Here is a 108,672-nt window from a genome sequence, read left to right on the forward strand (position 1 = left end):
ATCGCCGGGTTTCGGGTCTAATCCAACATACTCAGTCGCCCTATTCAGACTCGCTTTCGCTTCGCCTACACCTAACGGCTTAAGCTCGCATGCTAGATTAAGTCACTGACCCATTATGCAAGAGGTACGCTGTCACCCCCTATGGGGCTCCAACTGCTTGTAAGCATTCGGTTTCAGGTACTGTTTCACTCCCCTAATCGGGGTGCTTTTCACCTTTCCCTCACGGTACTGTGTTCGCTATCGGTCATGTACGAGTATTTAGGCTTGGAGGGTGGTCCCCCCATGTTCAGACAGGATTTCACGTGTCCCGCCCTACTCTAGTCCTTCATCATCACTTTCGCATACGGGGCTGTCACCCGCTACGGCCACACTTTCCAGAGTGTTCTGCTAGTTGAAATGAAGGCACTGGCCTGGTCCCGGTTCGCTCGCCACTACTACGGGAATCTCTGTTGATGTCTTTTCCTCCGGGTACTGAGATGTTTCAGTTCCCCGGGTTCGCTTCACCAAGCCTATTTTATTCAGCTCGGTGATACCTTATCCACCTCGCCCGGCTGGCCCGAAAGCCAACTGGAAGAAATGGTGAAGGTGGGTTTCCCCATTCGGAAATCGCCGGATCAAAGTTTGCTCACAACTCCCCGACGCTTATCGCAGCGTGCCACGTCCTTCTTCGCCTGTACATGCCAAGGCATCCACCAAATGCTCTTACCTCACGCTTGAGAATCCACACTATCAACGACAGGCCTGCATAGAGCCTAGCGTCTTGCGATAGTGAGGAGAATTATCTCAGCCAGATAATCAATTTGATTAATGTGATGATATTCGCCGCCCAGCCACAAACCCAAAGGTCTGCACCAGTACGACGATACCGCCACGGCATCGATTTAAAAACCCATTCACAATGTCAAAGAACGGCAATCCCATGCAAAACATGGCGATTACCTAACCCGCCGAAGCGGGATCAGTTTTCGTTTCATCTATCGGATATATTTAGCGCGCTGGCATAAAGCCGCGCTGCATCATGTGTACCTGGTGGAGCCTATCGGGATCGAACCGATGACCCCCTGCTTGCAAAGCAGGTGCTCTCCCAGCTGAGCTAAGGCCCCTTACAGGTAATGGTGGGCCTGAGTGGATTCGAACCACTGACCTCACCCTTATCAGGGGTGCGCTCTAACCAACTGAGCTACAGGCCCACACCACCGCATCCGGCCGCCATTCCCGAAGGAACAGGCTGCCGCGTGGGCGTGAGCCGGCTCAGGCACACAGCTTACAGGCACAGTAGCGCTGCAAGCTGTATCCGATTGATGAAAGGACATGAGGACGACGGCAATGTTCTTTGGAAGCCACGAAGCTCTTCCGGAGGCTAGCCCCGGCGCTTTCGTGAATATCCTTAGAAAGGAGGTGATCCAGCCGCAGGTTCCCCTACGGCTACCTTGTTACGACTTCACCCCAGTCGCTGAACCCACCGTGGTCAGCTGCCTCCTTACGGTTAGCGCACTGCCTTCGGGTGAATCCAACTCCCATGGTGTGACGGGCGGTGTGTACAAGGCCTGGGAACGTATTCACCGCGGCATGCTGATCCGCGATTACTAGCGATTCCGCCTTCATGCCCTCGAGTTGCAGAGGACAATCCGAACTGAGACATCTTTTGGAGATTAGCGCATCCTTGCGGAATAGCTGCCCACTGTAGATGCCATTGTAGCACGTGTGTAGCCCAGCCTGTAAGGGCCATGAGGACTTGACGTCATCCCCACCTTCCTCCGGCTTATCACCGGCAGTTTCCTTAAAGTGCCCAACTGAATGATGGCAACTAAGGACGAGGGTTGCGCTCGTTGCGGGACTTAACCCAACATCTCACGACACGAGCTGACGACAGCCATGCAGCACCTGTCACTAGGTCCCCGAAGGGAAGAAATCTGTCTCCAGAAGTCGTCCTAGGATGTCAAAGGCTGGTAAGGTTCTGCGCGTTGCTTCGAATTAAACCACATGCTCCACCGCTTGTGCAGGCCCCCGTCAATTCCTTTGAGTTTTAATCTTGCGACCGTACTCCCCAGGCGGATAACTTAATGCGTTAGCTGCGCCACCCAAGCTCTATGAGCCCGGACAGCTAGTTATCATCGTTTACGGCGTGGACTACCAGGGTATCTAATCCTGTTTGCTCCCCACGCTTTCGCACCTCAGCGTCAATACTTGTCCAGCGAGTCGCCTTCGCCACTGGTGTTCTTCCGAATATCTACGAATTTCACCTCTACACTCGGAATTCCACTCGCCTCTCCAAGATTCTAGCTTTCCAGTTTCAAGGGCAGTTCCGGGGTTGAGCCCCGGGATTTCACCCCTGACTTAAAAAGCCGCCTACGTGCGCTTTACGCCCAGTAATTCCGAACAACGCTAGCTCCCTCCGTATTACCGCGGCTGCTGGCACGGAGTTAGCCGGAGCTTATTCTCCCGATACTGTCATTATCATCTCGGGTAAAAGAGCTTTACAACCCTAAGGCCTTCATCACTCACGCGGCATTGCTGGATCAGGCTTTCGCCCATTGTCCAATATTCCCCACTGCTGCCTCCCGTAGGAGTCTGGGCCGTGTCTCAGTCCCAGTGTGGCTGATCATCCTCTCAGACCAGCTAAAGATCGTCGCCTTGGTAGGCCTTTACCCCACCAACTAGCTAATCTTACGCGGGCCCATCTAATGGCGATAAATCTTTGGTCCGAAGACATTATCCGGTATTAGCAGTAATTTCTCACTGTTATTCCGAACCAAAAGGCAGGTTCCCACGCGTTACGCACCCGTGCGCCACTAACCCCGAAGGGTTCGTTCGACTTGCATGTGTTAGGCATGCCGCCAGCGTTCGTTCTGAGCCAGGATCAAACTCTCAAGTTGTGTCACACACTAAACTAGCATGGGGAAAACCCCACCCTCCAGTCTAGCATGAGCTGCAAGGAGCCAATACCTGCACTGTCAAACGTAATGGATACGAATGAACATGCTTACCATCCGCGCAGACGTGGTGTCTGCGACGAATGTGGCATCGGCTTAAATTAACCGGTTACCGGAGCCTTGAGGTCCCCGGACCGAGCGCCGTCGCCCACATGTCCCTTCATCAAAAACCAACAATGTCAAAGAGCCACCAGACAGTAATAGCGGACAGCGATTGGTTCCCCGATTTACACCGGGGGACCGGCTATCCGTTTATGTTGGCGACCGGTCGTTGCGGTGGCGGTGGAAGCCGTCAGCGCCGCGTCGGTGGAGCCCATCTATGAGGGGTTCGTGATTCGGTCAACGGCTTTTTGCAATTTTATTTCACTGGCACGCAAGAACCGCAGAATTCTGCCATTTTTTCCCTTCATTCACCCCCCGATCAGGCCTTCGTGCCGGGGTGAATCGCCGGTTTGAGGGCCCGAATTCGGGTGAATCGGGGGTCTGAATCGCCTTTTCAGCCTCATTCTGGAGGGCAAAGCCTCTGTCTCCCCCCCGGTCTCCCCCGAGATAACTGTCCAACGGACCCGATTCACCATTTGACCGTGATTCGTCCCCCCGTTTGGCACCTGTTGGGATGTCTACGCAGCGGTGTTAGAATGCCCGTTGTCGGACAGGGCCGTCAGCATCCTGCCGCATTGGGGAGATACCTTATATGTCCGCGCGCACCCTTATGGCAGCAGCCGTTCTCGCCATCAGCGCCCCCACAATGGCTGAGACCCCGGCTGTCGGCCCTTCGATCCCCACGCCAGTCAGCGCGGCGATCGATCCTGCCGCGGAAGTCCTTACTCTTGAGACGGAGCGCCACAGCCGCCTGACGCTTCCCGTATTAGTCGAAGGCACCGGGCCGTTCGCCTTCATGATCGACACCGGCAGTCAGGCGACCGCCGTCACCCACGAGATTCGCACCACCGCCAATCTCGCGCCAGCGGGCAAAGCGGTGCTGGTCGGGATGGCGAGCCGCCGCGAGGTGGAGCTTGCCAGTGTCAGGCGTATCGAGTTCGGGACCAACAGCTATACCAACTTCTCTGCCCCCGTGCTCTCTCGTGAGAATGTCGGCGCGGACGGGATCATCGGGCTCGACGCCCTTCAGGACTTCCGCGTCCTCATCGATTTCCGAAAGCAGACCATCGCGGTCGAAGATGCCAGCGTGAAGGAGAAGCGCGGCGGGTTCGAAATCGTGGTGCGAGCGCGTAGCCGCCTCGGTCAGCTGCTGATCACCGACGCAACGGTCGAAGGCGTCAAGGTGACGGTCATCATTGATACCGGCGCGCAGGCTAGCCTTGGCAATATGGCCCTGCGCGACAAGATCCGGGCCAAGCGCGCGCAGGATGTCATCACCACCGACGTCAACGGCGTCGATATCGTGGGTGAGATGGCGATCGTCCGCTCGCTCAGCATCGAAGGCCTGGCGCTGACCGATGTACCGCTGACCTTCGCCGATACCCCGGCCTTTGATGCACTGGGGCTGCGCGATCAGCCGGTGCTTTCAATCGGGATGCAGCATCTGGCGCTGTTCGACCGGGTCGCGATCGACTTTGGCCGCCAGCGCATTCTGTTCGATGTCCCCGCCGATGTTGCCCGGGCGATGCGGCAGGCCAAGCAATCGGCGAACTATCGCCCGCGCTTCTAGAGTCAGGCTCGCCTTGCGGTAAGCCACCGGCGCGCCCACATCAGGGGCCATGCCGCCCGAAACCCCCGCTCCCGCCGATCCTGCCGACGCCAGTAAAAAGGTTCGCGCGCGCGATGTGGAAAGCTGGGCAACGCTCAAGCGCTTCCTGCCCTACCTGTGGCCCAAGGATAATCCCGGCCTCAGGATACGGATCGCGGTTTCGATGGTGCTAGTGCTGGCGGCCAAGGGCGTCACACTTGCCCTGCCCTTTGCCTATAAGGGCGCAGTCGATGCCATGTCAGCCGCCGGGGCGGGCGCAGCGAGTGACGGTGCGACCGTCGCCCTCGCGCTGGTTGCCGCCTACGCGCTGGGGCGCTTCACCTCGGTCGCCTTCGACAATCTTCGCAACATCGCCTTCGAGCGAGTCGGCCAAATCGCGACGCTGCATCTGGCCGAGGACGTGTTCCACCGCCTTCACCGCCTGTCCCTGCGCTTCCACTTGGCGCGGCGCACCGGCGAGGTCACCAAGATCATCGAGCGCGGGACCAAGAGCATCGACCAGATGCTCTATTTCCTGCTGTTCAACATCGCCCCCACCATCGTCGAGCTGATCGCGGTCGGGATCATCTTCTATATCAATTTCGGCATCGAGCTGGTCTTGGCCACGGCCGTCACCGTGGTCGCCTATGTCTGGGTCACGCGCGCGATCACGGAATGGCGCACCAAGCTGCGGCGCGAGATGAACGAGCTCGACGGCAAGGCGCTGTATCGCGCAGTCGATTCGCTGCTGAACTATGAGACGGTGAAATATTTCGGCGCCGAAAAGCGCGAGGAAGCGCGCTACAGTCAGGCAGCGCGCGCCTATGCCGAGGCGGCGGTGAAATCCGAAAACTCGGTCGGCCTGCTCAACATGGCGCAATCGGTCATCACCAATGCGCTGGTCGGCGCGGCGATGGCCTATACGGTTTGGGGCTGGAGCACCGGGGCCATGACCGTGGGCGATCTGGTGCTGGTCAATTCGCTGCTGATCCAGCTGTTCCGTCCATTGGATGTGCTGGGCTGGGTGTACCGCACCATCCGGCAGGGATTGATCGATATGGGCGAGATGTTCCGTCTGATCGACACCGATATTGAGGTAAAGGACACACCCGGCGCGCCCGCGCTGATCATCCGCACGCCCACTGTCGCCTTCGACAATGTCACCTTCGGCTATGATCCGGGGCGCACGATCCTGAACGGTCTTTCATTCGAAGTGCCAGCTGGCAGCACCACCGCAATTGTCGGGCCTTCAGGCGCGGGCAAGAGCACGATCGGGCGTCTGCTGTTCCGCTTCTATGACCCGCTGTCAGGCCGGATCATGGTGGGGGGCGAGGATATCGCCAGCGTCACGCAGGAAAGCGTGCGCGCGGCCATCGGGATAGTCCCGCAGGATTCGGTCCTGTTCAACGAGAACCTCTCCTATAACATTGCCTATGGCGCGGAAGGCGCGGATCAGGCGATGGTCGAACAGGCCGCCCGTGACGCGGCGCTGTCCCCGCTGATCGAACGCTTGCCCGACCGGTTCGAGACGATGGTGGGCGAACGCGGCTTGAAGCTATCGGGCGGAGAAAAGCAGCGCGTCGCCATCGCTCGCACGCTGGTGAAGAACCCGCCGATCCTGTTGCTCGACGAAGCGACAAGCGCGCTCGACACCCGGACCGAGCAGGAAATCCTCGGCACTCTGCGGAGGATTGCGCAGGGCCGCACCACGATCGCGATTGCCCACCGGCTGTCGACCATCGCGGACGCTGACAACATCCTGGTGCTCGACCACGGACGGCTGGTGGAGAGCGGCGATCATGTCGGTCTGCTCAAGCGCGGCGGGCTTTATGCGGAGATGTGGTCGCGTCAGGCGGCGGAGCGGCGCGACGAAGATGTCACCGTTGATGCCGAGGCAGCCGAATAGCGGGGCAGGATTGCTAGCACGCTAGGGCGGCGTTACCTGTGCTCCACTGCCCTCGCCCAGTGCGGGGTGCCCATGGAGAGAGACCTACGAACATGCGTCACGCTCGTCTGATTGCCCTGCTACTCGGCAGCGCCGCCCTCACCCCCGCCGCCGCGCAGGATACCGCTGCACCGCCCGCCGAGGTGCCGACCGTGCCGGTGCCCGCTGCGCTCACCGCCGAGGAGATGCCGCAAATCCCGCTCGAACTGGCCGCCCGTGTCCGCCCCTATCTCGAATCGCGTGGTGCCGGCTTTGCCGGGTGGGACCCGAACACCCGCGCGGTGCTGATCAGCACGCGCTTCGCCAATGTCAGCCAGCTTCACCGGATCGCGATGCCGATGGGCGCACGCACGCAGATCAGCTTCGAAGCCGAGCCGGTCTCGGGCTCTTATGCCCCGACCAAGGGTGATGTCATCCTCGTCACCAAGGATCGCGGCGGGGATGAGTATTACCAGCTCCACACCCTCAAGGATGGCCGCCTCACGCTGCTGACCGACGGCAAGAGCCGTAACCAGCCCAACGCCTGGAGCAAGGATGGCGAACTCATCGGTTTCAGCTCGACCCGGCGCAATGGGGTGGATTCCGACCTTTATGTCATGAACCCGCGCGATCCCGCCTCGGCCCGGCTGGTGCATGAAAGCAAGGGCGGCGGCTGGGCGATCATCGCCTTTTCGCCCGACAAGACCTTCGCCTATGTCGCTGATTACAACTCGGTGCAGGATGTCGATATCTACCGGCTCGATCTCGCCAGCGGCGCGATGAGACCGATTGGCAACCCGAAAGCGGAGATTGCCTTCAGCGGCATGGAGATCGCGCCCGACGGCACCTTGTGGGCGACCAGCGATGCCGGCTCCGATTTCCAGCGGCTCGGCCGCCTCGATCCCGCTTCGGGCAAGTTCACGCCGGTCTCCAAGGAGCAATGGGACGTCGACAGCTTCGATGTCTCCGATGACGGCAAGACCATCGTCTATGAAGTCAACGAAGCCGGATCGGACCGGATGCGCATCCTTGATGTGGCGAGCGGCAAGGTGACCAAGGTCGATGTCCTGCCCGCCGGCCAGATTGGCGGCTTGGAGATCGCGCCGTGGGGCGAGATCGGCTTTTCCTTCTCCAGCGCCAAGAGCGCGTCGGATGTGTGGTCGCTCGATCCCAAAACGATGCAGCTGACCCGCTGGACCACCAGCGAGACGGGCGGGCTCGACCCTTCCGTCAATGTCGAACCGCGCATCGTGACGACCAAGAGCTTTGACGGGCTTGAGGTCTCCGGCCTGCTCTATCTCCCCGATCCGGCCAAGTTCCCGGGCAAGCGCCCGTTGATCGTCGATGTCCATGGCGGCCCGGAAGGGCAGAGCACGACGGGCTTTGCCGGGGCCGGCAACTACATCCTCAACGAGCTCGGCATCGGGGTGTTCTTGCCCAACGTGCGCGGCTCGACCGGGTTCGGGAAGACGTTCGTCAGCCTCGACAATGGCCCGTTCAAGCGCGAGGATTCGGTCAAGGACATGGCCGCGCTGATTGACGCCGTCCGCGTCGATCCCGCAGTCGATCCGGCCAAGGTCGGCGTCAGCGGCGGGTCTTACGGCGGTTACATGTGCTATGCCGCAGCGGTGCAGCTGAAGGACAAGCTCGCTGCGACCCAGTGCACTGTGGCGATCAGCAACTTCGTCAGCTTCCTTGAGAACACCAACCCGTACCGGCAGGACCTGCGCCGGGTGGAGTACGGTGATGAGCGCGATCCGGTGCAACGCGCCAAGCTCACCGAAATCAGCCCGCTGACCCGCGTGAACGAGATCACCAAGCCGATGTTCGTCATCACCGGCGCCAATGACCCGCGCGTGCCCAAGTCCGAGGCCGATCAGATGGTCGCCGCGATCCGCGCCAATGGCGGGGAGGTGTGGCATCTGGTGGCGGCTGACGAAGGCCATGGCTTCCGCAAGAAGGCCAATTCGGACTACGCCTTCCTCGCTGAACTGGTGTTCTGGAAGAGGCACCTGCTGGGCGAGTGACCGCTCGCGTCTCCGCCTGTTGGAGACACATGAGACACTGTCCAGAAACGAAAATCCCGCCCCCCTCACCCCTGCGCAAAACGGCCGAAGCGAGGGGGCGGGCGACGGGAGGGAGTGGATCATGGCAGCGATCCTGCCAGCGCCCCGGCCGGTAGGAAAGCGCCCGGATCAGCCGGCGGCGCGGGCGGAGATATCCGACAGGATGGCAAGTGCCTCCCCGCGCCGCTCCCACGGCACGAACAGGTGATCGTGGTGGAAGCCTGCGACGACATTGCAGGCGATCCCGGCTGCGGCCAGCGCGGTAGCGACCGCCGCGGTCAGCCCCACGCCGTCGAGCGCGGAATGCACCATCAGGGCGATGCGCGCGAACGCACCGTCTGCATCAGCGACAATCGCCGTCAGTCCCTCGTCCTCACGGATCAGGGCAAAGGCGTCTGCCGGCGGATCGCCCGTGATCAAAGCGAATTCCCACCGCCGCGCATCCAGCACCGGGGCCATGCCCGCCAGCATCCCCGCAAGGTCGCTGACCGGCCCTGCGCTCATCAGAGGATATACTTGCTGAGGTCGGTATTGCCCGCCAGCCCTTCGAGCCGCGCCTTCACATAGGCCGCGTCGATCGTGATTGTCTGGCCGGTAAGGTCCTCCGCCTCGAAGCTGATTTCCTCAAGCAGCCGTTCCATCACCGTCTGCAACCGCCGCGCGCCGATATTCTCGACCGTGGAGTTCACCTGCGCTGCGATGCGGGCAATCTCGCCAATCGCATCGTCGGCAAATTCGAGCGTTACCTGCTCGGTGCCCAGCAGCGCCTTGTATTGCGCGACCAGATTGGCGCGGGTTTCGCTGAGGATGCGGACGAAATCGGCCTCGGTCAGCGCGCGCAATTCGACGCGGATCGGCAGACGGCCCTGCAATTCGGGCAGCATATCGCTGGGTTTTGCCACGTGAAACGCGCCGCTCGCGATGAACAGCACATGGTCGGTCTTCATCGGGCCATACTTGGTCGCAACCGTGGTGCCTTCGATCAAGGGCAGCAAATCGCGCTGCACGCCCTCACGCGACACCGATCCGCCGCGCACATCGCTGACCGCGATCTTGTCGATCTCGTCGAGAAAGACGATCCCATTGGTCTCGGCATTCAGCAGCGCCGCGCGGGCGACATCGTCCTGATCAAGCCGCTTGTCCGCCTCTTCGTCCACCAGCCGGTCCCACGCTTCGGGCACGCGCAGCTTCTGGCGGCGGGTGGGTTTGCGGCCCAGCGCCTTGCCCATCATGTCGCTGAGGTCGATCATCCCCATCTGACCGCCCATGTTGCCCATGTCGAACGGGGCGGCAGGGGCATCGCGCACCTCGATCTCGACTTCGACATCGTTCATCGCGTTCTGGGTGATGCGCTGGCGGAAACTGGCGCGGGTCGCTTCGGAGGCATTGTCGCCGACCAGCGCGTTCAAGAGCCGGTCCATCGCGGCTTCCGACGCGGCTTCGCGCACCTTCTCGCGGCGGCGTTCCTTTTCGAGCCGGATCGCTTCTTCGACGAGGTCGCGGGCGATCTGTTCGACATCGCGGCCGACATAGCCGACTTCGGTGAACTTGGTCGCCTCGACCTTGATGAACGGCGCTTCGGCGAGCTTGGCCAGTCGGCGGCTGATCTCGGTCTTGCCGCAGCCCGTCGGCCCGATCATCAGGATGTTCTTCGGCGTCACCTCATCGCGCAGATCCGCGCCGAGCCGCTGGCGCCGCCAGCGATTGCGCAGCGCAACGGCGACCGCGCGCTTGGCTTCGGACTGGCCGATGATGTGTTCGTCGAGCGCGGCGACGATGGCTTTGGGGGTGAGGTTTTCGGTCATAATCCTGTTCGTCATTCCGGCGAAGGCCGGAACCCAGATTCCGGCGTTGCGATGCTGGGCCCCGGCCTGCGCCGGGGTGACGGATGTAGGTTAAACGGTCTCGACCGTCAGGTTGCCATTGGTAAAGACGCAGATGTCAGCAGCAACGGCCATCGCCTTGCGCGCGATGGTTTCGGCATCGGCCTCGTAATCGGCAATCGCCCGTGCGGCGGCGAGCGCGAAATTGCCGCCCGATCCGATCGCGGCAATATCGCCTACCGGCTCCAGCACATCGCCGTTGCCGGTTAGCACCAGCAGCGTGTCATGGTCGGCCACGATCATCAGTGCCTCAAGGTTGCGCAGGTATTTGTCCGTGCGCCAATCCTTGGCGAGCTCCACACTCGCGCGCATCAGCTGGCCGGAATATTGCTCGAGCTTCTTTTCCAGCCGTTCAAACAAGGTGAAGGCATCCGCCGTCGCTCCGGCGAAGCCCGCGATCACGGAGCCGTCACCGATCCTGCGGACCTTGCGGGCATTGGGCTTCATCACGGTGTTGCCCATCGACACCTGGCCGTCTCCGGCGATGACGGTCTTGCCGTCACGCCGCACGCCGATGATGGTGGTTCCGTGCCATTGGACGAGGCCATGGCTGGCATTATCGCTTGTCATGTCGGAGAATATGGCGCGCCTTCCCGCAGGATCAAGCGCGCAAGTGCCAACCGATTACTGGCCGCCTGGCCCGCCGCCACCCGGCAGACCGCCGCCGCCGACCTGACCGATATTGCCGAACAGGTCTTCAAGGAAGCCACGCTCGCGCCCGAGGGTGGGAGTCTTGTTACCGTTGGGATCGAGGAACACGACCTGATCCACACCGCTGCGCTTGACGCCTGTCACCTTGCCCGCAGAGTCGAACGTGACCGCCAGGACCGAATGGGTCTGGATGCGCGGACGGTTGAACGGGCGCTGGCCGGTGATGCTGGAAACGTAATACCAGGTCGGTGTGCCGTACTGGCTGGTGAAGGTTGGCCGCCCGAGCGTGCCTTCGACCGATTGCTGGTTGTCGATCTGCGGCTGGATCGCGGCCGTCAGAACCGGATCGACGATGTAGCCGCGCGATTCCTGGATCGCGGTGCACGCGGGCAGCGTCGCCGCCACGCCCGCCAGCAGCAACAGGCTACGCAGCCTGCGCCAGCTCAAATCCATTGCGCTCGCCATTTTCATCTGCGCCAAACCGTCTCAATCCCGTCCTGCACTCACGCACAATCGCGCACTTGTCCCTTGGGCGACGTGCTTTAAGGGGCTAGGCGCAAGCTTGCAACGCACCATATGGCAAAGCGGTGGCGTGCTGGCGTTGAACGGCAGTTGAACGCATCCGCGCTTCGTGCGTTGCCGTAAGGAACGAAGGGGCCGCGCGGCCCCACGCCTGCATTGGAACACCCGCGCGAAAGGCCAAGCATCCCATGTCTTTCCTCTCCCGCCTGCTCGGCACCGCTCCCGACCCGCGCGAAAACGTGCGGCCGCTGTGGCATCGCGTGATCGAGCTGGCGCGCGATTCCGCATATTATGCCGAGTGCGGCGTGGCAGATTCGATCGCGGGTCGCTTCGACATGATCACCGCTGTGCTGAGCGCCGTGATGGTGCGGGTCGAAGCGTCTGATCTCAGGGCCGAAAGCGCGCTGCTGGCCGAGTTGTTCGTGGAAGACATGGACGGGCAATTGCGCGAATTCGGCGTGAATGACGTTGTCGTGGGCAAGCGCATCGGCAAGCTGATGAGCGTGCTGGGCGGCAGGCTCGGGGCCTATCGCAGCGCCTTGAACGCAGGCGATCTGGACAAGCTGACCGCTGCGATCCAGCGCAATGTGACCTTTATCGAAGGCGCCGACGAAGCAGCCAGCGCCCGCGCCGTGGCCGAGCGGGTGATGAAGCTGTTCGAGCGGCTCGGGCGCTTCTCCGATGCCGAAATGCTGAAAGCGAGCGCGATCTGGTGAGTGCGCCGCTTCCTCCGTCGGAACTCACCCGCATGATCAAGGCCCGCCCTTTGCCGGGTGGGGCAGTGGTGGTTGAGGCTACTCCCGAAGAACGCGCTGCGCTGGCGGTACGCTTCGGGCTGGGCGCGGTGGAAAGCCTGCGGGCTGAGATGCGGCTGGAGCAGAAGCCACGGGCGATTAGGGTGACCGGGCGTTTGAAGGCAGCGATCATGCAGCCCTGCGCGATTTCGACCGAGCCTTTCCCTGTCGCGATTGATGAGCCGGTCGACCTCAGATTTGTCGAGGACAATGCTCGCCCCGCGGCTGAGGGGGACGAAATCGAGCTTGAAGCGGATGATTGCGACGAGATCGAATACTCAGGCGACATGTTCGATCTGGGCGAAGCGGTCGCGCAGACGCTGGGCCTCGCCATCGATCCTTACGCCGAAGGGCCGAACGCCGAAGCGGTGCGGGCTGCGGCGGGGATTGTGAAAGAAGGCGAACAGGACGGGCCGCTGGCGGCGATGCTGGCGGGGTTGAAGCGGGATTGATCGCCACAGTTTCGCGGACAACACGCTGTCCAGAATGCGCCTTCGGGGGGCTGGAGGGGTCAAACCCCAGTGCCGGTAGCCTTCCACGGGTTCAGGAACAGCGTTTCCACCGGCACATCGAAAAAGGCCGCCATGCGATAGGCCATCGGCAGCGATGGGTCATATTTATCGGCCTCGATGGCGATGATCGTCTGGCGCGAGATCTCTAGTCGATCTGCCAGTTCCGCCTGATTGAGGCCTTGCGCCTTACGCAGCTCGCGCAGGCAGTTTTTCACTCCGATTGCCCCCGGCCGCGCAGACGCCAGACCAGCCAGACGATGAAGAACCCGCCGACCTGGGCGAAAAACAGGTAGGTTGCCCCAAGGCTGAGGTCGCTGTGGCGACCGAAGAACACAGCAAGATAGACCAGCATCGCGAGTGCGCCGAAGGTGCCGCCCCAGTACCAGCTGATAAGCTGGCCCTGCTGTTGCAGATCGTCGGTATTGCGCCACCACAGCCAGCCTGCGGCCATTACCAACCCGCAGACCCCGAGCAGCAGCGGGAACAGCAGAGCAGCATTCCCGCTCGCCCCGCCCGCGGGAACGGTCTTGCCGATGATGACCCCCGCGAGTGCCGACGCGCCGAACGCCAAAGCGCACAGCATCCAGTATTTCGTCCGGTGCGACATGACCTCTTCTCCTTTGACCACACTTAATGTCGAGATGTTTTTACATTTGGCGTAAAAATGTCAAAAGGTTTTTACGTAGAGCTTACAGAAAAGGCCCCGCAATCGCTTGCGGGGCCTTTTCGGGTGTGTTGGTGCCGCAGGGCTCAGAACGGAATGTCGTCGTCCAGATCGTCGTAGCCGCCACCGCTGCCGCCCGAAGGGCCGCCGCCGAAGCCGCCACCCGATCCGCCGCTGCTGCCGCCGCCCTGATCCCAGCCGCCACCGCCGCCAGCACTGCCGCCGCCATAGCTTCCGCCGCCCGACCGGCCACCGCCGCCGCTGCCGCCACCCATGCCGCCGCCAGCGCCGCCCTGCGGGCCATCAAGCATGGTCAGTGTGCCGCCGAGGCCCTGGATCACGATTTCGGTGCTGTAGCGGTCCTGACCGTTCTGGTCCTGCCACTTGCGGGTCTGGAGCTTGCCTTCGACGAAGACCTTGCTGCCCTTCTTGAGGTAGCGCTCCACCACGCTGACGAGGCCTTCGGAAAAGATCGCGACCGTGTGCCACTCGGTCTTTTCCTTGCGCTCACCCGTGGCCTTGTCTTTCCACTGTTCCGACGTCGCAATCCGCAGGTTGGCGACCTTGCCGCCATTCTGGAAGCTGCGGATCTCCGGGTCCGCGCCCAGATTGCCGATCAGCATGACCTTGTTGAGCGAACCCGCCATCGAAATACCCTTCCCATCAATGTCTTGATCCTGCGGGCGCAAGATGCGCCGCGAATCCGAGTCAGGCAATAGGCAAGGTTTGCCCCCAGCGCGAGGCGGGGTCTCGGTGTAATCCACCAGTTCGGACGCGTTACTGTCCGCCTACCGCTTCCGCTGCTTGAGGCGGGTTACCGCGCCGGGTACCTCAGCCGCCCGAGGAACCGCGTCAGGCTCGGCAGTTCGCGGTCTTTGCCGAGGAACTGCGCCTTGACCTTTTCGAACTTCATCACGCCGTCGATCCGCCGTTCGAGGAAGGCGTGGGTATCGGCCTTGCCGTCGCTGTCATCGTTCACGAACACGGCGAGCGTCGCCGAGTAGATCCCCGCAAGGATCGCGCGCTTGGTGTAATGGTTGTAATCGGTCGCGGTATCACCCGCGAGCCGCCACATGATGTCGGCCGAGCGCCAGCCCAGCCGCAGCGAGCGGCGCGCGTTCTGCGGCTGCGCCATCACGGCGAGTGCGCGGCGCACGGCTTCATCAATATGCGCGACCGCCTCCAGCCGGAAAGCGACCAGCGAGCGAATACGTTCGCGGATCTTGAGCGTGGCGAGGCGTTCCTGCGGCCATTCGGCCTCCATCGCCTGATCGACGCTCGTGATCCACGCTTCGACCATGTCCATCGGCTTGCTGCCCGGGAAGGCCAACTTCGCCACATCGACATCGCACCCGGCCATCTCGGCCGCGGCGACCAACGCGGTTTCGTTCCACCCGTCAAAGATCGCGGACGCCGCAATGTCGGGCGCCAGCGCCACGCGCAGCTCGTCGAGCGTAAGGTCGGCAAAATCAACTGTCTGGGTCATGTCAGAAGGAAGGCCCGTAATTCTTTTTGGTTCCCGATTCGGCGCGCTTCGCATCGGCATTGGCGAATTCCTGCTTGAGCAGCGAGTTGCTGCTCATCAGCTCCATATAGTCCCGCGCCGAACGGCCCGAATTGTCGTTGTGATCCGGGTCCGCGCCCTTTTCCAGCAACAGCCGCACCATCGCGACATTGCGCGCATGGACCGCCGAGATCAGCGGCGTCTCACCCGTCTGGTCGGAGACATTGACGCTCGCCCCGCCCTTGATCAGCGCCTCGACCCCGTCGGTAAAGCTGAGCGAAGTTGCCAGCTGGAGCGGGGTGATGCCCTTCTTGTTGCGGATGTTCGGATCAGCGCCGCGTTGCAGCAGGAACCGGACCCACAAGACGTCGCTGCGGGCCACCACGATATGCAGCCCGGTATCGCCGCTGGTGATATCGCGGGTGTTGACGATCTGGGTGCCCGGCTTGCTGAGCATGTCGGTCGCCTCGTCACCCTTGCGATCCTTGACCGCTTCGAGAAACTTGTACCCTTCCGACTGGAACTGCGCCGCGGCCGGCACCGTCACAGCGGCGGCAAGCAACAGCAGGATAGCACTGGCAATCCCCCGGCGAGGCCCTAATTTGCGCAAAACATCGAAGGCCACGGTTTGATCCTTTCGCATTACCTGTCACACATCTTGTGTGTGCCCGGGCGCGGGGCAGACCCGTTGGCCTGTCAACGGCGCCCTTCGCAAGCGACCAGTTAGCAGAGCATGAACCAGATCAACAAGCCTTCCCCCATCCTTGCCCTGCTGATTGCAGGCGCGCTGTCGCTTGCCGGGTGCGGCGCCGCCGGGCCAGTCGAGGAACCGCCGCTGGCCGGCGCTGCGATCGGCGGCGATTTCGCGCTCTCCAACAGTGCGGGCCAGACCGTGCGCTGGGGCGATTTTGCGGGCAAATATCGCATCGTCTATTTCGGCTATGCCTTCTGCCCCGATGTCTGCCCCACCGATATGCAGCGCGTCGCCCAAGGGCTGAAGGTGCTGAAGGGACAGGATCCGGCCAAGGCGGCGATGATCACTCCGCTTTTCATCACCATCGATCCCGAACGTGACACGCAAAAGGTGGTCGGCGAATTTGCCGCCGCCTTCTCTCCCGACATCATCGGCCTGACCGGCACGCCCGAACAGATCGCCGCCGCTGCCAAGGCGTTCAAGGTTTACTATGCCAAAGGCGAGCCGGTCGAAGGCGGCGGCTATCTCGTCGATCACACCAACATCACCTACCTGTTCGGCCCCGATGGCGAGCCACTGGCCACTCTGCCGACCGACAAGGGCGCCGATGCCATTGCGGCGGAACTGGACCGATGGGTGAAGTGAGAGACCGCTTCTGGGAGCTGCCGCTGGGCGAGCTGACCCGGCCCGAATGGGAAGCGCTGTGCGATGGCTGTGGGCGCTGCTGCCTGCACAAGATCGAGGACGAGGATACGGGCGAAATCCTCGACACCAACATCGCTTGCCGGTTGCTGGACACCCAGACCGCGCAATGCAGCGACTATCGCAACCGCAAGGCCTTCGTCCCTGACTGCCTGCGGCTGACTTTGCGGATCGTGGAGCAGGTAAGCTGGCTGCCTTCGACCTGCGCCTACCGCCTGCGCGCCGATGATCGGCCGCTGCCGGGCTGGCACTATCTCCTTTCAGGGGACCGTGATGCAGTGCGCCGCGCCGGGGTTTCGGTGGTCGGCCGGGTGGTGAGCGAGGTGGACGCAGGGCCGCTCGAACATCACATCACCGAGTGGCCCGCCCCGCGCCATTGGCCTGCCCGCGACGAGGACGCGGGCCTATGATCGACTGGTTGCGCGGCGCCTCGACCCAACGGACGCTTGATCCCGCGATCGACCTTGGCGGCCAGCGCCTGCCGATCGTCTTGAAGCGGCTGCACAATGCGCGGCGGCTGACCTTGCGGCTGGCGCCCGATGGCAGCGAGGTGCGCATCAGCCTGCCCGCCTGGGCGCAGGCGCGCGAGGCGATTGCCTTTGCCCATTCGCGCAAGGGCTGGCTGGCTGACCAGCTCGCCAAGCTGCCCGCCCGCACCGCGCCGGAACCCGGGGGCGAGGTGCGCTATCGCGGGGCTTCGCTCAAGGTGGCGTGGGACGCCCGCGCGCCGCGTCGTCCGGCGGTCGAGGAAGACGCGCTGCGGATCGGCGGGCCCGAAACCGGGCTGGAACTGCGCATCCGCCGCTGGCTGGAGGCTGAAGCCCTGCGCCTCGCCGAAGCGGATATGCACGATTACTGCGCCGCCGCCGGACTTGATCCGGTGCCGATGGGCCTCACCCGCGCTCAGCGTCGCTGGGGCTCATGCTCGGACAAGAGTCGCATCCGGATCAATTGGCGGCTGGTGCAGGCTCCCGATTTCGTCCGCCGCTCGGTGGTCGCGCACGAGGTCGCGCATCTGGTCCACTTCGACCACAGCCCGGCCTTTCACGCGCTGCTGGCCCGCATCTTCGAAGGCGAGATCGCCAGCGCCGACCGCTGGCTGAAGGAACACGGGCGCGGGCTTTATGCCAGCTTCGGCTGACGCGAAGCATTTGGCGTTCGCGCCCGCTGCCCCTATATTGCGCGCCATGTTCTCCAAGTCCTTCTCCAAGTCGCGCTTCAATCCCGCATCCGGCTTTGCGGATTTCTGGAACGAGATCCGGCGCCCGCAGCCCTATCGTCTGCCGATTCTGGCGCTATCGATCCTGCCGGTCGCCGGGATGTTCTATTGGGGCATGAACAGCACGGTCTATGGCGAGCCGGAGCGGCCCAAGGTGACCTACATCACCACGCTCGACCCGGCCCGCACCGATGCGGAGATCGCAGCCGAGAACCTCGCCAATCAGGAAGTGAGAGACCTGCGCGCCGCTGAGGAAGCGCGGATCGCCGAGGCGAAGCGCAACATGTACAAGGCGCTCGGCGCTGCCGCAGGCATGGATGTCGAGGAAATCGAGCGCAAGGCTGAGGCCGAACGGGCAGCCGAAGCTGCCGCCGCCGCGTCCCCGACGCCTGCACCCAGCCCTGCCAGCGAAAGCGCCGCACAATAGCTGCGAGCCTGATCCCGAGCGATCACGACTGGATGGCCGCCACCGCGCGGCTGGCTGCTCGCGCGCGCCCGCTCGCTCGTCCCAATCCTGGTGTGGCCGCTTTGGTGGTGCAACACGGCCGCGTCATCGCGCGAGGCTGGACGCAGGCGGGCGGACGCCCTCATGCCGAGGCGATGGGATTGGCGGGCCTCGCCCCCGCTGCGCTGGCCGAAGCGACGCTCTACGTCACGCTTGAGCCTTGCGCGCATGAATCGGCGCGCGGCCCGTCCTGTGCCGACCTGATCCTTGCCGCGCGGCCTGCGCGCGTGGTGATCGGTCAGCTCGACCCCGACCCGCGCACCTCTGGCGCGGGAATTGCGCGGTTGCAGACGGCGGGGATCGAAACGCGGCTGCTGGACGACCCGGCCTCCGCCGCCAGCCTTGTCGGGTTCCTCACCCGCCAGCGCGCAGGCCGCCCGTGGGTGACGCTGAAGCTGGCGATATCGCTCGATGGCTGCATCGCGCTCGCCGACGGGACGAGCCAGTGGATCACCGGTGAGACCGCTCGCGCCCACGTCCACGCCCAGCGCGCGCGGCATGATGCGATTCTGGTCGGCGGCGGGACATGGCGCGCCGACGCGCCGCGCCTCGATGTGCGCCTGCCGGGCCTCGAAACACGCTCGCCTCAACGGGTGGTGCTGACCCGCGGAGCCGCACCTGACGGCGTAACAGCGATCTCTTCGCCCGAAGCCATCGCTGGCCTTGATAGCGTGCTCCACCTCTATGTCGAAGGCGGGGCCGAGACGGCAGCGGCCTTCCTCGCTGCCGATCTGGTCGACGAATTGCACCTCTACACCGCACCGATCCTGATCGGCGATGGCCGCCGCAGCCTTGGCGCCCTGGGGCTAGCGAGCCTCGCCGACGCGCATGGCCGCTGGCACCTGCATGAGCGCCGCCAGCTTGGCAGCGACCAATTCACCGCCTATCTGCGGTCACGAAACTCATAAGGACACCAGCATGTTCACCGGCATCGTCACCGCCATCGGCACCATCGCCGCCGCCGAGCTGCGCGGCGATCTGCGGCTCAAGATCACCGCCCCGCTCGATCCTGCTCGGATCGACATCGGCGCGTCGATCGCCTGTTCGGGCGTGTGCCTGACTGTGGTGGAACGCGGCGGCACGGCGGGCGATGCGTGGTTCGATGTCGATCTGTCGGGCGAGACCGTCAGCCGCACGGTGCCCGGCATGTGGAACGCCGGTGCGCTCCTCAACCTCGAACCCTCGCTCCGGCTCGGGGACGAGCTCGGCGGCCATATCGTCACCGGCCATGTCGATTCGGTTGGCGAGGTGGTGAAGGTCTCGCAAGACGGCGGCAGTTGGCGGATCGCGATCCGCGCGCGGGCCGATATGTCGCCCTTCATTGCGGAAAAGGGCTCGATCACGGTCAATGGCGTGTCGCTGACCGTCAACGACGTGCGCGACCGGCCTGATGGCGCATGCGATTTCCTGCTCAACATCATCCCTCACACCGCCGCAGTCACGACGCTTGGCACGCTGGCCGAGGGCGACCGGGTCAATCTCGAGATCGATGTGCTGGCACGCTACCTCAAGCGGATGCAGAGCCTCGCCGCAGCGCGGTAAGCGGCGGGCGGGAATCAGCCTGGATTGGCAGCGGCAAGCCGGACAAACGGCGCGCGCAGTTCTTCGGGGCTGGCTGTCTCAAGCGCGCCCTTGGCCACATCCTGCGCCGACCAGAACTGCGATGGCGCAGTATCGTCGAGCATCGCCCAGTTGGGAAACAACCGTTCGCCCATCGCTTCGGACAGCAGCAACCGCACATCGAAATGGCGATCATCCGCCTCAATCTGCGCATAGAGCGCGTCGATCGCCTCGCCCGGCCCCTCGATCAGCTGGAGATAGAGATCATGCCGGCAGACCAGCGCCCCAGTGATACCGAGGCGCGGATTGTTGCGCCGCGCGGCTGACAGAATACCCGCCAGCATGGCAGTATCGAAGCCGAATGGCTGCGAGCGATAAATCAGGCGCTTTTCGATAAGGGGCTCCCACGGCCAGTGTTGGCGGGGAGACTACGCCAAAGCGGGTTCGGGCGATAGCGGGGTGTTTGCCCGTTCGCCGCAATCCCAGACCACCGCTACGCCTTGCGTGCCAGCGGCCCCTGCGCGAACCGCTCGCGCGTGATGATATAGGTCAGATGCGGGATGACCTTGCCGCCTGCCATAATCCGCTCCTCGCGGCGGTTTGTCAGTTTAGCGCCGATCTTTTCCAGCGCGCGGCGCGAGCGGGTGTTGCTCTCGCCCACGAGGAAGCGCACCTCCGCCACGCTCCCCAGCGCATGAGCCAGCATCAGCCGCTTCATTTCGTGGTTGTGCACCCCGCCCCAGACCGCGCGCGCCAGAAACGTCCAGCCGATCTCGACCGAACCGCCGCCTGCTTCCTCAAGGCCCTGATAGCGCGAGGAACCGATCACCGCGCCGCTCGCCGCATCAATCGCTATCAGCGCGCCCTTGTTGGCCAGCGCGTCATCGAAGAACGCCCGGAACACCGGTTCCTGCCAACGATCATGCGCCGGGTGCTGCTCCCAGATCAGCGGGTCGGACGCGACCGCGAACAGCGCGTCCCAGTCATGGCTGCGCAAGGGCCGCAGCCGGACATGCTCGCCTTCGAGCACCGGCTGACGGTCAAGCACGCCGGCGCCCTCAGGCCGCCACCGCCGCGAGGGCAGCGATGAACTTGGGCAGGTTGCCCGGCGTCAGCCCGGCAATGTTGATCCGGCCCGATGCGGCCATGTAGGTGCCGTGCTCCTCACGCAAGGTGGCGACTTCATCCTTGGTGACGGGGAGCATCGAGAACAGGCCGTTCTGGTGCGCCAGCGGCGTCAGGTCGATCCGGCCCGCCGTGCCCGCCTGGGCGAGCGCATCGCGCACGCCGCGCATCCGGGCGCGCATATCGTCAAGCTCGGCCAGCCATTGTGCGGTCATGTCGGGATCGCGCAGGATGATCCGTACCGCCGCGCCGCCGTGGTCAGGCGGCATCGACCAGCCGGCACGGGCCAGCGCATTGGCGTTGGAGAAGGCGGTGTCGAGCGCGCCCTGCTCCTTCGCCAGCACGTAGAACGCGCCGACGCGGTCACGGTACTGGCCGAAGTTCTTGTCACAGCTGTAGGCGATGAAGGCTTCCGGCACGGCAGCGAGCACGGCGCGCATCCCGGCGGCGTCTTCCTCCATCCCATGACCGAGGCCCTGATAGGCGGAATCGATGATCGGGAAGGTGCCGCTGGCCGCAAAGGCTGTGGCGATCGCGGCCCATTGCTCAGCGGTGTAATCGATCCCGGTCGGGTTGTGGCAGCAGGCGTGCAGCAGCACCGCTTCGTCCGCGCTCGCCCCGTTGATCGCGGCGAGCACCGCATCGAGGTTTGCCGTGCCATCGGGGTTGGCGTGATCGAAGGGCGCCAGCTCCATGCCAAGATCAGCGAGGATCTGCGCGTGGTTGGGCCAGCTCGGCACGCCCATGTGGACGCGCTTCACGCCGGCCTTCAACGCCAGAGCGAGGGCAAGGCGCACCGCGCCGGTGCCGCCCGGGGTCTGCATCCCGCTGATGCGCCCGCCCATCGTCGGGTCAGCGCCGAAGATATAGGGCATCAGCGCATTGACGAAGCCCATGTCGCCTTCGGGGCCGAGGTAGGACTTGCTGTCCTGCGTATCGACCAGCACCTGTTCTGCCGTCTTGATCGCGGCAAACACCGGGGTCGCGCCAGTTTCAGTGCGGTACACACCAACGCCAAGGTCGATCTTGTCCTCACGCGGATCGGCAGCGTGGAGGCGGATCAGGGCGAGAAGGGCGTCGGGCGCCTGCGGGCTGAGTCGGTCAAGCATCATGCTGCGCGCAATGGCGCGCAACACGCATCATCGCAATCAGAAAGGCGACCACTTCTGTTCCTTGGAGAACTTCATATAGCCCGCATTGACCCCAAGCCGCAGCCCCGCACCAACGCGAATGGGGATCAGCACGACATCGCCGCGCCGCAGATAGCTGGCATTGAGGCCGCCGACGAAATAGGCCTGCCCCTCACCTGCCGGGAAGCGCTTGTAGAGGTCTTCGGTGTCGTACAGATTGTAGACCAGCACGAAGGTATTGGCGGCATTGGCACCGACATCAAAGCCAATCGAAGGCCCGGTCCAATAGACCTGCTGCGTGCCTTCGATCTTGTGGTGCAACGTGCCCGAGCCATAGCGCGCGCCGACGATGAACGCCCCGCCCGCTTCACGCCCGACGATGTAGCCATTGGGCTCGCCTTGCTTCTTGAGCAAATCCTCGATCAGCTTGGCGAGGCCTTCCGCGCCCTTGCCGAACACGCCTTCCGCAGCGCCGATCAGGTCATCTTCGCCGTAGGTCTCGCCAGTGGCCTGCGCAGCGGTGGTGACAGGGGCCACGCTCTGATCAGGCAAAGGAGCCGTCGCATCGGCGGGCGCAGCGGCATAGGTGCCGAACTCGTTGTCGAACGCCGGATCGGCCGGAGCCGAGTCAACCGGCGCGGACTGTGCTTCCGGCGCGGCCAGATCGCCATCAATCCCGCCCGCACTCGCGCCATTCTGCGCGCTGTAGGCGGCATCCGGATCAAAGGTCTCAAGATCCTGCGCGGCTGCCGGTCCCGTCAATGTCAGCGCGGCCAAGGCGCCGAGCGCCAACCCCGCAATCCGGCGACCAAAGTCTGGGAAACGGGCGGTCATCATCCTCATCATGCAGCCTTTCGCAGCGACGTGTCAGCCCCGGATTATTGCGCAGTTAGCAGAATCGCTTCCCGCACATGACGCAACCGCTCGTCGCCGGAGCGAATCGGATTTGCGACGAGCCGTTAACCACTGCGCGGCAAAGGCTGAACGCCCGCCGAACCAGCCCTTCACCCCCGGCTCCAGCAGTCCGCGCAAGGCGGCAGGGGGCTTTTTTGTCCAAGCCACCTTGCCGCTGCCCGTCAGGCTGACTATAGGCCCGCCTTCACAGCCTTGCTGCTGTCCGGAGACGTGGGTGAGTGGCTGAAACCAGTTCCCTGCTAAGGAACCGTACTCTATCCGGGTACCGAGGGTTCGAATCCCTCCGTCTCCGCCAACAGCCCCTTTCTGGCTGTTTCGCCCCGCTTCAAAATGAACCAAAAACAACGCCTTAGGGCGTCCCCTGTGTTTCGGGCTATTGCATTCCGATGCGATTCGTTGCAATCTCGTGTGGGTAAGGATGTGGGGAAGGAAAAATGGGCAATCTCACCGCTAACATGCTCCGGGGATCGCTTAAGCCCGGACGTCATCACGACGGCGATGGGCTGTTCCTGAACGTCACCCCGACCGGTGCCCGTTCATGGATCTGCCGAGTCCAAAAAAGTGGCCGCCGCAGGGATATCGGACTCGGCAGCGCGAAGAAAGTGAGTCTCGCCCAGGCCCGGCAACGGGCAGCCGAAGTCCGCTCGCAGGTAGAGGCAGGGATCGACCCCGTGCTTCAGCGGAAGAAGGCCGAAGGCATCCCGACCTTCCGGGAGGCTGCCGCCGCCGTCTATGCCGAGAACAAAAAGACCTGGAAGAACAAGAAGCACCGGGGTCAGTGGCTGACATCGCTTCAGACCTACGCTTTTCCGAAGATTGGCGACGTCGCTGTCAGCGACATCGAGAGTTCGCACGTCCGCGATGTGCTGATCGCAATATGGCTCGAAAAGAATGAGACCGCGCGTCGGGTGCGTCAGCGGATAGGGATGGTGATCGATTGGGCTATCGCGAAGAACTATCGCGCGCACCCGTTGCCGATGAATGCGATCAATAAGTCGCTTCCAAAAGTGCGCAATCGCCAGAATCACCTCGCGGCCTTGCACTATTCCAAGGTCGCAGCTTTCGTAGGAAAGCTCCGCGAACGTGAGAGCATCGGGCGCCTCGCTTTCGAGTTCCTGATCCTCACAGCGGCCCGCTCCGGCGAAGTGCGCGGAGCGCTCTGGTCGGAGATCGATCTCACGGAGCGCACGTGGACGATCCCCGCCGAGCGCATGAAAGCCGACGTGGAGCACGTCGTTCCCTTGTCCGACGCCGCGCTGGGCGTGTTGAGGCGGGCGCGCGTTCACAAGGAAGATGACAACGACCTCGTGTTTCCGGGCACACGCCACGGCAAGCCAATGTCGGATATGACCCTGACGAAGATCTGCCGCGACGCGGAGATCGATGCTGTCCCGCACGGTTTCCGCAGCAGCTTTCGTGACTGGGTATCGGAAGAGACCGATTTTGACCGCGATGTTGCCGAGATGGCTCTGGCGCACACAATAGCGAACCCAGTTGAAGCGGCTTATCGGCGCGGAAAACTCTTGCAAAAGCGGCGCAAGCTGATGGATCTTTGGGCTGAATATTGTGCTGTAACGAGGACCTGAAGCAGGAGGGGCCCGTGGACCAATCATCGATGGCCACGTTCGATTTGAGAACAGGCGAGGAGCGCTTCCCCACACTGTGGTCCGCCCTGCTTCAAGAGCACGGTGAAGATCCCCAAAAGACCCCCGAAGCGGTCCTTGGCATCGCATTTCTTGAGCGGCTCGATCCTGAGCAAGGCGAGTGGACGTGGCTCTATGTGGGCAAATGGGCCAGTGCTGGTCTGTCGGTGTTCGCCGCCGCCCTCTCGGTTCTAGCAATGGTCGGAGACGGCAATCCCGTCCTGTGGCTGTATCTGGCGGCCCTGACTGGCGCGGCCGCGTGGGAATGTGACAGGCGGCTGCGCAAACCGAGCCACCGAGAGCTTCAGGCACGCTTACGGACATCTGAGCAGCATAAGTGGTTCGTTCGCCTCGAAACCTGCCGCACAAAGTTCGAAGCGGGCAAAGGCAGCGCCATGCGCCAACGTGGTGACGGCGCGTCCGTCATCGCGAAGGAAAAATTTGCAGGACTCAACGGCCTGCGATTGATCGTCCGCAGCGGCGCGATTGACGCCCGTGCGAAGGCGCAGGAATTGTTCGTCGAGGTGCCCAGGGTGGTCTTGAACGAGCGGGTGGGAAAGCGCGACACCATTGCCTCGCCGATGCCACAGGCTCACGGTGACGAGCATGATTTGGGCCTCAGCATTGTCCCTGTTGCACCGATCCGCGAAACCGACCACCCCTTTACCGGCATCGCGGAAGTCGCATTCACCCGAGCTCTGAATACGTACCTCGAGGCCGCGCCGAAATCGGTGAGCGAAAAGGACCAGTTCCGCTATGTAAACCTGGAAACGTGGAAAATCGTTCAGGGGGATCCTTGCCTCCAGACCGGTCAGATCGCCGCCAGGGTCAGGGAAGGCGCCGAGAAGCGCGGTCGTCACATAGACTACACCGACGACGTGCTCGGGAAAATCGTCGGCAGGTCAGCCAGTGGCACCTATGGGGCCTTTAAAGCCTTCCTGATCAAGCAAGGTCTGGTCCGGTAAGTCACATGCTCCGCACGATCCTCGGATCATAAATCCACCTGCGAACCTTGCGGGCTTTGATCGCCACGATGTCGGGATGCCGCGGGTTGATCAGCACATTGCTTTCCTCCGGCACGATCACCGAGGGGACGCGCAGCAGCAGACTGGTCGCAGCTCTGGCCCAGCGGGTGCCATAGTCCGATGATGTGCGGCTCGCCGGTTTGGCGTCCCATCCGACCGGCGCGGTCGTGTGATCGATCCCTTCGTCCGCGTTCCAGATAGTATCCGGAATGACGATCTCGACGAGGTAGCGGTTGAGCGGCAGGCCGCCCGAGTTGAGGTGCACGATGGTCTCAAGCGCGGCGAGCGCACGGTTCGTCGATGTGTAGACCAGCGGCGTGCCCTTGTCGTTCCAGCGCCCACCGGTGATCTCGGCCCCCTTGCCGCTGAGATCGTCCGCTTCGTAGTCCTTCGTGTCAGTCGCAATCCGCCAGACCGATACACTCACGCATAGGCTCCGCTTTGGATGCGGGCGAGCGCCTCGGCGACCATGGCCTGACCCTCCATCGTATCAAGCAGAGCCATCGGCGGGGTGCCGCCAAGCGCAGGCAGCGGCTCACGCAGCCAGCGTGACAGCCATTCGGGTGCATCGAAGCCCTTGGGATCGCCAGACTCGGCGACGATCGCCTCGACCTGCCCGATCAACCGCGCAACGCCAAGCAGGCGCTCGCTTTCATCACTGGCGAGCTGCTCGCTCTGGGTGATCTTGCGATTGACCGTAGCTGTCTTCAGCCCGAGCGCCTGATAAAACACCTTCTGCTCGACCCCGAGCGCCTGCACCAGCCGCTTGGCCTCTATAGCGGGCACGCCTTGCCGAATCATCGCAATCCGCGCCTGAGGTGAGGCGGCGAAGAGCTCGCGATAGCCGCCGCCTGGCTTGGGCGTTGCAAGCTTGCTGCCGCGCGCTGTTCTGACGTTGTCGCTATAGGTCGCAGAGGTGGACATGATTGCTCCTTTGAGCATTCACATAGCGCATTTGAGCACAACACTCAATGTACCCTTCGGCCGTCGGTCCAGAAATCATATCGCAAATGGCGTTTGCCGCTCACTCTTGACGATACAATGCAAATGCATTACTAGGCTGTCGGAACACCGACTAGCGTCTAGAGGAATTCAATATGCCGGCGCTCGCGCAGGATGTCTCGAAGCTCACTGATCGCTTTCAGACGACGGTGCCCAGCTCTGTGCGCAAACGGCTCAAGCTCAACAAGGGTGACCAGATCCGTTACAGCATCGACGCCGACGGCCGGGTCTATATCGAACCCGTTCGCAGCGAAGGTGGCGACCCCGCTATGGCCGCCTTCCTCGACTTCGTAGAGGCCGACATCAAGGCGCACCCCGAACGTATTCGCGCCTTCAGCGGCGCGATGCATGATCGGCTCAAGGCGCTTGTGGGTGACATCGATGTCGATCTGGATCAGCCCCTCTCCCCCGACGACGAATGACCGGGGACGATAAGGCGAAGGCGCCGCTCGTCGTAAACGGGTGGTCCATCTATGCGCACCCCGTTTTTCTGGACCAACTCGAAGAGCTGATCAGCCAGGCCGAGGAGCGCAAAGCCCGCGAACCAAAGGCTTGGCGCAAGAAAAACTGCACAAAGCGTCTCGCCGCCATCTTTAAGCTGATCACCGAGAACATCCCCACCGATCCAGCCGCGCCCGGGTTTCGGCAGGGCGATACGCTGGGTGAGAGGCGCAAGCACTGGTTTCGCGCGAAGTTTTTCCAGCAGTATCGGCTTTTTTTCAGGTTCGACAGCAGTGCCAAGGTCATCATCCTCGCCTGGGTGAACGATGAGGATACCTTGCGAGCCTATGGTAGCCGGACAGACGCCTACGCGGTTTTCAAGGGCATGCTTGATGACGGCAGCCCGCCCGACAGCTTCGATAGGCTGATGAAGGAAGCGGCTTCGGCTGCCGAACGCTTCGATCAAGCACTCGGAGCGAACCCGGGCACATAGCCAGCCATCAAGGCCGATGATGATCCAGATGCGGTGCCTCCGTACGTCATGAATTCCCAGAAATTCTGAGGAATCCCCAGAAACGGCTTCGTCCGCTCCCCGCCCTGTGAAAGCCTCTGCACGCATTGCGACGTGGAGGAACGGCGATGGAACGCGAGGAAACAAGCACCTTGATGACCACGGACGATCTCGTCCGGCACCTGCGCATGAGCAGGGTCACGATCTGGCGCAAACGGGCGGCGGGCGCCTTCCCCAAGCCCTGCGCGCTCGGCGGCGGGCAGCTGCGCTGGAAGCGGCGCGACATTGACGAATGGATCGACAGGCTCCCGGTCAGTGATCCGGTGTGTCCGATCCCGCCACGGCCGCCAGCACAGCGTCCGCGCGATTTCGGGAGGCTCCTGTGATGACGGAGCCAGTTGCCCGGTTGCCGCTTTTCAGCGTCCCGACGCATTCGATCGTTCTGATCGGGAACGTCGCTTCACTCACGGTGATCTGTGATCGTCAGATCGCATGCCCGGCTGACTGCCGCGGTGGAATCTTGCGGATCGGAGACGTCTCGGTCGCGCTCAGCTGCACCCATGCGCAGAACCTGGCGGAAAGGATCCGCGAGGCCATCGATGCGACCGTTCTGGGGACGCTCCCCCTGCCCGTAAAGCCGACAATCCAATGAGCGGGCCTCGCAGCACAGACGTCTGGTCTGGTGGCAGTGTGTTGCGGCGTAACAGCCGCTGTGACCCCCACGGGAAATCCAGACGTTCCCAAGTCCCCCAAAGACCATCTTCACATGGCTTGAGTGAGCAAAGTGAATTGCACGCACCACGCTACTGCCTAGCTGCTCCAAGGGAAGCAGAAAGTCCCGGAATTCTGCGGTTCTACGGCCTAGGTAGAACTCTAGGTTGCCCGCAAAAGCTCTGCGGTTTGCGACAGCGGCGTAGAGCTTGCGCCTACTTCCCTCGTAGAAGCCGGGATTTCCGCCATCTCCCGCCTATTTCGGTGATCTGGGAGCGCGTGCGGTGGCGCAGGTAAATGTCGCCTACGAGGACCGGCTGCTCGCCCACCTCGACGCGGTCGCGGAAGGTCGCGGCCTGTCTCGTCCCGACCTGCTGCGCGCCATTGCGGAGGAGGCGGTGCGAGCCGGCGAACAGGGCAGAGCAATGTTCGAGCCGCCGAAACTGCCGATCGAACCGGGCACAGCCGTAACCCTCGCCTTGAAAGTCGAGCAGATCAGCATCGACCTCGATCGCATCCTGCGCGCAGCGGAACGGCGTGAGAAGAGGCTGGTGGAGGCCTTCAACGCGACCGACGAAGCGAACCGGGAGGCGATGAAAAGGCTCGGCGAATTGCTGGCAGCCCGGTTCGCGCAAGGCGCGACGCCCTTTTCAGAGTTGCTGGATGGGCACCTGGAAGAGGTCGAGGATCTTTACAAACAGGTCATGTCGGCGGCGATCTCGCCGGAGTGGATCGCCGGGTTCAACGCAAGGCTCGACGTCATCGAAGCCGCTGCAAAGACACCGCGCACCGTGAACAGATATGAGATTGCACCAGATTGGCGCATGCCTGCCTGGCAACTCTGCGTCGGCGCCATCACTGCCCTCTTCGCGGCAGCCGTTGTCATCACAATGCTCGCGCGGCTCACCCCGGATGCCTGGATTGCCAATCCGATGGCCCGCGCCATGTACGGCAGCGCTGATCAGGCCATGTGCGAACTGTGGAAGGCCAAGCATGGTGCCAAAGCCTGCCCTGTGCTCGTGCCTATGGTGGACAAGCCGAAGCCATGATGTCGCTCGGACTCGTCGCATCTGCCGGTGCGGCCGAATACTACGCCTCGGATAACTACTACTCGCTGGAGAATGGCACCGATCAGAGCCTTTGGCAGGGCAGCGGCGCGCAGGCGCTGGGCCTTGAGGGCAAGGTCGAAACCGCCACCTTCGAGCGCATTCTGGAAGGCAAATTGCCCGACGGCAGTGAAATCAATGCCAGTCGCGGCGAGCACCGCGCCGGCCTCGATCTGACCTTCAGCGCGCCAAAATCAGTCAGCCTGGTCGCGCTCGTTGGCAAGGATCACCGGGTGGTGGACGCGTTTCGGGCTTCCGTAGCCCAGACGCTCGTGTGGGCGGAAAAGAACCTCTCGCAGGCCCGGGTCTGGCGGGACGGTCGGCAAGTGACCGAAAACACCGGCAACCTTCTCGTCGCCACCTTCACCCATGATGTCAGCCGCCAACTGGACCCGCAACTGCACGTCCACGCGGTGGTTGCCGGTGCAACGCTGGCCAGCGACGGCAAGTGGCATTCGCTCAAGAATGACGAGATCTATCAGCATCAGCGCACCCTCGGTGCCGTGCACAACGCCTATCTGCGCGAGGGCTTGGAGAAACTCGGCTACGAACTGGTGCCGGGCAACAATCCCGTGCTGGGAGAGTTCGAGATCGCAGGCATCTCGCGCGCCCAGATCGAGGCCTTCTCCGAGCGCCGCGCGCAGATCCTTGCCGTGCTGGACAAGGATGGCCGTTCCTCCCCGCGAGAACGTGAGATCGCCGCCCTGGCGACGCGGCGGGACAAGGAACCCGCGATGGATCGTGAAGAGCGCGGAAAGGTGTGGGCGGAGAAGGCGGCGCGGGTGGGGCTCAATCTGCAGCCGATCATTGCGGCGGCGATGGAGCGGTCGGCGCGCGGAGAAACGTTCTGGTCGCGGATGGTTGAGGGGGTTCGCGGCATCCATGCAAGAGGGCTGGAGGTGGCCGCAGCAATGGGACTGACCCCGCGCTCCGGGGATGCTCTGGTGCCGGAGCGCAAAGGGGCGCTGACTCCGCAGGCCTTCGCGGCGGCGCAAGCCGTGGCCTCTGCCGTCCGCGATCTCGGCGAGAACGAAGCCGGGTTCAACCGCCTCGATCTCGTGCGCGCCGCCCTCGAGCGCCGCGGGCCCATCAATGCCGAGGTCGTGGAGGCGCGCATCGCGCAATTGCAGGACAAAGGCCTGCTGCTCGGCAATGAACGGATGGTAACGCCCGCCAGCATGCTGGCGCTGGAGCAACGCGCCGCGCATGAGATCGCCGCAGGGCGTGGAGCGGTTGGAGCCTTCGCTGACCGGCCGACAGCCGCGTTGCGCGTTCAGCAAGCGGCGGCGAACCTCGGCATGCGGCCGCTCAACACGGGGCAGCTACGCGCCGCTGTTGGCGTTCTTGCGACCAATGATCGGGTCCAGCTGGTGCAAGGCGGGGCTGGTACAGGCAAATCGGCGGCGCTGGTCCCTGTCGCGACGCTCCTGCGCGAAGAGGGCACGCAGGTGCATGCGCTGGCCATCGCCACCCGCACGGCGCGTGATTTCGGCGAAAAGCTCGGCGTCGAAGGCAAATCGGTCGCCAGCTTCCTCGCGCGGTACCGCCCGGTGCTGGATGGCACCGCCAGTCCGGAGCAGGTCGCGAACACGGCAAGGGAGCTGCGCGGCGCTTGGATCATGGTCGACGAAACCTCGCTGGTCGGCACAGAGCAATTCGAAAAGCTGGTCCGCCTCGCCAATCTCGCGGGAGCCGAGCGGCTGGTGATGATCGGCGACACGAAGCAATTGCAAGCCATTGCGGCTGGCAAGCCCTTCGAACAGGCGCAGGAGCGCGGCACTCCGACCTCGCCCGTTACCGAAAACCTTCGCGCTGCCTCGCCTCAGATGAAGGCAGTTGCTGCGGCGCTCGAGCGCGAAGATCTGCCAGGCGCCTTCGCCGCCCTCAAGGATCGCACGCTCGAACTACCGCGCCTTGAAGGCGTTGAAACTGCAGCTGCGATTTGGGTCAGCCGGTCACCGGAGGAGCGCGAGCAGACGCTGCTTCTCACCTTGAGCCGCGCCATGCGCAGTTCGCTCAACACCGCGGTGCAGGAACAGCGCGCCGACAAGGGCGAGCTCGGCAAGCAGACACATGTGCAGACTGTCCTCGATCGGGTGACGATCACCAGGGAAGGCGCCCGCCAAATGCGGGCCTACCGTGAGGGGCATATCGTCACCTTCAACAGCAACCTGCGTGCTCAGAAAATTGGACGAGGCGAGCGCGGCCGCGTGGTGGGCCATGATGGCGAGCGGGTCAGGCTCGAGATGCAGGATGGCCGGGTGCAGACTTTCACCCCGGGCCGTCTCCCCCATAACCTGCAGCACGATGCCGTGTCGGTCTTTGCCGAGAAGCGCATTGCGCTGCACGCTGGCGATCCGATCCGCTGGACGACCAATGATCATGCGCGCGGCCTCGCCAATAGTGATGTGGCCAAGGTCGAAAGCATCGGCAAACACGGCATTGCCGTCTCCACCAAGGATGGTGAGGCGATCAACCTCAAGCACGGCGACCCGATGCTGGAACGGCTTGACCTCGCCTACGCGGTCAACGCCCATATCGCGCAGGGCATGACCGCAAAGGACGGCATCATGGTGCTGAGCGAGAGCGAGCGGTTGCTGAACAGCACGCGCTCATTCCTCGTCGCCGCGACGCGGTTCACGGGCGACGCCGTCCTGATCGTCGATGATGCGCATAAGATCGAGCGCGATGTGGCGCGCAACCCCGGCGACAAGACCAGCGCCATCGAAGTTGTGCGCGGGCGAGCGGTTGAGAACGAACCGGATAAGCGCGATCCCGCTATGACGGACGAGCTACGGCGACTTGGTGCGGCGCTCGGGCCCGAGTTTGTTTGGGCGGTCCTGACCAACAAAGAGCGCGAACTCACCCTGGAAAAGGGTCTGGAGCGCAGCGAGCCCGGGCGCGGATCGGTCGGGCGCGAACTGGATCGCGAGCGCGATATGGAGCGGGGGCGGTAAGCATGTCTCTCCCATGACGCCACCGCCTGAAACACCATGCGCACGGGCCTATCCCATGCCTGCCCACCCCCTTCTTGCTTCGAGAGGTTGGCTTAGCTATATATTTAGCCAAGGAGTAGCCCCATGGCCCAGTTCTCGGTTCACGACGCTAAGACCAACCTCTCTCGCCTCATCGCGGAAGCCTTGGCAGGCGGTGAGGTCGTGATCGCGCGCGGCAACGTGCCGGCTGTGCGTCTGGTGCCGGTCAATCCGCGCGGTCAACGCCGCTTCGGCGCGCTCAAGGGAAAGATCACGGTCGACGCCCGGTTCAATGAGCCGCTGCCTGACGATGAGCTTGAAGGGTGGGGTCTCGCTTGAGGCTTCTGCTCGATACCCACGCGCTGATCTGGTGGTTGGCGGGTGACGAAGCTCTCAGCCGCCGCGCCCGCGATGCCATTGCCGATGAGGCCAACGAGATCATTGTCAGCGCCGCCTCGGCGATGGAGATCGCCACCAAATTCCGGATCGGCAAGCTGCCCGGCGCGGCGGTGCTGGCGCAGGATTTTGAAGCGATAATTGCCGAGCAGGGCTTCGGCGAATTGCCGATCAGCGTCCACCTTGCCAGGCTCGCGGGTGAAATGAACATCGCCCACAAGGATCCGTTCGATCGCTTCTTGATAGCACAGGCGCAGGCCGAAGACATGGTTCTGGTATCGAATGAGGAGCTGTTTGACGGGTTCGCGATCAAGCGTCTGTGGTGACCTCCGCATCAGGATCCGGCCCTGATTGGCTTGGCCGGGGGCGGGGCGGTGAACACCACGCTCAGGCCGTCCGCGGCTTGGCTCGCGTTAGCTGCGGCACTATATTGAGCGTGAAGTAGCGGAGCATCGCGATGTCGATCCAAGCCTACGCAGAGAATGGCACCTTTGCCCCGCGCAAGATTGCCGCAGCGCTGCGCACCACCAGCGATGAACTCGCCCGCACGCTCGGCCTCGGCAAGGACGCCATCCAGCGCAAGGACCGGATCACCTCGGCCCGCACCCAGCGTCGCATTCGCCACATGGTCGAAGTGCTTGGCAAGGTCGAGCCCCGCCTTGGTTCACCCCTGCTGGCCTATGCCTGGTACAGCTCAGAACCGCTGCCGGGTTTCTCCGGCCAAACCGCGATGCATCTGGTCCAGAGCAACCGGGCGGACGAGGTGTTGACCTATATCGACGCCGTCGACGCGGGCATTCACGCCTAGCATATAGCCATCGGGTTTGATGATCGTCTGTGAACACCAAAGCGGCTTGATGTAGGCGAAACCCTGTTCGGCGATCATCAAAAGCAGCACGCGGATCGCCCGCCTGCCGACGATGAGCGAACGCAGACTCCATTGCCTGTCGCCTAGCACGATAGACGTTCCAACCCGCCGCGCTTGATCTTGGCGCGCTGTTCCCGCTGGTCGGTCCCCCGAACGCCGCGATTGCGCGCTATGAAGGCGTTCTTGCGGGCATTCCCGACCCGGACATCCCGCTTTCACCGCTACACGGACGAGGCCAGTTCCGACTTTCGAACACAACGAGAATCGGTCAAGGGAAAGCGCCAAAGCTCCGGCGACTTTAGTGCACCATCTCGCGCAATCGTTCGGTCTGAAGAACCTCGACTGCCGTCCCCTAGGCATAGAGGTGCCAGCACATCTCGAGCAGTCCGGACGCCTTGATGCCCGTCTGCGATCAACGACGATGTCTTCGCCAATGCCTCGCACAGCGACGGGGGATCGACCATCACGCCGCCCGGATGGTGCGCGCAGACAATCTCGCCCACGGCGTTGCCGGTCGCGAAGCGTGCCGCGGCACCCTCGTCTTTCTCAGCCACCTCGGGCCGATGGGTCGCGAGCCAGAGCTTCTTGGGCCTTTGCTCGAAGGCCGTGATCTTGGACTTGGAGAGGTCGAAACAGCGGTCGCGTGTTTGCGTCATGCCGCGATTCCTACAAGCCCATCACGACAGAAATGGTCGTTCAGCCCTCAATGACAGGAGTCATTAGCATCGCCCAGTCCTCGTACGGGTTGTCCATCATAAGGTAGATGAACAGCGGCAACAGTATCTCTCTGCGATTGATCGATAGGGTCTGTAACCTCGCGCGGCATTTCGACTGCGTCTTTGCAACGCCGTAGGGTGCGATCATTCAGCCAAGCCGGGAAGCTGTCATCAGGACAGTCTTGCAATCAGACGCAGCGCATTTCGTGCAAGATCCAGGGGCTTTATCGAAAGGGATGCCCGTCTGGATCGGTAGGCCCGATAAGGCCCTTTGGCAGTGTCCGGCCACATTCCGTGACGAGCAGGAGCTGTACCTGAACCAGACCAGCGGCTTCGTTCACTTTGCCGCCGAAAGCGGAAATTCGCAAAGCGGCCCCGACCGAAAATTTACGAAATCTTGCGGAAATCTTGTATGGTTATTGCGGGATCCCGGCCATTATCTTAACAATCTCGCGTCGGTGCTCGGGGGCGGGAACACCATAATGTCGCCAAGCCAAATTGATGGTCGGCCTCCAACTGACTGGAAGCGCTATCATGCGTCGTCGGGGTACGAATGCCTTGACGCAATCGCATTTTCATCGCCCCATGACACGCCAGTTTTCGAAGCCAATCACCGCGATCTTGTGCTTCATGGCCAAGGCGCGATTGCAGACTTGAAAAGCTCAAACATTGCGCATTGCCAAATCGATATTCTAGTCGAAACGCGCGACCTCATCAATATCGTGCTTGAGGACGGAGGGCACTGCTGGCGGTACGATGGAAAATCAGCCGCTCATTACATAACACGCCGCGGCTCTCTCGCTTTCGTTCCCGCCGGCTATCGTCGGTTGATTGACGTATCTGGTCCGATAGGCAGCATGACGATCAGCCTACCCAAAGGCCTGCTCGGGCAATTGGACGACCGGCAGGGCAATCATGCCTCGGAGCCTTTCGGCAACTATGAAAACGCCGAATTGGCAACTTTGGTCCATATGCTGGCGCAAGAGATAAGCGCGCCAGGGTTTGCATCCGACCTTATAATCGACGGGCTACTTTGCGCGATCAACGGTTCGATGATGCGGCGCTCAACGGGGGCGAGCCCTGAAGTCATCGACCATATTTACATCTCTCCAGCTCGGCTTGCCAAAGTGATGGAATATATCGAATACTCAGCAATGCGGAAAGTGACCTTGGCAGAACTGGCGGAGATCGCAAATTTGTCGGTCTACCATTTTGCCAGAGTCTTCAAGCGGCAAACGGGCATGACGCCCTATCAGGCGATAACCGTCAAACGGATGGACTTGTCGCGTCGCTTGCTTGCTTCGGGCGAAAAGACAATTGCCGAGGTGGCAATCGAATGCGGCTTTTCCAGTCAGGCGAGTTTCACCACGGCGTTTGGAAAGTATATGGGCATGACACCTGGGCGTTATCGTTATTCGGTTTGATCCTTGCCGTTTGAGATACCGGGTCAACGTCGCGCGCTTTCCACCCATCTTCAGACATAAGCAGAGTCGATCCGCGATCCCGAAAGCAGACCCGCAGCTTCAGCGCATGTTTCGGCAAAAGCGGAAATTCTGTAGCCGACCACGAAGCGGACGTTGGCGTCACGGATCCCGTTCGCCCGCGTCGGTCCCGGGGCGCTTTTGCAGTCCCCGCCTATATCTGGTGGGCTACGATCCCCTCACCGCAAACGGGAAAGAGCCTCGCCTGCTGCAACAACCGTCCGCGCCACATCGTCGGCGTTCGTGTTCCAACCGCAGACACTTATTCGCATCACGCGCTCGCCATCCCAAAGGCCGCCGCTGACAAAGGCTTCGCCACCGGCATTGATTGCCGCGATGACCGCGTCGCTGATGTTTGTGCCATCCGCCGCATCAAAGCGGATCAGGCCCTGGTTCATTGTTGGCCGGGCGATGCCGGTCGCTCCCGGCAAATCCGAAATGCCGTCAAATATGGCTGCCGCATGGTCGCAGCACCGCTTGATCATCGCGGCCAGTCCGTCACGGCCGAGTTCCATGAGAGCCGCCAGCGCTGGCAAGGCGCGGGCGCGGCGAGACCATTCGGGCGTGAAATCCATCGGGTCGCGCACCGGTCCGCCGCTTGTCAGATATTCCGCCGTCATGCGCATGGCTGCACTGTGCGCAGCCGCATCCCGAGTAATCGCCATTCCGCAATCATAAGGTGTGTTCAGCCACTTATGGCCATCAGTGGCCCAGCTGTCAGCAAGCTCTACGCCCTTGACGAGCGAAGCCATCCGCGGACTGGCGTTGGCCCAGAGCCCGAACGCGCCATCGACGTGAACCCACGCGCCTACCGCGTGCGCAATCGGGCACAGCGCGGCGAAATCATCACACGCGCCAATATTGAGATCGCCCGCATTCAGAACAACAATCGTGGGAGCATGTGGCTCTTGCGCGAGCGCCGCGCGCAACACGTCTGGCGCCACCATACCCGTTCGGCCCGCATCGAGAGGGATGATGCATTCGCTGCCCAAGCCGAGCAGGCGCAGAGCCCGCGTTACCGAAGAATGGTGGTGTGCGTTGGCGAGCACGCGAATGACCGGGGCGCCCTGAAGCCCCTTGGCCTCCACGTCCCATCCCTTTCGCGCCAGCACGGCATGACGCGCTGCGGCCAGCGCCGTCGCATGGGCCATCTGGCAGCCCGTGACAAAGGCATAGCTTGCATCGCTTGGCAGTCGCAGGGCCTCAAGCAGGAATTGGCCCGCGACTTCCTCAAGCACTGCGCCCGCAGGGCTGGTGGAAGCAAGCACTGCATTTTGATCCCATCCAGAGCACATGATGTCGGTTGCCAATGCAGCCGGCAAGGCGCCGCCCTTCACCCAGGCGAAAAACCGTCCTCCGGCACTGCCTGTCAATCCAGGATCAGCTGCCGCAGCAATGGCGCGGACCACATCGCTCGCCGGTATGCCGCGTTCAGGAAACGAGGTCGGCAGGGGCGCACGCATTTCCGCTGGCGTGCCGCGTGACGCGACCGGGCGAGTATCAAGCGAAGCCAGATAGCGGCGGACTTCAGCAAAGGCGATGTCGAGAGTATCCATTTGAGGTGCATATTGAATGGGCGAATTCGAGTCCAGATTGCGTGTCCGGCCACCCCCACTTTCTGTCCGTCGGCGATCGACAATTTCAGGATTACAATCGGCGCAAGAGGGGGTGACGTGCCCCCCCCGCTTTCCTCCATGAGCGATTAGAGTCTGGCCTGGGGGAAGGACAGACGATGAAGCGTAAAACATGCTCTGCCACCTGAAAACTGGACCATTCGCAGCTAGAGTTTTCCGCGGTAGACATCCTTGGCTGGGCGAGGAGGTTTGGCGTGAAGGCATCGAAGTTCACGGACGCGCAGAAGGCGTTCGTCATCAAGCCGGGCGAGGAAGGGACGCCGGTCGCTGAGATCTGCCGCAAGGCGGGTATCAGCCAGGCAACCTATTTCAACTGGAGGAAGAAATACGCGGGGCTGCTGCCATCGGAGATGCGGCGGCTGCGTGAGCTGGAGGACGAGAACAGCCGGCTCAAGAAGATCGTCGCCGATCTGACGCTGGACCGCGAGATGCTGCAGGATGTCATCAAGCGAAAGCTCTGAGGCCGGATCGGAAGCGCGAGCTGGTCGACGGGATGCTGTTGGACTGGGGCGTGTCGATCCGGAGGGCCTGCCGGGTTCTGCCGTTCGACACTTCGAGTTATCATTATCAGTCCCGCCGCACCGATCCGGCCTTTCTTAAGAAGCGCATCAAGGATATCTGCGAGACGCATGTCCGCTATGGATACCGGCGGGTGTTTTACATCCTGCGCCGCGACGGTTGGGCCGTAAACATGAAGAAGGTCTATCGGCTTTACAGAGAGTTGGGCCTTCAGCTCCGCAACAAGACGCCCAAGCGGCGGGTCAAGGCGAAGCTACACGAGGATCGTGCGCCAGCGATCCGGCCAAACGATGTGTGGGCGATGGACTTCGTTCATGACCAGCTGGCGACCGGCCGGAAACTGCGCATCCTGACGGTGGTCGACACTTACTCCCGGCTATCGCCGGTGATCGATCCCCGGTTCAGCTATCGTGGCGAAGACGTCGTCGCGACGCTGGACCGGGCGTGCCGACAGATCGGCTACCCAAAGACGATCAGGGTCGACAACGGCAGCGAGTTTATCTCTCGTGACATGGATCTGTGGGCTTACCAGCGCGGTGTGATCCTTGACTTCTCCCGCCCTGGTAAGCCCACGGACAACGCGTTCATCGAGGCGTTCAACAGCAAGCTGCGGAGCGAGTGCCTGAACGCGCACTGGTTCCTATCGCTGGAAGAGGCTTGCGAAAAGCTGGAGGCCTGGCGTAGACACTACAACGAAGAGCGACCGCACAGCGCAGTCGGGAATATCCCTCCGATCATGCTGGCAAACTCAACCGGTGAGACCAGCCCACCGGATCTGACCAAGGCGGAAAACTCCAGACCCGAGTGGTCCAAGGTTGGGTAGCAGTGCAAAAACAACCGCCCGGCTCTAATCCCTGCTGGGGGAAAGCTGGGGGTCACGTCACCAGGCAATCCGCTACACCATCAGAATGAGGGGGCCCTTCTAGACGCCGATCACCCCGCCAAAGGGGTCCCTTTTAAACGACGCCCCACAGACTCCCGGCAAGTGCGGTACTCGCAATGGCAGCAAGGCACTTTTTGCGATCGCATCCAATTTTTTTCATATCAAGTAAATAACTTGCCCTCAACTGGTGGAATTTCGCCTCATCACTCAACTACAGATATTCGCTGATCATCTTCGCACCATCAATGAAATAACTTTAGAGTATTTTTAAGCAGGGAGCATCAGTCGCGATTGTTACAAGAAGCTGGGGATCGGCAAACAGCGCCGGGGTTCCGCCCGTGTGGATGAAAACCACGTCGCCAGCTATACTTCCCCCGCCGATTATATCGGCCATTCCTGAAAATCCTTTGCCCGTGTAGATCGGGTCGAGAAGAATACCGTCCGAGCGGGCCAATTTCTTGACCCAGCGATTGGCCGATTCTGTGGGGTGCGCGTAGCCCGCTCCCGTATGCGTATCGTCTATGATGATATCCGCTTCATTGAACGGAATGTGGCAGCCAAGTCGCTCTCCGATCATAGTCATTGCCGAACGGACACGGCTTCGCTTGATCTCCGCTGGCTCACTTACCGAGATGCCGATGATTGGCACATCCCAGCCATCCAGCCGCGCTCCGGCAAGCAGCCCGCCGTGGGTTCCCCCACTGCCGGTAGACACGAAAACCGCCGCAGGATCGATACCTAGCGACTGGCATTGATCGCGCAGTTCCCAGGCGCATTGCACGTAACCAAGCGATCCGACGCCATCCGATGCACCTGGGGGCACGACATGCGGTCGGCCACCAGCGCCTCTCAGGTCGTTCGCCACCTGGAGGACGAGTAGTTCAGCGTCCGCCTCGTTTGCGGCGACGTGAACTTGGGCTCCAAAGATCATGTCAAGCAGCGCGTTCCCGGACTCGAGATGCGCTCTTGGGTACTGCGCCAATGCAGGTGTCAGGATCGCGTGACAGGCGAGGCCCGCCTTTGCCGCAGCCGCAGCCGTTTGCCGGACATGGTTGGACTGAATGCCCCCGGATGTGACGACCGCAGTGGCACCCTTAGCAAGCGCATCAGCGATGGTGTATTCCAGTTTCCGACCCTTGTTGCCACCCATCGCGAAACCCGTATTGTCGTCGCGTTTCATGAACAGGGATCCGCAGAACCCCGGTATCTCGCAGCGGATAGAGTCTAGCGAGGTTGGTGCGGTGATTAACGGGAACCGCTGGATGGCGTCCAACGCGCTGCGGTCGAACGAGCCACGGTTCACGGCACTGTCCTGAACAGCGGGAACACCCGGTCAAAGAAGCCCCTCCGCACATCGCGAAGTACCACCCTATCCGAATCTAGCGGACGCGTGTTCCAGGCCGCGACAGCTGCGGTTTTGCTTATTGGGTCGATGTAAAGGAAACACTCGAAGCCCAGCTGCGACCCTGTATGGCCGATGTAGCGTACCGGAATTTGCTCTTCACTAGGCCGGTCGTCGATGACGAAGAACATCTGCCCCATGCTCTCGCCAAACTGAGGGGTCCATTTGTCGGTGGGATGTACAGGCTGCCACATCTGCTCCAGCGTTTGACGAGAAAGGACGAGATCGTATCGACCATTATCGTTGACGCCGAGCAGGAAATCCGCCCACCGCAGCATATCATCGATCGGGCCGTTCAAGCCGCCATTAGCCACCGTTGCCCCAGTACTGAAGTCCAGTCCTTGCGCAGTGCGTACGCCGTTCTCGATCAGATAGTTGTTCGATCTAAGCGGCAGCAGGTAGGGAGGAGTAAGGTCGAAATAGGTTTTGCGCATGTCGAGCGGCCACAGCACGTGCTTCTCGACATATTGCTGATAGTTTTCGCCGCTTACAATTTCGATGACGCGCCCGAGGAAGCTCATGCCGGGGTTGGAATAGCCATATTTGGTGCCTGGCTCAAACTCGATTTCGGAATACGGCATCATGGCTGCGACCTGCGACCATTCGGCCGGTTCGCGCGGATGCCAGGGCTTGTTGCCGCCCCACGGGAAGGTAGGCGAGCGAAAGCCCGAACTATGGTTGAGCAACATTTTCAGCGTGATCTGATCGATCGGCCCATACGGGTCATGAACTGCGCGCAATTCGGGAAGGTATTTGACGATGGGATCGTCCAGCGAGAGCTTACCCGCATCGCGTAGCTGCAAGAGCGCGACCGCGGTGACCATCTTGGTCATTGATGCCCAATGGTAAAGCGTATCAGCGGTCGCGACGCGTCCCGCTTGGAGGTCTGCATAGCCGAAACTGCTTGTGCCGAGAGTTTTCCCGTTTGCACGAAACGCAATCGTGCCGCCAACCACCCGCTGCTCGGTCGCTCCACGACTTACGGCATCGCTCAGGTCGCGCCACGCCTCTGCGAACTTGGCTGGCTCCGGGTTCTCTCGCGGCGCTGCGCTCGCCGTCCCCGCCAGCGATGATATGGCCGCGAGAAAAGCCATTAACCAGCGTATCATTACGACCTCCCTCGCTTCAGAATCCGTCCTGACCTAGCACCCGTTACCTCGCCGCGTTCAACCGCAAGGGCGCCGTCAACGATGACATAGTCGATGCCGACCGCTGGCGCGCGCGGCGCGGTCCAGGTTGCTTGCGGCGCGATTGTTGCAGGATCAAACACGACGAGATCCGCTGCGAGCCCGACTGCGATCCGTCCCCTCTGAGTAAGCCCGACGCAATGCGCAGCCAGTCCCGTCATCTTGTAGATCGCAGCCTCCAGCGTCAGCAGATTCCGCTCACGCACGAATTCGCCAAGGACCTTGGGATAGGTCGCCCAGGATCGCGGATGGCTAATCCACGGCGCGCCATCAGTTGAGATCGCAACGAGCGGGCTGGCAGCGAACAATTCCTGGATCGCCTCATCCTGGGTAAAATGTGCGCAGTTCCATGGGTTCGCACCCAGATCTTCGATCGCGAATTGCCAAAACGGTTTGTCGGCCTTTGCTGCCGCCTGGGCCAGCGTTTGCCCCGCATAGGGCCCTTCGGCGATCAGGATCGCATCGGGGCCGTTCCGCTTGACGATCCTTGCCCGAACGAAGTCCGCAAGCTCCGTACCGCGATCACGTCGGGCCACGGCAAGCTGATCGGCGGTCTTGGCCCACAGTGGGAACACAAGCGTGATGTCGGCATAGCCACCATTGTAGGGGTAAACGTCTGCGGTCAGATCGATCCCCTCAGCCCGAGCTCGCGCGATCTTCTCGAGAATCGCCTGACCGCGCTCCACGGCTTTTCCAAGAACGACCTTCAGATGAGAGATATGGACGTGGGCATACCGACCTTGCGCAATCAACTCATCGATCGCCCCCTCGATCTTGTCGTCGTCCTCGCTTCGCATGTGGCTCATCACCACGCCGCGTCGCGCACCGACGGTCTGCGCAAGTGCTACCAGTTCCGGCGTTTCCGAATAGATCCCCGGAACATACTCCAAGCCGGAACTGAGCCCGAACGCACCCCCGACAAGGTCAGCATCAAGCAGACGCCGCATGGTCGCCAATTGCGTCGCTGAAGGAACGGCCGCGAGGTCGACGCCGGCTCGCCACCGTAGTGTGCCATGCCCGACTAGCGGCGCGATATTCAGGCTCAGCCCTGTGGCAGCAGAAGCAGCTCGCCACGCAGCGAGGTCCATCGATGGCAAGGGATCAGGCGCATGATGATAGCCGGGTGTCTCACCGTCCTGCCCAAGCGTGATCGTCGTCACACCCATTGTGAGGAAATTGGCGAACGAAGTGTCCTGCAAGGGATCGCCATGAGCATGGGGATCGATGAAGCTAGGAGTCACCACTTTGCCTTGCACATCGATAATGCGCGTTGCGCGGGTGGCCGGGTTCGCTTTCCCGATCATCGCAATACGCCCGCCGACGATGCCGATGTCGGCCGGACGTTTAGGTGCTCCGGTTCCATCGACGACAAGCCCGCCGCGGATTACCAGGTCGAACGGCCGCGTTGCATTGCCGGCGAGCCCTGAGGAGCTTGCCATCGAGGTTGCCACTGATGCTGCTGCACCGCCGAGCAGCGCACGCCTGCTCCAGATTCCAGTTCCGGACGTGTGTGCCTCCACGCTATTTCTCTGCTGGAAGATAGATCAAGCCATCGAACTGGCGGGCAAGCACCACGTCTCGCAACTCCATCTTGTTGCTGTTTGACATTAAAGTGGACGGCCTCGAGAAAGCCGGATCGCGCGTTTTGGCGAGCCGAATGATGGCAGGAGCTTCCCCAAATCGAGTCTTTAGCGCCGCCTCCACACCGCCAGCCGGCTCGGTGCATCCACCCTTGGCGGGACACGGCACGACGCTCCCAAGATAGGCAACTGCCTGCCCATCCCGCTGGCGCAATCGTTCACCGAATGAAACCGTGCCCTTGGGAATTCCGAAACCGAGCGTGCTGACCGTCTCGATCTCTGATGCGTGCCGCGCTGCGTGCCAATTGTGCATCCAGAAAAACGTCTTCATTCCGCCGTATCGTGTCTTCACCAGTTCATCGAAGACATGCAGCCGCGCCGTGTCCACGGCGTCGTAGTCGCGCCCCAACGCTGCTGAGCGTTCGGACAACGTCAGGTCAGGTTTCTCGTCGAACGCAGCGGCGACGCTCTGCACGTAGTAGCTCAGGCTGTATGCATGAAGGGCGAGTTCGCGAGCGGCGCCTTTTTGCGGCGGCATGGCCTCGCGCAGCTCGTCGATTGCGGCAGCACACGCCAGCCGTGCCGCAGATGTTTGGAGCGGAGCGTCAGCACCAGCGCTCGAAATTGCCACGATGTAGTCGATGTCGGTTTTGTATTGATCTGCAAAACCGCAAGCGGTGCCGATGGCCTCCAACTGCGAGCCATTGGCTTTCAGTCCAGCTTGCAGGGCTGCAAAGTCCGTCACCGGTTGTTCGGGTTGAAACCCGCTGATCCGGACTTTGTCTTGAGGGTGAGCGCGATTCCAGTCGCGGATCCATACCAATAACCCCGCCGTTTCAGGTGAGGCGAAGGCATTGAGGAAGAATGGCTCGCGGCCGGAGAGAGCGGTCCGTTCCGAAGACATGAAATCGGCGAGTGCATCCTCGACCCCCCATGCAGATTCGAACACGAGGACACGAACATTCTGCGTTTCCACCAAGTGCCGGAACAGTTGCGCCACCAAGCGATGAATTGAAGGCAATCGATGTGCGTCTTCGCCGAATACGATCTGCCTGCGCGAACCCACGATCGAATCGATTTGCTTGAGTTCGCTCGCCGATAGCGGGTCGGTTTCACTGGTAGCGTGACCGGAGCAAGGCGCCAGCGCTGCACCAAATGACACCAAAGCCGCAGCAAGGCGCTGACCTATCCTCATTTTTGTTCCAGCCCTAGTCCGAAGATTTTGAATATCACCGTATCATCGATGATGTCGGTAGCGGTGTTGCGGCCGCGCGGACCGGTAGTGTTGACTGCACGAATATAGGCCATGCGGTTGACTGGGCTGATCATGATGGTGGTCCGGTAGAGCCGCTGAAATCCTCCATGGGCAAAGAATTGATGCGTCGCGGTTTCGCCCGTCAGGAAACCTAGCCCACGATATGTCGTCAGCCCGGCCTCCTCGCCTGACGGAAGGATCTTGGTGTGGAGCTCTGCGATACTGTCGCGACTTAGAACGAAGCGATAGTTGTCGTCTGATCCTGCGCCACTAAGAAACGATGCATAGACAATCATGTCATCGACCGGTGCGTTCAATCCGCCGTTGGCGACGGTCGCACCAGTGTCGAAATCGCCCCCCTGATCGATCAGGGCACCAGCATCGGTCACTGCATAGCTTTGTACGCGATATGGCCTGAGGTGGTCAGGCGTTAAATTGAAGTAACTGCCATGCATTTTCAGCGGCTTGAAGATGTGCTTATCAATATAGGCGACATAGGGTTCATGACTCACCGCCTCAATCACCTGACCCAGCACCGCATAGCCGAGGTTCGAATAGCTGTATTTGCTGCCGGGCTGAAATTCGATCTCCGTGTAAGGAAACATCGCCTCTATTTGGGCGTAACTCGGCGGCTCAAAGGGCTCCCAGCCCTTCCCTGCATTCCACGGCCATGTAGTGTTACGTAAGCCTGCGCTGTGCGTCAGAAGATCGCGCAGCGTGATCGTTTCTATTTTGCCATATGGATTGTATATCTTTCCGAAATTCGGGACGTAGCGCACCACCGGATCGTCGAGCTTCAGGAGTCCTCTGTCGCGCAACTGCATTATTGCAATCGAAGTGAATGTCTTGGTGACAGAGCCCCAGTGGTAGATCGATTTGAGGTCAGTTGGACGGTTGGTGGTAATGTCGTCCACCCCAAAGTTAGCAGCCGCGATAACCTTGCCATCGCGGAGCAGCACGGTCGTCGAGGCGACGACGTGTTCCTCCCTCAGCTTCGCCTGATATCGAACTTGTGCTTCGTTCCAGAGCGATACGGCGGGATCTTTCCCCATCGCCGGTGCGGCAACTAGGATGGCCATAACAAAAAGCAGGCGCAACAGGATCATAGGCTCGGCAAACCCTTTCTGAGGACACGGCCACAAGGTGGACCTTCGCGACCTTGATCGAGCGCGACGCTCCCCTCAAGCATCACCATCGCGATGCCCGAGGGCGTTGTGTCCGGTGCTGACCAAGTCGCGTTATCGTTGACCTTGATCGGGTCGAAAATGACGAGATCAGCCATAGCGCCCGAGCGGATCACACCTCGATCCTCCAAACCGATGATATCGGCCGCCAGTCCCGTCATCTTGTGCACCGCTCGTTCCGTCGGCAGCCCGCGCTCACGAAACGTTTGGAGCGCGCGCGGAAACGTACCGAAGGCGCGCGGATGCCGCATACTGGGTGCGCCGTCGCTTCCAACGCCTGTATCAGGGGCTATGATGAAAACCTCTTGGACCTTGGCGTCGATGATGAAATGGGCCGCACCTGGCCCGCCATAGCCGTAGTCGATGACTGCCTGTGCTGCCGACACCCCTTTCTCAGAGCCGACCTGTGACAGCGTCTTGCCTGCGTCCGGACCGGTACCAATCAAGATCGCATCGGCGGTACCGCGCCGCTCAATCCGCGCGGCAATGTACGACATGGTTTCTTCACGACGCGTGGCTAATGCTGTGTCCCATGTCCTCGCGTCACTTATCCAGTCCGGATAGAGCAGTGCCAGATTTCCGAAACCGGCATTGTACGGATAGGCGTCGGCCGTAACCTTGACACCTCGCCGTCGGGCACCGCGCAGCTTCTCGATTATTCGCACGGCCTGTAATGGATCATGACCATAAACGATCTTGAGGTGAGACGCGTGCACCCGAGCCTTGCGTCCCTGCGCTATCAATTCGTCGATTGACCCATCGATGCGATCGCTGTCCTCACTGCGCAAGTGGCTCATCACAACGCCGCCACCAGCGCCGACAATCTCCGCGAGTTCCACCAGTTCGTCCAACGGTGTGAAGCGACCGGGTTCATATTCAAGCGCGGTGCTCATTCCAAACGCCCCTGCCGCCATATCCTCGCGCAGCAACGCAATCGCCGCGCCAAGCTGCTGCGGCGTCGCCTGGAGCGCGAACTTGGCGCCGGATCGCATGCGATTGGTCCCATGACCCGACAAGGCTGCGACATGGACGTGCGACCCTTGAGCCGCTACGCGCTGCATCCACTGGGGCAAAGTGATCCCGTCATCAAAGAACGGGCCGGGCGTGCGCCCATCCTGCCCCACAACGATTGTTGTCACGCCCTGCCGTAGCGAAGCAAGTTGCGGCCCTTCCAGCGGGTCGCCGTGGGCATGTAGATCGATGAAGCCGGGAGCGACGATCATGCCAGTGGCATCGATTACTCGGTCAGGTGTTTCCGGCACGTGGCGCGGATCGCGAACGTGGAGTATCCGCCGTCCTCGCACGACAATTGTCGCATCGCGTAGCGGACCTCCGCTTCCGTCGGCGATCCGCCCACCGGAGATCACCGTCAAAGGTTCCGATTGCATCGCCAGCGCTGAACCGCCCGCCAACGCCGCCAGCACCCCCGCCCCGAAGGTCCGACGGCTCATCGCAAGTGGCGCGGCAGATGGGCGCTTGGGCATCACCTCAGAATTGGGTGCTGACGCCTACGATGAACCGCCGGCCGATCGCATCGTAATTCGCACCATTGGCGACCAATGGCAGATCCTTATCGAAGAGATTCTGCACATTCGCGCGAAGCACAAACTGCCGATCACTTTCACTGTTTATCGTATATGCGACAGACAGATCATGAGTGTCGTAGGAATCGATCCGACGGATTTCATAGAAATCAGGATCCGACTTGGCATTGACATCGAGGAAGGCCGACGAAACGTAGTTAACGGTCCACAACAACGAAAGGTTGCCGGTATCGTACCCAAGATTGAGGCGACCGCGGAATTTCTCCGCCCCGATCGTGTCGATGTTGTCCTCCAGCGTGACGCCGTCAGGCGACGAGTCGAAGTGGGTATTCCAGATACCAGAGCCGCCGATTGAGAATGATCCAATCCCGTTCAGGTCGAACTGGTAGCCAAGGTTCGCAGTAATCGCCGCGAAGCGGATTTCGCCAGCATTGACTGGGCCAGTACGATATCCACTCTGTGTCTGGAAATTGGTTCCACGCGTAAACAGATTACAGTTGAAGTTGTTCGGGAAATCACTGCTATCGTAACACAAACGTGTAGCAGAGCTAATGCTCGAAAGGCGAATAGTGTTCTTTAAGTTGATAACGTTGTAATCAACCGATCCCGAAAGTCCGCGAAGAAGTTTCGGCGAAATCGCCGCACCGACGTTCCAGGAATTCGCAATTTCGTTGTCCAAATCGGGGTTACCCGACTGTGTGCCGGTGCGCGGGAAAAAGCTCGGGTTGAATGTATTCAGGAAGGTTAAGGCAGATGCGGCATCCGGTCGAACGCCGCGCGCGATGACAGCCGAGATGCAGTTCGCCTGGCGCGTAGCATTCTGCCGGAACTGGCTTCGGCCACAGACATCAGGAATGTTGCCGGTAACCGCTTGATCCCCCGAGAAAAGCTCAGCGATCGACGGCGCTCGCACCGAGCGCGTTGCGTTTGCGTGCACCACCAAACCCGGCGTCACTGTCCACCGCCCACCAGCGGTCCAGATCACATCACGCCCCGCGACAGTGTTGTCGAGGTATCGCGCAGACCCTTCCAGCTCGAGCTTGTAGGTCAACGGAATGTCCATGTCCGGGCCGATCAGCGGAACGACCGCCTCGGCATAAATTTCCTTTGACGTGAACGAGCCACCAACATTGGCGGACGCCGGAATGCCGATTGGCGTCCCGAGATTGCCCGACCCGAAGACATAACTGCCCGCCGCTGAAGCTGCGTCCACCGCGTAGCGGGATTCCTCGCGGCGGATCTCGAAACCGGCCCCTGCCTTGACGGGCCCGCCAGGCAAATCGAAGAGGAAGCCTTCGATATTGCCTTGGACGAATTGCTGCTGGATCTTGGAGCGGAAGATGGCATCATCAGTGATATAGTCGCGCACTGCAGCAGGATTTGTAGTGCCGAACGGATTGAACGGCAGGCAGCTCCTGTCGACCCCGGTGGCGCGCGAGCGGCAGGTTATCAGCTGCGTACCAGCAGAATTGATATAGCCGCCTCGCGACGCGTCGAAAGCGAAGTTGGCGAAGGAGAAACCTGCCGGCAGATTGGTCGTCAATGGATCGATTAATACCCCCGACCCGTTCCCGTTGGCGATCACTACGTCTTGAGCGCGGTCCAGATTTGTACCGATCATCGAGCGGCGGCGCACGGTGCGGTCAGTCTGCCCGTAACTGTAGCTGAGGTTCCATGAGAATTCACGAGCACCCAAGGAAAGGTCCCCGGCCAGCTCTGCAACCGCACTCCTGGATGTCGCTTCGGAATGAAGATCAGGGCTGCCGATGTCGGACAAAATTCGCCCGAGATTGAACGTGCTTCCGGGGATTTGGCTTGCGATCAGCGTCCGGTCGGCCGCGGCAAGGAACGGAGACTGCGTCGGCACGGTCAGCAGGTCGAAAAAGTCGCCCGGATCGCCGATGGCGGTCGCATCGACATGCGAATAATTTGCGCGGATGTTTGCTCGCAACGATGGCGAGAATTCATAGCTTCCCAACGCTCCGAAGGTGTAGCGCTCAGATGGGTTTCGCAGCGCCGTCGCGTCACCGTAGCGGAAGGTCTGCCCGCCATCATAGGGAATGCCCGCAGAGAGCAAGGGCGACGCCGAATCCGCCGGCGCTACACCCAGCGGAATCGGTTGAAGCGTGCCACTGGCGTTGAAGCCAACGGCTTGGCCTGAAGCGTTAGTCACAAAAAACGTCGGGTCTGGGAAAAACAACCCGACGAGCTGCGACGGGACGCCAAAATATGAAAGACTGGGGAATGCGTTGTTTCGGACCAGCACATTGGTCGGCGTGCCGCTACCACTCAGCAGCAGCAAGTTTGCCGACGTGTCGGGACGCTGGCTACCCAGAAGTGTGTCCTGTTTTGTGTATTCACTGGTGAGCGTGATGTTGCCACGGCCCCCGTCAAAATTGGCGCCAAACACAGCACCAATTCGCTGCGTGCCCGCATCACCTTGCTCGGAGAGCCCCGCCTGCGCATCCACCGCAAGGCCAGTGAAATCGCGCTTCAGGACCAGATTGACAGTACCAGCAATCGCGTCTGACCCGTAAATCGGCGCGCCGCCGACAGTGATCACCTCAATGCGCTCGATCAACACATTCGGGATGGTGTTCACATCGACTTGCAGACCGTTTATGCCGCCAGCGCTCGAAGACGCCGATGACACTGCACGTTTGCCGTCGATCAGCGTCAACGTCCGATTGGAGCCGAGCCCGAGCAAGTTTGGAAAAGTTGCACCGACATCGCCTTCGTCCTGCCTGCCCGCACGGCTGTCCAAGCCCGCTGTGAAGAGCGGATTGTCGCGCAACGCCTCGCCGACGTTCTGGAACCCGCGCGTGCGGATGTATTCCTTGGTGTCGACCACCAGTGGCTGAAGCGAGTCGACTGCGGATCGCGCAATGCGGGAACCAGTGACAACGATCTCGATCGGTTCGGACGCGGGCTCCGGTTCGGTAACCTCGACGCTTACCTTTGCCGTTTGCCGAACTAAAACCAAGGCGCCATCGGCTCCGCGCCGAACAGCCAGCGGCGTATCGGCGATCAGCGCCTTTAGTGCTGCCTCGACATTCGGCGCATTCTTGACGCCCTTAGTCCGAAGACTGCGGATATCGTCGCTGCGATAAATCAGCTGTGTTCCGGATTCGCGAGCCAGCAGATCGAGCGCTTGCTGCATCGTTCCGGCAGGAACCGAAATGGGACGCTCTTGAGCTGCAGCCGGTTGCGCCAAGCAAACAATCGCTGTCGTCGCCATCAAAACTGACGCGGATTTCAAGAATGCCATCTTATCGAATACCCCCGGTAAAGTTATTGCCCCTAGGAAGCTAGGACGGCCTAAGGCGAACAATCCGGTATCGTTATTCTGAGACGGTGATTTGCTGATCGGTTTTGGTAACTTTCAGACCGTATGCGTCTCGCAAAAGGTTAGCGAAACCGTCGACATTCGTTGCTCTGAAACGGCCGCCGATCCGCATCGCGGCAGTCTTTGGTGAGGCAATGACAAGTTGCTGCCGGTTGTAGCGATTGAATTCGCTGGCAACTTCATCAAGCCTGGCTTCATCGAACGCAAGCATCCCATCGCGCCAGCTCAATCGATGGGCGACCGCCACTGGGTTGCTCGATACAATGACCTGCGCCGCTCCCCGCGCATTCGCCATGCTACCCTGCCTGAGCGTAACCACTTCAGCGTCCTTGTCAGCGATCGAGCTGACCTCGACCTCACCTTCCTCGACCACGACGCTTATGTCGGAGTTGCTGGTCCGCACCGAAAAGCGCGTGCCCACATCGACAATTCGGCGGTTTCCAGCAAAGACAATGAAGGGGTTAGCGGCGTCGTGACGGACGTCGAAATAGGCTTCGCCCTCGTCGATCCAGATTGAACGCCGGGTCGAGTCAATCCGATAACGAACCTTGGTCAAGGGAGCGAGTTCAAGCGAACTGCCATCTGCAAGCGTGATCGTGCGGCGTTCGCCGATGCCGGTCGACGCGGTCGTAGGCATGGTGAACAACGCCATCGCAGCCGCTCCTGCCATCGCGATTGCCACAATCGGAGCGGCTGCCTTGCGCACCAGACTCTTGGTCGGTTGCCAGCCTCGGAATGGCCGCCTCCATCTGCGCAACGGCCCGCCGCCTAGCGCAGCCAGTCGGTTCGCATTCGACCAAACATGATCGAGGCGCAGAAAAGCGATCCGGTTCGCACTGGATTCCTCCAACCATTCCGCGAATGCTGCCTGATCGTCGCTTGTCCACTCACCCGCATCTCGACGCGCGAGCCAGTCGGCGGCAGCCCGATCTTGATCCGTATCTCTCATTACGGCCTCCGCCAACGATTGCGCCGCAGCCAAGCCGGCATCGCATCCTGTGACTTTCCCGCCGATCCTTCCGCCAAAGCGGCGGCGAGCGCACGCATGCCCTTCGACACCTGCCGCTCCACTGTATCCTCCGTTATGCCCATCTTTTGCGCCACTTCGCGCTGCGAGAGACCTTCGATTTTACGCAAGGCAACAACTTCGCGGCATCGCGCGGGCAGCCTTTCGAGCGCCGCCGCGAAACGCTTCAAATCCTCCCTCGCGGATACGAGCTGATCGGCCAAGGGCTCGCGCGATGGAACGTTCAAAGCGTCAAGATCCTCCACATAGACGATCGATACGACACGCGCATGCCGGATCCGGTCGGTCATCAAGTTCCTGGCAATCATGTATACGAAAGGGCGCGTTTGCTGCGGTCGCTCGCGCATTCCCGCCTCATAGGCTCGGACCATCGTTTCCTGGCGAAGATCTGCCAGTTCATCCTTGTTGCCCCACGAACGGCGCAAATAGCGCATCAGTTCGGCTTCGAGTGGCAGCACCTGTTCCACAAACCAGCGATCCGTTTCGTCACGCGTCATGCTGTGGACGCGCTCCACCGCCGCTCGACACTTCCGATCGCGAAGGCGTAATCGCGCGCCCATCGCGCGATTTGCCCCGCACGACTGGAATTGCCCGAATGACCCGCGTCATCGTCAAGCTGCATCACGATCAGTGAACGCGATGTTGATCGGGCCTGTAGGGCGGCGGTCCATTTCGCGGGCTGCCAGAAGGCAATGCGGGGATCGGCGACTCCGCCCGTGATTAACATCGGGGGGTAGGCCTTTGCCTCCACGTTCTGGTACGGGCTGTAACTTGCAATGTAATCATACGCGCGGACATCGGCGATCGGATTGCCCCATTCGGGAAACTCGGGCTGGGTCAGTGGTAGGTTGGGATCGATCATCGATCCGAGAACGTCCACAAAGGGCACCGCTGCCACTACCGCGCCCCACAGATCGGGACGCATGTTGACAACTGCTCCCACCAACAGACCGCCCGCAGAACGACCGTAAGCGACGATCCGTCCTTTGCTCGTGTAGCGCAAATCAATGAGCCTCTCTGCGACTGCGATATAGTCCGTGAAGCTGTTCTTTTTCTTGAACGTGCGACCGTCCTGGAACCAGCGCCACCCCTTATCCGCCCCCCCGCGAACATGGGCCAGCGCATAAATCCAGCCGCGATCGACTAAGGAAAAATAGCGGGATGAGAAACTCGGATCGGTATTCACGCCATAGGCACCGTAGCCTTCAAGGTAGAGGGGCGCACTGCCATCGAGCTTCGTATCGCGGCGGGCAAGGATTGTGATCGGCACTTTTTCGCCGTCTTTGGCTGTGGCGAAAAGTCGGCGCGTGATGTAATCTTTCGGATCAACCCCGCCGACAACGCGCTTGCGCGTCAGCGTCCGGCGGCCCGTATTCAAATCTTGCGCAAACCAGTGCTGCGGGGTTGCCATCGATGAATAGATAAACAGCAATTCGTTGTCGGCGTAAGAACTGGCGTTGAGGGGGCTCAGCATTACGGTGTCCTCATCGAATGCGATCGGGGTCTCCTGAAGCGTTTCGCGCGCGATAATCACCATTCGGTTCGACGCATCCACCCTATCGACCCGAACTAGAAAGTCGCGAAACGCCATAATGCGATCGATGTTGACGCCCGCCGGTGGCACAAACCAAGGTCGCCAGATATTCGGTGCCGTCTCGTCCGCCCACATCAACTTGAAATCATTTGCACCGTCGGCATTGGTGTGGATGACGAAGCGATCTTCCCAGTGTTCCACGCGGTAGCGAACACCGACCTGCCGCGCCTTCACAAGTTGCGGTACCTCGGTCGGTCGATCTGCGGGGATCAGATACACCTCGGAGGTTTCCTGATTGCGGACGCCCAAGGCCAAATATCTTCCTGAGCGACTGCGCGCGGTGGCCAGAAACATGCCGGGGTCTGTTTCTGCATGCACTGTAACTGTTTCGCCATTCGCGACGGCGGTACGGGCAATCCTCGTATGGACGCCTTTATCGTCCTGGTAGACCCAGAAGATCCATTCGGAATCGCCGGAAAACACGAAATCTTGGGTCGCCCCCGCGATCCCATGATTCCTGACTTCGCCAGTCGAAGTGTTCTTCAAGAAGATATCGTAGCGCTCATCGCCGACCACATCGACTGCCCAGGCGATCCAACGATGATCGGGGCTGTGGATTACGTCGAACACGTCGAAGTATTTTTGCCCGGCAGCAAGGGCGACAACGTCCAGCAGGAGTTCCGCATCACCGCCACTTACCGCTTTGCGGAAGTATCTCGCGTAGTTCTCTCCCGCAGCTACCTCCTGATAATACAGCCACTCTCCGTCACGCACCATGTTGGGTGCTTCAGCGGCCGGGACCCGGCGCTCCATGTCCCGGGCGATGTCCGCCTGAAGCTCCTTCACTGCAGAGAGAACATCTGCGCCGTATTGGTTCTCGGCGTCGATGAAAGCTTGCATCTCAGGCTTGAGGGGTGATCCGTCCCGCAGCATTGCTGGCCAGCGATCGTCTTCCATCCAGCTGTATTCGTCGACCCGAGTTCGACCATGCAGCATGAATTCTCGCCGTTCGCGCCGCGCAAGCGGGGGCACCATCGGCACAGCGCCGCGTGCCGCAGCCGGCAGCAGTGCACAAATTGCAGCCGCACTTAGCAGTGAACGGCGCGAAAGAGAGAGTTTGTCAGTCACCAGAGCCGCACTCGCTGGCTAGGCGTGCGATACAGCCGTGCAGTCGGTGTCACGGCAAAGGCCCGATACCAACCGTCCTGCTGACGCACAACGACGTTGACCCGAGCATCAGCCGGCGCATGCGGATCGCTCTCGAGTTGATCTTTCAACCCCTCGAAGGTCTGTTTCATCACCCGCATTCGCGCCCATGCGAGGTAGAAGCGCTGCGCTCCGGTTAAGCCGTCGATGCGCTTCGGCGCAGGCACTGCCCGCTGATACGCGGCAAATGCGATCGATAGACCGCCAATGTCGGCGATGTTCTCATCGAGTGTAGTTGCTCCGTTGATCTTGAGACCATCAGGCTGCGGATAGCTTGTGTACTCGGCGACAACCCTATCGGCGCGCGCTTTGAAAGCTGAAGCGGAGGCTGGCGACCACCAGTCGCGCCTCTTGCCGAATGCATCGGTCAGGCGACCGGTAGAATCGAACCCATGGCTCAATTCGTGCCCGATGATTCCGCCGATCGCCCCGAAATTCGCCGCAGGATCAGCCTTGGGATCGAAGAAGGGCGGCTGCAGAATTCCTGCAGCGATCGTGAGTTCGTTTGCGACCGGATCGTAGGCCGCCTGTACGTCTGTTACGGGCAATCGCCAGCGCGCAGTGTCGCGCCCCGTTTTCAACTCCTTGATTCGTGCAAGGAGCACGGCCTCTCGAATGCGGCGCATGTTGCCGACCAGATCGTCGGGCTTGAGCGATTGATCGCCATAGTCAGTCCAGCGGTCCGGCCAGCCTACCTTGACGTCGAGCGCGTCGAGCTTGGCGATTGCCTCCTTGCGCGTGGCGATATCCATCCATTCGACTTTCTCCAGCCGAGCGCGGAACGCTCCACGGATTTGCGAAACAAGCCTTAGTGCAGCTTCCTTTGTGTCGGGGCTGGCAACCTGGCCGACATAGACTTGCCCAACCAGTTCCGGCACCGTGCTCTGCAGCATGGAAACTGCCAGCTCGCCACGGGGGCGGGGTTGGCTACGCCCCTGCAGTACGCGGCCTACATACGCGAAGCGCGCGTCGCGTACGGCGGTTGGGAGCCATTCAGCAGATTGGTCAAGCAGCCGCACTCGCAGGTAATCTCGCCACACTGCCAGCGGCGTCGTTCCCATCTGCTCGATCGTGCCCTTCACCGCGCCCGGATGCGCAACGATGACATGATCCACTTGTGGCAAACCGGCGTCCTTGAAATAGCGCGGCCAGTTCATTCCAGGGTACGATGTGGCGAGATCGTTCATTCCAATCGGATTGTTTATCCTGGTGATGTCCTGCATTTCCGAAAAGGTCGCGAATGAAGCCGCGAGCCTGGCTTCCAGACCGTAAACCGCTCGAGCACGCGAAGCGGCGTCAGCCGGATCCACGATCGCGATCAGTTTTTCGAGATATGCGATATAGGAGTCGCGACGAACAGCTCCAGCAGGCGTGGCGTCCGACTCATAGCTTTCACGCGATCCGCGACCGAGCCCAGACTGGATAAAGTGAAGTGCCGCGCGACGCGGGTCAACAGGGTCGGGATAGACACGGAAAGTAAATGGCGAAGCGCTGTTTTCAACGTAGGCTCGACCAAGTGCCCCGGCCAGCGCATCTTGCGATTGCACCCCGTCGATCCACGCCAAAGACGCAGCAATCGGTTGAAGACCCTTCCGCTCTATAAGCGCTGTATCCATGAACGCGGCATATGCTGACCCCAGAGCGTGTTCGGGCGTGCCGACCGGCTTGTCGAGATTGCGGCCATCACGGATAGCCGACAAGACCGCCGCATCTACCTGTTGTGCCAGCTGCGACTTGCGGCTGATCCCCGTGGCCCCCTCGGGAATTCGTGCTGCCGCTATCCACTCTGCATTTGCGTAAAGATAGAAATCATCACCCGGCGCATTAGCGAGCGCAAGCGTACGGCTGCTGGCATCCGTTGCAAGGATCGGCACAAGGAGAAGTGCAGCCACTGGCCCCATGGCAGCAAAGGTCGCGGTGGTCTTCATTGCCTCTCCGTGTGGAATCGCATGACTCAAAGAACATAGGACGGCGGACGTCAGCGAATCCGGTATCAAGTAAATTGCGTGCCAATCAGGCTTCCTCCCGCTATTTTTGAGGACCTGAAACACATCGGGAATTTCGCTCACAATGCATGTCGAAACTTGCGCGGTATCATTCCGAGAAAGGTCCAATTGTCGCCTTATCGCAAAGCGGCCCACTCGGTGATGTCTGCTCGCTGGGCCGACTGGGCCGTCGCGCAGATCGAAGCGGACTTTCAACGATCGGCGGATACCCACCTGATCCCGGTGCCACTGCCCGCCTTTTCGGACATCGCATTGTATTTAAAGGATGAAGCCAGCCATCCAACCGGCAGCTTGAAGCACCGACTCGCACGCTCGCTCTTCCTCTATGGACTGTGCAATGGATGGATCGACGAAGGCATGACGATCGTCGAGGCATCGAGCGGATCGACCGCGATATCAGAGGCATATTTTGCGCGAATGCTTCGATTGCCGTTCATCGCTGTCATGCCGCGCACGACAGCGGCCGCCAAGATCGCCGCAATCGAGTTTTATGGTGGAACTTGCCACTTGGTCGGATGTGCCGCCGAAGCGCATCATGAAGCAGGCTTCCTGGCGGCACGCCTCGGCGGTCATTACATGGACCAGTTCACATATGCCGAGCGGGCAACTGATTGGCGCGGTAACAACAACATCGCTGAGGCAATATTCACCCAGATGGGGCGCGAGCCTGCACCAGTGCCGAGCTGGATAGTCTGTGGTGCTGGGACCGGAGGAACATCAGCAACGATTGGTCGCTATGTGCGCTATCATGGCCACTCGACACAGCTCTGTGTTGCCGATCCGGTTGCGTCTGTGTTTCACCGGCACTGGGGCGACCGTTCTGTAACAATGGTTTCAGAGCCGCCCTCTTTGATTGAGGGGATCGGCCGGCCACGGGTCGAGAGCTCATTCGTACCAAGCGTAATCGATCGCATGATCGCTGTGTCAGACAGCGCCAGCATCGCGGCGGCGCGAGTGTTAAGTGTGCATCTCGGCCGATCATGTGGCGGCTCGACCGGCACGAACGTCTGGGCCTGCGCCAACCTTATCATGGAAATGAAGGCCAATGGCGTCGCGGGATCGATCGTTTCAATCCTGTGCGACAGCGGCGAGCGCTATAGCAGCAGCTACTTCAGCGACGAGTGGCTCGAAGAGCGCGGCGTCGATGTTGCCGAGGATGAACGCCGCATACGAAGTTTCATTGATCATGGAGTTTTCTGATGAGCGATTCAGACCTCGGTTGGACCGGATTTGCTCAATGAATTCGACCTGGCGGATCCTGCTTGGGCTCGTGCTCGGTATTTCTGTGGGCGCAGCTCTTCAGCCTGGCACAATGGCAGACCAGATTTTGGCGGTTGCAGAGCCGGTCGGAACCATCTGGTTGAATGCCTTGAAGATGACGATCATCCCGATGGTTGTTGCGCTGCTGATCGGCGGTATCGCTTCTGCGGCCGAGGCAGCGCGAGGTGGCCGCCTTGCAGTACGAGCAATAGCCTGGTTCACGGGCATGCTGATCGTTGGCGTAGCGATTGCGGCGGTTGCAACCGAGGCCATTCTGGCAGCGTGGCCCTTCGACATTGAAACGACGGCCGCGCTACGCGCCGGGGCAGTACCCGGATCGGTTCCAAGCGTACCGGGTGCGACGGAAATGATCGCCAGCATCATACCAAGCAACTTCTTTGCCGCGCTTTCCAGCGGCGAAATGTTGCCGATCGTGCTCTTCGCCCTTCTGTTCGGTTTTGCCGTCACACGCGTGGAACCTGCGCTGCGCGCACCGATCGTCTCGTTAGCAAACAGCATCTCGACAACGATGATGGTGATAGTCAACTGGGTGTTACTGATTGCACCGATCGGGATTTTCGCTTTGGCGCTAGGCGTCGGTGAACGAGTAGGGCTCGGTGCTGCGGGCGCAATCATGCACTATGTTGCTGTGGTCAGCCTCGTTTTGATCCTGCAGATGCTCCTCGTCACATATCCCGTCGCAATCCTGGCAGGACGCGTAGCACCGCTCACGTTCTTTAGGGCAGCGTTGCCGGTCCAGGCGCTTGCGCTGTCTACTCAATCGTCACTCGCCACCTTGCCTGCGATGATTGCGCAGTGCCGGACTGCGCTGAACCTGCCGGAGCGATCGGTCGCGCTGACGCTGCCACTTGCTGTCTCCTTGTTTCGCATCACCAGTCCTGCCGGAAATTTGGCAGTCGTGCTGATCGTCGCACACATCTACGGCATCGATCTTGGATGGGGGGCGGTCGCTCTTGGCGCGGCCATTGGTGTCGTTGGCAGCTTGGCCGTTGTGGGCGTCGCGAGCAGCGCGAGTTTCTTCGTCGTTATCGTACCTATCAGTCTCGCGCTCGGCGTGCCGGTGGAATTGCTGCCGCTCCTCCTCCCAGTCGAGGTGTTTCCGGATCTGTGGCGAACTGTCGGCAATGTCACGGCTGACATGGCTGTAGCTGCGGCAACAGGCGACGAGCCTCGCTGACGCGGGATGCTTGTCCGATACCGGATCGGCGGCCGCCGACCGTCTTTCAAATACGGTCGGCTAGTGGAAAGTACTGAGATATGGTGACGAACGGACTGCGCACAGCTATGTACCTATTTCTCTTGGCCGCCCCATTGTGTGGCACCACCGCGCAGCCTGATCCGGTTTCGAACCCCGCACCCAATGCCGAAACTGAACCGAAAGCGGCCGCGCACTCACCTGCACCGAAGGGTGCTGGCAGCGTCGTCCAAGCGGTAAATCACGCACCTGTCAGCTTGCGCTTACAGCAGCAGATCGTCGACGTGTTCGAGAAGACGCTGCCGGCTTTGAAAGCGGTGCAAAGCGATGATTCCAGTGCCTATCGGGCAATTCTGGCGTCTCAAACACCCGCACAGCAAGCGGAATTGCTTACAAAGCTGGCTGGTCCAATCAGTGAATTGAATGCTTTTTATGGAGGATCGCCTTGGGCGTTCACCGCACACGTGTTGAACCTACCAGCGAACAAGGATCCGGTCGCTGATGCACGATCAAGGGCGATCAACGATTATATATGTGCAGGTGACGAAGTGTCGACTTGCCAAACCGGCGCTCCATCGATTGAAACGGCGTACGGCTGGATGCGGACGCTTGTGGACGGATCGCATGGACGGGCCCGCTTAGTGACAATCGGATACAGCCGCGAAGGGCGTCCGCTACAGGCAATTGAAATCGGGCGACCCGGTTCAAGAAAGCCGACGCTTTGGTTCGATGGCGTCATTCACGGCAATGAGCCTATGGGCTTCGAGGTGGTCAAAGATATTGCCACATACCTGTTGTCCTCGGATGCGCAGGCTGCAAAATGGCGCAAGAGATTTGACTTCGTCTTGCTGCCAGTCATCAACCCTGACGGGTATGCCCTTTCGAACGAAAGGATTGGGTGGCGAAAAAACGCAAGGCGCGCGCCTGACGGGCGTATTGTCGGGATTGACCTCAACAGGGCATTCCCGACCGCCGATCCCTACAGATCCCCTGATTCAGATCCCTATGCCAAGGAATGGATGCCCAGCGACGGGGCTCAAGAACCGGAAGTGCTAGCCTTCATGGCTTATGCAGCTCTGATCAAGCCTATCGGCGCACTCGATTTCCACTCGAACGCACATTTCATAGCGGCTCCCAATATCGAAGACCAAGTCGCAAAAGCGTGCTTCCAAAACATCGCAAACGGCCTTCGTCAGGTCATTCATGATGAGAGGGGATTCGCGAACACCTACCGCGCGGGAAGCGCGAATGATCTGTTCAACCAACCGGACGGTACTCCGGGATCGGTGAAGTCGACCAACATACAATGGCTTTGGGAAAAGTTCGGGACGACGGCCTTGTCCATCGAGCTTTTGGATCAGGACTCGAGTCAAACTTGGCCGAACGAGACAGTCCGAGATCTGGCCTTGAAAGGAGTTCGGCCAGCTTGGAAGAAATTCATCCAGCTTATGAGCGTGAAGAAGCCCACTAACGGGGAACTTTCAAAATGTTCTGCAAATTAGGCTTGCCGACTGGTCGACCCATAGGACCGTCCCTGTCCGCCTATGCGTTCACCACCAGGTTGCGTAGAGCGCGGCGAGGATCAGGATCACGCCTAGCCCCGCGATATTGAAGCCAGTCGACGTGCGGTAATCGACATCGGCGGTCACCGTGCGGTTCTGGTCGGTTCTTGCAGGCAGCACGAGCGACACGATGACCGCCAGCGCGAGCGTAACCAGAAAGACCGCCAGCATCCGGTTCATGAACGGAAAATCGGGAGCGAACCACTTGCCAGCGAACGAGATCACGAACGAACCGAAACCCGGCACAGAAATTTGCGGAGACAAGCGATCAACTGAATGAGCCGCCCGCTGTTTTGGAGGTCGCCAACGGAGAGCCACCCGCTTCCGGAAGATCGGGTGGAGTCCGATTGTGTTCCACCCTTGTGAGCGGTATGTATGACCCCCCGCTTGGACAAACCTTAGTCCCCCTTACCCACATCATTCGACTCGCAGAGTACCTCCGCAAAAGCTCTCTCCGCCCAGAAACGTGGGTTAGAATGTGGGTAAATTCTCTCCGAAAAATTTCCAATATACTGTTATTTATAATGGACTTGGACATTTAAGGCGGACTCCGTCTCCGCCATAATCCGTTCAAAAACCAACGAACTTCCCCGTTGGGGGGCTCTGTTCTCCGATCGGCTCCTTGATAGTCGAGCCGTGGGCAGGGGACAATCTTCCGAACGGCAGCTCTTGTGCCGCATCATATCGGCATAAGGGCGCCCAATGTCCCATCCGGCCATGTACAATGCGCTCCCGGTTCAAGGTGGCCGCACGCCCGCTGCTCTCCGCCGACTTCCAAGGTTCGCGGGCCCGCGTTTAAGGCGCTGGCGCGGCGCCTTGCTGTTCGGCCCCGGCAGCTTGGACGGCGACCATGTACTGGACGATCTGCGGGATCGCCTTGGGATCGACCGGCGCCTTGTAGACCTTGATCATCTTTTCAGCGATCGATTGCCACTTTTCAGCGCTGACCTTGGGTTGTTGCAACATCGTCGAAGGCGAATGGCAGGCGGTGCAGTTTTCCAGCACCGCCTCGCGTCCGGGACCTTCGGGCAATTCCAACGGATCGTCGGGCAGCGTGATCGCGGCGTCGGTGAAAGTCACCTTGGGCTCGCTCTCGCAGCCTGCCAGCGCCAGCGCGGCGGCGATGATGATCAGACCTCTCATTGCGCCCTCAGAGTGATGCGTTCGATCACGTTGCGGGCATAGCCCGAGGGGTTCCAGACGAGGGTCTCGGGCTGCACGATGCCATTGGCATTGGCAGCACGCACGCCGATCCCAGCGAGGTCTTGCATGACCGCAGGCAGCGTCACCGACCAGCGGCGAAAGGCATAGCGGCCTTCATCCGGGCCGAGCTCGCACGGCAGTTCAAGCCCCTGACCGACCAGATCGACCCTCGCCAACGCAGCATCCCCGCCCATCGCAATGCCTTCGAGCGCCAACGGTTTGCCCCGCGCCAAAGCCGCGCCATCGGCATGGCTCGTGATGAACGCGCGCGGCGGCATGGTGGTGATCGAAACCGTCGGGAAATCCTTGTCGTCGGGCGTAATCGGCGCGGCAGGCATCCGGTAGGACTTGGCGACATAGTAGCTGTCATCCTCGCCAGTCAGCACTTCGATCGTGCTCAGCATCTTGACCCAGTAGGTCGAGAACCACCCCGGCACCACGATCCGCAAGGGATAGCCATGGAGCAGCGGCAGCGGTTCGCCGTTCATGCCCCAAGCGACCAGCACATCGTCGCGCATCGCGATATCCAGCGGGATCGACTTGATGAACTGCGGCGCGCCGTCGGTCAGCGGCACATCAAGCCCGGCAAAGCGCACGCGGGTCGCCCCGGCGGCCACCCCTGCCTTGGCGAGCACGTCCTTGAGCCGGACGCCAGTCCACTTCGCGCAGCCCATCGCGCCGTTGCCCCACTGGGTGCCGGTCACGCGCGGCTCGGACAACCCGCGTCCGTTGCCAGCGCACTGGTTGATCGCAGTCACTTCGACATGCTCGCCCGCATTGGCGATGTCGTCGAGGGTGAGCGACAGCGGAGCCTTGACCGCCCCTCCTACCGCCACGCGGTGATCGGCAGCCTTGACCGCCGAGGGCATATCCCAGTTCCAGCGCACAAACATGCGGTCATTGGGCGTGATCGTCCCTTCGCTGAAAGCCTCCATCGGCGTTTCGAGCAAAGGTGGCCGGATGCGCTGGACGATCATCTCGCCCTTGCCGGGGAAGGCCGGAGTAAGTGGCCGCAAGCTCGGCCCGCCGGGCAGGCCGAGATCGATCATCTGCCCCAACTCCTGCGCCAGGACTGGCGCGGCCAGCGCGGCCCCGCCCGCGCCTGCGATCAGTGCGCGGCGCGTAAGGCGGGCGCCTGCATCTTGTTCCGGCTTCGTCACGCCCATTCCCTCACGCCTGTTCGTGTCGCGGCGGAGTTAAGGGCAAATGGCGTCAGCGTCCAGCATCGGCCGCCGCGCTATCCGGCTTGGCGTCAGCACAGCGCCCGTTCGCGCGCGATCATCGCTGCGTGGGTGCGATTCTTCGCGCCGAGTTTGCGGCAGATGAGCTTGACGTGGAGCTTGATGGTCGGCTCGCGCAGATCGAGGTCGCGGGCGATTTCCTTATTGGCGTGACCTGCACACAGGCCGGCCAGCACCTGCCGTTCACGCGGAGACAGGCCTGAGGCCTGCTCGACCGGGGCCTGCGAGGGACGGTGGAGGTCGATCGGCATATAGGTCTCACCCGCCGCCATGAAACGGATCGCGTTGACGAGCGAGCGTGCGGGCAGGGTCTTGGGGAGGTATCCCGCCGCGGCTGAGGCCAGCACCCGCTCGGCTACGCCCGGCGGGGCGAGACCGCTCATCAGCGCCACCGGCCGTCCGAAGCTGGCCGCCAGCGCGCGGTCGAGCCCGTCATAGCCGTCCATTCCCGGCATCCCGTAATCGAGCACCACCAGATCATAAGGCGGCACGGCCTCGGCGATGTTCACCAGCGCGGCGGGCAGATCGGCGACCGTATCGACCGCGAACCCGCCCTCGGCCTCGAGGTAGGAGCGCAGCACATCACGCAGCAATTCGTGGTCATCGGCAATCAGGATACGCATGCATTACTCCGTTCGCGGGCCGCCGCCATGGCCGCTGCTGCCGAACTGGCGAGCCGCGCGGCGCTGGTGGGCTTGCCCAGCACGCCATCAAAAACCCCGTCGGGGCCCTGGTGCAACTGGTGAACCCGCGGCAGGGCGGTCAAAAGCAGGATCGGCAAATCCTTGCGGTACTTGCGCAAGGTCTTGGCCAGCTGCGCGCCGTTCATGCCGGGCATATCGTAATCGGTAATCACGAGATCCCAGCCGGTTGGATCATCGCGGATCACCGCAATCGCGTCGGCCGGATCAAGGCACGGGCCGACTTCGACGCCGAGCTGTTCGAGCATCTCCGCCAGCGTATCGACGACGGCAGGGTTATCATCGACCACCAGCACCGCCTTACCCAAGAGGCCAGGGCCAGCGCGCAATGAGGCATCGCTGCCCTCAGCCGAATCTCCGACGGTGCCCGGTTCGAGCGGCCACCAGATTTCGAACACGGTGCCGCAGCTCGGCCAGCTCTGAATCGCGAGCGCGCCGTTGTTGCTGGCGATGATCCCGGCCACCACAGCAAGTCCCAGCCCGGTCCCTGCCTCGCCCTTGTGAGTGAAGAACGGTTCGAACACCTGTTCCAATTCCTCCGGCCTGATGCCGATGCCGGTGTCACTGACCCGGATCAGCGCGGCGGGAACTTCTGGCACCGTGCCGAGAATCAACTTGCCGGTGGGCTGGATGCCCTCAGCACTGAGCACTTCGAGTTTAATCCGCGCAGTCTCGCCCGGGCGCAGCGCATCGCGGGCGTTGAGGACAAGGTTCAGCACCACCTGATTAAGCTCGGTATCATCGGTCAGCGCCATCAGCGGCTCAGACGGCAATTCCAGCTCGATCCGGTGGAGCGGATCGGTCAGACTTGACGAGGCAAGATCGCGCACGTCCCACAAGGTGCGGCGCAAGTCGACCAGCTTGGGATGCGGCACCCGGCGGCCCAGTGTCAGCAGCTTTTCGACCAGACCCGCGGCCGTTGTCGCCGCCGACTGGATGCGAAGCGCATGATGGCGCACGCGGTTGTCGTCGATATGGCGCAGCAGTTCGGCGGTGCCGGAAATCGCCGCGATCAGATTGTTGAAATCATGCGCGATGCCGCTCGCGAGCTGACCGACGACTTCCTGCCGCTGAGCCAGCATCAGCTGTTCGCGCAGGCGGGCCTTCTCGCGCTCCATCCCGCGGCGGTCGCCGACATCGCGGGTGACGCAGACGATCCCGCCTTCGGGCGCGAGGGAGAGGGCGATTTCCTGCTCGATCGGGGTGCCGTCGACCTTAAGCCCTTGAGTCTCGCCGCGCCATTGGCCTTGCGCAAACAGGATCGGCATCGCTTCATCATTGATACGTTGGGCTTCGAGGGGATCGTAGAGCACAGTCCACGGACGGCCCACCAGCGCCGCCGGATCGGGATAGCCGAACATCGCCGCATGGGCGCTGTTCATGAAGATGAAGTCGCCCGCAGCGTCGGTGAGCGCGATCCCGTCATCCGAGGCTTGGATCGCCGCCACCTGGCGGGCGAGCCGAGCTTCGGTGGTGACCCGCTCGGCCTCCGCCGCCTTGCGCGCCGAGATGTCGCGGATGATCGCGGCAAAGCCCGCCGGGGTCCGGTCATCGCCGCCTTCCTCGGGCCACATCGCCAGCGAAAGTTCGACGGGGATTTCATGGCCCGCTTTGCACAGCGCAGGGACTTCGACAGTCTGCCCTACCAGCTTTGACGGTTCTCTTGCGCGCATCCGCGCGACGCCAGCATGATGCCCTTTGCGATGCACCTGCGGAGTAATGAGGTCGAGGCTCTGGCCCAACGCTTCGGCCGCGGACCAGCCGAACATCGCCTCAGCCGCGCGGTTCCACAAGGTGATGCGGCTGTGCGAATCGGCGCAGACGAAGGCATCCGTGGTGGTCTGGGCGATCAACTGGGCAATGCGCCGATCCTGCCGGGCATTGCGTCCTTCAAGGAGGCTGACCACCTGGCGGGCCATAAGCTGAAGGATCTCAGCCTCGCGTTCCGACAGGCCTGCGCGTGGTTCCGAGTCGATAACGCACAGCGTGCCAACCTTGTGCCCATCGGCCAGCATCAGCGGTGCACCAGCATAAAAGCGGATATGCGGTGCGCCGATGACCAGCAGGTTTGTGGCAAAGCGTGGATCGGCGGTAGCATCGGGCACCACCATGACGCCCTCACCCGCGATCGTATGCCCGCAGAAGCTATCGCTGCGGCAGGTCTCAGACGCCTCCAGCCCGTAGCGCGACTTGAACCACTGGCGTGTCGAATCAACCAGGCTGATCAGCGCAGTCGGCGTATCGAAGCGGTCAGCGGCCAGCCGGGTGATGACATCGAGCTCCGCCTCGGGCGGTGTGTCGAGCACATCAAGGCGATGCAGCGCGGCGAGCCGATCGGGCTCGTCATAGGGAATCGGCGGGAGGGTGAAATCAGGCTCAAGCATGGCGGTGTGCAGTCCGGTCAGAAGGGTTGTGTCAAACAGGAGCCTTGAGTGGGTTACGCGCGTACCCCGCGCAATCCGGCCTTATGGGGCACAAACCTTATCCTTTCGTATAGGTGACCCTATTCCTTCGAAGAGACCGCTATCCCTTGGGTGCACGCGGTTAAGCCTTCCGCGCCGCCAATTATCCCCTCGCGACAATGACAGGCCGGGTCCGGATCGGCATTTGGGGTTCAGCCACGGCACGACGCCGCTGGACATGACCAAGACCAAAAAGGACCAATGAAATGAACAAGATGTTTGCTATTGCCACTGTGCTCGCTTCGTTCGCCGCTGCCACTTCGGCTCAGGCTCAGTCGGCTGACGCCGGCGCTGGCGCGAAGATCATCGCTCCGCTCGAAATCAGCAACGTGACCGACCTCTACTTCGGCACCATCGCCCCTTCGACGACCGTCGCTGACAGCGTCGTCGTGCTGGCCGACGGCAGCCGCAAGTGCGGCCCGGCGCTGACCTGCCTGACCGCCGACCACACCGCTGCCGCTTTCGCGGTGACCGGTGAAGCCGACGCCTTCTACACGATCAACCTCCCCAAGGAGATCAAGATCGTCAACGACAAGGGCACCGCGATGCGCGTTTCGGACTTCAACGGTTCGAAGTCGAACGGCCAGCTGCTCAAGGGCGAAGACGCGTTCACCGTCGGCGGCACGCTCGACGTTGGCGTCCGTCAGGAAGCCGGCAAGTACACCGGTAGCTTCACCGTCGCGGTGGAATACCAGTAAGCCCTCCGTGGCAGGGGGGGACGGGAGCCGCGCATCCCCCCGCGCGGCTCCCGGATCCCCTGATCCACGAACAAGACCAACCCCTGCCCACGTAAGGTCTTCATCCCATGATCCGCTTTCCCATTGCCGCCGCGTTGATCGCGGCGATTGCCGCCCCTGTACCTGCCGCTGCCGAATTGCTGGTCGCCCCCACCCGTGTGGTGCTGACCCCCGAGGCGCGCTCGACCGAACTCGTGCTCGTCAACAAGGGCACCGAAACCGCCGCTTTCCGCATCGCCATTGAAAACCGCCGGATGCGCGAAGATGGCAGCCTTGAAGACGCAGGCGAGGCCCGTCCGGGCGAACAATTCGCCGACGACAAGCTGCGTTACTCCCCGCGCCAGCTGGTGTTGGAGCCGGGCGCACGCCAGGTCGTGCGCGTCATGGCCACCGCTCCCGGCGATCTTGCCGCGGGCGAATACCGCTCGCACCTGCGCCTGATGTCCGCGCCTGTCAGCGCCGGGACGACCCAGGTTGCAGGCGAGGCCGGCACCGACAACAGCCTCTCGATAGAACTGGTCGCGATCCGCTCGATCACCATCCCCGTGATCCTGCGCGTCGGCAGCCTTGATGCCGCCGTCACGATGGATGCGGCCGCGATGGCCAAGGAGGCGCCCGATCAGCTGGTGGTGCGCCTCACCCGCTCCGGCACGCGTTCGACCTATGGCGATGTCAGCCTGACTGTCGAGGGCGAGAAGGCCCCCGCCTGGCTGGTGCGCGGCGTTGCGATCTACACCCCCAACACCAGCCGCGACGTGATCGTGCCGCTGCCCGCCGATGTGCGCGCCAAGCTGGCCGGCAAGATAGTGCGGATCGACTACACTTCGACTGACGCGGGCGATCCGGCCAATGCCGGCAAGCTGCTCGCCAGCCTGACGGCGGCGCTCTGAGCACATGACCTGGCTCGGTAACCAACCATGTCCCGCCACCCGTTCTGGCCGCTGCGATGGCTGGCCCTGCTTCTGTGCGCAGCCAGTCTGGTTGGCGGAGACGCTGCCCCGGTTCGGGCGCAAGAGGACGGCCTGTTCGATCGGCTGTTCGGCAATGACCCCGCTGCGGAGCGCGCCGGTCAGGCCGCTGACGGGCTCGCCCTTCCGGCCTTGTTCGCCGATCACAAGCTGATCGTCGATGCCGTAGCCCTGCATGATCTGGGCGCAGATGGCGGGGCCTGCGTCGCGATCCTCCCGCTGCTTGATGCGCTGGAACTGGCACATGAACCGGCTGGCGAGGATATCACTCTGACCCTGCCCGAGCCGCGCCGCACGGTCACCATTCCCGCCGCCGCCCTGCTGCCCAGCCCGAGCGGCGAGTGCCTGCCGCTGACCGATGTGGCCGCTTACCTCCCCATGAGCCTCAGCCATGACAAGGTAAGCCAGCGCCTGCTGATCGCCCCCACTGCCGCGCTGCCGGTGCTGATGCGCCTCGCGCGTGAAGAACGGCAAGCGCGGCTGCGGCCCGAGACTTCGCGCCCCGATTTCGCGCTGCTCGCCCGCCCGGAAGGCGCGGTGAAGCTGTGGAGCGCCGATCTTGGCGCCGGGATCGCCATGACCCCTCAAGGCCAGCAGGTCTCCGCCAATCTGCTCGCCAGCGGCGCACTGTTCGGGCTTGCAGGCCGGGTCGGCGTCGCAGTCACCAATGACGGCCGCATCATCCCCGGCTTCACGCTCTCCGACGCGCGCGATACGCCTGACCTGCTCGGCCCGCTCGGCGCACGCAGCCTCGCGCTTGGCGATATTGCCGCGCCTGCCCAGCCGTTGATCGCCGACGCGCTTTCGGGGCGTGGACTGGTGGTCTCATCACGCGCGCCGTGGCGGGCGGATCTGGTCGACACCATCACCCTAACTGGCCCGCTCCCGCAAGGTTGGGAGGCTGAGCTCTGGCACGAGGAACGCCTCGTCGCGGTCACCCGCGAACCCGACGCCGCCGGGCAATGGCAGTTCGGCGACATCCCCGTCCGCATCGGCGAGAACCGCTGGGTGGTGCGCCTTTACGGCCCCAATGGCGAGATGAGCGAAGAAGTCTTCACCCGGCTCGTCGGCACCGAAATGAATGCCGAGAACGAAATCGGCTACAGCTTCGGTATCGTCGACGGCGGCAAACCGCTGCTGGGCCAAACCCTGGCGGATGAGCCCGCAGGGCCGACCGCCTTTGCCAGCCTCGACTGGGGCATGGCGCCGGATCTGACCGCACGGCTTGATGTGCGCGCGGGCACGCAGGGGCAACCCGCAGTGGCGCTCGGCTTGAACGGGGCGCTGGGCGGCGGGCTGTGGGCGCTGACCGGCGCGCGGGACCGGGCGGGCGGCTATGGCGGCGCGCTGCGACTGGCCCGGCGGATCGGTTCGCAGGATCTGGTGCTCGACCTGGCCCAGCATGGCCGCGACGATGGCCCCGGCCTGCCGCCGCTGGTGCGCGAATTTGCGCAAGTGATGACAGTGAGCGGACAGGGCCGGATCGGTCTTGGCCGCCTCAGCCTCCCCTGGCAGGCGCGGGTTCAGACCGGCGCATTGCGGCGCGGCGGCGAACGTCACATCGCTGCGGCCCGGATGGTGCTGCCGATGGCCGACTGGCAGGCGAACCTGGCGCTGGGCGCGGTGCGCGAAGGCAGCGCGCCGTGGCAGGGCACCGCCGCGCTCGGCGTGACCGCGCGCCGGGGCGACTGGCGGCTGCGGAGCGGCATCACCGCCTCGGACCGGAACGGCTGGCGGATCGACGGCGCCAACCTCAGCGCGGCGCGCAAATTCGGCGCAGGCAATCTCGCGCTCGATCTCGATTGGCAGGCGGACAGCGGCACAATCGGCGGCGGGGCAACCTTCAGCCAGCAGTTCGGCCCGCTCGGCCTCAGCGCTTCGGCGGGGCGCGAAGGCGATGGCTGGCGCGCTGGGATCGGGTTGACGCTTGGGCTGTGGCGCGGGCCAAACCGCTGGCGCACGGCCCCGGCGGGCATCGCCCGCAGCGGCGCGATCATGGCCGAGATGTTCGTCGACGAAAATGGTGACGGTGCACGCGGAGCCACGGAAGAAGGCGTCTCCGGCGGTCGCTTCATCGTCGGCGCGGCGCTGCGGCGCGAGGAAACGGCTGCGGACGGCACGGTCCTGATCGGCGGGATCGCACCGGGGCCGGACGTCGATATCGAGACGCAGATGTCCAGCCTCACCGATTTCACTCTTCGCCCGGCCCGCGCAGGCGACCGGCTGGCCCTGCGCCCCGGCGAGGTTCGCCACGTCCCCATCGCTCTGCGCCCCACGGGCAGCATCGAGGTGCAGGTGCTGCTGGTGGCCGGGGATCAGCGCACCCCGCGTTCTGGCATGGTGGTGGTGCTGCACGACACGGACGGGCGCGAGATGGCGCGGGCGGTCACGGATTTTGATGGCTATGTGCTATTCGAAGGGCTCGGCTTCGGCGCCTATCGTGCCGAGGCTGGGGGGCAGAAAACCGGCGCATTGGCGGTCTCGCGCGACGCGCCTGATACGCAAACCCGCCTGCTGGTTGCAGCCAAGGGGACGGTTTGAGGCTCAGCCGCCCCAGCGTTGCAACGTCGCCTGTACCGCCGCGCCCGTCCTCGCATCAGCCACGCCAAGTCCCGCAAGCCCCATCGCCAGCATCTCCGCCAGCCGCGCCGCCGCCTCGCTGCGGGTCGGCCGGGTTTCGAGCATGTGCGCCATCAGCACCTGACATAGGCCGAGCCAATAGACGAGGCCCGCCGTCTTGGCCTCGGGCCGGAGCGCACCTTCGGCCAGCGCGGCTTCGATATCCTCCTTCAGCCCGCGGTTGAGCGGATGAGTCTGGCGCGTGGCTGGCACCTGACTGCGCAGCAAAACCATTGCGCGGCGCGGCTGATCGAGCGCGAAGGCTGCGGCCACCGCCATGCCGCCCGCGATCCGCTCGACCGGATCGGCAACCCCGGCATTGGCGCGCCCGACCTCCGCCTCAACCTCGGCGCGCACCTCGGCAGCGACGGCGGCAGCGAAGTCGTGCTTGTCCTTGAAGTGGTTGAAGAAGCTTCCCTTGGCCACCCCGGCGCGGGCGACGAGATCGTCGATCGGGATCGCATCGATCGGGCGCGCTGCCAGCAGGTCGAGCCCGGCCGCTATAAGGGCCGCGCGGGTGCGCTGTATGCGGGGTGAAGAAGCGTCAGCCACCATAAACGGCGACATACTTGACCAGATAGTCAATTTCAAGCTATCTGACCAAATAGTCAAATGCAAATCAGTCAGGAGGGGATCATGGCCGTCATCAAAGTCGAGGACATCGCGCATGTCCGCTTTGCCGCGCCCGATCTCACGCTGATGCGCGGCTTTCTGGAGGATTTCGGCCTTGCCTGCTTCGAGGAGGGCGGGCGGCTCTACGGCAAGGGCAGCGACGGGCGGGCCTTCGTCCATGTAACAGAGCCGGGCGAGTCGCGCTTTCTCGGGCTGGGGCTTAGCGCGGCGAGCATCGCCGATCTGGAAACCCTCGCCGCGCATGAAGGCCTCACCCCGGAACCGTTGAACGAACCAGGCGGAGGCATGGTGCTGCGCCTCACCGATCCCGATGGCTACATGGTCGAGGTGGTCGCGGGTCAACACTGCGAACCTCCTGCCCCCGTCCCCGTACCGCTGTTCAACAGCGCCGCAGCCAAACCGCGCCAGCGCGAGACCATCCGTCTCGACCCCGCCCCGGCCCATGTCCGCCGCATCGGCCACGCGGTGCTCAAGGTGAGCGATTTCCGCCGCTCGGAAAGGTGGTGGAAAGAACGGTTCGGCTTCCTCACGTCCGACGAAATCGAAGCCGCACCCAACGTCCCGCTTGGCGCCTTCATGCGCTGCGACCGGGGCGATCTCCCGTCCGATCACCATACGATCTTCCTCGCCCAGCTGCCCGGCGCGCTCGGGCTGCTGCACGCCGCCTTCGAGGTGGAGAGCTTGGACGATCTGATGCTCGGCCACGAATATCTTAAGACCCGCCAGCGCGAGGCCGCATGGGGCGTGGGACGGCACATCATGGGCAGCCAGATTTTCGATTATTGGAAGGACCCCTTCGGCAACGAACTGGAGCACTGGACCGATGGCGACCTGTTCACCGCCGCCGATCCGCCTGCCAAGCAGACGATGCAGGCGCTGCTCGCCGTCCAGTGGGGCGCGCCGCACCCGATGTTTGCCGGAAAGATGGCCCCGCCGCCCGGCCTCGTCGCCTTCGTCACTGCCCTGCAACTGCGCATCAAGCGCCTGTTTGCCCGCTCACCCAAGGAAGCCTGATCGATGAAACTCTGCACCTTCACCCACAATGGCAAGACGCGCACCGGGATCGTGGTTGGCGATACCGTGGTCGAAACCGGCGTGCCCGGCACGATGATCGATGTGATCCGCGATTGGGACGCGCTGAAGCCCGGACTCGAGGCCAAGGCGGCGACCGGCGCGGGCATTGCGCTGACCGACGTCAAGCTCGAAGCCCCCGTCCCACGCCCCGGCAAGATTTTCGCCATCGGCCTCAACTATGCCGATCACATCGCCGAAAGCGGCCTCGGCACGCCGGAACGGCAGGTGTGGTTCACCAAGGCGCAGACCAGCGTCAACGCGCCCTATGATCCGATCCTGATCGCGCGCGGCACCATGACGCCCGATTACGAGGCGGAATTGGTTGCGGTCATCGGCGCGGGCGGCAAGCACATCGCCGCAGCCGACGCGCCCGCCGCGATTTTCGGCTACACCGTTGGCAATGATGTGACCGAGCGGATGTGGCAGCACGCCGTGCCGCAATGGTCGCTCGGCAAGAGCTTCGATACCCACGCGCCGATGGGCCCGTGGATCGTCACTGCCGACGAAGTGGGCGATCCCCACGCACTAGGCATCCGCTGCTATATCAATGGTGAGGAGCGGCAGAGCTCAAACACGAGCCACCTCGTTTACAACGTCTGGCAGCAGATCGAGCACCTCTCGGTCGGCATGACGCTGGAGCCGGGCGATTGCCTGTTCACCGGCACGCCCGGCGGAATCGGCGCAGCGATGGACCCGCGCCAGTTCCTCAAGCCGGGCGATGTGGTGCGGACCGAGATCGACCGCCTCGGCCATATCGAAGGCACCATGTTGGCCGAGGGCTGATACGCCATGAGCGCCGCCTATGATTGCGACGTGCTGATCATCGGCGGCGGGCCGACCGGGGTGACGCTGGCGGCCCTGCTGGCGAAACGCGGGATCAGCGTCATCGTCGCCGAAAAGGAAGCGGCGATCTTTCCGCTCCCGCGTGCGGCGCATATCGACCATGAGGGGATGCGGATTCTGCAAGAAGCGGGCGCTGCCGAGGCTGTGATGGCGACCAGCCGCAGCGCCGATCGCTACGAGTTCCGCAATGCTAAGGGGCGCGTGTTGATGCGCTTCGACGGGGCTGGTCAGACCGGCCCCGGCGGCTGGCCGATTGCGAACATGATCCACCAACCTTCGGTCGAAGCGGCATTGCGGCAGGCGCTGCTGGTGCACGAATACGCCGATCTCAGGACCGGGTGGGAACTGCTCGACTTCGAAGATGATGGCGCGGGCGCTACCGCGCGCCTCGCCACCCCGGACGGCGATCGAAGCATCCGCGCGCGCTGGCTGGTCGGTGCCGACGGCGCGCGCAGTCCGGTGCGAAAGGCCTGCCGGATCAGTTTCGAGGATCTCGGGTTCGAGGAGCCTTGGCTTGTGGTGGATGTGCTGGTCGATGATCCGGCGCGCCTGCCCACCGCCAACTTGCAGATCTGCGATCCCGCGCGCCCCACCACCTGCGTGATAATGGGCGCCGGGCGGCACCGCTGGGAATTCATGATCCTCCCCGGCGAGACGCAAGAGGCGATCAGCACCCCTGCCTCGGTCGAACGGTTGCTGGCGCCGTGGAATGTCGCAGGCGCGGTTAGGATCGAGCGTACGGCTGTCTACACCTTCCGCGCCCGGATTGCGCAGGAGTGGCGCAAGGGCCGGGTGCTGCTGGCCGGCGATGCCGCGCACCAGACCCCGCCATTTGCGGGGCAGGGGATGTGCTCCGGCCTGCGCGATGCGGCGAACCTCGCCTGGAAGCTCGCTGCCGTGGTCAAGGAGGAGGCTGGCGACGGACTACTGGATACCTACCAGCCTGAACGTGCCCCCAACCTGCGCGCCACAATCGATATGGCGGTGATGATGGGGCGAATGGTGTGCACCACCAGCCGGATCAGCGCGATGCTGCGCGATGCGAAGTTTGGCTTTGCCCGGATGCTCGGGAAATTGCCGGACGGCCCGCCCGCTTACCCGCCGCTTGCAGCCGGAGCGGTACTTGCCGGTTCGGCAGGCGCAGGGACCTATTTCCCGCAAGGCCTAGCGGTCGATGGGGCGCGGCTTGATGATGCTATGCCTGATGGCGCGTGGCTGATTGCGCGGACCAGTCTGGACTCGCCCCAACTCGCCCCCTTCGCTCAAGGGCTGGCCGCTTGGCTGGATGGACACAATGCGCAGGCCGTGCTGGTGCGCCCCGACCGATACGTCTTTGGCACCGGCAACCCCCAAGCGCTCGCCGCCGCGTGGCAGCAGGCGCTCAGCGGCGCTTGAGGATCAGGTAGAGCGCACCCTCGCCGCCGTGGCGGATATGGGCGCGGCGCACGGCAGTGATCGTGCCGGCATGGCGGCTCGCGGCGAGCCAGTCGAGCAGTTTGGCGCGGATCGCCCCGCGTTTTGCCATCCGATCCGCCGGATCGACCGGTCGCTCCCGCCCAGCCACCACCAGCACCACTCGCGCGCCCATCATCCGCGCCTGATCGAGCCCGCCCATGATTCGATCATAGGCGGTGTCGAGCGTGTGACCATGAAGGTCGAGCGTCAGGTCAGGGTCCAATCGGCCCGCCTTCATCCGCCGGTCCCAATGCGAATCGAGGCCTTTCGGGTCCTCTCCCGCATACCGGGGCGGCGGCGCAGCCAAGGGCTGGTGAAGGGGGGCGCGCGGCTTGCCGATGGGCTTGACCGGTTTGGCTGCCATCACAGTCTTGGTCGGGACCGTTGCCGCAGCCTTGGGCAGTGCGGGAGGATCGGGCCGCTTCTTGCCCGGCAGTGGCTTCACGCTGGAAGCCAGATGCGCCCAGGCGGCCTGCTCGCCTGTGGTCAGCCCCCGCGGCGCTCTCATCGCCCGCCGAGCCGTGCCGCAGCCGCGCGCGGAAGCAGCACGTAGGCGCGCCCGCGCCCGCTCATCCCGCCGGCAGTGCGGCGCGCATCCTCGCCCGCGCCCCAGAAGGTGTCGAACCGGTTTGCGCCCTTGATCGCCCCGCCGGTGTCCTGCGCGATCCACAAGCCGTTCGCCTCGGCCCGGTCGAGCCCCAGCCATACCGGCGCGCCCAGCGGCACATAGGCCGGGTCTGCCGCCACCGAAGACTCGCGCCGCACCGGCACGCCCAAAGCGCCCAGCGGGCCATCGCCCTTCAGTTCGGAAAAGAAGATCCAGCTCTTGTTGAGTCGCATCAGATTACGCCCGTCGCGCGGGTTCTGGCGGATATAGGCCATGATCCCCTGCATCGATCCGGAATACTTGCCCGGCCCTTCGCCCAGCAACCCGCGTTCGCGCATCACGCCGCCGATGCCGACATATTCGCGGCCGTTCTGCCCGGCATAGCCGATGCGTATCACTTCACCCTCGGGCGTGCGCAGACGGCCCGAGCCCTGAATCTGGAGGAAGAAGAATTCGACCGGATCAGCGGCCCAAGCGATGATCGGCGCCTTGCCCGCCAAGGCCCCGTCCTCGATCGCCGCACGGTCGTGATAGAGCACGAAGCGGCCCTGTTCGTCATACCGGCCCAAAGGCGGACGGCCGGTGCGCTCGGAGGCAGGCACATCGTCGGGCCAGCCGCGCACCAGATCGGAGGGCATGGCATAGACGGGGACGTCAAAGCCCGCGCGCCGGGTACGGCTGCCGGCGATCTCGGGCTCGAAATAGCCGGTGGCAAAGGCCTTCCCGTCGCCGATCTGCACAGCGGTGAATTGTTCGGCGAAGAAGCTGCGCGCCCGCCCCGGTGCGATGCCGCGCGCAGCATCGCAAACCCCGCGCCAGTCATCGGGCCGGGTGAGGCCGCTGGCATCCTCGCGGGTCAGCAGGCGCGGGCACGATTCGATGAAGCTCGTCAACGCGCCCCGCGCATCGGCATCATTGACTGACAGAGCAGCCAGAGCCGGACCGAGCGCAACGCCCGCTAGTACCGCATTGGCAGCCACAGGGGCGACGGGGGCGGTGACAACCGGCGGCGGCACGCTGCCTTGCGGGATCACCCGCCCGCAACCTGCCAGGGCCAACAGCATCGCAAGGCCAAGCAGCAGCCGCATTACAGGTTCCTCGGGTCGGGGCATCAGGCCCCGGTTGGTCAGCCTTCGTCGGTTTCGTCGAGCAGCCAGTTGGGATCGCGCGCGTTGATGTTGCGCGAGAAGGTCCAAACGTCACGGCTTTCGACTGCATCATCAAGCGACCCGGCGATAACAGTGCCTTCCTTGTCGCGGGTCACAGCAGCGATATCGGCGACAAACAGCAACGCGATGCGCGCCATCTTGCCATCGAGCGAGGCCGAATGGATCCGCACTTCCTCAACGCGGATCAGCGTGTTTTCCATCGTTTCGCCTGCCGCCTCGCGCGCATCGATGGCGGCGATGAAACCTGCATAGACATCATCGTCGCACAATTCGCGCAGGGTCTCACGGTCGCTCTTCCAGAAGGCTTCGAGCGTCATGCGATAGGCACCGCGTGCGCCTTCGAGGAATTGGGCAAGGTTGAACTTGCTGTCGGCCGCGGCGATTTCACGCAGGCCGCGCTCAACCGCAGGCATGACGCCTTCGAGCTCCACCGGGCGCGGCGGTGCCACGGCCGCCGGCATCGCTGCGGGACGGATCCCGGCGGGCTTGTCATCCGATTCGAAGCGCTGCGGCACTGGCTCTTCTTCCTGCTCCGCCCGGCGTCCGAGCACCGAATAGAGGCGCAGGCCGAGAAACGCGGCGACCATGGCGAGGAGAACGATTTCGAGCACAGCAACAATTCCGATCTTCGTACAGGGCGAAAGCTCAGCTACGGCGCAGCTTGGCCCAAGGACGCCTACACTGCCTTAAATGGGTATCGATTACAATTCGCCAACGCCCAATAGGTTGCTGCCCGGGTCGAATCTTTCGCCCTATCCCGGCGCGCGTGCCTGCGGTTGCGGGCTGGCCGCACCCCTGCTAGGCGCACGCCGGAGCAGCCCTCGCATGCACAGCGTGCGTCAGGCGCACATCCTGTTACCCATTTTGAAAGACAAGTGACACCATGTCCGACGAAGAAGGCGTCCTCACCAATCTCGACACCATGAACGCCGGCGGGCCGCAGCCCAATGGGGAAGACACGTTGCCGGCGGTCGGGATCATCACGCAATATGTGAAGGACCTCTCGGTCGAAAACCCCAGCGCGCCGGACGTGTTCCAATGGGCCGAACCGCCGCAGATCGACGTGCAGTTCAACATCGGCAGCGAAGTGATCGGCACCGACGTTCACGAAGTGACACTGAAGCTGACACTGACCGCCACCTCGGAACGTGGTACCATGTATATCGTCGATCTGGCCTATTCTGGCCTCGTCGGCATGCGCAACCTGCCCGAGGATCAGGCCCACGCCTTCCTCTACGCTGAAGCACCCCGCTTGCTATTCCCCTTCGCCCGCCGCGTCGTTGCCGATGCCGTGCGCGATGCCGGGTTCCCGCCGCTGATGGTCGATCCGGTCGACTTCAACGGGCTCTACGCACAGCAGCTTGCCGCGCGCCGCGCCGAAGAAGCCGCCGGGGGCAAACCGATTTCCCCGGTGACAGGCAACGCCTGACATCCTGACCACAGCGGTCGCGGCCAGCCATGAGCCTGCTTAGAAACGTCGGCACGATTGGCGGGCTGACTGCGGTAAGCCGGGTGTTCGGCTTTGCCCGCGATATTCTTCTCGCCCGCGTGCTGGGCGCGGGGATGGCGGCTGACGCGTTCCAACTGGCCTTCACCCTGCCCAACACCTTCCGCCGCTTGTTCGCGGAAGGCGCGTTCAGCGTCGCCTTCGTGCCGCTCTACAGCCGCGCGCTGCATGGCCGCGATGGCGAGCCGGGCAGCGAGGAGGCCGCGGAAAAGTTCGCCGACGATGTGCTGAGCGTGTTCGTCTGGGTGCTTTTCGCGTTCAGCGGCATCTGCATGGTGTTCATGCCGGCTATCGTCTGGGCGCTGGCGAGCGAATATGGCGACGTTCCGGGCAAGTTCGAACTTTCGGTGTTTCTCAGCCGGGTGACCTTCCCGTATTTGTTCTTCATCAGCTTGGTCGCAATGCTTTCGGGCCTGCTCAACGCGCGGTCACGCTTTGGCCCCGGAGCGGTCGCTCCGGTGCTGCTCAACATCTTCCTGATTTCCGGCATCCTGCTGGGCGACCATTGGCGCGGGACGAGCGGCGATGATGTGGTCGTGGTGCAGGTATTGGCCGCCGCAGTCTCATTGTCCGGCTTTGCGCAGCTGCTCTATCTGGCGTGGGAGACGCGGCGCGCCGGGGTAAAGCTGAAGGTTCAACTGCCGCGCGTCACGCCCGAGGTGAAGCGGCTCGGCCTGCTGATCCTGCCAGCAACCTTCGGGGCCGGGATTTACCAGATCAGCCAGCTGGTTGATACGTTCTTTGCGACTTCGCTGCCGCAGGGCTCGCTGACTTTGCTGAAGCTTGCCGACCGCTTGAACCAGATGCCGCTCGGGATCGTCGGAATTGCACTGGGCACGGCAATCCTGCCGATGCTGAGCCGCCACATCCACACCGGCGATCAAGCCGAGGCACAGCGCTTGCAGGGCAATGCCTTTGAAATCGCGACGCTGCTGACCCTGCCCGCCGCCGCTGCCCTGGCGGTGTGTGCACCGGCGTTCTGCACCGCCTTCTTCGTCGGCGGCAAGTTCACGGCAACCGACGGCGCGCTGATGGCGCAGATCGTGGTCGCGCTGGTTGCGGGCCTACCTGCTTACGTGATCGTCAAGGTGCTGAACCCCGGTTTCTTTGCGCGTGAAGATACCCGCACCCCGGTGTGGACTGCACTCGCTTCGTTGATCTTCAACGTCGCACTCAATTTGTATGTGGTGAACCGCTTCGGGATCGTCGGGCTGGCTGCAGCGACCGCCGCCTCGGCCAGCCTCAATTGCGTGCTACTCTACATCATCCTCCACCGCCGTGGGTGGTTTCACTTCACTCCCAAGCTTATCAGCCGAGTCGCACGGCAATTGCTGGCGACGGGCGCGATGACCGGGGTGTTGTGGTACCTGGTGCCGCTGATGGCGGAACGCTATGGCGCAAGCCTGATCGAGCGCGTCTGGTCGCTCGGCGTGCTGGTGGCCGCTGGCGGTGCGATGTTCTTTGCCGCAGCGTTTGTGTTTGGCGCGCTCGACAAGGACCTGCTCGCCCAGCTACGGCGCAGGAAGCCGGCCCGCACCAAGGCCGATGACAAGATACTAGAGGTTGAGTGACATGCGCGTCGTTTCCGGCATCCAGCCCACGGGCAAGCCCCATCTCGGCAATTATCTCGGCGCGATCCGCAATTATGTGGCGCTGCAGGATGATGCCCATGCTGCGGGCGGCGAATGCCTGATCTTCATCGCCGATCTCCATGCCCTGTCGATGGCGCATGATCCGGCCGAACTGCGGTCCTCGACCCTTGAACTGGTGGCGACGCTGGTGGCCTGCGGGCTCGATCCCGACAAGGCGATCCTGTTTAATCAGGCGCAGGTCCCGCTCCACCCAGAGATGCAATGGCTGCTTAACGGCACGGCCCGGATGGGCTGGCTGAACCGCATGACCCAGTGGAAGGACAAGGCGGGCAAAAACCGCGAGGGCCAGTCGGTCGCGCTGTTCACCTACCCGGTGCTGCAAGCCGCCGACGTACTGCTGTATCAGGCGACCCATGTGCCTGTGGGCGAGGATCAGAAGCAGCATCTGGAGCTGGCCCGCGACATCGCGCAGAAGTTCAATAATGACTTCGGCACCGAAGACGCGCCAATCTTCACCCTGCCCGATCCGATCATCCCGAAGGAAGCGGCGCGGATCATGTCCCTGCGCGACGGTTCGGCCAAGATGTCAAAGTCCGATCCCAGCGACATGAGCCGCATCAACCTCTCGGACGATGCCGACACGATGGCGCAGAAGGTGAAGAAGGCGAAGACCGATCCCGAACCGCTGCCGTCAGAGGAAGCGGGGCTGGCTGACCGGCCCGAGGCGAAGAACCTCGTCGGCATTTACGGCGCGCTCGCCGGGCAGTCGGCGGCTGAGGTGCTCGCGCAATTTGGCGGGCAGGGTTTCGGCGCGTTCAAGCCTGCGCTGGCTGACCTGCTCGTCGCCAAGCTCGGCCCGATCCGTGACCGCTTCGTCGAGTTGAAGGACGACAGCGAAGCGCTCGACGCGATCCTCGCGCGGGGCGCTGCCAAGGCGCGCGAACGCGGCAAGCCGACACTCGATGCGGCCTACCGTGCATTGGGATTAGTGCGGCACTGATTTCACGAGTCATTTGCGACGAGCCGAGGCGCAGCAACGGCGAATATTCAATCGTCGTTCATGCCCGTGCAATATGATATCACACGCTAACACCATTGCTTTCATTGCAATGGAAACCAGACAAGGGTTGTGTCATGTTATCTCCTATGTCTTCGATCAAATCTCTCACCCGCTTCGCCCTTCCGGTCGCTCTCGCAATCGGGCTGTCGGCCTGTGCCACCCCGTTCAAGGCCGATGTGTCGCGCTTTGCCGCGCCGCTGCCTGCGCCGCAGGGCCAGTCCTTCGCGGTCGTGCCGGAAGATCCCAAGCTTGCGGGCGGGCTCGAATTTGCCACCTATGCCAACTCGGTCGCGGCCGAGATGCAGGAATTGGGCTACACCCGCGCCGCTACGCCTGAGAGCGCGGACTTGCTGGTGCGCTTCGACTACCGCGTCGATGGCGGGCGTGAACGCGTGCGGACCGATTTTAACGGTGTCGGCGCAGCTGGCTTTGGTCCGTGGGGCCGGTGGGGCGGCTGGGGCGGCGGCGGCTGGGGCCTCGGCTTCAACGATCCGTTCTTCGGCGGCCCGGACGTGCGCAGCTACACCATCTACACCAGCGGCATCGACCTGAAGATCGACCGCGCCGCAGATGGCCAGCGCCTGTTCGAAGGCAAAGCCGAAGCGGTCTCGCGCTCGAACCGCCTCCCGCGCCTCGTGCCCAATCTGGTGGACGCGATCTTCACCGGCTTCCCCGGCAATTCGGGCGAAACCCTGCGGATCACCATCCGCGATGACGAAAAGACCGTGCGCCCTACGGATTGATGGTGTAAGGCTACTCGCAAGAGACCCTTGGACGGGAAAAGAGAAGGCGGCGCAGGGGATCGCGCCGCCTTTTTTTGTGCCTGTTTTCGGCGCTCTCCTGTTAACGATTGTCCAACTGCGCCCGGACCGCCGCCAGCCCTTCACGGGTGATGCGATAGGGTTGTCCGGCCATGCTCCGGATCAGCCCCCGGCGGCGCAACCGATTGAAGATCGACAGGCTGCAATCGGTCAGGCGAAAGCCATCGCGGTTGTAGCAGTCGACTTCGATTACCTTGCCGTGTGCGTCGCGCAGGTAACGGATCATGCCGCCCTGCGCGAGCACGTGCAGCACGCGCTGCTCGTGTTTCGAGATGTTCAATGGAAGTGTCCTGAGAAGAAATGCTGACAGGCGCCGGGGCGAGCCTTGCTCACGGCGGCGACACGATCAGCCTTGTGCGCGGGTCAAACCGCGCCAAGGCTCGTCAGCGGATCACATTCTCGGACATGGTGGTTCCAACAGGAAGGAAGGCCGGCAGTGTGCTGCGCGCGGCGCGCGGCGTCAAGCCTCAGAGCGCCGCATGCCCCCCAGTCGAACCAAACCCGCCCTCGCCCCGCTCGGTGGCGTCCAGTTCCGCAACCTCGCTCCATGCCGCCTGCACCACCGGCGCCAGCACCAGTTGCGCCACCCGGTCACCGCGGGCGATGGCGAAAGGCTCGACGCCGTGGTTGATCAGGATCACCTTCAGCTCGCCCCGATAATCGCTATCGATCGTACCGGGAGTGTTGGGGACGGTAATGCCGTGCTTCAGCGCGAGGCCTGATCGCGGACGCACCTGAATCTCAAAGCCCTCGGGAATCGCCAGCGCGAGCCCGGTCGCCACCGCATGGCGCGCGCCCGGAGCGATGGTGACGTCCTCGGCGCTCACCACATCCATCCCCGCTGCGCCACTAGTGGCATAGGCGGGGAGCGACAGACCTGCGCCGTGTGGCAGGCGCTTCACTTCGACGGAAATACTCATTCTGCGCTACCGCCTTCGGCTACTTGAGCGCGGCTCACTCGGCCGCTTCCACCCGAAACACCGCCGCGATGCGTTCGGCCAGGGCCATCGCCACCGCGCTCTTGGGCATTTCGTCGAGCACCTCGATCCCGTCACCGCTGACGATGGTGACGCGGTTACGATCCCCGCCCATCACATCGCCGCTAACGTCATTGGCGACGATCCAGTCGGCGCTCTTGCGCTTGCGCTTTGCCTTGGCGTTTTCGAGCACGTTGTCGGTCTCGGCCGCAAAGCCGATCACCAACGCAGGTCGCCTAGTGCCGCCTGCGACATTGGTGAGGATGTCGGGGTTTTCGGTCAGCATCAGCGCCGGCGGGGCATCGCCGCGCTTCTTGATTTTCTCACCGCGATATTCCTTGGGCCGCCAATCCGCGACCGCAGCGACCATCACCGCCACATCAGCAGGCAGCGCGCGCCTGACCGCTTCGGCCATGTCGCGCGCGCTTTCGACATCGACGCGGCGCACCCCGGCGGGCGTCTTGAGCGCCACCGGCCCTGCCACCAGCGTAACCCGCGCGCCCAGCGCAGCAACGGCTGCGGCGATGGCAAAGCCCTGCTTGCCGCTCGAACGGTTGGCGATATAACGCACCGGATCAATCGCTTCCCACGTCGGCCCGGCGGTAACCAGCACATGCCGCCCGACAAGCGGGCGATGCGAAGCGGCGATGCCGAAATCAGCCCCTTCGGTCACTGCGCCAAGATCGGCTTCGACTTCCTCGGGCACTTCGGGCGCCAGGAATTCGGATTCGGGCGGAGCCTTGCGCTCATCAACTTCGTGGTTGATCGCCCCGAAATCGACGGGCGGTGCGGAATTGGCCTTGCCCTTGCGTGCCAGCAGCGGCCCGTCAAAGTCCGGCGCGAATTCGGGCGCGGGTTCTTCCTCGGGCGGGAGGAGTTCTTCCGCCTCGGGATCGGGCAGGTCTTCGTATTCGGCTTCGATTTCGTCGTGGGTGCGCTTCGCCGTCGAGCGCGGGATGATGCGCGAGAAGAACCCGCCCAGCCCGCCTGCGGGCATGGCGGCGCTGCCATCGTCCTCTTCCTCAGGCTCAAGCGCTTCGACTTCGAACGTCGGCGGCGCCAGGCGGCGTGCCGGCGGTTCGAGCAATTGCGGTTCGGGCACAAGGATTCCGAAATGCCCGGCAATCGCGCGCCAGATCGCCTCAGGCTCGGGCAGACGGCCATAGCCGAACTCGCCGCAGGCCATCGGGCCTTCTTCGGGGTTCAGCACATTGACGCCCGCAGCCTTGAGCAAGGCGATGTTACGCTGGGTCGCCCCATGCTCCCACATCCGCACATTCATCGCCGGCACGGCCATCACCGGCTTGTCGGTGGCGAGGATCAGCGTGGTGGCCAGATCATCGGCGATGCCGGTCGCCATCTTGGCAAGCAGATCGGCAGTCGCCGGACAGACGACCACCAGATCGGCCTCACGCGAGAGCTGGATATGGCCCATCTCAGCCTCGTTCTTGAGGTCGAACAGGTTGGTGTAGACCTGATTCTCGGACAATGCGGCCAGCGACATGGGGGTGACGAATTGCTGCCCGCCCTTGGTGACGACGCAGGTGACGTCGCCGCCGCCCTTGCGGATCAGACGCACCAACTCGCAGGCCTTGTAGGCCGCGATCCCGCCGCCCACGACCAGCAGGATGCGAGGGTGTTTGCCCGCTTTCGCCTCCTGTGTGCTCATCTTGCCTCTCGCCTCTCGCGCCACGCTGTAGGGTGCCAGCCATAATGCAAGCAACACCCATCGCAAAGCTTGGTTAAGTTTGCCTTGATGCCCGCCCCGCCGCGCTTTGGAATAAATCAAATAGCCCGCGCGGGGCAAAAGCGAGACCGACGCCATAGGCCGGTAACGCCAATTGTACCCAGTAGAAATTCTCCGGCCGCGCAAACAACGCCATCATTGTGAACAGGCCTGCAAACCACAGCAGCGCAAACAACCCGATCCGCCCGCCAATCGCAGCCCAGCCGACCAGCGGCAGGATCGCAAGCGGCGCAGCGAGGCTGACGGGCAAGAGCCGCAGTCCAGTGAGATGCGCCAGCGCGGTCAGGGGGAGGCGATAGCCCGCCAGCGCGCTCCACCCTTGCGAGGCCAGATCACCCGGCACGCGTCCGGCTTCGACGGCGGCGAAATGCAGCGCCATCCCGCCTGCGAACAACGCTAGCAGCACCGCCACGGCGCCTGCCTCGCGCCAACGTTGCTCCGCCAGCGCGAAGGCCAGCCACAGGAGCACGAATGGCGCTGCCAATTCGCGAACGGCCAGCGCCAGCGCCGCCGCCAGCAGCGCCGGCAACCAGCGATTCCGGCGATAGAGCAGCAGCGCCAGTGTCAGGCACAGGCCTGCGGAAAAATCATGATCCAGCCCCGCGACCGGGTTCAGGGCCGCGCCCCCGCCCAGCGCCAGCAGCACGCTCGCTCCCACCCGCTCGGGCCATGCGGCGAGCGGCGCTTCCCGGCGATTGAGTGCCCACAGGCACGCCAGCACCAACGCCATTTGCGCATAGCGAACCCCGTCCACCCCGATCACAGCTTGCAGCATTGCCAGCGTCGGTAGGCGCACCGCAACAAAGGGGCGGGTTGGGTAATGGCCGGCGCGCTGCTCGTCCAAGGCGGCCGAGTAATAGCCCTCACCCGCCGTCACGCGCGCGGCGATGCGGGCGTAGAGCGCCATATCGCCTTTGGCCCGGCCCTGTGGGTTCGGGCATATGGAAGGCATTGCGGCGACAGATGCGCGTTCAGGCTGATCTCCCGGCGCAGTCGCCAACGCGCTCCACCCCATTGCTGCAGCCAGCAGCGCCAGCGCCAGCGCCGCCGCCCAACGCGGCAGATGCGCAAACGGACGGCCAAGCGCGTCCCACCGCTCGGTAAGCGATGGGAAGGCGTCGAGCCTCATCCGATCCAGCCGAGCGCCATTGCCCCCCACACCGCGCCCGCTCCGGCAAGGCCCGACAGGACGTAGCCGAGCCAGCCACGGCCCTCACGCTTGTCGGTGATGAGCGGGATATGCGGCAGCGGCGGCGTTTCGGGCGCGCCGCCCTTGGGCGGGTATTTCTCTTCCAGCCGCCGGATCAGACCGGGGAGGCGGAACAGGGTCTCGGCATCTGTCTTCAGCCGGTCAGCTAGCGCAGCCTCCGGGCCTAGTTCATCGCGAATCCAGCTGCGGACGTAGGGCGCGGCGGTGTCCCACATGTTGATGTCGGGATTAAGCTGCGTGGCGATGCCTTCGACCATCACCATCGTCTTTTGCAGCAGCAACAGGTGCGGCTGGGTCTGCATGTCGAAATCGCGGGTGATGGCGAACAGCCCGTCGAGCATCTGGCCGACAGAGAGCTCCTTCACCGGCTTGCCGCGCATCGGCTCACCAACGGCCCGCAGCGCGGTCGCGAATTCGCCGACCGAGTGATAGCTGGGCACATATTGCGCTTCGAAATGGATTTCGGCGACGCGCTGGTAATTGCCCGTTGTCAGCCCGTAGAGGATCTCGGCCAGCCACTGGCGCGCGCGCCGGTCGATCCGGCCCATGATCCCGAAATCGATGGCGACGATGGTGCCGTCGTCCTCCACGAACAGGTTGCCCTGATGCATGTCGGCATGGAAGAATCCGGCGCTGATCGCCTGCGTCAGGAAGCTGATCACCAGCCGCTCGGACAATTCGGCAAAATTATGCCCGCGCGCCCGCAATTCATCGACGCGGCTGATCTTGATTCCGTCGATCCATTCGATCGTCAGCACCCGGCCATTGGTGCGGTCCCAGTCGATGCCCGGGATGCGGTAGCCGGGCACGCCCGCCATCTGCTCGGCGAGTTCGGAGGCCGATGCCGCCTCGCGCCGCAGGTCGAGTTCGGAATTGGTCCAGCGCTTGAAATTGGCGATGGTGAGGCGCGGACGCAGGCGCGAGAACTCCCCGCCCATCGCCTCGACATGGGCCGCGGCCCATTCATAGGTGGTGATATCGCGGGCGAATTTTTCGCGGATGCCGGGGCGCAGCACCTTGACCGCGACCTTGCGGCCTTCGGTGGTGATGGCCTTGTGGACCTGCGCAATCGACGCCGCGCCGACGGGTTCCGGGTCGATTTCGCTGAACAGCTTGTCGATCGGTTGGCCGAAGCTCGATTCAATCGCCGCCTTGATCTGGGAAAACGGCACCGGCGGCAGACTGTCTTGAAGGCTTAGCAGGTTGTTTGCCGCTTCCTCGCCCACCAGATCAGGGCGCGTGGCAAGCGATTGCCCGAGCTTGATCGCCGCAGGCCCAATCGCGCGGAAGGCCCCGGCATAATCGCGCGGGCCGTTCTTGCCCGTCAGTGTCGCCAACCGCGCCAGCCGCACCAGCTGGCGCAAGGCGACAGGCGCATTGGGATCATTCTCGATCCCCACCAGCGCGCGGCGGCGGGCCAGCGTCACGCCCCAGCGGGCGAGGCGGATCAGGTGGACGGCAGAGGTGGTCACGCCCTAGATCTTCCACCCCGAATGGATCGCGACCAGCCCGCCCATGATCGGCTCGACCTTGGTGTTGGCGAAACCGGCGGCGCGGATCATCTGTTCGAAGGCGGGCATCGGCGGGAACTTGCGAATCGATTCGGCAAGATAGCGGTAGGAATCCGCATCGCCGGCAATCGCCTGCCCCATGCGCGGCAGCAGATGTTCGGAATAGATATCATATGCCTCCTTCAGCCCCGACCATTCGACGGTCGAGAACTCAAGGCAGAAGAACCGCCCGCCCGGACGCAGCACGCGCAGCGCTTCGGTCAACGCGCGGTCGATATGGGTCACGTTCCGGATGCCGAAGGCGATGGTGTAGGCATCGAAGGTGTTGCTGGCGAAGCTCACGCTTTCAGCGTTCTGGCAGGTGAAGACGAGGCTGCCGTCATTTTCATCAAATCCGCGTTCCAGCGCACGCTCCGCGCCCACATCGAGCATGTCCTGATTGATATCGGCCACCGTGATGTGCGCCCCGCGGGCCGCCATGCGGAAAGCGATGTCGCCGGTGCCACCCGCCATGTCGAGGATCTGTTCGCCCGGCTGCGGCTTGACCCGCTTCACGAAGCGGTCCTTCCACAGCCGGTGCATCCCGCCCGACATCGCATCGTTCATGATGTCGTATTTGCGCGCGACGCTGGAGAAGACCTCGCCGACCTTGCGGGTCTTTTCTTCCGGAGTGACCTGGGTGTAGCCGAAGGAGACGGTGTCGTCAGTGCTCTGTGTCATGCCCGGCTCCCTAGAGACAATTGCCGCCCGCGCAAAGGGTGTTAGAGGAAGCTCAAATGCCTGAGCTCCCCGAAGTAGAAACAACCGTCCGCGGCCTTGCAAAGTTCCTCGAAGGCGAGCGGATCACGCGCGTCGTCTTGAACCGCGCCGACCTGCGCCGCCCCTTCCCCGCCGATCTGGTCCAGGTGATGACCGGCGCCACGGTCAGCACACTCTCGCGCCGCGCCAAATATGGGTTGATACATCTCGATCGCGGGGCGACGATGATCTTCCATCTCGGCATGAGCGGGCGCTGGCGGATCGACCCGGAAACGCCCGAGACGCATGATCACCTGCTGCTGGAGACCGCGCACCACAGTTTCGCCCTGTGTGATCCGCGCCGATTCGGCTCGGTCGATCTGGTGCAGACCGGCGCGCTCGACCTCTGGCCGCAATTCGCCGCGCTCGGGCCGGAGCCTCTGGGCCCGGGGCTGAGTGTCAGTCATCTGAAGGCGGCGCTGAAGGGCAAGACCCAGTCGATCAAGCTGTGCCTGCTCGATCAGCGCATCGTGGCAGGCCTCGGCAATATCTATGTGTGCGAGGCACTGTGGCGCGCCGGCATCCATCCCACCAAACAGGCGGGCAAGGTCACGCAGGCCCAGCTGACGCGGCTGGTGCCCGCCATCATCGCGGTGCTCGAAGCATCGATCCGTGACGGCGGCTCGACCTTGCGTGACTATGCCGCGCCGAGCGGCGAGCTGGGCTATTTCGCGAGCAGCTTCGATGTTTATGGGCGCGATGGCCAACCGTGCCGCCGCGACGATGGCGGGGTGATCGAACGGATTGCCCAAGGCGGACGCAGCACCTGGTTCTGCCCAGTGTGCCAGAAATAAGGGAGAATCGTTGACCTTCGGAGCAGTTCTGACTATGCGCGCTGCTTTCCGGCGGTTGGGCCCTGCGTCCGCTCGCCCGTTTTCGAGCAAACCGTCACCAATTTCTCGGCTGCCTCAAGCGGCCTGAACCAAACGCGAGACAGACACGAATTATGGCAAACACGCCGCAAGCCAAGAAGCGCATCCGTCGCAACACCGCCCGCGCCGAAATCAACGGTGCGCGCATCAGCCGCATCCGCAGCTTCATCAAGAAGGTCGAATCGGCCTGTGAAGCGGGTGACAAGGAAGCAGCTGCGGTTGCCCTCAAGGCGGCCCAGCCGGAAATGGCCCGCGGCGTTGCACGCGGCGTGCTGCACAAGAACACCGTGGCCCGCAAGCTCTCGCGTCTGACGCGCCGAGTCGCCACCCTCTGATTCGATTCGTCACGCTTCCGTCTTCCATGCCCAGCGCATGACGACGGAAAGCCGGGACCTCGCAAACCGTTCGGGCCGTGCTCAATGAGCGCGGCCCGTTTCGTTTGCGACAAATGCAACCGTGCAGACTCCCAGAAATGTCAGGATTCACCACGATTCGCGGCCTGTGGAGCATGATTGCGCAGGAAAACCAATCACTTCAACGTAAGTCTGCGGGTCAGCGGTGAGTCAACAGGATTATTTCACTTTTTTTAAAAGTCCTCGCTTGCGCAAAAGGCCGCAGAGTTCTTTAGATCAGGCTCACCCGGCGCGGGACAGCCCGGGCGCTTTTACAACTTGGCCGACAGGGGGGAACTCCGGAATCCTCGATTCCGGGGCTGGGATGGTTAAGCCTGTCGCATCGGGATGAAAAGGTCTGTGAGCCGCACGGCTCGGCAGGCTAAGGTTGAATTGGGGAAGAGCTTGTGCACAGGACTGACAAGGCGCGGACGGGTGGCCGCCAGGCCGATGAACATCTGATGGAAGATTCCGAAGCTGTAAATCTCGCCGCGGACTGGTCCGATATCAGTCAGGGCTTGCGCAAGGATCTGGGGCACCAGCTGCACAGCCAGTGGATCAAGCCGATCCAGCTTGGCGCGCTGAACCGCGAGACCGGCGCTCTCGATCTTTACCTTCCGACCGAATTTTCGGCCAACTGGGTGCGTGATCGCTTCCATGACCGTCTGCAACTCGCCTGGAGCATCGCGCGCAGCGAAGTGCGCAAGGTCAATATTGTCGTCCACCCAGGCCGCCGCCAGCTGCCCGACCTGCGCCTAGACGATGGCCGCCGCCCCGCCAATGACGGCGCGAGCGCGATTGCATTGGCCGCGGGCGCGATGGGTGATGCGAACTTCACCTCTTCGGTCGGGCTTGATCCATCGCTGACTTTTGCTGCCTTCGTCACGGGTGAGGCCAACATCCTCGCCTGCAATGCGGCGCAGCGCATGGCGGCACTGGAACAGCCGCAATTCTCGCCGCTGTACCTCAAGGCGGCAACCGGTCAGGGCAAGACCCACCTGCTCCACGCGATAGGCCATGCCTATCTCCAGACCCATCCGCGCGCGCGCATCTTCTACTGCTCGGCCGAGCGCTTCATGGTCGAATTCGTCCAGGCGCTGAAGTCGAGCCAGACGATCGAATTCAAGGCGCGGCTACGCAGCTTCGATCTGCTGCTGGTGGACGATATCCAGTTCATCATCGGCAAGGCGAGCGCGCAGGAAGAACTGCTCTACACGATCGACGCGCTGTTGGCCGAAGGCAAGCGGCTGGTCTTCGCCGCCGACCGCGCCCCGCAGGCGCTCGACGGGGTCGAGCCGCGCTTGCTCTCGCGCCTGTCGATGGGTCTGGTGGCTGACATCCAGCCCGCCGATATTGAGCTGCGCAAGAAGATCCTCGTCTCCAAGCTGACCCGCTTTGCCCCACTGAATGTGCCCGAAGACGTGGTCGATTTTCTTGCTCGTACCATCACTCGCAATATCCGCGAGCTGGTCGGCGGCCTCAACAAGCTGATCGCCTATGCCCAGCTGACCGGGCAGGACGTGTCGTTGCAGCTCGCCGAAGAGCAGTTGACCGATATCCTTTCGGCCAACCGCCGCCGGATCACCATCGACGAGATCCAGCGCACCGTCTGCCAGTTCTACCGCATCGACCGTTCGGAAATGAGCAGCAAGCGCCGCGCCCGCGCGGTGGTCCGTCCGCGTCAGGTGGCGATGTATCTGTCCAAGGTGCTGACCCCGCGCAGTTACCCGGAAATCGGGCGCAAGTTCGGCGGGCGCGATCACTCAACCGTGATCCACGCGGTGCGCTTGATCGAAGACCTGCGCCAGCGTGATGCCGACATGGATGGCGACGTGCGCAGCCTGCTGCGGCAGCTCGAAAGCTGAGGCCGCGAAGGTCAATTCGCACATAATCTGCCCAAGCTTTGCACTGCACTTTCGACAGGCCTATCCACAGGCCTGTCGACAGGCGGTGCACAGGTTGTAAACAGCCTGTCCATGCCTTCTCAGCGCCTTTCTCCCGACCTGATCGACCTGCCCAAGGGCTGGGTTCCCGCATTGGTGAGGGGTCTGCGCGGCAAGTGCCCGCGCTGCGGAGAAGCGGCGCTGTTCCGCAAATGGCTCAAGCCGGTCGATCGCTGTCCGCACTGCAAACAGGACTGGTCGGTCCAGCAGGCCGACGATTTTCCCGCCTACATCGGCATCTTCGTGGTCGGCCACCTGCTCGCGCCGGTGGTGATTGCGATGATCGGGACCTTCGGGATGAGCGCTTGGCTGACACTGGCGATCATTCTGCCGGTGGCGATCGTGATGTTGCTGGTCACGCTCCAGCCGACCAAGGGCGGTGTGATTGGCTTCCTGTGGTGGCACGGTATTGGCGCCTTCCGGCAGGAGCGGCGTGCTGAAACGCCCAAGGACGCGGAATGACGCTCTCCTCCGCCCGGCTTGACCGTTTCGCTCGCCATATCGTGCTGCCCGAAGTCGGCGGTGCGGGACAGGTGCGGCTGGCGGCGTCGCGGGTCGCAGTAATCGGACTGGGTGGTATCGGAAGCCCCGCGCTACAATATCTCGCTGCGAGTGGAATCGGGCACCTCGCGCTGGTCGATAATGACGTGGTCGATGTCTCGAACCTCCAACGCCAGACGATCTTCACCACCCGCGATGTCGGTTACGGCAAGGCGGTCTCGGCCCGGCGCTGGCTCGCCAATTTCGACGATTCGCTGAGCGTCGATGTTTCCGACGCGCGGATCACGGCTGACAACGCCGCCAGTCTGATCGCAGGCGCCGACGTGGTGCTCGATGGCACCGACAATTTCGCGACGCGCCTCGCCGTATCGGACGCCTGCGTTGCAGGAGGCATTCCGCTGCTGTCCGCTGCCGTGGGCCGGTTTCAGGGTCAGGTCGCGGCCTTCGCGGGCCACTTGCCGGGCGCAGCCTGCTACCGCTGCTTCGTCGGCGATGCCTTCGATGCCGAGGATTGTGACACCTGCGCGGATGATGGGATGCTCGGCGCGATGGCGGGCTGGGCGGGCACCTTCGCGGCGCTGCAAGCGATTAAGGTCCTGCTGGCAGGCGTGAGCGGGTTGGGCGATCCGGGCTGGGGCAAGTTGCATATCCTCGACGGGCTCGAACCCGGGATGCGCACGATCCGGATCGCGAAAGACCCGACCTGCAAGGGCTGCGGATCAACCGCCTAGCACCTCGGCGACCCATGCCGGCACCAGCGCACTTGCCGGCCCCAGACGCGTTTCGTGGAACATCCGCGAGCCCTCGCTCGGCTCGAGATTAAGTTCGAGCGTGCGCGCGCCAGCCGCCCGCGCTTCTTGGACGAAGCCCGCCGCCGGATAGACCGCGCCCGATGTGCCGATGCTGACGAACAGGTCGCAGGTCTCGAGCGCCTGATAGATCCGGCCCATCTGGTAGGGCATCTCGCCGAACCACACGACATCGGGGCGCAGGGTCGGCGCGCGGCAAACGGGGCAGGGTGGGCGCTCGATCATAGTGCCATGCCACGGCGAGCGGGTCTCACAGGACTGGCACAGCGCGCTCTTCAACTCCCCGTGCATGTGCAGCACCCGCGCCGAGCCACCACGTTCGTGCAGGTCATCGACGTTCTGAGTGATCAGCAGCAGCTCGCCCGCGAATTCCCGCTCCAGCCGCGCGAGCGCTTCGTGCGCCGGGTTCGGCTCAACCACCGCCAAGGCCGCGCGGCGCATGTCGTAGAAATTGAGCACGAGATTGGGGTTGCGCGCGAAGCCCTCGGGCGTGGCGACGTCTTCGACCCGGTGCTGTTCCCACAGCCCCCCCGCCGATCGGAAGGTGTCGATCCCGCTCTCGGCCGAAATCCCTGCGCCGGTGAGGATGACGATGCTGCGGGTTGCCGCCATGTCTTTCCCTTGTCGTCACCCTGAACTTGTTTCAGGGTCCATCGCTCAACGAGCTCAGGTTCCACCTAGACGCGGGATGGATGCTGAAACAAGTTCAGCATGACGAAGTAGGGGTAAGATATGCTGCAATTCGGGGTGATCGGGCACAAGGGCCGGATGGGGCAAGCGCTCGAAGCGGCGATTGCCGACGCAGGCCACGTGCTGTGCGTGGGCGTGGATGCCGGAGGCAGCATTGGGCCTTATGCGAGCCAGTGCGACGTGCTGGTCGATTTTTCTGCACCCGACGCGCTAGCGGCGAATCTCGGCGCGGCGCGGGTGGCAGGCAAGCCGATTGTCGTGGGCACCACCGGCCTTGAGGAGCAACATTTCGTCATGCTCGCCGAGGCCGCTCGGGCGGTGCCGGTGCTGCAATCGGGCAACTTCTCGCTCGGCGTGACGCTGATGGCGCATCTGGTGCGGGAGGCAGCCGCGCGGCTTGGGCCGGACTGGGATATCGAGGTGCTGGAGATGCACCACCGCATGAAGGTCGATGCACCGTCTGGCACCGCCAAGCTGCTGGGCGAGGCGGCTGCGGCGGGTCGAGGAATCGTGCTCGGCGACAATATGGAAAGCGGCCGCCACGGGATGACGGGCGCGCGGGCCGAGGGCGCGATTGGGTTCGCCACCTTGCGCGGCGGCACGGTGGCGGGCGAGCATTCGGTGATCTTCGCCGGTTCAGAAGAACGCTTGACCCTCTCCCACTCCGCAGAAAACCGCATGATCTTCGCGCGCGGGGCGGTGCGCGCCGGCGCGTGGCTCACCGGGCAAAGCGCCGGGCGCTACACCATGAACGATGTGCTCGGGCTCTGAGCCTTGACGGTCATGGCGCGCGGTGTATTGCCAAGATAATACACACAGATCCATAGGAGAGCGATCACCTTCATGTCCACCACCCTCACTCCCGCGCAGCAGGCCGCGCGGTTGGTCGACAGCCTTGGGCCAGACGCGCTCGCACAGGCGCAGGCCTACACCACCGGCAATCACTGGCTGCTGCTGCTGAATGTCGGCGTATCGTTGCTGGTGGCTGTCGTCATGGTACGCCTCAGGCTGCTCGACCGGATCGCCGCGCGGATGGAGGGGCGCCGTCTGTCGCTTTCGACCTTCACGGTCAGCGCCGCGTTCCTGCTGATCTCGACCATCATCACCCTCCCCTGGACCATCTACACAGATTGGTACCGGGAGCGGTCCTATGGTCTGTCCAGCCAGCCGCTCGGCGATTTCCTCGGTCAGATGGCAATCGGGGAACTGATCGGGACGGTGCTGGGCGGGCTGTTCCTCGTCGGGGTCTATGCCCTGATCCGCCGCACCGGCCAGCGCTGGTGGCTGTGGAGCGGCGGGCTGGCGGCCGTGGTGACGCTGCTGGCACTCCTCGCCGGGCCGCCCCTGATCGAGCCGCTGTTCAACGAATACAAACCGGTCCCAGCGGGCGAGGTGCGCACCGCGCTGGAGGAGATCGCGGATGATGTTGGCATCCCGCATGACCGCATCTTCATGTATGATGGCTCGCGCCAGTCCGATCGCTTTACTGCCAATGTCTCCGGCATCGGCCCCTCTGCCCGGATCGCGATTTCAGACGTTGCCCTCAAGCAGGCCTCGATCGCTGAAGTGCGCGCCGTGACCGGGCACGAGGCCGGGCATTACAAGCTTGGCCATGTGTGGCGCTATGCGGTGATCTTCCCGCTGCTGGCGATGGCGTTCTTCTTCCTGCTGGGCCGCCTGTTCGCCCCCGCCGCCCGATTGCTCGGGAATGACGCCCGGCTGGATGAACCGCGCGGCCTGCCGGTGTTTGCGGTGGTGGGATCGGTGCTGGGGTTGCTGGTCACCCCGCTCACCAACACGCTCACCCGCGTCGGCGAGACTGAGTCCGACCAATATTCGCTGATGACCGTGAACGAGCCGGATGCGCTCGCCACGGCTTTGGTGAAGACCGCCGAATACCGCTACCCGCGCCCGAGCGCGCTGGAAGAAGTGCTGTTCTACACCCACCCCTCGGTCGAAAAGCGCGCGCTTATGGCGATGGAGTGGAAGGCAGCACATCCCAAGGCCGGTGAATGACCAAAGACCAGATCTTCGAATTCTTCCGCCGCCTAGCCGAGGATAACCCCTCGCCCCAGACCGAGCTGGAATATGGCAATGCCTACCAGCTGCTCGTCGCCGTGGCGCTCAGCGCGCAAGCGACCGATATCGGCGTGAACAAGGCGACCCGCGCGCTGTTCGCCAAGGTTGAAACGCCGCAGCAGATGCTCGATCTCGGCGAAGATGGCCTGAAGGCGCACATCAAGACCATCGGCCTGTTCAACTCCAAGGCCAAGAACGTGATCGCGCTTTCGCAGATCCTCGTAGACGAACACGGCGGCGAGGTGCCCGATACGCGCGAGGCACTGGTGAAGCTCCCCGGTGTGGGGCGCAAGACGGCCAATGTGGTGCTCAATTGCTGGTTTGGGCAGGAGACCTTCGCGGTCGACACCCACATCTTCCGCCTCGGCAACCGCACCGGCATGGCCAAGGGCAAGACGCCTGACCATGTCGAAGCCAAGCTCGAAAAGCGCGTCCCCCAGCCCTTCCGCCGCGATTCGCACCACTGGATGATTTTGCACGGGCGCTATGTCTGCAAGGCGCGGACGCCCGAGTGCTGGCGCTGCAAGGTGGCCGATCTGTGCAGCTTCAAGAAAAAGGTGCTGGAGAAGAAATAGCGGTGACGCTTGGCATTGTGGAACCGCATTGCGCGATGATCTAGGCTGATCCGATGGCCCGCAAGCGTGACAATGTGGTGGTTTTCCGCAGACGTCGTTGGATGTCGCAGCCGCGCGGCTCGAACCAGCGACCACCCAAGCGGCCGGAGCAGCCAAAGCCACCAATGTCGTGGCGGCGAGCCCTGCACGAGACGCGCCCCTTTGTCCTCATGATTGCCTTGGCGACGATTTCCTACGTCACTGCGTTGCCGGGCGCCTATGAGCCGCCCGCCTTCCTGCAATCGGAACCCGAGCTGATCTCCGGCACATTCACGCGATGCGGCAAGGGCAGGGGATATTACTGCGTGATCGATGGCGACACGTTCCGCATCGGCAAGCGCAGCATCAGGGTTGTCGGGATCGATACGGCAGAGGTCGATGCGGGGTGCCCTGCCGAGGCAGAGCAGGCGGAACTGTCCACCGCAGCCCTGCAATCCTGGCTGAACCGCGGCCCTTTCGAAATGACGGCGCGCATCGACGAGCCGACCGATCGATGGGGACGTGAATTGCGCATCGTGAAACGGATCGAAGCCGATCAGCGCGTGAACCGTCTTGCGGACTGGATGCAAACCGAAGGCGGCGCACGCGACTATCTGGGCGGATGGCGTGCGGGATGGTGCTAGCGGAGACGGAGGGACGCGTGTCCGATAAACTCAGCGGGGATTAAGGCGCGGTTCAAGCGTTGGGGCGAAGATGCCCTCGCCCATTGGAGAAACCCGCCATGCTGTCACGCTGTCTCGCGCTCGCTCCGCTCCCCCTGATCCTCGCCGCCTGCGCGCCGACCGATCCCGCCGCCCGTGCCGATGCCGATGCGGCGCGCACGCCTGCGGTGAAGGTGCTGGGTGCCGGGCAGAACTGCATCGACCGATCGCAGGTGCGCGCCACCGTGGTGCGCACTGACCAAGTGATCGATTTCGAGATGAACGGGGGCAAGGTCTATCGCAGCACCTTGAAGAACCGCTGCCCCGGCCTCGGCTGGGACCGCGCGATCACTTACGAGACCTCAATCAACCAGCTGTGCACCCAGCAGATCGTCTACAGCCTCACCAACATCGGCGGCGTCCCCCAGCGCGGCGCGGGATGCTCGCTAGGCGAGTTTGTGCCGGTGGAGTATGTGAAGACAAGCAAGGACTGAGGGCGCGGGCGCCGCTTCAGCCCTTCCCATCCTCAAAATTGCTCTCGTCCAGTTCCAGCCCCGCGCGGCCATCGGCGGCGGTGTGGGCGGGTGCGTGGGGGTGGTCGACGTAGTCCGGCTCTTCCACCTCCAGCATCCCTTCCCACTTGGTGATGACCGCGGTCGCCACCGCGTTGCCGACCACGTTGGTGGCGGTGCGGCCCATGTCGAGGAACTGGTCAATCGCGAGGATGATCGCGACGCCCTCGACCGGCAGACCGAACATCGCCAGCGTCCCGGTGATCACCACCAGCGACGCGCGCGGGACAGCAGCGATGCCCTTCGACGAGATCATCAGCGTCAGCAGAATCATGATCTGCGTGCTGATGCTCAGGTCGATTCCATAAGCCTGCGCGATGAATAGCGTCGCAAAGCTCATATACATCATCGAGCCATCGAGATTGAACGAGTACCCCAGCGGCAGCATGAAGCCCGAAATCCGGCGCGGCACGCCGAAACGATCAAGCTGTTCGAACAGCTTGGGCAGCGCGGCTTCCGATGACGCCGTCGAAAAGGCGATCAACAGCGGCTGGCGGATGTAGCGGATCAGCGCCCAGATTCGCCGACCGAGGAACACCGCCCCCGCCCCGAGCAGAATCACCCACAAGAGCAGCAGCGAGAAATAGAACTCCACCAGTAGGGTCAGATAGGTGCCGAGGATCGCCAGCCCGCTTGCCGCCACCACGTTGGCGAGCGCACCGAAGACCGCGACCGGCGCATAGCGCATCACATAGCCGGTGACTTGAAGCATCATCTCGGCGAGGGCGTCCGCGCCCGTGACCAGCGCTTTCCCGCGCTCACCGATGGCCGACAGGGCCACCCCAGCGAAGATCGAGAAGACCAGGATTTGCAGGATATTGTTGGTAGCCAGCGCCTCGACCGCGTTCTTGGGGAAGATCGAGAGGATGAACTCGGTCGCCTTCAGCTCCTTGACCTCGCCCACCGAAGCAGCGGCTTCAGCGACGTCGGGGATCGGTGCGCCGATGCCAGGCTGGAACAGATTGACCAGCACCAGGCCCAGACCGATCGAGATGAGACTGGCGGTAATGAACCAAGTGAGCGCGCGCACGCCGATGCGGCCCAGCGCGGCGCTATCGCCCATATGCGCGATCCCCACCACGATGGTCGAGAGCACCAGCGGCGCGACCAGCATCTTGATGAGGTTCAGGAAGATGTCGCTCAACAGCTTGAACCACGGCGCGATCGATTCCTTGATCACGACCGCATCGACCATCTGGTTGAGCATCTGGCCGACGATCACGCCCAGCACCATGCCGGCGAGGATATAGAGAGTTAGCTTGCGGTCCATGATCTCAGGTTCTCTCCCCTGCGCCGCCGGGGCGCTAGTTTTCTGTCTCGGCGAGCGCCAATGCGGCCTTCGCGATCCGGGTATAGATGCGCGCCAGCGCCGCCAGATCGGGAATCGCCACCGCCTCGTCACGCTTGTGCATCGTCGCGTTGCACAGGCCGAATTCGATCACCGGGCAAACGCTGCGCAGGAACCGCGCGTCCGATGTGCCGCCGGTGGTGCTGAGTTCCGGGGCGATGCCAGTTTCGGCCTCGACCGCCGTGCTCACCAGCTTCGAGAAAGTCCCCGGCTCGGTCAGGAATGGCTCACCAGAGATGACGGGTCGCGCGCGTCCGCCGTGCTTTTCGGCAATGGCCATGACCCGCTCGGACAGGCTGTGGCCGGTGTGCAGATCATTGAAACGGATCGAGATGCGCGCGGCGCCCGCTGCCGGAATGACATTATGCGCGCGGTTGCCGACATTGATGTCGGTGATTTCGAGGTTGCTGGGCTGGAACCACTTGGTCCCGGTATCGAGCGTCAGCGAGTCCAGCTCGGACAGAATCGCGACTAGCTTGGGCAGCGGATTATCGGCCAGATGCGGATAGGCGACATGGCCCTGCGTGCCATCGACATCGATGAAGATGTTGACCGAACCGCGCCGCCCGATCTTCACCATATCGCCCAGACGGTTGACACTGGTGGGCTCGCCCACAAGGCAAAGGTCGGGCTGGATACCCTCGGCCTGCATGTAATCAATCAGCGCGCGGGTGCCATGAAGCGCGGGGCCTTCCTCGTCGCCGGTGATGATGAAGCTGATCGTGCCTGCCTCAGCCGGAACCTCGGCAACCGCGGCAACCATCGCGGCGATCGCCCCCTTCATGTCGACCGCGCCGCGTCCGTGGAGCAATTCACCGTGTTCGACCGGCATGAATGGGTCGGACGCCCAGCCTTCGCCCGGCGGCACCACATCGAGGTGTCCGGCAAAGGCGATGTGGCGCGAACCGTCCGGCCCAGCCCGCAGCGCGAACAGGTTCTCGACCGGGGCTTCGTCGCTCCCCTCCGGCCCGTCGCCCCGCACAAAGCGATGGACGGCGAACCCCAAGGGCGTAAGCATCGCTTCCAGTTCATCGAACACCGCGCCGGTCGCGGGCGTCACGGAGGGCGCGGCGATCAGGCGCTTGGCAAGGTCGGCTACGTCAAGCATCATTGCAGGCCTAGCAGGAGTTGCCGCCAATGCCCAAGCTCGATTGTGCCGCCATTCCCCAGACCAACGCGACCGGCTATCCGCCGCCCTTCGATGCCGCGGTCGAAGGGCGCTGGTATCGCCGCCTCGGCCCGCCAGCGGGACTGACTTTGATGGGGGCGAGCCATGTGACGCTGTTGCCGGGCGCTTTCTCGTCGCAGCGCCACTGGCACCGCGGGCAGGACGAGGTGGTGGTGATGCTAACGGGCGAGGCGGTGCTGATCGACGATGATGGCGAGACACCGGTCGGCCCGGGCGACATCCTCGCCTTCCCGGCGGGCGAGGCCAATGGGCACCACTTGCACAACCGCTCGGACAGCCCGTGCGTCTTCGTCGCCATCAGCGCTGGAGGGCGCGAGGACGACAGCGGCGAGTACTCCGACATCGACATGGTGTTCGACGCCGAAGGCTACGCCCACAAGGACGGCACCCGTTACGAGACCCAGCGCCTGCCGTGATCGATCTTGCCGGGTTTGCCCTCGCGGTGTTGCTGATCGAGCTGACCCCCGGCCCCAACATGGGCTGGCTGGTCACGCTGACGCTGGCCGAAGGGCGACGCGCCGGACTTGGCGCGATCATTGGCATTGCGCTGGGCCTCAGCGCCAATGCCGCGCTCAGCGTGCTCGCGGCGAGCATCATCCTTGCCCAAGGCCCGGCGCTCTCACAGGCCGTCTCGCTGCTGGCGGCGGCGATGATGGCGTGGCTGGCGTGGGAGGCATGGCGCGATTCCGGCGAGAGCTCGCCCACCGCGACCCCGCGCAATGCCAACCAGCGTCACGCGCTGGCAGGCTTTGCGATCAACCTCCTCAACCCCAAGTCAGCGCTGTTCTTCATCACCGTGATGCCGCAGTTCATCCCCGGCGGGCAGCCGCGCTTTGTGCAAGGCCTGACGATGGCAGCGATCAGCGTCAGCATCGCCACCGCGATCCACCTTGCGCTGGTGTTCGGTGCCGAGCAGGCGCGGGGTGTGCTGATGGCCAAGGCCCGCGCGCAAGTCGTGCGGCGGGTGTTGGCGATCGCAATGCTGGCGGTTGCCGCGTGGTTCGTGGCCAAGGCGCTGGGTTAGCCGCGCCTTAGACCGCCGCCTCCCACTGCTCGATCACCCATTCCTCCTGCTCGGCCGCAGTGATCCATTCGCGCATCCAGTCATGCTCCCAGATCGCCTGCATATAGGCCTGCGCGAAACCGGGAACGCCGATCCCATAGGTCACGAAACGGGTGACGATGGGCGCGTAGAAGATGTCCGCCGCGCCGAAGGTGCCGAACAGGTACGGCCCCGCGCTGCCATGACGCGCGCGCGCTTCGGCCCACAGCCCGAGGATGCGGACGACATCATGCTTGGCGCCGTCTGACAGGCCGGGAAGCTCCACCCGGCGGCGGATGTTCATCGGCAGCTCCTTGCGCAGCGCCTGATAGCCCGAGTGCATTTCCGCGACCATCGCCCGCGCCATGCCGCGCGCCGCTTCGTCCTTGGGCCAGAACCGCTCGCGCCCGACCTTGTCTGCGCAGTATTCGAGGATCGCGAGGCTATCCCACACCACCGCATCATCATCCCACAGCACCGGCACCTTGCCGCTGGACGGCTGCACCTCGCCCATGTCCTGCTTCATCCGGTCCCACTCTTCGCCGAGCAGCGGCACAGTGAGTTCGTCGAAATGCAGGCCCGATTGCTTGACCGCGAGCCAGCCGCGCAAGCTCCAGCTTGAGTAGTTCTTGTTACCGATGATCAGTTTCATGCCGCCGCGCGCTCCACCTTGCCGGGCTGTATCCGGCCCTTGCCCTAGTCGTTCATCCCGGCGCTGTCGACGCTGAACGATGAGACACGGGAGACACAGTCCAGAACGCAAAAACCCGCCCTGCCGAAACGCCTCGACCATGATTGTAGCGGGACACGAGGTTCTGGAGTCTTTGACAAGAGTTTCTGGAGCACTCAGCGCGGGTCTTGGGAAGCGGGGGCGCCCTGCGGCTGATCGGAGGAGCATGCTTCGGCGCGACCTCTCTCGCGCAGCCGAGCGAAGCGTCGCCGCACGGCAGCGCGTGCCAAGATCTTCGCTAACTCGATGATGGCGGGATGCGGCTGGCCGCTCATTGCAAGGTGAACGGCAATGCCTTCTCAGCCGCCCTCTTTACCGAATGCGCGACGCAAGATGGCCAGGCGAGGTAAGCCTCCCAGTTGAGGCGCTCGACCAGTAGATACCCTTCACAGGCGAGCCTATCTTCAACCTCGTTGGCCAGCCTTTTGGGATAGCGTTTGATGAGAGCGCGCCAGCGTCCGAAGTCGCTCCCATCATGATCATCAAGGACGCCGCGAAGCTCGTCCGATTCGACGACTGACCGGATTATCCGGGTCATCACATTGTTGGTGGCGAAGGCCTCACGGCCGAGCTCGATCACCATAATGTGTTCGAACTCGGCCCTGTCGATCAGATCAATGTTAGTCGTCATGGCCCTGAGATTATCAGCTCCCGCGCCGGAGTCACCTTCCCGCTCACCTGATAGTTGAGGGTAACCTCCTCCATCTCGAACCCTGCAAAGAGCGCGCGCACCTCGGGGCGGTCGTTGATCGACAATATAAACCGCCCCTGAAGCCCTCCTAAGAGGCCTCTCAGACGCTCGAAATCGGCCGCTGAGAAGATGTCCTTCCCATAGTCGTCAGTGTGCCCCCAGTACGGGGGATCGCAATAGAACAGCGTCCCCGGCCGGCTGTCGTACCGTTCGATGCAGGTGCCGAAGTCGAGGCATTCGATCAGCACGTCCTCAAGCCGCTCGTGCACCGCTTCCAGCATCGGCTCCAGCTTGCTGAGGCTCCAGCGCGGCCGGGCGAAATCGATGCCGAACGTGCGCCCCATCCCACCAAAGCCGGTCTTCTGAAGGTAGAGGAACCGGGCCGCCCGTTCGAGGTCGGTCAGCTGGTCGGCCGCCGTGGCGCGCAACCTGTCGAAGTCGGCGCGGCTGTAGAGCTGGAACTTCATCACATCGAGCAGCTGCTGGTAATGCTGTCAGGCCGACGAGGAAGCCGCGGCCGGACAGCATTACAGCAGCTCACTTGCGAAAGACGTGAGACCCAACGCGGCCAACCCTTCAAGCCCTCCGATGGTTGTTGATTTCATCGGGACGGCGGCGGGCATCAGATGGCCTCCAATGAGATTTGGCTGAAGGTGCCTGCGCCGCTGACACCGTGCATCCGGCCCGATGAATGACCGAACGCGACCGCCACGTTGGATAGGTCGGAGAGGACAGGGCCCATGTCGGCAGGTTGGCCCCACACGTTCGTCCAGCCTGTCAGCGGTATCTCGCGGCTTTGCTCGCCGCTCTCAAGCGGGAAGGCGGGCGAATAGAGCCGGTAGCTGCCCCTCTCCCCTTCGCCCGACCAGTCATCACCCTCACGCTGTAGGACAAGGCTGACGAGGGGTGCGGCATCGGGGCGCTCGACAGGCTGGGCGCTGGTAACATCGGCGCGGTAATGCCAGATCAGCTTTAGGGCACCGGCCGGGATGCTGGCCTCATAATCCAGCACCGCGTTGATTTGGCCGTCCTGCTTGAGATGGATAACCCAACCCTTGCCTTGCCGATCAAGGCGCATCGGATAGCCTTTGCTGCGCGTCTTCCCGCTGATCCAAGGGCCGATGACGAGGCCAGCTTGTGCGCTGGCGGTGCGATGCTCGCGCCGTAGGAACAGCACAGCGACAGCAAGGACACCAAGGACACCAAGGGCGATCAAGAAGGTGTCGGTGGTCATGGCGTTGACAGCCCGACCAACTCAGACTGATCCTTGAGGGCGTAAACCGCCATCGTGCGGGTGTTGAAGGTGTAGGTGGGATCGACAATCCCAACGCTTTGCAGGCCACCGAAAAACACGCTGTTTGCCGCCCCGGTTGGTGCATCGACCGGGCCGCTCGCAGCTGTCCCCACCGCGCTGCCGTCCGTGCTGACGGCCAGTGTCACATCTGAGGCGTTGAAGGCCACGCGGTTGATCCCCAGCGTGATTGGGGTGCTATCGGCGGGGCCGTAGTAGTCATCGGTATCGCCAGCATCTAAAGACAGAGCAGCGCCAGAGTTGCCGGTGTAGTATTCCCAAGGATACCCCCCGACACCGTAATCCCCATAGGTGATGAAGACGCCATCGCCAGACACGTATTCTGTCTCGATCACGAAGGTCTTGTTGGTTTGCGCAAATGCCGTCGCCGCTGCACCGATCAGGCCGGGAACCGCCTCACCCCCGCGAGATTCAAGCCCACTGACCGTAACGGAGCTAGGAGTGCTGATTACTGCTGAGCGGCTTACGACCGCACCGCCGACCCAATAGCGGTCGTTCAGGAAGTCGAGAAAGGCTTCTGCCCTTTCCGGCACCCAATCGGGGCGGGTTAGGGCAACAATGTCGGCGCTAGGCGGATAGACCTTGATGGACTTGATGATCGTGCCGGTTGCCGAGCCATTGATAAACGGCAAACTTAGCTGGGACAGCGGGGCATTAATGGAGAGGGGTATTGTCTCTACCAAGGCGCCATTGACAGAAACTTTTATCTCTGTGGCTGTGAAGCTAAATCCAACCTTCACAGGACCATTCCCAAACGGCAATTCTTCGCTCAGGTTGACAGTCGGGGTCAGGTAAACACCTGACCCGCTGAGGTATATCGAGCTTGCGGGAGGCGTGCCTGCCAGAAGTGCTTCGGGGCCAAATTGTATATTGTTTGTGCTTCCAAGCGGTGTTGCGAAAACCAGAAGAACGCTGGTATTGCTCACAATAAATTCGCAATCCATCACGAACGCGAACTCATACGTGCCGCCGTCCCACCAGCCCGCCTTGGCAATTTCGCTGAACAGCAGGTAGTTATTCAGGTCGCCCGTAGCATCAACCACCCATCCGTCACCGGGGACTACATCAGCCGGATTGAACACGTAATCGGTGGTCCAGAAGCCATTATCGACCACCTGCCACATCTCGGACAGCGTGCGCTCTTGCCCATCAGCAAAGTAATAGCCGTTGGCAAAATCATAGACGGTCAGCGGGGCGGGCGAAGCTCCAACCGCACCGCGCTTCATGCCGACCGGCGACAGGAACCCGCTAAGCGGCGAGCGGATCTCACGCATGGCTGACGAAGACGATGGTGTTTTGGTAGATCGCCTTGGCCCAGAGCCGGTTCACACCGCTAACGCCCGGGAAGAGGTTCGCCAGCGAGCACTTCGCCTCGCCTTCACCGGGCCCGTATTGGACACCGAGTGCATCGACGTCAGGTTCGTCGTCTCCACTAGTCCCGATCACGTAAATCGCCTCGGAGCCGATGTTCTGGAAGGTCACCTCGGTCACGTCGGCGTCGGTGAGCAGATCCCAGTTGGTTCCAATTTCAAGGCTGGTGTTCTGCGACATCTTTCAGTTCCTTTCGCATATCGATTGCACTTATCGCCAGCGCCGAGCGCGCGGTGCGTGCTGGTCAATTCTCTGAGGCTTTCGCGGTCGAAACCGTCCGCAGCTCGGCCTCGTCCAGCCCGGTGTCGATGAAGAACTCCTCCTCCTGCTCGACGGTCAGCTTGCCTTCGAACTGCTTGGCTACCTCAGGCTCGGAGCGGACAGCCTTGATCACTGCTTCCTTGTCGAGGCTGATCTTGACGCGCACGAACTCTCCGGCGCGGGCCCAGCGCAGTGATCGCAGCCAGACCACCACATCGCCGACCTTCACCTTGCGGGCGAACCGCACCTGCGGCATGCCAAGCCGGATGCCGATCTTGGCATTGGCGATCTCGGCCGACTTGCGGCCCTTGGCTACCGCGGTGCGGCCACCAGCTTCCCACCACGCCTTGATGCCTTCGAACAGCGGCTGCATCTCCGCCTCGATCTCGACAAGGGCCGCATCGCACTGTGCCTTGACCCGGTCGATCGCGTCTTTGGCGGCGAGCCGTTCCAGCGCGCTCGAGCGCTCAAGAGCGACATATTCGGCGATCATGCCGGTGGCCTCGGCGACGTCGGCCGGGACATGGACGGTTTCTCTCTTTCGGCGGGGCATTTGGGGTCTCCTGCGCGGGGATAGGGTTACGGGGCCGGAATGACTGGCGGCGGGATCATGGCCAGCCAGCCTCCACATCGATCGCATCGAGCGCGGTCTGATCAGCGGCCGCGTCCACGGCATCCTTCAGCGACCAGCTGTTGCCCATGACGGTCTTGCCCCAACCAGCGAGAGCTAGCAGCGCGGCAAGACCAGAGGCGTAGGACAGCGTGATGGTGGCATTGGCGGCGGTGCGGAACATGGCATCCTCCACCGCCCCGGCGCCTATGGCGACGGCAGCGGAATAGGATGCCTGGCTGGTCAGCCAGTTGGTGCGGTCCTCAACATCGCGGGTCTGAAGCACATGCCCGTCCAGCGCGGTGCCGGTGCCACTGACGGTCCACCCAGCCGCGAAGGCCGCATCGCGTCGCGCGTTGATCCGTTCGCGCAGGGCCTGCTTCTGCTCGGCGAGCGTGAGCGGAGCGAGCTCAATTTCCTGGATATCGCCGGTCTCGCAATTCATGATGATCTGAGTGGGCATGGCCTACCTTCCGAACAGTGTGATGGTGCCGGCATCGCCAGTGAGACCGCCAGCCCAGGAGAAGAAAATGGAATTGAGGATTGCGGCATTGAGGCGCCATCCGATGGGCGACGTCCCAACGGTGCCAGCCTGATTGACCGCATCGGAGTTGAGGACGCCGCCATGAGCGAGCCCGACCAGTTGGCGATAATTGAGCACATGAACGCCACCGAAGCCGCCCCTTGCTGCCTCGATAGTTCCGAGGGCGGACGCGGTGGTCCTGTCCGTACCGTTGTTCCCGGAAAACTGGACCTGGAAGGCGGCGGTGGCAGACGTGCTGACCCCAGAAATCAGAACATAGAGGTCCTGATAGGTGGCCGGGATGCTACTGAAGCCCCAGCCCGTTCCGCTGGCAGTGGAAACCGGGGAGCCGATCTGGTTGTATCCATCAGCTACCAGAGCATCGATCGCCTGCGCCACGCGTTGTGGCGTCATCAGCACATTGGTGGCGGTGCCGGCCTCGGCCTGCGCCTGGCTGGCGACCCCCAGCGCTGCAGCCGCGCCAAGATCGGCCGCGTTCGCCTTCAGCGCCAGCGCTGCGGTAACCGTGGCGGCAAAGTTCGCATCATCGCCAAGCGCAGCTGCGAGCTCGTTGAGCGTGTTGAGCGCGCCCGGGGCACCGTCGAGGAGGCTGGCGATCGCAGCGTTCACGGCGACCGCCAAAGCCGCCTGTCCAACCGAGAGAGCAATCGACCAGTCGGCATAGGTGCCGCTGCCGTTGAAGCTGGCGGCTGGCACGGCGACAACCATAGCGCCGGTCTCAGCGTCGTAGCTGGTGACGGTGCCAGTCATGTTGTTGGTGCCCGGCGCCGCATTGCTGCTCATCAGCACTTCCATGCCGCCGATGAAGGCCGCCCCGGGCGTGGCGCTGAAGCTTTTGGTGCCGCTGCCGATCGCCAGCGACGTGCTGCTGGTCGCGCTGAAGGCGGCGCTGGCGGCGGCCTGCACGGCCTGCATCGCGGCGGCGACCTCTTCGTCGGCCGCCTCGGCCACAGCGTTCCAATCATCCGGAAAGCCTTCGATGTAGGCCATCATGGCCTGCATCCGTTCATTGAACACAGCAGGCAGCCCTCGCGACGGGGCTACAGGCGCAGGGGGCAGCGTGGGGAAGCTCATCAGACGAAGCCTTCGATTGTGATGCTGAGGGTGCTCTCGGGGACGTTGTCACCGCGCAGATCGTAGCGGGTGTAGAAGCCGTAAATGATGGTGGCGGCGAACTGGCCGGTCCCGATGAAGACGATCGGCTCGGACTCGTAGAGATCGAGCAGGCGCGACACCTCATCGCGAAACGCGCGCCGGACGAGCACCTGAAAGCTGGCGCGCTTGCGGCTCGGCCGCCTGACCAACTTGATGTTGCCGAAGTCGTCCTCGATCCGACGGCTGTAGCTGATGTTGCCGGTCTCGAAGCCCCAGGCGGTCTCACCAAGCTGACGCTGGGCACCCGCCACGCAATTGCCGCAGCGCGCCATGCCGCCCGGGTTGTCGATCGCGATGTCGACCTGCGCTCCGAGATATGCGGGCAGGTTCTCGACGTGCAAATCGGTGCGGCGGATGATCGGCTCAAAACACCAGGCGTAGAAATCATCGCCGACGTTGCCGGTGCTGATCAGGTCGAAGGTCTCGTTGTAGACTTCGCCAGCGTCGTCATCGGTGATCGTCACGGTGACGCTGGAGGCTTCGAGATTGAACAGCGCGATCGCATTGACCAGGCCGGAGGGCTCCAGCGTCACCGCGATACCATCGGCCACGGAAGTCTGGGTCAGGTTGACCGGATCGAACATCGCCCAGGCGTTGGTCGGCCCGACATCCTGCCACCACTCACCAAGGCCGCTTTCAGGATCGACGTCGACCTCGGGATCGTGGTTGGTGTTACTTGCCTGCAGGCTGCGATAGATGCGGTGCGTGGTGTCCGATCGCGCCTCGGCATCGACCGCATAGGTGGTGCCCGCGTTCCACAGGGCGACGGTCTCCACCGCGTTGGTGGCGGTGAATACGGTCTCGTCGATATCGATGCTGCGGAAGATCTTCATGCCGGTTCCACCTGCACAACACGAAGCCCGTCCGGATCCTCGAAGCGTTCGAACAAGCGCTGCAGGTATTCGAGCGACCTGCTGCCCCGCTCACCGCTCTCACGCTGCTCGCGGCGCATGGCGACGAACTCGGCCAGCAGGTTCTCGATATTGCGGTCGAGCGGCGCGGTGCCGGCGGGCGCGGATGGCTGGACGGCAGCCGGGATGCTCGGCGCGGTGCCGGCGGCCGGACCATCGGTCATCAGCTGCTCAAGCCGGGCGATCGCTTCCTCGACCGAGATCACGCTTTCGTTGATCTCGATCAGACCTTCGACCGAACGGTCGAGCGCCTCAAGCTGCAGCTCGGCATAGTCGACCGCCTCTTCGGTCGCGGTGATCCCCTCGCTCACTGCACGCGTCACGGCGGCCAGATCGCGCTGGTATTCCTGCAGACTGGTAGCGCGCGATCGGCTGGCTTCGAGGAAGGCCGAGGACGCATCGCGAAGGCCACCCAGCCCGGCCATGTCGCCCGTCCGGGCCAGCGCGGCCGTGGTCATGAATTGGACCTGCGCCGCGCGATAGGATGCGGCCCCGGCCAGCGCCGCGCCGGTCAGCTCATCGCGATAGTCGCGCAGCTCCTGCCCAAGCTCGCTGAAGCGTTCCTTGGTCTCGGTGATGGTGCGGGCTTCGCGCTCATAGGCTTCTGACAGCGTATCGCGCGCCGCTGCCACGGCATTGCTGTGCGAGGTGACGGCGTCTTCGTAGGCCTGCTGGGCGACCTGCGCGTCCTCCAGCCCGTAAATCAGGTCGAGCCAGCCTTGCAGGCTCGCATCGGTGGCGGCGCGCTCTTCCTGCCGGCGCAGCGCGGTCGCGGCCGCGGTGTCGCCCAGCAGCTCCAGATAGCGAATCTCCAGATCCACGCCGGACTTGCGCAGCGCCTCAGCTGCGGCGGCCTGCTCCTCCTGGGCCCGGGCCAGCTCGGCGGCGGCGGCGGCGGCGGCCGCGGCTGCGGCCTGCTCGTCCTCAAGCCTGTAGATCCGCTCCTGCACCTCGCGGTTGACCGCATTCAGCTGATCCAGTTCACGCCGGCGCAGTTCAGCCGTGTTGCCCTGAAGCTGGAGGAGACGGCTCTCAAGTCCGGCACGTTCATCCGCGATCGCGCGCGCCTGTGCAGCGGCTTCCTCGGCCGCGGCGCGCTGCTGGGCGGCCAATTCGGCGGCGGCGCTGGCGGCAGCTGCAGCGGCGGCCTGCTCGTCTTCGAGGCGGAAGATGCGCTCTAGCACCTCGCGGTTCACGGCATTGAGACCATCCAGCTCGCGGCGGCGCAGCTCGGCGGTGTCGCCCTG

106 protein-coding genes, 3 tRNA genes and 2 rRNA genes (1 of these 111 running past the window's edge) are annotated in these 108,672 nt (G+C 62.9%); 50 read left to right on the top strand and 61 right to left on the bottom strand.

All coding sequences use genetic code 11. From position 1 onward, the window contains the following. From GRI59_RS00455 to GRI59_RS00470, 4 genes are all read right to left on the bottom strand, one after another. Window positions 1–716 (bottom strand): 23S ribosomal RNA (locus GRI59_RS00455); it reaches 2,073 nt to the left of the window's first position. A gap of 311 nt (window positions 717–1,027) precedes the next feature. Further along, window positions 1,028–1,103, bottom strand: a tRNA-Ala gene (locus GRI59_RS00460). Between the two features lie 10 nt (window positions 1,104–1,113). Next, window positions 1,114–1,190, bottom strand: a tRNA-Ile gene (locus tag GRI59_RS00465). Window positions 1,191–1,391: 201 nt separating this feature from the next. Further along, window positions 1,392–2,876 (bottom strand): 16S ribosomal RNA (locus tag GRI59_RS00470). Together the 16S and 23S rRNA genes with 2 tRNA genes alongside form the textbook arrangement of a ribosomal RNA operon. A gap of 805 nt (window positions 2,877–3,681) precedes the next feature. On the opposite strand from GRI59_RS00470, the gene GRI59_RS00480 reads away from it, so the two are divergent. The 3 genes from GRI59_RS00480 to GRI59_RS00490 all read left to right on the top strand — a co-directional run bounded on the left by GRI59_RS00480 (window position 3,682) and on the right by GRI59_RS00490 (window position 8,574). Continuing rightward, on the top strand, window positions 3,682–4,605 hold the full coding sequence (locus GRI59_RS00480) for a retroviral-like aspartic protease family protein (protein WP_237440628.1): 924 nt from the start codon (window positions 3,682–3,684) through the stop codon (window positions 4,603–4,605). Window positions 4,606–4,654: 49 nt separating this feature from the next. Further along, window positions 4,655–6,529 (top strand): ABCB family ABC transporter ATP-binding protein/permease, encoded by a 1,875-nt coding sequence (locus tag GRI59_RS00485; RefSeq protein WP_160759257.1) that lies wholly within the window; start codon window positions 4,655–4,657, stop codon window positions 6,527–6,529. Window positions 6,530–6,621: 92 nt separating this feature from the next. After that, window positions 6,622–8,574, top strand: coding sequence for a S9 family peptidase (locus tag GRI59_RS00490; protein WP_160759258.1), 1,953 nt, complete (start codon window positions 6,622–6,624; stop codon window positions 8,572–8,574). A 168-nt stretch (window positions 8,575–8,742) separates the two neighbouring features. Here the strand turns inward: GRI59_RS00490 and GRI59_RS00495 are convergent, their stop codons facing one another. The 4 genes from GRI59_RS00495 to GRI59_RS00510 all read right to left on the bottom strand — a co-directional run bounded on the left by GRI59_RS00495 (window position 8,743) and on the right by GRI59_RS00510 (window position 11,600). Further along, a complete protein-coding gene (locus tag GRI59_RS00495) occupies window positions 8,743–9,117 on the bottom strand; it encodes an ACT domain-containing protein (protein WP_160759259.1) in 375 nt (124 codons plus the stop codon). Next, window positions 9,117–10,418: an ATP-dependent protease ATPase subunit HslU gene (gene hslU / locus GRI59_RS00500; RefSeq protein WP_160760354.1), complete on the bottom strand. Its 1,302-nt coding sequence runs from the start codon at window positions 10,416–10,418 to the stop codon at window positions 9,117–9,119. The genes GRI59_RS00495 and hslU overlap by 1 nt, the downstream gene beginning before the upstream one ends. 90 nt (window positions 10,419–10,508) lie before the next feature. Next, complete coding sequence (hslV, locus tag GRI59_RS00505; RefSeq protein ID WP_160759260.1) at window positions 10,509–11,066, bottom strand: ATP-dependent protease subunit HslV; 558 nt, start codon at window positions 11,064–11,066, stop codon at window positions 10,509–10,511. 54 nt (window positions 11,067–11,120) lie between these two features. Beyond that, window positions 11,121–11,600, bottom strand: coding sequence for an outer membrane protein assembly factor BamE (locus GRI59_RS00510; protein WP_160759261.1), 480 nt, complete (start codon window positions 11,598–11,600; stop codon window positions 11,121–11,123). 257 nt (window positions 11,601–11,857) lie between these two features. On the opposite strand from GRI59_RS00510, the gene GRI59_RS00515 reads away from it, so the two are divergent. Both GRI59_RS00515 and GRI59_RS00520 read left to right on the top strand, forming a co-directional pair. Next, window positions 11,858–12,385: a ubiquinol-cytochrome C chaperone family protein gene (locus tag GRI59_RS00515; RefSeq protein WP_160759262.1), complete on the top strand. Its 528-nt coding sequence runs from the start codon at window positions 11,858–11,860 to the stop codon at window positions 12,383–12,385. A 32-nt stretch (window positions 12,386–12,417) separates the two neighbouring features. Beyond that, the gene (locus GRI59_RS00520; protein ID WP_160759263.1) at window positions 12,418–12,915 is read left to right on the top strand and encodes a YceD family protein; all 498 of its coding nucleotides are present in this window, start codon (window positions 12,418–12,420) and stop codon (window positions 12,913–12,915) included. A 59-nt stretch (window positions 12,916–12,974) separates the two neighbouring features. Here GRI59_RS00520 and GRI59_RS00525 read toward each other — a convergent pair whose 3' ends face one another. The 5 genes from GRI59_RS00525 to GRI59_RS00545 all read right to left on the bottom strand — a co-directional run bounded on the left by GRI59_RS00525 (window position 12,975) and on the right by GRI59_RS00545 (window position 15,690). Beyond that, window positions 12,975–13,190: a helix-turn-helix domain-containing protein gene (locus tag GRI59_RS00525; RefSeq protein WP_160759264.1), complete on the bottom strand. Its 216-nt coding sequence runs from the start codon at window positions 13,188–13,190 to the stop codon at window positions 12,975–12,977. Further along, window positions 13,187–13,582, bottom strand: a complete 396-nt coding sequence (locus GRI59_RS00530) for a cytochrome d ubiquinol oxidase subunit II (protein ID WP_160759265.1) — start codon at window positions 13,580–13,582, stop codon at window positions 13,187–13,189. The genes GRI59_RS00525 and GRI59_RS00530 overlap by 4 nt, the downstream gene beginning before the upstream one ends. A gap of 143 nt (window positions 13,583–13,725) precedes the next feature. Continuing rightward, window positions 13,726–14,286 (bottom strand): single-stranded DNA-binding protein, encoded by a 561-nt coding sequence (gene ssb, locus GRI59_RS00535; protein WP_160759266.1) that lies wholly within the window; start codon window positions 14,284–14,286, stop codon window positions 13,726–13,728. Between the two features lie 167 nt (window positions 14,287–14,453). Further along, window positions 14,454–15,125, bottom strand: a complete 672-nt coding sequence (locus GRI59_RS00540; protein WP_160759267.1) for a COQ9 family protein — start codon at window positions 15,123–15,125, stop codon at window positions 14,454–14,456. Between the two features lies 1 nt (window position 15,126). Next, window positions 15,127–15,690 carry an ankyrin repeat domain-containing protein gene (locus GRI59_RS00545; protein ID WP_337190206.1) on the bottom strand — a complete coding sequence of 188 codons (564 nt, stop codon included), beginning with the start codon at window positions 15,688–15,690 and terminating at the stop codon, window positions 15,127–15,129. 186 nt (window positions 15,691–15,876) lie between these two features. Between GRI59_RS00545 and GRI59_RS00550 the strand changes: the two genes are divergently transcribed. The 6 genes from GRI59_RS00550 to GRI59_RS00575 are packed head-to-tail and all read left to right on the top strand — an operon-like array spanning window position 15,877 to window position 19,805. Then, window positions 15,877–16,482: an SCO family protein gene (locus GRI59_RS00550; protein ID WP_160759268.1), complete on the top strand. Its 606-nt coding sequence runs from the start codon at window positions 15,877–15,879 to the stop codon at window positions 16,480–16,482. Continuing rightward, window positions 16,470–16,949, top strand: a complete 480-nt coding sequence (locus GRI59_RS00555) for a YcgN family cysteine cluster protein (protein WP_160759269.1) — start codon at window positions 16,470–16,472, stop codon at window positions 16,947–16,949. Before GRI59_RS00550 ends, GRI59_RS00555 begins: the two co-directional genes overlap by 13 nt. Then, window positions 16,946–17,680 carry a M48 family metallopeptidase gene (locus GRI59_RS00560; protein ID WP_160759270.1) on the top strand — a complete coding sequence of 245 codons (735 nt, stop codon included), beginning with the start codon at window positions 16,946–16,948 and terminating at the stop codon, window positions 17,678–17,680. The genes GRI59_RS00555 and GRI59_RS00560 overlap by 4 nt, the downstream gene beginning before the upstream one ends. A 46-nt stretch (window positions 17,681–17,726) precedes the next feature. After that, the gene (locus tag GRI59_RS00565; protein ID WP_160759271.1) at window positions 17,727–18,185 is read left to right on the top strand and encodes a hypothetical protein; all 459 of its coding nucleotides are present in this window, start codon (window positions 17,727–17,729) and stop codon (window positions 18,183–18,185) included. A gap of 32 nt (window positions 18,186–18,217) precedes the next feature. After that, window positions 18,218–19,171 carry a bifunctional diaminohydroxyphosphoribosylaminopyrimidine deaminase/5-amino-6-(5-phosphoribosylamino)uracil reductase RibD gene (ribD, locus tag GRI59_RS00570; RefSeq protein ID WP_183363562.1) on the top strand — a complete coding sequence of 318 codons (954 nt, stop codon included), beginning with the start codon at window positions 18,218–18,220 and terminating at the stop codon, window positions 19,169–19,171. Between the two features lie 10 nt (window positions 19,172–19,181). Further along, window positions 19,182–19,805 carry a riboflavin synthase gene (locus GRI59_RS00575; protein ID WP_160759272.1) on the top strand — a complete coding sequence of 208 codons (624 nt, stop codon included), beginning with the start codon at window positions 19,182–19,184 and terminating at the stop codon, window positions 19,803–19,805. Between the two features lie 14 nt (window positions 19,806–19,819). Here the strand turns inward: GRI59_RS00575 and GRI59_RS00580 are convergent, their stop codons facing one another. The 4 genes from GRI59_RS00580 to GRI59_RS00595 all read right to left on the bottom strand — a co-directional run bounded on the left by GRI59_RS00580 (window position 19,820) and on the right by GRI59_RS00595 (window position 22,921). After that, entirely contained in the window at window positions 19,820–20,218 is a 399-nt protein-coding gene (locus GRI59_RS00580) for a BLUF domain-containing protein (protein ID WP_337190240.1), read from the bottom strand. Between the two features lie 98 nt (window positions 20,219–20,316). Continuing rightward, entirely contained in the window at window positions 20,317–20,871 is a 555-nt protein-coding gene (locus GRI59_RS00585; protein ID WP_160759274.1) for a GNAT family N-acetyltransferase, read from the bottom strand. Between the two features lie 10 nt (window positions 20,872–20,881). Then, window positions 20,882–22,057: an amino acid aminotransferase gene (locus tag GRI59_RS00590; RefSeq protein WP_160760357.1), complete on the bottom strand. Its 1,176-nt coding sequence runs from the start codon at window positions 22,055–22,057 to the stop codon at window positions 20,882–20,884. Window positions 22,058–22,096: 39 nt separating this feature from the next. Further along, a complete protein-coding gene (locus GRI59_RS00595) occupies window positions 22,097–22,921 on the bottom strand; it encodes a DUF1134 domain-containing protein (RefSeq protein WP_160760358.1) in 825 nt (274 codons plus the stop codon). 276 nt (window positions 22,922–23,197) lie between these two features. Between GRI59_RS00595 and GRI59_RS00600 the strand changes: the two genes are divergently transcribed. The 3 genes from GRI59_RS00600 to GRI59_RS00610 all read left to right on the top strand — a co-directional run bounded on the left by GRI59_RS00600 (window position 23,198) and on the right by GRI59_RS00610 (window position 25,601). Beyond that, window positions 23,198–23,288, top strand: a tRNA-Ser gene (locus tag GRI59_RS00600). A 139-nt stretch (window positions 23,289–23,427) separates the two neighbouring features. Continuing rightward, a complete protein-coding gene (locus GRI59_RS00605) occupies window positions 23,428–24,579 on the top strand; it encodes a tyrosine-type recombinase/integrase (protein ID WP_160759275.1) in 1,152 nt (383 codons plus the stop codon). Window positions 24,580–24,608: 29 nt separating this feature from the next. Then, window positions 24,609–25,601, top strand: coding sequence for a hypothetical protein (locus GRI59_RS00610; protein WP_160759276.1), 993 nt, complete (start codon window positions 24,609–24,611; stop codon window positions 25,599–25,601). Window position 25,602: 1 nt separating this feature from the next. Here GRI59_RS00610 and GRI59_RS00615 read toward each other — a convergent pair whose 3' ends face one another. Both GRI59_RS00615 and parS read right to left on the bottom strand, forming a co-directional pair. Then, window positions 25,603–26,088 (bottom strand): type II RES/Xre toxin-antitoxin system toxin, encoded by a 486-nt coding sequence (locus GRI59_RS00615; RefSeq protein ID WP_160759277.1) that lies wholly within the window; start codon window positions 26,086–26,088, stop codon window positions 25,603–25,605. Continuing rightward, window positions 26,085–26,585 (bottom strand): type II RES/Xre toxin-antitoxin system antitoxin, encoded by a 501-nt coding sequence (parS, locus tag GRI59_RS00620; RefSeq protein WP_202390838.1) that lies wholly within the window; start codon window positions 26,583–26,585, stop codon window positions 26,085–26,087. The genes GRI59_RS00615 and parS overlap by 4 nt, the downstream gene beginning before the upstream one ends. A gap of 173 nt (window positions 26,586–26,758) precedes the next feature. On the opposite strand from parS, the gene GRI59_RS00625 reads away from it, so the two are divergent. From GRI59_RS00625 to GRI59_RS00665, 9 genes are all read left to right on the top strand, one after another. Next, complete coding sequence (locus GRI59_RS00625; protein WP_160759279.1) at window positions 26,759–27,085, top strand: type II toxin-antitoxin system PrlF family antitoxin; 327 nt, start codon at window positions 26,759–26,761, stop codon at window positions 27,083–27,085. Beyond that, on the top strand, window positions 27,082–27,597 hold the full coding sequence (locus GRI59_RS00630) for a type II toxin-antitoxin system YhaV family toxin (protein WP_160759280.1): 516 nt from the start codon (window positions 27,082–27,084) through the stop codon (window positions 27,595–27,597). The genes GRI59_RS00625 and GRI59_RS00630 overlap by 4 nt, the downstream gene beginning before the upstream one ends. Window positions 27,598–27,770: 173 nt before the next feature. Next, window positions 27,771–28,001, top strand: coding sequence for a helix-turn-helix transcriptional regulator (locus GRI59_RS00635; RefSeq protein ID WP_160759281.1), 231 nt, complete (start codon window positions 27,771–27,773; stop codon window positions 27,999–28,001). Further along, a complete protein-coding gene (locus GRI59_RS00640; protein WP_160759282.1) occupies window positions 28,001–28,267 on the top strand; it encodes a hypothetical protein in 267 nt (88 codons plus the stop codon). Before GRI59_RS00635 ends, GRI59_RS00640 begins: the two co-directional genes overlap by 1 nt. Window positions 28,268–28,610: 343 nt before the next feature. Then, window positions 28,611–29,375 (top strand): hypothetical protein, encoded by a 765-nt coding sequence (locus tag GRI59_RS00645; RefSeq protein WP_160759283.1) that lies wholly within the window; start codon window positions 28,611–28,613, stop codon window positions 29,373–29,375. Then, window positions 29,372–32,389, top strand: a complete 3,018-nt coding sequence (mobF, locus tag GRI59_RS00650) for a MobF family relaxase (protein WP_160759284.1) — start codon at window positions 29,372–29,374, stop codon at window positions 32,387–32,389. The genes GRI59_RS00645 and mobF overlap by 4 nt, the downstream gene beginning before the upstream one ends. A 123-nt stretch (window positions 32,390–32,512) precedes the next feature. Then, on the top strand, window positions 32,513–32,746 hold the full coding sequence (locus GRI59_RS00655) for a type II toxin-antitoxin system Phd/YefM family antitoxin (protein ID WP_160759285.1): 234 nt from the start codon (window positions 32,513–32,515) through the stop codon (window positions 32,744–32,746). After that, window positions 32,743–33,129, top strand: coding sequence for a type II toxin-antitoxin system VapC family toxin (locus GRI59_RS00660; protein ID WP_160759286.1), 387 nt, complete (start codon window positions 32,743–32,745; stop codon window positions 33,127–33,129). The genes GRI59_RS00655 and GRI59_RS00660 overlap by 4 nt, the downstream gene beginning before the upstream one ends. Window positions 33,130–33,260: 131 nt before the next feature. Then, the gene (locus GRI59_RS00665) at window positions 33,261–33,611 is read left to right on the top strand and encodes an antitoxin Xre/MbcA/ParS toxin-binding domain-containing protein (protein WP_160759287.1); all 351 of its coding nucleotides are present in this window, start codon (window positions 33,261–33,263) and stop codon (window positions 33,609–33,611) included. Window positions 33,612–33,892: 281 nt separating this feature from the next. Here the strand turns inward: GRI59_RS00665 and GRI59_RS15570 are convergent, their stop codons facing one another. After that, window positions 33,893–34,327, bottom strand: coding sequence for a hypothetical protein (locus GRI59_RS15570; RefSeq protein WP_183363561.1), 435 nt, complete (start codon window positions 34,325–34,327; stop codon window positions 33,893–33,895). A 296-nt stretch (window positions 34,328–34,623) separates the two neighbouring features. Here GRI59_RS15570 and GRI59_RS00680 point away from each other — a divergent pair, with 296 nt between their 5' ends. Beyond that, entirely contained in the window at window positions 34,624–35,811 is a 1,188-nt protein-coding gene (locus GRI59_RS00680) for an AraC family transcriptional regulator (RefSeq protein ID WP_160759288.1), read from the top strand. Between the two features lie 236 nt (window positions 35,812–36,047). On the opposite strand, the gene GRI59_RS00685 is transcribed toward GRI59_RS00680, so the two are convergent. Further along, window positions 36,048–37,331, bottom strand: a complete 1,284-nt coding sequence (locus tag GRI59_RS00685) for a pyridoxal phosphate-dependent decarboxylase family protein (protein WP_202390839.1) — start codon at window positions 37,329–37,331, stop codon at window positions 36,048–36,050. Between the two features lie 365 nt (window positions 37,332–37,696). Between GRI59_RS00685 and GRI59_RS00690 the strand changes: the two genes are divergently transcribed. Then, a protein-coding gene (locus GRI59_RS00690) for an IS3 family transposase (protein WP_419866780.1) occupies window positions 37,697–38,844 on the top strand; the annotation gives its coding sequence in 2 pieces (ribosomal slippage) (window positions 37,697–37,952 and window positions 37,952–38,844; 1,149 coding nt in all). 316 nt (window positions 38,845–39,160) lie between these two features. On the opposite strand, the gene GRI59_RS00695 is transcribed toward GRI59_RS00690, so the two are convergent. The 11 genes from GRI59_RS00695 to GRI59_RS00745 form a co-directional block, all read right to left on the bottom strand. Further along, window positions 39,161–40,207: a pyridoxal-phosphate dependent enzyme gene (locus GRI59_RS00695; RefSeq protein WP_337190207.1), complete on the bottom strand. Its 1,047-nt coding sequence runs from the start codon at window positions 40,205–40,207 to the stop codon at window positions 39,161–39,163. After that, window positions 40,204–41,415 (bottom strand): serine hydrolase domain-containing protein, encoded by a 1,212-nt coding sequence (locus tag GRI59_RS00700; protein WP_237440630.1) that lies wholly within the window; start codon window positions 41,413–41,415, stop codon window positions 40,204–40,206. Before GRI59_RS00700 ends, GRI59_RS00695 begins: the two co-directional genes overlap by 4 nt. Beyond that, entirely contained in the window at window positions 41,415–43,013 is a 1,599-nt protein-coding gene (locus tag GRI59_RS00705; protein ID WP_337190208.1) for an N-acyl-D-amino-acid deacylase family protein, read from the bottom strand. The genes GRI59_RS00700 and GRI59_RS00705 overlap by 1 nt, the downstream gene beginning before the upstream one ends. A 1-nt stretch (window position 43,014) precedes the next feature. Then, the gene (locus tag GRI59_RS00710) at window positions 43,015–44,268 is read right to left on the bottom strand and encodes an erythromycin esterase family protein (RefSeq protein ID WP_160759293.1); all 1,254 of its coding nucleotides are present in this window, start codon (window positions 44,266–44,268) and stop codon (window positions 43,015–43,017) included. Further along, a complete protein-coding gene (locus tag GRI59_RS00715; protein WP_160759294.1) occupies window positions 44,265–45,434 on the bottom strand; it encodes a serine hydrolase domain-containing protein in 1,170 nt (389 codons plus the stop codon). The genes GRI59_RS00710 and GRI59_RS00715 overlap by 4 nt, the downstream gene beginning before the upstream one ends. Continuing rightward, the gene (locus GRI59_RS00720; protein WP_183363560.1) at window positions 45,431–46,963 is read right to left on the bottom strand and encodes an N-acyl-D-amino-acid deacylase family protein; all 1,533 of its coding nucleotides are present in this window, start codon (window positions 46,961–46,963) and stop codon (window positions 45,431–45,433) included. Before GRI59_RS00720 ends, GRI59_RS00715 begins: the two co-directional genes overlap by 4 nt. Window positions 46,964–47,000: 37 nt before the next feature. Beyond that, on the bottom strand, window positions 47,001–50,294 hold the full coding sequence (locus GRI59_RS00725) for a TonB-dependent receptor domain-containing protein (RefSeq protein WP_160759296.1): 3,294 nt from the start codon (window positions 50,292–50,294) through the stop codon (window positions 47,001–47,003). 103 nt (window positions 50,295–50,397) lie between these two features. Further along, window positions 50,398–51,351 (bottom strand): FecR family protein, encoded by a 954-nt coding sequence (locus GRI59_RS00730; protein WP_160759297.1) that lies wholly within the window; start codon window positions 51,349–51,351, stop codon window positions 50,398–50,400. Then, the gene (locus GRI59_RS00735) at window positions 51,351–51,926 is read right to left on the bottom strand and encodes an RNA polymerase sigma factor (RefSeq protein WP_160759298.1); all 576 of its coding nucleotides are present in this window, start codon (window positions 51,924–51,926) and stop codon (window positions 51,351–51,353) included. Before GRI59_RS00735 ends, GRI59_RS00730 begins: the two co-directional genes overlap by 1 nt. Beyond that, window positions 51,923–54,091: a prolyl oligopeptidase family serine peptidase gene (locus tag GRI59_RS00740; protein ID WP_160759299.1), complete on the bottom strand. Its 2,169-nt coding sequence runs from the start codon at window positions 54,089–54,091 to the stop codon at window positions 51,923–51,925. The genes GRI59_RS00735 and GRI59_RS00740 overlap by 4 nt, the downstream gene beginning before the upstream one ends. Beyond that, on the bottom strand, window positions 54,088–56,097 hold the full coding sequence (locus GRI59_RS00745) for a M13 family metallopeptidase (protein WP_160759300.1): 2,010 nt from the start codon (window positions 56,095–56,097) through the stop codon (window positions 54,088–54,090). Before GRI59_RS00745 ends, GRI59_RS00740 begins: the two co-directional genes overlap by 4 nt. Before the next feature lie 156 nt (window positions 56,098–56,253). On the opposite strand from GRI59_RS00745, the gene GRI59_RS00750 reads away from it, so the two are divergent. The 3 genes from GRI59_RS00750 to GRI59_RS00760 all read left to right on the top strand — a co-directional run bounded on the left by GRI59_RS00750 (window position 56,254) and on the right by GRI59_RS00760 (window position 60,153). Beyond that, window positions 56,254–57,375: a PLP-dependent cysteine synthase family protein gene (locus GRI59_RS00750; protein ID WP_337190209.1), complete on the top strand. Its 1,122-nt coding sequence runs from the start codon at window positions 56,254–56,256 to the stop codon at window positions 57,373–57,375. Window positions 57,376–57,412: 37 nt separating this feature from the next. Next, window positions 57,413–58,633 (top strand): dicarboxylate/amino acid:cation symporter, encoded by a 1,221-nt coding sequence (locus GRI59_RS00755; protein ID WP_160759302.1) that lies wholly within the window; start codon window positions 57,413–57,415, stop codon window positions 58,631–58,633. Window positions 58,634–58,713: 80 nt separating this feature from the next. Continuing rightward, window positions 58,714–60,153: a M14 family metallopeptidase gene (locus GRI59_RS00760; protein ID WP_160759303.1), complete on the top strand. Its 1,440-nt coding sequence runs from the start codon at window positions 58,714–58,716 to the stop codon at window positions 60,151–60,153. Between the two features lie 48 nt (window positions 60,154–60,201). Here the strand turns inward: GRI59_RS00760 and GRI59_RS00765 are convergent, their stop codons facing one another. The 5 genes from GRI59_RS00765 to GRI59_RS00785 all read right to left on the bottom strand — a co-directional run bounded on the left by GRI59_RS00765 (window position 60,202) and on the right by GRI59_RS00785 (window position 65,742). Next, window positions 60,202–60,438 carry a hypothetical protein gene (locus GRI59_RS00765; RefSeq protein WP_160759304.1) on the bottom strand — a complete coding sequence of 79 codons (237 nt, stop codon included), beginning with the start codon at window positions 60,436–60,438 and terminating at the stop codon, window positions 60,202–60,204. Between the two features lie 570 nt (window positions 60,439–61,008). Beyond that, entirely contained in the window at window positions 61,009–61,356 is a 348-nt protein-coding gene (locus GRI59_RS00770) for a cytochrome c (RefSeq protein ID WP_160759305.1), read from the bottom strand. Beyond that, window positions 61,353–62,576, bottom strand: coding sequence for a molybdopterin-dependent oxidoreductase (locus GRI59_RS00775; protein WP_337190210.1), 1,224 nt, complete (start codon window positions 62,574–62,576; stop codon window positions 61,353–61,355). Before GRI59_RS00775 ends, GRI59_RS00770 begins: the two co-directional genes overlap by 4 nt. 92 nt (window positions 62,577–62,668) lie before the next feature. Further along, window positions 62,669–63,280 carry a LuxR C-terminal-related transcriptional regulator gene (locus GRI59_RS00780; protein ID WP_160759307.1) on the bottom strand — a complete coding sequence of 204 codons (612 nt, stop codon included), beginning with the start codon at window positions 63,278–63,280 and terminating at the stop codon, window positions 62,669–62,671. Further along, complete coding sequence (locus GRI59_RS00785; RefSeq protein ID WP_160759308.1) at window positions 63,268–65,742, bottom strand: hybrid sensor histidine kinase/response regulator; 2,475 nt, start codon at window positions 65,740–65,742, stop codon at window positions 63,268–63,270. The genes GRI59_RS00780 and GRI59_RS00785 overlap by 13 nt, the downstream gene beginning before the upstream one ends. Before the next feature lie 284 nt (window positions 65,743–66,026). On the opposite strand from GRI59_RS00785, the gene GRI59_RS00790 reads away from it, so the two are divergent. The 3 genes from GRI59_RS00790 (at window position 66,027) to GRI59_RS00800 (ending at window position 70,066) form a co-directional block, all read left to right on the top strand. Beyond that, entirely contained in the window at window positions 66,027–66,518 is a 492-nt protein-coding gene (locus GRI59_RS00790) for a DUF4402 domain-containing protein (protein WP_160759309.1), read from the top strand. Window positions 66,519–66,625: 107 nt separating this feature from the next. Beyond that, entirely contained in the window at window positions 66,626–67,447 is an 822-nt protein-coding gene (locus GRI59_RS00795) for a fimbrial biogenesis chaperone (protein WP_160759310.1), read from the top strand. A 27-nt stretch (window positions 67,448–67,474) separates the two neighbouring features. Then, window positions 67,475–70,066: a hypothetical protein gene (locus GRI59_RS00800; RefSeq protein WP_160759311.1), complete on the top strand. Its 2,592-nt coding sequence runs from the start codon at window positions 67,475–67,477 to the stop codon at window positions 70,064–70,066. A gap of 3 nt (window positions 70,067–70,069) precedes the next feature. Here the strand turns inward: GRI59_RS00800 and GRI59_RS00805 are convergent, their stop codons facing one another. Continuing rightward, entirely contained in the window at window positions 70,070–70,699 is a 630-nt protein-coding gene (locus GRI59_RS00805; protein WP_160759312.1) for a TetR/AcrR family transcriptional regulator, read from the bottom strand. A gap of 81 nt (window positions 70,700–70,780) precedes the next feature. On the opposite strand from GRI59_RS00805, the gene GRI59_RS00810 reads away from it, so the two are divergent. Genes GRI59_RS00810 through mhpA form a run of 3 tightly spaced genes read left to right on the top strand, consistent with a single transcriptional unit; the run spans window position 70,781 to window position 74,089 of the window. After that, the gene (locus GRI59_RS00810; protein WP_160759313.1) at window positions 70,781–71,791 is read left to right on the top strand and encodes a VOC family protein; all 1,011 of its coding nucleotides are present in this window, start codon (window positions 70,781–70,783) and stop codon (window positions 71,789–71,791) included. 3 nt (window positions 71,792–71,794) lie between these two features. Beyond that, on the top strand, window positions 71,795–72,634 hold the full coding sequence (locus GRI59_RS00815; protein ID WP_160759314.1) for a fumarylacetoacetate hydrolase family protein: 840 nt from the start codon (window positions 71,795–71,797) through the stop codon (window positions 72,632–72,634). Window positions 72,635–72,640: 6 nt separating this feature from the next. Then, complete coding sequence (gene mhpA / locus GRI59_RS00820; protein WP_160759315.1) at window positions 72,641–74,089, top strand: bifunctional 3-(3-hydroxy-phenyl)propionate/3-hydroxycinnamic acid hydroxylase MhpA; 1,449 nt, start codon at window positions 72,641–72,643, stop codon at window positions 74,087–74,089. Here mhpA and GRI59_RS00825 read toward each other — a convergent pair. Genes GRI59_RS00825 through GRI59_RS00835 form a run of 3 tightly spaced genes read right to left on the bottom strand, consistent with a single transcriptional unit; the run spans window position 74,076 to window position 76,512 of the window. Continuing rightward, entirely contained in the window at window positions 74,076–74,657 is a 582-nt protein-coding gene (locus tag GRI59_RS00825) for a Smr/MutS family protein (protein ID WP_160759316.1), read from the bottom strand. The genes mhpA and GRI59_RS00825 overlap by 14 nt on opposite strands. Beyond that, entirely contained in the window at window positions 74,654–75,844 is a 1,191-nt protein-coding gene (gene mltA / locus GRI59_RS00830) for a murein transglycosylase A (protein ID WP_160759317.1), read from the bottom strand. Before mltA ends, GRI59_RS00825 begins: the two co-directional genes overlap by 4 nt. Before the next feature lie 38 nt (window positions 75,845–75,882). Next, window positions 75,883–76,512 carry a Tim44/TimA family putative adaptor protein gene (locus tag GRI59_RS00835; protein WP_160760360.1) on the bottom strand — a complete coding sequence of 210 codons (630 nt, stop codon included), beginning with the start codon at window positions 76,510–76,512 and terminating at the stop codon, window positions 75,883–75,885. Window positions 76,513–76,808: 296 nt separating this feature from the next. Between GRI59_RS00835 and secB the strand changes: the two genes are divergently transcribed. The 4 genes from secB (at window position 76,809) to GRI59_RS00855 (ending at window position 80,827) form a co-directional block, all read left to right on the top strand. Then, on the top strand, window positions 76,809–77,354 hold the full coding sequence (gene secB, locus GRI59_RS00840; RefSeq protein WP_160759318.1) for a protein-export chaperone SecB: 546 nt from the start codon (window positions 76,809–76,811) through the stop codon (window positions 77,352–77,354). 29 nt (window positions 77,355–77,383) lie between these two features. Continuing rightward, window positions 77,384–79,003, top strand: coding sequence for a murein biosynthesis integral membrane protein MurJ (gene murJ / locus GRI59_RS00845; RefSeq protein ID WP_160759319.1), 1,620 nt, complete (start codon window positions 77,384–77,386; stop codon window positions 79,001–79,003). 1 nt (window position 79,004) lies between these two features. After that, window positions 79,005–80,024 carry a tryptophan--tRNA ligase gene (gene trpS / locus GRI59_RS00850; RefSeq protein ID WP_160759320.1) on the top strand — a complete coding sequence of 340 codons (1,020 nt, stop codon included), beginning with the start codon at window positions 79,005–79,007 and terminating at the stop codon, window positions 80,022–80,024. A gap of 134 nt (window positions 80,025–80,158) precedes the next feature. After that, window positions 80,159–80,827, top strand: a complete 669-nt coding sequence (locus GRI59_RS00855) for a DUF4136 domain-containing protein (protein WP_237440631.1) — start codon at window positions 80,159–80,161, stop codon at window positions 80,825–80,827. 100 nt (window positions 80,828–80,927) lie between these two features. Here GRI59_RS00855 and GRI59_RS00860 read toward each other — a convergent pair whose 3' ends face one another. The 6 genes from GRI59_RS00860 to GRI59_RS00885 all read right to left on the bottom strand — a co-directional run bounded on the left by GRI59_RS00860 (window position 80,928) and on the right by GRI59_RS00885 (window position 87,070). Continuing rightward, window positions 80,928–81,185 (bottom strand): YjhX family toxin, encoded by a 258-nt coding sequence (locus GRI59_RS00860; protein ID WP_160759322.1) that lies wholly within the window; start codon window positions 81,183–81,185, stop codon window positions 80,928–80,930. A gap of 187 nt (window positions 81,186–81,372) precedes the next feature. Beyond that, the gene (gene dut, locus GRI59_RS00865; protein WP_160759323.1) at window positions 81,373–81,825 is read right to left on the bottom strand and encodes a dUTP diphosphatase; all 453 of its coding nucleotides are present in this window, start codon (window positions 81,823–81,825) and stop codon (window positions 81,373–81,375) included. 34 nt (window positions 81,826–81,859) lie between these two features. Beyond that, window positions 81,860–83,551: a bifunctional phosphopantothenoylcysteine decarboxylase/phosphopantothenate synthase gene (locus GRI59_RS00870; RefSeq protein WP_160759324.1), complete on the bottom strand. Its 1,692-nt coding sequence runs from the start codon at window positions 83,549–83,551 to the stop codon at window positions 81,860–81,862. 73 nt (window positions 83,552–83,624) lie between these two features. Then, a complete protein-coding gene (locus tag GRI59_RS00875; RefSeq protein WP_160759325.1) occupies window positions 83,625–84,758 on the bottom strand; it encodes a hypothetical protein in 1,134 nt (377 codons plus the stop codon). After that, the gene (ubiB, locus tag GRI59_RS00880) at window positions 84,755–86,311 is read right to left on the bottom strand and encodes a 2-polyprenylphenol 6-hydroxylase (RefSeq protein ID WP_160759326.1); all 1,557 of its coding nucleotides are present in this window, start codon (window positions 86,309–86,311) and stop codon (window positions 84,755–84,757) included. Before ubiB ends, GRI59_RS00875 begins: the two co-directional genes overlap by 4 nt. A 3-nt stretch (window positions 86,312–86,314) precedes the next feature. Next, a complete protein-coding gene (locus GRI59_RS00885; RefSeq protein WP_160759327.1) occupies window positions 86,315–87,070 on the bottom strand; it encodes a class I SAM-dependent methyltransferase in 756 nt (251 codons plus the stop codon). A gap of 56 nt (window positions 87,071–87,126) precedes the next feature. Between GRI59_RS00885 and mutM the strand changes: the two genes are divergently transcribed. The 5 genes from mutM (at window position 87,127) to GRI59_RS00910 (ending at window position 91,587) form a co-directional block, all read left to right on the top strand. Continuing rightward, window positions 87,127–87,942 carry a bifunctional DNA-formamidopyrimidine glycosylase/DNA-(apurinic or apyrimidinic site) lyase gene (gene mutM, locus GRI59_RS00890; RefSeq protein WP_160759328.1) on the top strand — a complete coding sequence of 272 codons (816 nt, stop codon included), beginning with the start codon at window positions 87,127–87,129 and terminating at the stop codon, window positions 87,940–87,942. A gap of 152 nt (window positions 87,943–88,094) precedes the next feature. Further along, window positions 88,095–88,355 (top strand): 30S ribosomal protein S20, encoded by a 261-nt coding sequence (gene rpsT / locus GRI59_RS00895; RefSeq protein ID WP_160759329.1) that lies wholly within the window; start codon window positions 88,095–88,097, stop codon window positions 88,353–88,355. Window positions 88,356–88,873: 518 nt separating this feature from the next. Next, the gene (gene dnaA / locus GRI59_RS00900; RefSeq protein ID WP_160760361.1) at window positions 88,874–90,277 is read left to right on the top strand and encodes a chromosomal replication initiator protein DnaA; all 1,404 of its coding nucleotides are present in this window, start codon (window positions 88,874–88,876) and stop codon (window positions 90,275–90,277) included. 111 nt (window positions 90,278–90,388) lie between these two features. Then, a complete protein-coding gene (locus tag GRI59_RS00905) occupies window positions 90,389–90,817 on the top strand; it encodes a DUF983 domain-containing protein (protein ID WP_160759330.1) in 429 nt (142 codons plus the stop codon). Next, complete coding sequence (locus GRI59_RS00910; RefSeq protein WP_160759331.1) at window positions 90,814–91,587, top strand: HesA/MoeB/ThiF family protein; 774 nt, start codon at window positions 90,814–90,816, stop codon at window positions 91,585–91,587. Before GRI59_RS00905 ends, GRI59_RS00910 begins: the two co-directional genes overlap by 4 nt. Here the strand turns inward: GRI59_RS00910 and GRI59_RS00915 are convergent. Then, window positions 91,576–92,277 (bottom strand): NAD-dependent deacylase, encoded by a 702-nt coding sequence (locus GRI59_RS00915; protein ID WP_160759332.1) that lies wholly within the window; start codon window positions 92,275–92,277, stop codon window positions 91,576–91,578. The two genes, GRI59_RS00910 and GRI59_RS00915, sit on opposite strands and share 12 nt — an antisense overlap. A gap of 120 nt (window positions 92,278–92,397) precedes the next feature. On the opposite strand from GRI59_RS00915, the gene dapB reads away from it, so the two are divergent. From dapB to GRI59_RS00940, 5 genes are all read left to right on the top strand, one after another. After that, window positions 92,398–93,126, top strand: coding sequence for a 4-hydroxy-tetrahydrodipicolinate reductase (dapB, locus tag GRI59_RS00920; RefSeq protein WP_160759333.1), 729 nt, complete (start codon window positions 92,398–92,400; stop codon window positions 93,124–93,126). A 72-nt stretch (window positions 93,127–93,198) separates the two neighbouring features. Further along, window positions 93,199–94,371, top strand: a complete 1,173-nt coding sequence (locus GRI59_RS00925; RefSeq protein WP_183363559.1) for a M48 family metallopeptidase — start codon at window positions 93,199–93,201, stop codon at window positions 94,369–94,371. Beyond that, the gene (nth, locus tag GRI59_RS00930; protein WP_160759334.1) at window positions 94,368–95,009 is read left to right on the top strand and encodes an endonuclease III; all 642 of its coding nucleotides are present in this window, start codon (window positions 94,368–94,370) and stop codon (window positions 95,007–95,009) included. Before GRI59_RS00925 ends, nth begins: the two co-directional genes overlap by 4 nt. Window positions 95,010–95,062: 53 nt before the next feature. Next, complete coding sequence (locus tag GRI59_RS00935; protein WP_160759335.1) at window positions 95,063–95,671, top strand: thermonuclease family protein; 609 nt, start codon at window positions 95,063–95,065, stop codon at window positions 95,669–95,671. Between the two features lie 98 nt (window positions 95,672–95,769). Then, on the top strand, window positions 95,770–96,183 hold the full coding sequence (locus GRI59_RS00940) for a hypothetical protein (RefSeq protein WP_160759336.1): 414 nt from the start codon (window positions 95,770–95,772) through the stop codon (window positions 96,181–96,183). A 16-nt stretch (window positions 96,184–96,199) separates the two neighbouring features. Here GRI59_RS00940 and GRI59_RS00945 read toward each other — a convergent pair whose 3' ends face one another. After that, a complete protein-coding gene (locus GRI59_RS00945) occupies window positions 96,200–97,531 on the bottom strand; it encodes a dicarboxylate/amino acid:cation symporter (RefSeq protein ID WP_160759337.1) in 1,332 nt (443 codons plus the stop codon). 34 nt (window positions 97,532–97,565) lie between these two features. Beyond that, complete coding sequence (gene dapE, locus GRI59_RS00950; protein WP_160760363.1) at window positions 97,566–98,717, bottom strand: succinyl-diaminopimelate desuccinylase; 1,152 nt, start codon at window positions 98,715–98,717, stop codon at window positions 97,566–97,568. A gap of 29 nt (window positions 98,718–98,746) precedes the next feature. On the opposite strand from dapE, the gene GRI59_RS00955 reads away from it, so the two are divergent. Further along, window positions 98,747–99,214, top strand: a complete 468-nt coding sequence (locus GRI59_RS00955) for a cupin domain-containing protein (protein ID WP_160759338.1) — start codon at window positions 98,747–98,749, stop codon at window positions 99,212–99,214. Next, window positions 99,211–99,822, top strand: a complete 612-nt coding sequence (locus tag GRI59_RS00960; protein ID WP_337190212.1) for a LysE family translocator — start codon at window positions 99,211–99,213, stop codon at window positions 99,820–99,822. Before GRI59_RS00955 ends, GRI59_RS00960 begins: the two co-directional genes overlap by 4 nt. 7 nt (window positions 99,823–99,829) lie before the next feature. Here GRI59_RS00960 and GRI59_RS00965 read toward each other — a convergent pair whose 3' ends face one another. The 11 genes from GRI59_RS00965 to GRI59_RS15580 all read right to left on the bottom strand — a co-directional run. After that, window positions 99,830–100,492 carry a glutathione S-transferase family protein gene (locus tag GRI59_RS00965; protein ID WP_160759339.1) on the bottom strand — a complete coding sequence of 221 codons (663 nt, stop codon included), beginning with the start codon at window positions 100,490–100,492 and terminating at the stop codon, window positions 99,830–99,832. 349 nt (window positions 100,493–100,841) lie between these two features. Further along, entirely contained in the window at window positions 100,842–101,201 is a 360-nt protein-coding gene (locus tag GRI59_RS00970; protein WP_160759340.1) for a hypothetical protein, read from the bottom strand. After that, window positions 101,198–101,728, bottom strand: a complete 531-nt coding sequence (locus tag GRI59_RS00975; RefSeq protein ID WP_160759341.1) for a DNA adenine methylase — start codon at window positions 101,726–101,728, stop codon at window positions 101,198–101,200. Before GRI59_RS00975 ends, GRI59_RS00970 begins: the two co-directional genes overlap by 4 nt. Before the next feature lie 155 nt (window positions 101,729–101,883). Further along, entirely contained in the window at window positions 101,884–102,495 is a 612-nt protein-coding gene (locus GRI59_RS00980) for a hypothetical protein (protein ID WP_160759342.1), read from the bottom strand. Beyond that, window positions 102,492–103,847 carry a hypothetical protein gene (locus GRI59_RS00985; protein WP_160759343.1) on the bottom strand — a complete coding sequence of 452 codons (1,356 nt, stop codon included), beginning with the start codon at window positions 103,845–103,847 and terminating at the stop codon, window positions 102,492–102,494. The genes GRI59_RS00980 and GRI59_RS00985 overlap by 4 nt, the downstream gene beginning before the upstream one ends. Then, window positions 103,840–104,124, bottom strand: coding sequence for a hypothetical protein (locus GRI59_RS00990; RefSeq protein WP_160759344.1), 285 nt, complete (start codon window positions 104,122–104,124; stop codon window positions 103,840–103,842). Before GRI59_RS00990 ends, GRI59_RS00985 begins: the two co-directional genes overlap by 8 nt. Before the next feature lie 64 nt (window positions 104,125–104,188). After that, the gene (locus GRI59_RS00995; RefSeq protein ID WP_160759345.1) at window positions 104,189–104,758 is read right to left on the bottom strand and encodes a host-nuclease inhibitor Gam family protein; all 570 of its coding nucleotides are present in this window, start codon (window positions 104,756–104,758) and stop codon (window positions 104,189–104,191) included. A 55-nt stretch (window positions 104,759–104,813) separates the two neighbouring features. Then, the gene (locus tag GRI59_RS01000; RefSeq protein ID WP_160759346.1) at window positions 104,814–105,278 is read right to left on the bottom strand and encodes a DUF4376 domain-containing protein; all 465 of its coding nucleotides are present in this window, start codon (window positions 105,276–105,278) and stop codon (window positions 104,814–104,816) included. Between the two features lie 3 nt (window positions 105,279–105,281). Then, window positions 105,282–106,433 (bottom strand): hypothetical protein, encoded by a 1,152-nt coding sequence (locus GRI59_RS15575; protein WP_183363558.1) that lies wholly within the window; start codon window positions 106,431–106,433, stop codon window positions 105,282–105,284. Then, entirely contained in the window at window positions 106,433–107,347 is a 915-nt protein-coding gene (locus tag GRI59_RS01010) for a hypothetical protein (RefSeq protein WP_160759347.1), read from the bottom strand. Before GRI59_RS01010 ends, GRI59_RS15575 begins: the two co-directional genes overlap by 1 nt. Then, a partial coding sequence (locus tag GRI59_RS15580) for a hypothetical protein (RefSeq protein ID WP_202390840.1) occupies window positions 107,344–108,672 on the bottom strand: 1,329 nt, incomplete at its 5' end. The genes GRI59_RS15580 and GRI59_RS01010, both read right to left, overlap by 4 nt.

Source organism: Erythrobacter ramosus (assembly GCF_009828055.1).
GTDB classification, from domain to species: domain Bacteria; phylum Pseudomonadota; class Alphaproteobacteria; order Sphingomonadales; family Sphingomonadaceae; genus Erythrobacter; species Erythrobacter ramosus.

Bases quoted from the DNA above. Each gene is read 5' to 3' on its own strand.
- parS (WP_202390838.1), bottom strand. From the start codon at position 26,585: ATGTCCACCTCTGCGACCTATAGCGACAACGTCAGAACAGCGCGCGGC.
- GRI59_RS00855 (WP_237440631.1), top strand. From the start codon at position 80,159: ATGTTATCTCCTATGTCTTCGATCAAATCTCTCACCCGCTTCGCCCTT.
- mobF (WP_160759284.1), top strand. From the start codon at position 29,372: ATGATGTCGCTCGGACTCGTCGCATCTGCCGGTGCGGCCGAATACTAC.
- GRI59_RS00745 (WP_160759300.1), bottom strand. From the start codon at position 56,097: ATGAAGACCACCGCGACCTTTGCTGCCATGGGGCCAGTGGCTGCACTT.
- GRI59_RS00635 (WP_160759281.1), top strand. From the start codon at position 27,771: ATGACCACGGACGATCTCGTCCGGCACCTGCGCATGAGCAGGGTCACG.
- GRI59_RS00575 (WP_160759272.1), top strand. From the start codon at position 19,182: ATGTTCACCGGCATCGTCACCGCCATCGGCACCATCGCCGCCGCCGAG.
- GRI59_RS00805 (WP_160759312.1), bottom strand. From the start codon at position 70,699: ATGGTGGCTGACGCTTCTTCACCCCGCATACAGCGCACCCGCGCGGCC.
- GRI59_RS00835 (WP_160760360.1), bottom strand. From the start codon at position 76,512: ATGGTCGCCGCGTTTCTCGGCCTGCGCCTCTATTCGGTGCTCGGACGC.
- GRI59_RS00680 (WP_160759288.1), top strand. From the start codon at position 34,624: ATGCCCGTCTGGATCGGTAGGCCCGATAAGGCCCTTTGGCAGTGTCCG.
- hslU (WP_160760354.1), bottom strand. From the start codon at position 10,418: ATGACCGAAAACCTCACCCCCAAAGCCATCGTCGCCGCGCTCGACGAA.
- ssb (WP_160759266.1), bottom strand. From the start codon at position 14,286: ATGGCGGGTTCGCTCAACAAGGTCATGCTGATCGGCAATCTGGGCGCG.
- GRI59_RS00825 (WP_160759316.1), bottom strand. From the start codon at position 74,657: ATGAGAGCGCCGCGGGGGCTGACCACAGGCGAGCAGGCCGCCTGGGCG.
- GRI59_RS00610 (WP_160759276.1), top strand. From the start codon at position 24,609: ATGGCCACGTTCGATTTGAGAACAGGCGAGGAGCGCTTCCCCACACTG.
- GRI59_RS00555 (WP_160759269.1), top strand. From the start codon at position 16,470: ATGGGTGAAGTGAGAGACCGCTTCTGGGAGCTGCCGCTGGGCGAGCTG.
- mhpA (WP_160759315.1), top strand. From the start codon at position 72,641: ATGAGCGCCGCCTATGATTGCGACGTGCTGATCATCGGCGGCGGGCCG.
- GRI59_RS00480 (WP_237440628.1), top strand. From the start codon at position 3,682: ATGGCTGAGACCCCGGCTGTCGGCCCTTCGATCCCCACGCCAGTCAGC.
- GRI59_RS00815 (WP_160759314.1), top strand. From the start codon at position 71,795: ATGAAACTCTGCACCTTCACCCACAATGGCAAGACGCGCACCGGGATC.
- trpS (WP_160759320.1), top strand. From the start codon at position 79,005: ATGCGCGTCGTTTCCGGCATCCAGCCCACGGGCAAGCCCCATCTCGGC.
- GRI59_RS00970 (WP_160759340.1), bottom strand. From the start codon at position 101,201: ATGACGACTAACATTGATCTGATCGACAGGGCCGAGTTCGAACACATT.
- GRI59_RS00795 (WP_160759310.1), top strand. From the start codon at position 66,626: ATGATCCGCTTTCCCATTGCCGCCGCGTTGATCGCGGCGATTGCCGCC.
- GRI59_RS00725 (WP_160759296.1), bottom strand. From the start codon at position 50,294: ATGGCGACGACAGCGATTGTTTGCTTGGCGCAACCGGCTGCAGCTCAA.
- GRI59_RS00540 (WP_160759267.1), bottom strand. From the start codon at position 15,125: ATGACCCAGACAGTTGATTTTGCCGACCTTACGCTCGACGAGCTGCGC.
- GRI59_RS00780 (WP_160759307.1), bottom strand. From the start codon at position 63,280: ATGCGTATCCTGATTGCCGATGACCACGAATTGCTGCGTGATGTGCTG.
- GRI59_RS00630 (WP_160759280.1), top strand. From the start codon at position 27,082: ATGACCGGGGACGATAAGGCGAAGGCGCCGCTCGTCGTAAACGGGTGG.
- GRI59_RS00530 (WP_160759265.1), bottom strand. From the start codon at position 13,582: ATGTCGCACCGGACGAAATACTGGATGCTGTGCGCTTTGGCGTTCGGC.
- GRI59_RS00785 (WP_160759308.1), bottom strand. From the start codon at position 65,742: ATGCTTGAGCCTGATTTCACCCTCCCGCCGATTCCCTATGACGAGCCC.
- nth (WP_160759334.1), top strand. From the start codon at position 94,368: ATGACCAAAGACCAGATCTTCGAATTCTTCCGCCGCCTAGCCGAGGAT.
- dapE (WP_160760363.1), bottom strand. From the start codon at position 98,717: ATGCTTGACGTAGCCGACCTTGCCAAGCGCCTGATCGCCGCGCCCTCC.
- GRI59_RS00735 (WP_160759298.1), bottom strand. From the start codon at position 51,926: ATGACGCGTGACGAAACGGATCGCTGGTTTGTGGAACAGGTGCTGCCA.
- GRI59_RS01010 (WP_160759347.1), bottom strand. From the start codon at position 107,347: ATGAAGATCTTCCGCAGCATCGATATCGACGAGACCGTATTCACCGCC.
- GRI59_RS00790 (WP_160759309.1), top strand. From the start codon at position 66,027: ATGAACAAGATGTTTGCTATTGCCACTGTGCTCGCTTCGTTCGCCGCT.
- GRI59_RS00965 (WP_160759339.1), bottom strand. From the start codon at position 100,492: ATGAAACTGATCATCGGTAACAAGAACTACTCAAGCTGGAGCTTGCGC.
- GRI59_RS00520 (WP_160759263.1), top strand. From the start codon at position 12,418: ATGATCAAGGCCCGCCCTTTGCCGGGTGGGGCAGTGGTGGTTGAGGCT.
- GRI59_RS00910 (WP_160759331.1), top strand. From the start codon at position 90,814: ATGACGCTCTCCTCCGCCCGGCTTGACCGTTTCGCTCGCCATATCGTG.
- GRI59_RS15570 (WP_183363561.1), bottom strand. From the start codon at position 34,327: ATGACGCAAACACGCGACCGCTGTTTCGACCTCTCCAAGTCCAAGATC.
- GRI59_RS00945 (WP_160759337.1), bottom strand. From the start codon at position 97,531: ATGGACCGCAAGCTAACTCTCTATATCCTCGCCGGCATGGTGCTGGGC.
- GRI59_RS00565 (WP_160759271.1), top strand. From the start codon at position 17,727: ATGTTCTCCAAGTCCTTCTCCAAGTCGCGCTTCAATCCCGCATCCGGC.
- GRI59_RS00710 (WP_160759293.1), bottom strand. From the start codon at position 44,268: ATGAGGATAGGTCAGCGCCTTGCTGCGGCTTTGGTGTCATTTGGTGCA.
- rpsT (WP_160759329.1), top strand. From the start codon at position 88,095: ATGGCAAACACGCCGCAAGCCAAGAAGCGCATCCGTCGCAACACCGCC.
- GRI59_RS00720 (WP_183363560.1), bottom strand. From the start codon at position 46,963: ATGAGCCGTCGGACCTTCGGGGCGGGGGTGCTGGCGGCGTTGGCGGGC.
- GRI59_RS00550 (WP_160759268.1), top strand. From the start codon at position 15,877: ATGAACCAGATCAACAAGCCTTCCCCCATCCTTGCCCTGCTGATTGCA.
- GRI59_RS00730 (WP_160759297.1), bottom strand. From the start codon at position 51,351: ATGAGAGATACGGATCAAGATCGGGCTGCCGCCGACTGGCTCGCGCGT.
- GRI59_RS00975 (WP_160759341.1), bottom strand. From the start codon at position 101,728: ATGAAGTTCCAGCTCTACAGCCGCGCCGACTTCGACAGGTTGCGCGCC.
- GRI59_RS00980 (WP_160759342.1), bottom strand. From the start codon at position 102,495: ATGACCACCGACACCTTCTTGATCGCCCTTGGTGTCCTTGGTGTCCTT.
- GRI59_RS00715 (WP_160759294.1), bottom strand. From the start codon at position 45,434: ATGATCCTGTTGCGCCTGCTTTTTGTTATGGCCATCCTAGTTGCCGCA.
- GRI59_RS00935 (WP_160759335.1), top strand. From the start codon at position 95,063: ATGGCCCGCAAGCGTGACAATGTGGTGGTTTTCCGCAGACGTCGTTGG.
- GRI59_RS00605 (WP_160759275.1), top strand. From the start codon at position 23,428: ATGGGCAATCTCACCGCTAACATGCTCCGGGGATCGCTTAAGCCCGGA.
- GRI59_RS00485 (WP_160759257.1), top strand. From the start codon at position 4,655: ATGCCGCCCGAAACCCCCGCTCCCGCCGATCCTGCCGACGCCAGTAAA.
- GRI59_RS00560 (WP_160759270.1), top strand. From the start codon at position 16,946: ATGATCGACTGGTTGCGCGGCGCCTCGACCCAACGGACGCTTGATCCC.
- GRI59_RS00595 (WP_160760358.1), bottom strand. From the start codon at position 22,921: ATGAGGATGATGACCGCCCGTTTCCCAGACTTTGGTCGCCGGATTGCG.
- GRI59_RS00590 (WP_160760357.1), bottom strand. From the start codon at position 22,057: ATGCTTGACCGACTCAGCCCGCAGGCGCCCGACGCCCTTCTCGCCCTG.
- GRI59_RS00995 (WP_160759345.1), bottom strand. From the start codon at position 104,758: ATGCCCCGCCGAAAGAGAGAAACCGTCCATGTCCCGGCCGACGTCGCC.
- GRI59_RS00925 (WP_183363559.1), top strand. From the start codon at position 93,199: ATGTCCACCACCCTCACTCCCGCGCAGCAGGCCGCGCGGTTGGTCGAC.
- mltA (WP_160759317.1), bottom strand. From the start codon at position 75,844: ATGCGGCTGCTGCTTGGCCTTGCGATGCTGTTGGCCCTGGCAGGTTGC.
- GRI59_RS00490 (WP_160759258.1), top strand. From the start codon at position 6,622: ATGCGTCACGCTCGTCTGATTGCCCTGCTACTCGGCAGCGCCGCCCTC.
- GRI59_RS00625 (WP_160759279.1), top strand. From the start codon at position 26,759: ATGCCGGCGCTCGCGCAGGATGTCTCGAAGCTCACTGATCGCTTTCAG.
- GRI59_RS00770 (WP_160759305.1), bottom strand. From the start codon at position 61,356: ATGAGAGGTCTGATCATCATCGCCGCCGCGCTGGCGCTGGCAGGCTGC.
- murJ (WP_160759319.1), top strand. From the start codon at position 77,384: ATGAGCCTGCTTAGAAACGTCGGCACGATTGGCGGGCTGACTGCGGTA.
- GRI59_RS00755 (WP_160759302.1), top strand. From the start codon at position 57,413: ATGAATTCGACCTGGCGGATCCTGCTTGGGCTCGTGCTCGGTATTTCT.
- GRI59_RS00885 (WP_160759327.1), bottom strand. From the start codon at position 87,070: ATGACACAGAGCACTGACGACACCGTCTCCTTCGGCTACACCCAGGTC.
- GRI59_RS00495 (WP_160759259.1), bottom strand. From the start codon at position 9,117: ATGAGCGCAGGGCCGGTCAGCGACCTTGCGGGGATGCTGGCGGGCATG.
- GRI59_RS00700 (WP_237440630.1), bottom strand. From the start codon at position 41,415: ATGATACGCTGGTTAATGGCTTTTCTCGCGGCCATATCATCGCTGGCG.
- dnaA (WP_160760361.1), top strand. From the start codon at position 88,874: ATGGAAGATTCCGAAGCTGTAAATCTCGCCGCGGACTGGTCCGATATC.
- ribD (WP_183363562.1), top strand. From the start codon at position 18,218: ATGGCCGCCACCGCGCGGCTGGCTGCTCGCGCGCGCCCGCTCGCTCGT.
- GRI59_RS00810 (WP_160759313.1), top strand. From the start codon at position 70,781: ATGGCCGTCATCAAAGTCGAGGACATCGCGCATGTCCGCTTTGCCGCG.
- GRI59_RS15575 (WP_183363558.1), bottom strand. From the start codon at position 106,433: ATGAGCTTCCCCACGCTGCCCCCTGCGCCTGTAGCCCCGTCGCGAGGG.
- GRI59_RS00875 (WP_160759325.1), bottom strand. From the start codon at position 84,758: ATGAGGCTCGACGCCTTCCCATCGCTTACCGAGCGGTGGGACGCGCTT.
- GRI59_RS00655 (WP_160759285.1), top strand. From the start codon at position 32,513: ATGGCCCAGTTCTCGGTTCACGACGCTAAGACCAACCTCTCTCGCCTC.
- dut (WP_160759323.1), bottom strand. From the start codon at position 81,825: ATGAGTATTTCCGTCGAAGTGAAGCGCCTGCCACACGGCGCAGGTCTG.
- GRI59_RS00905 (WP_160759330.1), top strand. From the start codon at position 90,389: ATGCCTTCTCAGCGCCTTTCTCCCGACCTGATCGACCTGCCCAAGGGC.
- GRI59_RS00510 (WP_160759261.1), bottom strand. From the start codon at position 11,600: ATGGATTTGAGCTGGCGCAGGCTGCGTAGCCTGTTGCTGCTGGCGGGC.
- GRI59_RS01000 (WP_160759346.1), bottom strand. From the start codon at position 105,278: ATGCCCACTCAGATCATCATGAATTGCGAGACCGGCGATATCCAGGAA.
- GRI59_RS00640 (WP_160759282.1), top strand. From the start codon at position 28,001: ATGACGGAGCCAGTTGCCCGGTTGCCGCTTTTCAGCGTCCCGACGCAT.
- GRI59_RS00990 (WP_160759344.1), bottom strand. From the start codon at position 104,124: ATGTCGCAGAACACCAGCCTTGAAATTGGAACCAACTGGGATCTGCTC.
- hslV (WP_160759260.1), bottom strand. From the start codon at position 11,066: ATGACAAGCGATAATGCCAGCCATGGCCTCGTCCAATGGCACGGAACC.
- GRI59_RS00760 (WP_160759303.1), top strand. From the start codon at position 58,714: ATGGTGACGAACGGACTGCGCACAGCTATGTACCTATTTCTCTTGGCC.
- GRI59_RS00985 (WP_160759343.1), bottom strand. From the start codon at position 103,847: ATGCGTGAGATCCGCTCGCCGCTTAGCGGGTTCCTGTCGCCGGTCGGC.
- GRI59_RS00870 (WP_160759324.1), bottom strand. From the start codon at position 83,551: ATGAGCACACAGGAGGCGAAAGCGGGCAAACACCCTCGCATCCTGCTG.
- GRI59_RS00685 (WP_202390839.1), bottom strand. From the start codon at position 37,331: ATGCGTGCGCCCCTGCCGACCTCGTTTCCTGAACGCGGCATACCGGCG.
- GRI59_RS00515 (WP_160759262.1), top strand. From the start codon at position 11,858: ATGTCTTTCCTCTCCCGCCTGCTCGGCACCGCTCCCGACCCGCGCGAA.
- GRI59_RS00800 (WP_160759311.1), top strand. From the start codon at position 67,475: ATGTCCCGCCACCCGTTCTGGCCGCTGCGATGGCTGGCCCTGCTTCTG.
- GRI59_RS00665 (WP_160759287.1), top strand. From the start codon at position 33,261: ATGTCGATCCAAGCCTACGCAGAGAATGGCACCTTTGCCCCGCGCAAG.
- dapB (WP_160759333.1), top strand. From the start codon at position 92,398: ATGCTGCAATTCGGGGTGATCGGGCACAAGGGCCGGATGGGGCAAGCG.
- GRI59_RS00955 (WP_160759338.1), top strand. From the start codon at position 98,747: ATGCCCAAGCTCGATTGTGCCGCCATTCCCCAGACCAACGCGACCGGC.
- secB (WP_160759318.1), top strand. From the start codon at position 76,809: ATGTCCGACGAAGAAGGCGTCCTCACCAATCTCGACACCATGAACGCC.
- mutM (WP_160759328.1), top strand. From the start codon at position 87,127: ATGCCTGAGCTCCCCGAAGTAGAAACAACCGTCCGCGGCCTTGCAAAG.
- GRI59_RS00940 (WP_160759336.1), top strand. From the start codon at position 95,770: ATGCTGTCACGCTGTCTCGCGCTCGCTCCGCTCCCCCTGATCCTCGCC.
- GRI59_RS00915 (WP_160759332.1), bottom strand. From the start codon at position 92,277: ATGGCGGCAACCCGCAGCATCGTCATCCTCACCGGCGCAGGGATTTCG.